This window comes from Campylobacter cuniculorum DSM 23162 = LMG 24588 (assembly GCF_002104335.1).
Classification (GTDB): Bacteria; Campylobacterota; Campylobacteria; order Campylobacterales; family Campylobacteraceae; genus Campylobacter_D; species Campylobacter_D cuniculorum.
The window spans coordinates 1,783,408-1,898,750 of the sequence record NZ_CP020867.1; the positions used below are offsets into that span (position 1 = coordinate 1,783,408).

Consider the following 115,343-nt stretch of genomic DNA (forward strand, 5'->3'; position numbering starts at 1 on the left):
CTAAGTCTTAATTATCAAGATGTTTTAACCTATCTTAATAAAGAGGATTTACAAGCTCTTCCAAAATACAGAAACAGCTGGGATAAAACAAAATTTAAAGTGGATCTTCTCATCACTGCTTATCAATTTATGAAACTTAGTAAAAATCAAAGGGATTATATCGATATCAGTGAGCAAATTTTAGGACAAAAGAATTGGTTGTATGAAGGAAGTGATATAAGAATTTATGCAAACAAAAATGAATATAAATGTTATTTTGATGAGCTTTTATGCGAAGCAGCAAAAAAATATTTCAAATATTTTCAAAAAGAATTGATGAAAAGAAATGAAATAGAAAAGGCAAAAAGATTTAGCATAGAGGATATTTTAGAATATTTAAATCAAAATTCTATTTTAAAATTTAAGTTAAAAACCATCTTAGACCAAGAATTAGAAAGCATTAAAAAAATGCGTCCGGATATAGTGGATACTTGGATTTATTATAAAAAATTTGAGAAAAGCTTTAATAGGGAGTGATGATGAAAAGATGTTTAGCTGTGGGAGTTTTTGACCTTTTTCATTACGGGCATTTGAGATTGTTTAAGCAAATCAAACAGAAAGAAAAAAATTCTAAGCTTATTGTAGCCATACAAAAGGACGCATTTGTTTTTAAATACAAACCTCAAATCAAGCTTTTTTATAATGAAAATCAACGCAAAGAAATTTTAAATTCTATAAAAGAGATTGATGAGTTAATCTTTTATACAGAAGTCAATCAAATCGTTAAAGAAGTGGAATTTGATATTTTTTGCGTGGGAGAAGACCAAATTCATAAGGGATTTGAGGAGGCTATTTTGTATTGTAAAAGTAAAAATAAAAAAATTTTAAGAATCAAAAGAACACCGCATATTAGCTCTAGTGATATTAGAGAATATTTAAATCATCAAAAATACAATTCTAATGAAATTTGGGGCTAAATCACAAGAAAGGAAAAATATGGATAATCAAAAAGCGTTAGAGTATTGGAAAAATCTCTCCAAAACTCCGGATTTAACTCAAGAGAGTGTTAAGGTTAATAAAATCAACAACCACTACAAAGAAGATGCAAATTTCATCCTGCGTTTTACGGATAAAAATACAGATATTTTGGACCTTGGAGCAGGGAGCGGAGGGGCTTTAAATTTGTATTATAATAAAATCAATTTTGTTTTAGCAGTAGAAAAATTCAAAGAATTTTCAAATCTCATTGTCCGTGCGGATAATGTTGCAATCATCAATGCAGATATAAAAGATTTTGATACGAATAAAAAATTTGATCTTGTATTGCTTTTTGGTGTGATGCAATTTTTCAATGAGCAAGAAAGCAAACAAATTTATACAAAATGTAAGAAATTCTTACAAAAAGAGGGGGGGGGGAATCCAAATTACTGATTAAACAGCAATTTGGACTTAAAGAAGATGTTTTTGTTGAGTATTCAAATGAACTCAAGCAAAAATATTTTTCTACTTATAGACATATAGATAAAGAGATAGAACTTCTTAAAAATGCCGGATTTAAAACAATTTCAACATTTGACATTTACGATAAAAAAGCAAATCGTTGGGAAAATACGCATTTTTATGCTCTAGTTTGTGAATAAAAAGCGAGTCAATTTTTCTTATTTTTTATCTCAAATGCAAACTTGAACGAGCTTAAATTCTTAAGTGCAATTTTAACAATGAAATAAAATTGCACTTTTTAAAATATTAAGACTCCAAACTCAATATTAAAGCTCTGCACTTTTTTCAATCTCTTTGTAACTTTCTATATAATCTCCCACACGCATATCCTCACAACCCTCAATACCAACTCCGCATTCATAACCCTTAGCAACCTCTCTGACATCATCTTTAAAACGTTTGAGTGAGCTTACATTGCCTTCAAAAATAACAACTCCCTCACGAATGAGTCGAATTTTAGCTCCGCGATTAATCACGCCCTCGCTGACTATACATCCAGCAATTTGCCCTATTTTCGGCACTGATATAATTTGCCTAATTTCAGCTTGTCCTAATTGCTCTTCAGAAACAATAGGACTCATCATACCACTAAGCAAGGCTTTCACATCATCAATGAGATTATAAATCACATTATAAGTCTTAATCTCCACGCCTTTATCTCTTGCTTTTTCTTTAATCTCTCCAGTTGGACGTATATTAAAACCCAGAACTATGGAATTTTCACTTGCACTTGCAAGCTCAATATCGCTTTGAGTGATTCCACCCACTCCGCTGTGAATGATATTGACTTTAATCTCATCATTCCTAAGTTTTTCTAAACTTGCTTTTAAGGCCTCTAAAGAACCTTGCACATCGGCTTTAAGTATTATAGGAAGGGCTTTGAGATTGCCTTCTTTGATTTTAGCTCCAAGCTCATCAATGCTTACTTTGGTCGATTTGCTCAATTCTTTTTGTCGGTTGTATTCATAACGTTTAGCAGCATATTCTCTTGCCTCTTTATCGGTTTTTACAGCAATGAGAATTTCACCTGCTTCAGCAACTTCGCTAAGTCCTACTATAACTCCGCATTCTCCGGGTTTAATCTCTTTTAAAGCTTTTCCTTGATCATCACTCATTGCACGAATTTTACCATAAGCCACACCTGCAACAACAATGCTTCCTATCTTTAATGTCCCATTTTGCACGATAATCGTTGCCACCGCACCGCGTCCTTTTTGCACAGAACTCTCAATCACGCTCGCTTTTGCAAAATTTTTTGGATTGGCTTTAAGCTCCAAAATATCGGCTTGTAAAAGCAGAGTTTCAAGCAAATCTTCAATGCCCTCTCCTGTTTTTGCAGAAACGGGTAAAAATTCATAAGAACCTCCCCATTCTACCGGAATAATATCCATTTCAGAAAGTTGGGTTTTCACCATATCCGGATTAGCTCCTTCTTTATCGATTTTATTAATCGCAATGATGATAGGAACATTAGCCGCCTTTGCGTGATTGATGGCTTCTTTGGTTTGAGGTTTTACTCCATCATCGGCTGCAACGACGATAATCGCTATATCAGTAATGCTTGCTCCCCTTGCACGCATTGCTGTAAAAGCTTCGTGTCCGGGTGTATCTATAAAAGTAATTTTGCGGTGATTTTTTTCCACCATATAAGCACCGACATGCTGTGTGATTCCTCCTGCTTCTGCACTTGCAATGCGACTTTTTCGTATATAATCAAGCAAAGAAGTTTTACCATGATCAACATGTCCCATAATCGTAATCACCGGTGCTCTAGCAAGTAAATCTTTTTCATTTTCAGCACTCTGATAATCTTTGACATAATCAAATGCATCTGCTTCATCGATGGTTTGAATTTCTATGCCAAATTCATCTGCTAAAATTTCAATGGCTTCTTCATCTAAAAAATCATTTTTTGTTGTCATTAAACCCAGCATAAAAAGCTTTGAAATCACTTCACTTGTGTTTTTTCCAATCTTATCCGCAAATTCATAGACACGAATTTCTTTAGGAATGGACACGCTTGTTATGGCTTCATTTTCCTTTTTTTCTACTCTTTTAGGCGGTTTTTTACGGCTTCTTCTTTGTATGCTACCCTCATTGAAATTGAAAGAATTTCCTAAAGATTGACGCAGAATTTGAGGCGGTTTTTTAAGAGTATTGACCGGTTTAATCTGTTCTTTAACACTAAAATCAGGTAAAACGACTTCATTTTCATTATCCAAAGAAATATCGGCAAAATCGTGATTGCTTAAAAAATCCATTTTTTGAGTGCTTTCTTTTTTCACAGCAGGAGCGGATTTTTTTTCTTTTTTCTTTTTCTTTAAATTTTCATCAACATTTGAAAAAATCATCGATAAGCTTAATTGTTCTTTGTTTTGAGACGTTTTGACCTCTTCTTTTTGATTGAGCTCCTCTCTTTCAATGTCTTTTTTTTTCTTAACAATCACAAGTCCGCGTCTTTTTGCTAAAGTTGCACTTGCTATGCTCGGAGTTTTGATTTCTTTGACAGGCTCTTCCTTAACGGATTCTTGTTTTAAGGACTCTTGTTTATTTTCTTCTTTTTTTGTTTCGCTGATTATTTTTGAGGGGATTTGATTTTCTTGTTTTGATTCAGACGCATTTATTTTTTTACTTTCTTTTTCAGTTTTACTTTGAGTGTTTTTAGAATTTTGGTTCTTTTTGGTTTTTGTCTTTTCTTCTTTTTTGTCTTCTTTATCTTTTTTTGGTGTTTTTGTGGATTTTTTAGCAGAATTTGACTTTGAATTTTTTTGAAAAACTTCGGGAATTTTTCCACTTTGTATGTACTCATAAATTGCACCTGCGATTTCTTCTTCGACAGCACTAGAGGCGGATTTTATATCCAGACCTAATTCTTTAACTTTTTCCAAAATTTCTTTGCTTGAGTATCCTGCCTCGTTTGCAATCTCATAAATTCTAATCTTTGCCATTTAAAATAACTCCTTTAAATTCTGCGGAATGATTTTTAGTTTTTTACACATTTTAGAAAATGCTTTATATAAAATTTTTTCTTCTTTTAAAGCACAAGTTTGACACAAATAAATTCCACGTCCTAATTTCACATTAACACAAAGTTTATTTGCATCCATGCTAAAGCGATTTAAAAGCCTTTTTTCAAAACGATTTTTACACACAATACACATTCTAACGGGTTGATGTTTTTTCAAAATTATATCTTTTTTTTTGGATTTTTCAACAAATTTCAAAACCTTTATTATCAAATTCTAAACATTCTATGCGAAAATTGCTGAATTTTTGTGTCATTTTTTGTATAAAAAAATTAACATTTTCTTTATAAACCAAAGAAAAAAAGCTTGAACCTGACCCTGAAAGCGTACTCATTAAAGCTTTATTTTCCAAAGCAAATTTTTGCACTTCAAAAAGCTCGGGTAAATTTTTCATTCTTTGCATTTGATGCAATTTATCCTTACTTGCAAGAGCTAAAAGCTCGTATTTTTTTTCTAAAAAACAGGCTGTTAAAAAAGAAGAATGAGAGAGATTAAACACGCAATCACTCAAGCTTAAATTTGCAGGTAAAGCCTCTCTGCTCTGCTCTGTATTCATTATAGCATCTGGTATGACGATAATGGCTCTTAAATTCTCATCAATGTCTTTTTTAATACTATAAACCTTATTTTCTTCAACAATTGAACATACAAAACCTCCAAGAATGGCAGGAGCGATATTATCCGGATGAGTTTCATAGTTTAAAGCCTCATTTAAAATTTTTTCCTTTTCTATCTTAAAACCGCTCATCGCATAAGCACCTACAATCGCACCTACAATTGTTGCAGAAGAACTGCCAAGCCCACGCGATAAGGGAATATTGTTTTTAAAAATAAAGCGAAAATGATTTTTTTGTCCGCTTAATTTTTGATAAATTTCATTAAAAATTTGGATAAAAATATTGTTCTTTTTCAAATGGATATTATCACTTCCTTCTCCGCTCACACTAAGGCTTGAAACATTTGATTTGTAAATTTCTATTTCATTAAAAAGTCCAAGACTCAATCCCAAACAATCAAAACCCGGTCCTAAATTCGCACTCGTAGCGGGAACTAAAATTTTCAAATTTTATCCTATAACTGCATCTAAAAAATAAAAGGGTAGATTATCATTTTTTAGATTAAGTTCTTGTAAATTTTGGGGCAAAAAAAACTTAGCGGGAGTGTTTTTTTCTAAAACAATCTCTCCATTTTTATAAATAAAGCATAAATTTTTATTCGCACTGATAGGCTTAAAGCCATTAAGCTCAAATGCACTTACCGCAAATAAAGGGATATTTTTAACCAAACTTAAGGTTTTTAAACTCACATAAGAAATTTTAATCCCCATAAAAGAACCCGGTCCATTAGCATAAATCAAACGCGAAAATTCAAATTCTTTGAGTAAAATTTGTAGAATTTTTGGCACAAATTCATCAGCTTTTTCTTCACTCTCATAACTTTTTATGAGTTTCTCACCTTCATAAATTCCAAGCATTAAGGGCTTAGAAAGCCCATTGAGTAAAAGAGTGAATTTTTTTATGCAAAGACCTTTTCATAAGCTTTTTCATAATTTTTGCTAAGAGTTACAACTTCATAAGCATCTTTATCTTCAAGCAAAGCCTTAGTCAGCAAATGATTAAGATGATGACTTCCTGCATAAGAAATATAATCCCCAAAAACACGGCTTCCAAGTAGGGTTAAATCTCCTATTGCATCTAAAATTTTATGACGCACAAATTCATCTTTAAATCTTAAGCCTTCAGGGTTTAAAATGCGATTATCATCTATGACTATGGTATTTTCTAAACTTCCTCCAAGCCCTAAATTCATAGCTCTTAAGGCTTTAACATCTTTTAAAAATCCAAAAGTTCTTGCACGGGCAATCTCTTCTATATAGTTTTTTTTGCTGAATTCAAAACAATAATTTTGCTCACCAATGACCGCATTATCAAATTTAATGGTATAATTAATTTTAGGGATTTTACTTGGAATAAGCTTTACAAATTTATGCCCCTCTTTTACCTCAATAGCCTTTTTAATCACTATGATTTTTTTAGGAGCATCAAGCTCTTTAATCCCTGCTTCATCAAGCATCATACAAAAACTAATGCTACTTCCGTCCATTACAGGAGCTTCGTTTGCATTAAGCACGATGCGGATATTGTCAATCCCATACGCATTGATGGCACTCATTAAATGCTCGATTGTAGAAACATAGCCCCTATTATCTCCTATCACGGTCGCCATTTGTGTATTAATCACATTGTTAGGTTCTGCCTTGTAGCTTATATTTAAATCTTTTCTAAAAAAAACTATGCCACTATTTGCTTCTAAGGGCTCAAGCATAATCTCTATAGGTTCTCCTTTATGAAGTCCTATACCTACGCCTTTTACAGCTTTTGCTAAAGTTATTTGTTTCATTTGTTTTCACCTATCTTTTTCTTTGCTTCATTTAAAACTTTATAAATATTATTTTCTATCCATTTTCTATCCTGCCATTGTTCAGGTCTTGTTTCTACACCTTGAACTAAAACTCCAAAATGCAAATGATCCCCTAAGGCTAAACCGCTTGTTCCGGTATTTGCAATCACACTTAAAGCATGACTTGTCTCACCCTCATTAACATTTTTCGAAGAACAATGCCCATAAAGACTATAAATTCCAAATCCATGATAAAGGATTAAATTTAAACCATAAATTCCGTTTTCATTTGCAAAAACAACTTCTCCTTCATTGTTATTAATAATCGGTGCTCGTGCCACACTCGCTAAATCTAAGCCCATATGATAAGAATCGCTGACAAATTCTCCTTTATAAGAATAAAATCTATGGTCTGCAAAATCTGCTACCTTAGCTCCATTCTTAAGTGGCAAGAAAAGTTTAAGATTAAAATTATCCAACTTGTCTTCTTTGATTTCGGAGGTGATTTTATGGATTAAATCTTCATTGATAGAGCGTAAAGTTTCATTAACGAATTTAAATTTGCCAAGAAGACTTAAATTATTATCTTTTGGGGCGTATTGCTCTGCTAAATCGTGAATTTTTCCCTCTAAAAATTGATCGCTTAGATTAATGTTTGAAGTGCGGTATTTGCGGTTTAAAAGGGCATATTTTATTGCTTGTTTTGAAATGTTTCCAGCTTTATCTTTGGCAACAACAAAGGCTTTAAATTCCTCATCTCTTGCATCCCAAGCAATCAAAGCAGCATAATACCCTTCTTTAACATAAGGGAGGGCTTTAAAAATTTTATTGCGATTTGTTTGTATATAAACTTCGTCTAAATTTTCATCACTACTGCTAAAAACCACACTAGCCGCCCCACCCTTTTCAATCTGATAAGAATGGCTTAAAATATCGATTTTAGGACTTGTTTTATCAACCACAACAAGGATTTGTTTTTGAATTTTATTGCCAAAAAAATTCCAAAAACTTCTATCACCGACTTCAACTTCTAAAATATAAGATTTAATCTTTTCTTTATAGGCAGATTTTGGAAGCTTAACCTGCAGAGTGAGGTCTTTTTTATCTTTAATTTTTTCATCAAGTAAAATTAAGCCCGAATCGTTGCTGTCTTTTTTTAGAATGATTTTTACATTTTTAATCCCACTATTTTCATCTTTAATATCAAGCGAAATAGGATTTTCAAGATTATTATAAATCAAGTCTTGAGATAAAATTTGAGGGTGTTTTTTTTCAAAAAAATTGCTTTTAAACACGAAAAACCCGATGATAACAAATAAAACTAAAATCAATCCATAAAATTTTGTTCTTTTTCTCACTTAAATACCCTAAAAACTTTCAATGCTTAACAAATTTTATAATTTTTAAGAAAATGTTAGGTTAATATTCGCTTAATTGTATCAAAAATTATAAAATTTCTCTGAGTTTGTTTGCTTTACCCATCCATTTTTTAAGTTCATCAAAACGATTTTCTTGTATCATTTTTTTGCACGTATCAAGCTCCTTTTCAAAGCACTCTATTGATTTTAGGACATTGTCTTTATTTTGTTCAAAAATACTGCCCCACATTATAGGAGAGGATTTTGCAATGCGACTCATTCCTTTAAAAGAACTGCCGCCTAAATGCACGATATTGCGTTTATTTTCTTCTTTCATCACAAAATTCGCCAAAGAAAAACTGATAACATGGGGCAAATGTGAGATGATGGCTGTGTGATGATCATGTGCAAAACTATCCATAAAAACAATCTTCATTCCCAAATGAGAAAAAATTTCCACCGCTCTTTTTTGATGCAAATCATCGGCAACCTCACTATCGCAAAGTATGCAAACAGCGTCTTTGTAAAGCTCTTTAAAAGCTGCTTTTGGACCGCTATTTTCTGTACCTGCCATAGGATGAGCAAAAAGAGTTTGTTTAAGGAGTTCTTTTGGTAAGCTTTCTATAATCTTTCTTTTTGTGCTTCCAAGCTCTATAATGGTTGTATTTTTAGGAAGTTTTCTTAAATCCTGTAAAATTTTTATAATGGCATCAACAGGAGTGGCAATAAAAATAATATCACAAATTTTAAGATTTTTAAATGAAATTAATTCGTGTATAAGTCCTAGATTCAGTGCATCTTGCTCATTTTGTTTGTCAATATCAAGTCCATAAACAGCACTGATGAGTTTATTTTCCTTTAAACAAAGCCCTAAAGAACCGCCAATAAGCCCAAGTCCTATAATTGCTATTTTCATAAATTTTTCCTTAATAATCATATTGTTAAATGTTTTTTGTTATTATACTAAACTTTAATATTTTTTTAGGTAAATAAGGTATGAAAAAAATCATTAGCATTTGTGTTTTTTGCACCTTTTCAAGTGCAGCAATTCTTAAAGAAATTCGATTTAATGGACTTCATAGTCTTTCTTATAGCACAGCATTGAATATTATGGACTTAAAAACCGGTGAAGAAATCAGCGAGGCAAAAATCAATACAGGCATTCTTAATCTTTACAAACAAAATTATTTTAAAAATATTGTCGCTGAAGAAGAAAATGGAATTTTAAATATAACGCTTGTTGAAAAACCAAGTATAGCTAAAATCACCATCACAGGTATAGCCTCAAATGATAGAAAGCAAGTAGAAAGCATTTTGGGTATAAAAAGAGGAAGTTTGTTTGATGAAGTGAGTGCAAAAGAAGCGAGTGAGAGGATTAAAGCCTTTTATGACAATAAAAGCTTTTTTGATACAGTTGTGGAATTTAAACTTAAATCCTTAGAAAATACAGAGGGTTTAGAGCTTGAATTTATAGTCAATCGTGGTGAAAACATAGTCATTGACAAGGTTCATCTTAGTGGAAGTAAAGAATTGTCTTATTCAGACATTGAGCCTGCAATTATAAACAAAGAAAAAGAATTTATGGGCTGGATGTGGGGAAGAAATGATGGAAAACTTAAAATTTTCGAACTTGCAAATGATAGTTCAAGAATCACAGATGAATATATGAAAAAAGGGTATTTAGATGTGCAAGTTTCGCCCCCTTATCTTAAAACTTATACTGATATTTATAGAGCGGATTTGACCTATTTCATTAAAGAAAATGAACCCTATAAAATTGTCAGCATTTCGATAGAAAATCCTTTATTTGATGAAGAAACGAATGCACAAACTGCTAAAGATTTACAATCTCAAGTCGGTAAAATCATCAATATAGAAAAGGTTAGAGAGGATATAAAAACCATAGAAACGCAAAGTGCTGATCTTGGTTATGCCTTTGTTGAAGTTTTGCCTGACATTCAAAAAGACAGAGAAAAATTAGAGGTTTCACTGATTTTTAGAGTCATTCCTCATGAAAAAGTGCATATAAGAAATGTTATCATTTCTGGAAATTCTCGCACAGTGGATAGAGTTGTCCGCCGTGAGCTTTTCATCACTGAAGGAGAGCTTTATAACCGAACAGATTTAACCGATTCTAAGAATGCTTTAAGGAGAACTTCGTATTTTGACAATGTTGAGATTAAAGAAGAAAAAGTTAATGATACCGAAGTTGATTTAGTTGTTGAAGTTAAAGAGGCTTCAACAGGGTCAATTGGCGGAGGTATAGGTTATAGCTCAAGCGATGGCATACTTTTAAATGCTTCATTGTCTGATACTAATATCTTTGGGTCAGGTTTTAAAAGCTCGGTTTTTATAGATAAAAGCGATGAAACCTTGTCGGGAAGAATTTCTTTGATTGAACCAAGATTGTTTGATTCGCTCTATAGTTTAGGCGGTTCAATCTATGCTAATGACTATGATTGGGACAATTATTCTGAAAGAAGTTATGGTTTTGATTTAACCTTAGGAAGACAATTTGCACGATATTTTAATGCGAGTTTAACCTACAATCTTGAACAAAGTGATATTTATCGCTTAAGCCCTACCCTTCGCAGAACAGGTTACGAACTTGGCAAAACTTATAAAAGCTCTGTTACTCCAGCAATTTCTTTTAATAATACCGATGATTATTATTTGCCGCGTTCAGGTTTTATTGCTTCAACAGCTCTTGAATATGCAGGTGTTGGCGGGGACCAAAAATTCTTATATTCAAGCTCTAAATTTAATTTTTATCAAGGTTTAGAAGAATTTATAGGTTATGACTTAATATATCGCTATAAAGCAAGTTTTTATAAGGTTTGGGATAATGGTTATTTACCTATCAATCAAAGAATTTATCTTGGTGGCATACGCTCTATTCGTGGATACGACACTCGCTCCGTCAGCCCAAAAAATCAATGGGGAGATGAAGTAGGTGGCACGATAGCCTTTGCAAACTCTGTAGAATTAAGTTTTCCTTTAATCAATAGAGTCAAGCTTAGAGGAAGTATGTTTTTTGATTATGGAGCTATAGGACGCAAAAATATTGATGAAATTCAAAGAATGAGTACAGGTGTAGGTATAGAGTGGATTACTCCTATAGGACCTTTACAACTCATTTTTGCTAAACCTATCAATGACAAACCCGGAGATGACACAAATGTCTTTGAATTTTCTATTGGAACAAGATTTTAATGAAATTTAATATTTAAATCAAAGAATTTTGCTATAATTTTAAGAAAATTAAATCAGGTGATTTTATGAATTTTATAGATATTTTTTCCAAAATTAGAAAAAAACAATCTAATCCTAATGAAGCTCCAAACCATTGGGTTAAATGCCCAAATTGTCATTCTTTAATCTATGATAAAGAAATACAAACTTGTTTTAATGTTTGTCCAAAATGCAATTATCATATGAGAATTTCAGCTAAAGAAAGAATTGAACTTTTAAGTGATGAAGGCAGTTTTGTTGAATTTGATATGAATTTAGAAGCAACTGATCCGCTTAAATTTGTTGATAGCAAATCCTATAAAAAAAGACTTGCAGAAAGTGAAAACAAAACAGGCAGAAAAAGTGCTGTTATTAGCGGAGAATGTAGTATTAATGGACTTAAAACTCAACTTGTAGTTTTTGATTTTTCTTTTATGGGCGGAAGTTTAGGTTCGGTTGAAGGTGAAAAAATTGTTAGAGCCATCCAAAGAGCTATCACCAGCAAAAGCTCTCTTATCATAGTCAGTGCAAGCGGGGGTGCAAGAATGCAAGAAAGCACTTATTCTTTAATGCAAATGAGTAAAACAAGTGCTGCTTTAAAGCTTTTAAGTAAAGAAAAACTTCCTTATATCAGCGTTTTAACTGATCCTACTATGGGCGGAGTATCGGCTTCTTTTGCTTGGCTTGGGGATTTAATCATAGCAGAACCCGAAGCTCTTGTCGGTTTTGCAGGTGCAAGAGTGATTAAGCAAACCATAGGAGCTGATTTACCAGAAGGTTTTCAAAAAGCTGAATTTTTACTTGAGCATGGACTTATTGACGCAATCATTCCAAGAAACGAGCTAAAAAAATATCTAAGCGATATGCTTGAATTTCTAGGAGGGAAATAATTTGCAAATCAATATCTTTTATATACAAAAAGATGATGAATTTAGCATTTTAAAAGAAAAATACATTAAACTCATTTCTAAATATGCCATTTTAAAAGAAAATAATCTTTTAAACAAGACAATTTCTAAGGCACAAAACTTAGGGAGTTTAGAAGCTAAAAAAAGCTATGAACAAGCCTTTTTGCCCTATAAAAAGGGTTTTTGCATTGTTTTAGATGAGAGGGGCAAAGAACTTACAAGCTTTGAATTTGCAAAACTTTTAAGGGATAAAAACGAGCTGAATTTTTTTATCGGCGGGGCTTTTGGATTAAGAGAGGAATTCATTAAAGATTTTAGCTTTAGTCTTTCTTTAAGTCGCTTAACCCTAGCTCATCAATTTGCAAAAATTCTTTTGCTTGAACAAATTTATCGTGCCTTTTGTATTCATCATAATCACCCATATCACAAATAGGAAAATAATAATGAAAAAAAATGATATACAATTTTTAAAAAAAATTTTAGAAAAAAGAAAACAAGTTATTTTAGAGAATTTAAAAGGAAATTCGAAAGAAATTAAAGCCTTACACAATAGCGTTCCAAGTGATAATATAGACTTTTCAACTATAGAATCGAATTCACAAATCAATTTTACAATCAACGCAAATTTAAAGCAAGAATTAAAAGAAGTGGAAGAATCTTTAAATAAAATCAAAAATAACAATTTTGGAATCTGTGAATCTTGTGAAGAATTCATTGACATTGAGCGTTTAAAAATCAAGCCTCACGCAAAATACTGCATCAATTGTAGGGAAAATTTAGAAAAAGGAGAATTATTATGAAAATTAAATCATTTATTTTCGCAAGCATTATTTATATAGCATTTATCGGTGGCTTTGCGTTTTTTCTTGATTTAGGAGATTATACTTTAAGTATAGAAAGCTTTAGTTTGACTCTTCCTATTGCCATTTGGTTTGTTGCACCGCTTTTGATTTTTTTCATTTTAACCTTACTTCATCTAAGTTTTTATAGTCTTTTCAATGCCTTTAGATTCAGACATTTTTTTAAAGATGCAGATAAATTTGAAGATTTTGCTAACGATTTGCTTTTAGAAAAAAAATCCAAAATATCCTTTCACACTAAAGAATTTAAGCGGGTTTGTGAAATCGCAAAAAGTCTTAAAACTCAAGAAAAAATCCCAAATCTCAATCAATTCAATGAAATTTTAGATACAATAAAAAAAATACACGATGGAGAGTATGTCAATCTTGGTAAATTTAAGCTTGAAAACAATAATATTTTATCCATACAAAATGAAAAAAATCATCTCAATAAAGATATAAGTTATGCTTACAATAAAATCAAAAATATCAATCACATTAAAGATGAACTCGAACAAACCGCCTTTGAACTTCTTTTGGAAAAGGGCACATACGAGCAAATTAAAAATGTAAAAATTCCAAAAAATTCTCAACAAGTTTTAAATTTGATTCAACGTTTTAAAAATAAGAATTTAGAATTGAGTCCGGTTGAATTTGAAGTTTTGCTTCAAAATTCAAATCTTGATGAAAAAGAATATTTAAAGATTGCAAAAATGAGCGTTAATCTCTTAAATCCCGATGCAATCTTAAATATATTTTTAAAAATTAAGAATCAAAAAAGCGAAGCTTTGAGGGCTTATTTGTATCTTTTAGCTGAATTTTCAATGTTTGATGAGCTTTTAGAGCAGATTAAAAACGATGATAAAAAATTTGCAGATTTCAAAGCCGTATTAGCCCTTAGAGACAAAAATATTAAAATCAATTTAAATCAACTCATCAATGATTGATTTTACTAAAAAACCTTTATTTTTAGCTCCAATGGCTGGTTTTTCGGATTTGCCATTTAGAAATCTTGTGAAAAAATTTGGTGCTGATGTGACCATAAGTGAGATGATTAGCTCCAATGCTTTAGTTTATGAGAGTAAAAAAAGTTTGCAAATGCTTCAAAAAGGTGAGCTTGAAACGCCTTATCTTGTCCAAATTGCTGGAAGTGATGCGGAGGTGATTAAAAAAGCTGTTGCAATTCTTAATGATTTTGATTTTGTTGATGGTATAGATTTTAATTGTGGTTGTCCGGTTAATAAAGTTGTAAAACAATGTGCCGGCAGTGCCTTGCTTGAAAATTTAGAGCTATTTAAAAGCTTGGTTTATACAATCAAACAAAACAATAAAAAACCCTTAACAAGTGTGAAATTTAGATTAGGATTCAATGAAAAATACCCTGAAAAAATGGCTCGAATTTGCGAAGAAGCAGAGGTTGATTTTATCAGCATACACGGACGTACAAGAAAACAGCTTTATAGCGGAAAAGCTGATTATCAATCCATTGCTTATGCAAAGCAAAGCGTGAAAATTCCGGTCATTGCAAATGGTGATATTGATGCTAATAATGCCAAAGAAGTTTATCATATCACAAATTGCGATGCTTTAATGATAGGCAGAGCAAGCATTGGTAATCCTTGGATTTTTTATGAGATTAAAGAAAATAAAAAAATCAGTCAAGATTTTAAAAAAGAAATGATTTTATTTCATTTTGAACAAATGCTTAAACACTACAAAAAACAAGGTTTGAGTATATTTAGAAAGCACTTGCATCAATATTCTAAAGATTGCAAAAATGCTAGTGCTTTTAGGGATGAGGTTAATAGAATCAGCGATGAGAGCGAAATGAGAAGAAAGATTGAAAACTTTTTTTCATCTCTATAAATTTTTATATGAGCTAAAATATCTTTAAAATAATAAAAATAAATCAAAAAATAGTATAGATTTTTAGAAATAAAAACTAAAAAAATATCGCCAAACTCATTAAGATGAAGCAAAAGCCAAAATAGAATGTTAATATTTCTCTATCTTTTTAAAATAATTCAGATTTATCGCCAAATGAAGCAATAAGTTTATTTTAATTAAAATAAGATTTATAATTTTTATATTGTAGAGTAAATATTTAATTTGATGAGCAATAATATAAAATCAAATTTAAAGAAATCTCTAAAAATTAATTCCTAAAGAATAACCACAAAAAGCTTTTTAAACATTAAACCTTTTGAGCAATAAACATTGAGCTGATTCCAAAGCTAAAATCTTTCAATTCTAATACCTTAAAATCAACATCTTCAAGCTCTTTGACAAATTCTTCTTGACTTAAAAATTCGTCTATGGAATTTGGCAAATACTTATAAGCTTCTTTGTTTTTGCTAATCAATCCCCCTATAAAAGGCAGTATATTTTTAAGGTAAAAATCCCTAAAAAATGCTATAAAACCTTTTTTCTCTCTTCGTGTAAATTCCAAAACTAGCAAAATTCCATCTTTTTTAAGTATCCTTGAAAATTCCCTTAATGCTTCTTGTCTTTGCATAACATTGCGAATTCCATAACTTATACTTACAATGTCCGCATTTTCAAGTTCTAAAGGCAAATTTTGAGCCTTAGCTTCGATAAATTCAAGGTCCTTAAACCTTTGTTTTGCAATCTCTAGCATAACTTTGCTAGGGTCTATACCCTTAATAGTGTTGATATTTTTTTTTAATTTCAAAGCACTCTTTTGCCAAATTTCTATCATATCTCCTGTGCCACACGCCACATCAATGATATTTAAATCCTGTTTTAAATAAAGATTTAAAACCCTCTCACAAGCCTTTTTACGCCAATTTATATCCATACCAAAACTTAAAATTCTATTGCTTTTATCGTAAGTGGGTGCGATTTGATTAAACATTTCTATGATTTTTTCTTGTTTTTGCATAAACTAGCCTTTATAAATTCTTAAATTTTTACTCGATATATCAATCCATTTTAAAACTTTTTTTCTTTTTTTCATTATTTTTGAGAAGGATTTTTTTTGAGAATTTAAAAAATATTTATCACTCAACTTGTTTAAACTTTTGAGATTAAAAAGACTCTTAAAATACTCTAAAAATACAGATATTTGCATAAATTTAAAAGCAAATTCCTCATATTCAAAATCTTTAATCAAAAATTTTTTAAATAAAATAAGTTTTTTTCTAAACTCAAATGCTACAAGCTGTTTAAAAAACACATCCTTTTGTAAGCCCTGATAAAAGGAGCTTTCTTTGATAAAAATATCAAAATCATTAAACAAATCATTGAGCTCTTTTGAACTCAATGCCAAAAGCAAAGAATCTTCTTGGTCTTTAGACTCTAAAATCAAAGAACTTTTCTCTGCTAAATTTTTAAATTTTAAAGCCAAAAGTTCACTTAAATTTTTATCAAAAACCTCATCAAAACTCGATAAAATAATAAAAATTTTTTGAGTATAAAGATAAAATTCATACAAATCATCTTTTTGTTTGTTTTCTAAGCATAGATTCCAATAAAATTTTAATTTTCTAAACAAATAAAACAAAAAAATTCTAAAACCATCAAAAGCACCGATTGCATCGGGAAATTCAAGTGTAAAATTTTGATTTTTTTCTATGATTTTAAAGCATTTTTCTATATCAAAAGTATGCAGATTATAACCATAAAGACTTAAAATTTTGCTATCAAGATTGATTTCTTTTAAAACTTTAAAATCTCTTGGAATGGAGAAATTTTCAGCATCTTTTAAGGTTTCAAAAAAAATCTTTAAAACGCATAATTTAGGATTTTCATAAAGTTCGATATAACTTTTCAACGAACAAAATTTAAATTCCAAACTCTTTTTCTTAAGCACAGGAGTGAGAGCATTTTTTTGCTCTTTTAAAAAAACTTTTTGAGATATTTCTTTTTTATCTTGTTCTAAAAACTCATTTTCTGCTAAGATAATTTTAAAATACTTTTCTCCTATACTTTGAAATTTAACCCTTTTTTGAGATGAAATTTGCGTATAAAAAACGCTTATATCCACACTTTGAAATTGTATCCCATCTCTTTGTAAATTAGAAACAATGCAATCATTAGCAAGTAAAAAACTTTTTTGAATTTCATAAACCATTTTGGAAAACCTTATGGTTTATTTTAGCTAATTTTGCTTAAGACTTATTGACATTTTGAACAAGAATCAACATAAACACAAAGAGCTAAGTGTTTGACTTTGTTGCCAAGTTTTTTTTCTAAACCCTGTTGATATTCATCGAGTTTGGCTTCTTTAAAGCTCATATCCTCGATACTTCCGCATTGCTTACAAATAATATGAATGTGTTCTTGTTCGTAAATATCATAGCAAGTTTTTTGGTTGGTTGCATTGACCTCAACGACCAAGCCTTGTTCTTGTAGGGTGTTGATATTTTTATATACGGTTGCTAGGGAGATTGAAGGGTATTCCTTTTTTATCTCTGCATAAAGCTCATCAATATTTGGATGCTCGTGCCTTTTTAATATCTTTAAAACACAAAGTCTTTGTGGAGTAGCCTTTAATTCGTGTTCTTTTAATAATTGTAATAATTCCATCTCAAAAAACCTTATTATTTATTTAAGCTAAAATCATATAAAAATTATCTTTAAAAAAAGTTTATATTAAATAATATTTTTTATCCATAAAAAATTTAAGTTTAATTTGCCAAAAATTTAAGGGTGTTTTATATCATTTGATGATTTCATCAACAAATATAAATCATCATTTATCTTAAATACAAGATTTTTAAAAAATCAAATGAATAAAGCAATTAGATTTATTAAAATTATAGATTGAAAAGAGTAAAGTTTTGAATTTTTATGTATTGTCTTGGTGAATTTGTTAAAAAGTGTAAAATCTGCCGCCATGAACAAAGATTTGTTTTAATCAATGACATGAGTTTTAACTCTTCTTGCTAAACTTTGTGTATCAAGCCCCAAGGATTTTTCTACTTCATTTGTATTGCCGTGTGTTATAAACTGATCTTCGTATTCAAAACTTATGATTTTAATGTTTAAATCATTTTCTTGCAAAAAAGCATTCAATAAATTTGCTACACCACCTATTTTAGCATTTTGACTGAATACAAACCAAATTTTAGTCCTTTGAGCAAGTTTTTTCAATAATTTCTCATCCAAAGGTTTGATGAAGATTAAATCAATCAAATTTGCAAAATCAGGCTCTTCCTCACAGAGTAAATCCAAAACCTGCTTTGCCTTTCCAACACCTTGTCCATAACCTAAAAAAGCTATTTGACTTTGATTTTCAATCAAACATTGAGCCTTAGCTAACTCAATCTTACAGGGCATAAATTCATCATCTAAAATAAAAGCCCCTCTTGGATAGCGAAAAGCAAGGACTCCTTGATGATGATAAGCATAAATCATTATATTTTCCATCATTTTTTCATCGCGAGGAGCAAGCAGGGTCAAATTTGGAATACAAGCTAAAAAACTCACATCAAAAGCTCCTTGATGTGTCTCTCCATCTTCTCCTACAATGCCGGCTCTATCAATTGCAAATACAACATTTAAATTCATAATTGCACAATCATGGATAATTTGATCATACGCACGTTGTAAAAAAGTACTATAAATGGCTATAAAAGGTTTAAAGCCCTCTTTTGCCATTGCAGCCATTGAAGTAACGGCATGTTGTTCTGCAATAGCCACATCCCAAAATCTATCAGGGTATTCCTCAATCAGCCTTTCAAGTCCTGTTCCGCTTGGCATTGCTGCAGTGACTCCAACAATATTTTCATATTTTTGTGCCAAAGCAAGAAGATTTTGTGTAAAAAGCTCGGTGGCACTTTTTCTAACCACTCCCTTTTTCACACTCTTGCCACTATCAATGTCAAAGGCTGTAACCCCATGCCATTTTGCATGTTTGCCTTCTGCTGGAGCATAACCTTTGCCTTTGGTGGTTTGAGCGTGTATCACACAAGGTTTTTGCATAATTTTAGCTTGTTTTAAAGCATTGATGAGTTCTTTAAAATTATGCCCATCAATAGGACCTATATATTCAAGTCCTAATTCCTCAAATAAAAACCCCGGAGCCAAAAGTTTAAAACCCTCTTCAAAACGTTTTGCCATATAAGCAGCACTATCGGGTAAGAATTCGAGAATTTTTTCTATTCTTTTTTTAAATTTTTGATAGGTTTGAGTTGCCATTACACTTGAAAGATGCTTAGAAATCGCACCAATAGGCTTTGAAATACTCATTTCATTATCATTTAAAATAATCACACAAGGGTATTTTCTATCGCCAAGCTCATTTAAAGCTTCATAAGCCATACCTGCACTCAAGGCTCCATCGCCGATTAACACCACAGGAATTTTATCCTCTTGCTTTAACTTTATCGCTTTGCAAACCCCCAAAGCTAAAGAAATTGAAGTGCTAGAATGTCCAGCGATAAAGAAATCTCCTTCATCAGGCTTAGTATAACCACTCATTCCACCAAATTGTCTTAGAGTGTCAAAATTTTTTCTGCCACTTAAAAGTTTATGCGGATAAGATTGATGAGAAACATCAAAAATAAAAGGATTCTTTGTTGCATCAAAAACCAAATGCATGGCTATACTTAGCTCTACAACTCCTAAATTTGAGCTTAAATGCCCCCCATTTTTACTTACGACTTGAATGATTTTTTCTCTCAATCTTAAAGCCAAATTTTCAAGCTCATTCAAACTCAAATTTTCAAGCTCATTTTTTGTGTGAGCGAGTTTTTTATTCATTATTAACCATTTTTTTAATTTTTGTTAAACGATTATTAAGATTAGATTCAATATTTCCTGCGTCACTTAAAACCACAACACTGCCTTTACTAATCGCATCATCTAAATTGATTTTAATATGGGCATTGTCTGAAAATTTCTCTTTTAAATAATCAAAATCATTAGAATTGACCTTAAGTTCAATCGCACTTGCACCTTTTAATTCTGAAATCAAATCCTTTGCCAAAGCATAAGCAATCTTTTTAGAATCCTCATTAAGTTCTTTTAAAATCACTTCTTTAGCAATGTCTATGGCTGTATCTGCAAGGTCTTTTTCATTTTTTTCGACAAAAGAATCCAAATTTTGACACGCTTCATCAAGTTTCATCACACTTTTAAGATATTTATCCTTTAAATCAATGAGTTCTTTATCAAATTCTGCTTTAGCCTTTTCATAACCCTCTTTTGTAAATTTTTCTTTAGCATTTTCAAGTTCGGAATTTAAACGATTGTTAAATTCACTTTCTTGACTCTCAATTTGCATTTGAAGTTTGATAATATTATTTGACATTTCATCAGTTTTTTTCAACAAATCCTCAACGAAACTTGGCTGGAAAAGCGGTTCAGGGCTTGTCTTTTCTTCAAGTTGAATTTCATTGTTTGCTGGATTTGGAGTCTTAGGTGTTGGATGATTTTCTTTATTTTCTTTTTCAGTATCATTTTGAGAATTGTGTTTTTCAGGTTCAGCAAATTCTGTAATGACTTTAAAATGATAATCCTCAACCACATGCTGATTTGAAGTTTTGCTTGAAATTACATTGCTACGACTAATCATAAATAACCTATTCTATCATTTCATCTGCATCGCCGGTTTGGACTAAACCTTGCTCTGCAAGTTTTTGCACAACCTCAACGACTTTTCTTTGAGCATCTTCAACGTCTTTAACTCTAACCGCACCTAAAAAGCCCATTTCCTCCAAAAAGGCTTCACTTGCACGTGTGGACATATTTGAAAGGAATTTTTGCTTGAGCTCCTCACTCGCACCTTTTAAGCCTATCATTAAATCTCGTTTATCTACAGATTTAAGAATTTCGCGAATCGCTGGTGTGCTAAGTTTTGAAATATCATCGAAAGTGAACATAAGTTCTTTAATGGTTGCTGCCAAACGTTCATCACTTTGCTCGATATAAGCAATTGTAGATTTAGATGCCTTTTGTCCTAAGCGGTTAAGCACTTCAGCCACAGCTCTAGGACCCCCGACCTCAACTTTATAAGAAGCAAGACTTTCAAGTTTGCTTTCAAGCACAGCAGACACTCTTTTGATAATGCTTGGAGAAATATCGCCTAAATTTGCCATTCTTATGACAACTTCAGCCCTTAATTCATCACTAAAATATTCTAAGGTTTCTGCTGCATGAATGGAATCCATATGAGCTAAAATAAGGGCAATGGTTTGTGGGTGTTCTTTAGTGATAAAATCTGCGAGTTGTTGCGGTTTGATTTGCCCTAAATAAGCAAAATTTTCATTATTTTCCATACTTTTGGTGAGTTTTTCTAAAATTTTATTCGCAATCTCTGGTCCAAAAGTTCTGAATAAAATTTCTTTAGCGTATTCCAAACCACCGCTTTTAATGTATTGATTGGATTGTAATAGGGTATAAAATTCCTCTAATACCGCAGTAGCAATGGCTCTATCAACATTTTTTGCCATAGCTATATAACGTGAAATTTCAGTAATAACATCAATCTCCATATGAGAAAACACAGAAGTTGTCGCATCTTCTCCTAATTGTATCAAGAATATTGCGACTTTTTCAGGCATTGATAAATCATCATAGACCATCTTTTGTTCTTCATTAAGCTTAATCATCTACATATCCTTATTTTCATTAAAATCAGAATCACTTTGGATAAGATTTTGAAGTAAAGCCGCAATTTCTTCACTTTTATCTGTCACCAAACCACGCAATTTTTCAAGCAAAAGGTCGTATTGAATAGAATCTTCATTGAAATTATCACCAAAACCTAGTTGCTCCTCAACCTTTTTCCTTGCTGCATTAAATTTCTCTAAAGCATCTTCTGCATCATCTAAAGCAACATTTGGACCTTGCTGTTCTTCTTCGGCAGCCGCAATGTCTTCAAGCATTTTGCGAGTGAAAGGTTCGATAACTTTTTTGTAAAAAATGAAAAGCAAAATCGCAGCAATAAAATATTTAACAGGTGGAATAAAAGGTTCGATAAAGCGACCATAAAAGGTTTTAACCTTACTTTCAACCTTAACAGATTCACGATAAAAAGGTAAATTTTGCACCACGACACTATCACCTCTTTGGGCATTGAAATTAATCGTGCTTTTAACAACTTCTTCAATTTTTTTAAGTTCCTCTTCTTTTACAGGCACATATTCACTTTGCACATTTCCATCTGCATCGACATTTTCTTGATACTTACCATCAATAGCCACAGCAGCAGAAGTCCTTAAAACAACTCCAAATTGTTTTTTGGTATTGGTTATAGTTTTTGAAAGCTCGTTATTTGTAGTGACTTGATTCTTCTTATAAGATTCAATTTGTCCGCTATTATCGAGTCCTTCAACCGGACCTATATTTGAAACCGCTCCGGGCACACCTTGAATTTCTGGGTCTTTTCTGCCTTGTCTCTCCTCATCTAAAGTTTGCTCACTTCTTATGATAGGATTTGGGTCAAAAATTTCGCTTTGAGATTCTTGTTTAGAAAAATCAAAATCCGTATTCACATTGACTTGAATTTTATCTCTACCTCCTGCAAAAGGAGCGATAGCACTGATAATTTTTTCTTCTAAATCCCTTTCATAATCTCTTTTATATTTCACTTGTGCAGCAATAATATCGCTCTCATAAGCTTCTTGTTCATCTAAAGGCACACCATTTTGGTCTGTGATACTCACATTATCTTTACTCAATCTTGCCACAGCAGCTGAAACAATATTTTTAATCCCATCAATTTGTTTTCTTGTGAGCTTTAAACCTTCTTTAATGTTTAAAACCACAGAAGCTGTCGGTGGCACTTGTCTTTCAGTAAAAACGCTTTCTTTTGGGAAGGCTATATGCACTTTAGCACTACGAATAGGTTCTAAAGTTTCAATCGTTCTTGCAAGCTCACCCTCAATAGCTCTTTGTTTTTTAATCCTTTGTTCTTCACTTGTCGCACCAAAAGCCTGTTGGTCAAAAATTTCAAAGCCTACGCGATTGTCTTTAATCAGCCCTTCAGAAGCGATAAACATTCTTTGTCTTAAGACTTGATCTTGAGGGACTAAAATAGTCGTTTCATCTCTTAATCTATAGGGTATATTATTTTGTTCCAAACTTGTAACAATAGCTGCCGATGAAGCCGGGCTTACATTTTCAACCAAAATTGCATAGCCATCTCCACCCACACCGCCACTATTGCGATATAAGCTCAAAAAAACCAAAAAACCAACGATAACAACAATCGAAGCGGCAATCACTATACGTTGCTTACGCGTTAAATTTTGATACAGCTGTCCAATTTGAAGAAACATACTTTTAAAATCCATTTAAATTCTAAACCCTATCCCTTTAAAATTTGTGAAAATTCCTCAAAAAACCTTGAATTTTCATAGGCTGTTCCTATGGTAATACGCAATGCATTTAAACCATAACTTTTTAAATTTCTTATTATTATACCTTTTTTAAGCAATTTTTCAGACAAATCTGTGCTATTTTTTTCATTAAAAAAATAAGTGATGAAATTTGTATAGCTTAAAATGAATTCCAAATTGTGCGTTTGAGCGAATTCTTCGTATTTTGTCATTTGTGTAAAATTGTTCTTTAAGCTTTGTGTGAGAAATTCTATATCCTCCAAAGCCGCACAAGCTGCTTTTAGTGCAAGGATATTGACATTAAAAGGAGCACGAAGTTTATAAAGAGCTTTGATAAGATGTTCATCGGCTATACCATAACCCACACGCAAACCTCCCAGTCCATAAAGCTTAGAAAAAGTTCCTAAATAAAGCACATTATTGAATTGACTAATCAATTCTTTTGCTTCCAAATGCTTTTCTTTATCTTTATAACTTGCAAATTCATTATAAGCTGCGTCAATGACAACCATACAATCCTCATCAACGATTTTTATAAATTCCTTAACATCGTGTGCATTTAAACACTCGCCCAAAGGATTGTTTGGCACACATAAAAAAATCATTTTAATCTCATCTTTATGAGCCTCGTAAAGTTCTTTAAATTCTTTTAAATCATGCCCCAAACTCTTACTCTTGTAACATTTTGCTCCGCATTGTTTAGCGTAAATTTCATACATTGCAAAAGTGGCTTTGCATTGAAGAAAGGCATTTTTAGGATTAAGCTTAGCATGCACAGCAAATTCTATGACTTGATCGCTTCCCGCACCTATGATAAGCTCCTTATCTTTGATACCAAATTTCGCACAGAGTTTGCTTTTTAACTCACTCATACTATCATCCGGATAAAGATGGGCTTTATCTGCGTAAGTTTTGAGTGTTTGTATAACTTTTGGGGCTGTGCCAAGAGGATTTTCATTGCTTGCAAGTTTAATCACTTCTTTAAGTTTGTATTCTTTAGCAATGACTTCTATATCCTTTCCCGGCTCGTAATTTGAAAGATTATTTAAAAATTCATTAAATTGCATCCTTTTTCTCCGTAAATTCAAGTAAAATTTAAGTTCAATCGCCGATTAATCCACAATCATTCTTCTGCTAAAGAATTCTCCTCTGCAGACAAATAAGACCCCAGCCAAATTATCTCGCCCGCGTCTTTTAAAGCTCTTTTGACATTATCATCATCAATATGTCCTTCAAAATCAATATAAAAACTATGCATAAATTCTCTCGTCTTTAAAGGACGCGATTCAAGTTTAGTGAGATTGATATTTTCTTTTTTAAACTGCTCGAGCAAATCACTTAGACTTCCGGGTTTATGAGCGGTGTGTGCAAGGATTGAAGTCTTGCAATTTGGCATTTTTGGGGTTTTAATATCGCTTAGGATTAAAAATCTTGTGCGATTGGCTAAATTGTCTTCGATTTTATTAAATAAAATAGGCACATTATAAAGTTTGGCTGCAATTTTAGAGCAAATGGCTGCAGAATCATAGTCTTGTGAAGCAAGATAAGCCGCATTAGCTGTTGATTTAGAAGGCACAAATTCAATCTGATTTAATTCATGGCTTTCTAAAAATCTACGGCATTGATTGTAGCCTTGCGGATGAGAATAAATGCGTTTGATTTCCTTTAAATTCTCATTCATTCCTACAAAAGAATGATGAATATCCATATAAATTTCGCCAAAAATTTTAAGCTCTGCATATTTACCCAGACAATCTAGAGTAATGCCTACAGCCCCTTCGGTATTGTTTTCTATCGGCACAACTCCGTATTTAGCCTCTTTATTGCTTAATTCCTTAAACACATCTTCAATCGTTGCTAAGGCTATATAGCGACTCATTGCTCCAAAACGACTCCTTGCAGCTTGATGAGTATAAGTGCCTTCAGGTCCAAAATACGCTACACTTTGAGGCATTTCTAAATTCCTAGAAACCGCAAAAATCTCTTGATAAATTGCTTCAATCGCATCTTGATTTAAAATTCCTTGATTTGAATTCTTAAGACGATTGAGTATAGCTCTTTCACGTTCGGGTCTATAAATCGTTGTGCCTGAATTTTTTTTAAGCTCACCGACATTTTTAACATAATTCATTCTTTCATTTAAAAGAATTAAAATTTTATCATCAACTGCATCAATCTTCGCTCTTAATTCATCTAAATTTTGCACTCAAACTCCTTTGCAAATTCTAAAATACTTTTAAACACTCCGTCTAAAATGCTCGTATCTAAACCTTTGGTATGAGAAATTTTACCACTTAACACTAAAACGCATTTCATTCCAAGTTCTTTTGCTCTAAGCAAATCACCCTTAAAATCATCGCTAATGATAGTTATATCTTTAAATTCTAAATCAGATTTTTGTTCCCTAATCAAAGCAAGAGCCTGTTTATAAAAAGCAAAACTTGGTTTTCCAACCACTTCATACTCACAATGACTTGCATTTTGAATCATCGCCATAATGCTGCCAACACCCGGATAAAGTCTGTGGTCTTTTTTATAAATGCTTGTTTCGTGCATAGCAATCATTTTAACATCATTTTGTGCAAATTCTATCATCGCAGCAAAATCTTTGAATTTAAAATCATCATAACTTGCGACAAGCACAGCATCGGGGCTTGTATAATCAAGCGTATATCCTAATTCTTCGATACATTCTAAGAATTCTTTTGAGCCATAAGCTGCGACTTTACAAGGTTTTAATGTGCGATTAAAAACACAAAAAGGGTCTAAATATGCGTTTTGTTTAATTTCAAGTCCTTTGTTTCTTAATTCTTCTAAAAAATTTAATTTTTTAGTGTTATTTGTGATGATAAGATAGGCTAAATTTTTAGAATTTAAAAATGAAATCAATTCTTTTGCACCTAAAATAGGGCTTTTATCAACATCTGAAAGCAAAGTTCCTTGCACATCTAAAAAAAGCATTTATTTTTTCCTTGACTTTAAATTCTGTATTTTAGCAAATTTTATTAAGGATTGATACTTTAGAATGCAAATTTCTTTGAAAATGGGTTTAATTTAAAAAATTTTCCTCCAAAGCAATCAAATCTTTAAAACTCTCTCTTTGACGAATGAGCCTTATTTTACCATTTTCTAAAGCAAGTTCGCAAGGACGCATTCTGGTATTATAATTACTACTCATGCTAAAACCATAAGCTCCGGCGTTTTTAACCACCAAAATATCCCCGCTTTTTGTTTGCTCAAGCTCTCTTTGTTTGGCTAAAAAATCCCCGCTTTCACAAATTCCTCCCACAACATCACAAAGGCTTTTTTCACCTTGATTATAAGGCAAGATAATCTCGTGATAAGCATTATAAAGGCTTGGTCTCATTAAGTCATTCATCGCTGCATCAACAATGACAAATCTCTTTTTAGCTGTAATTTTTTCATACAAAACGCTGCAAACAAGTTCCCCACTTTTTGCGACCAAAAATCTGCCCGGCTCTAAGCCTATGGTTACATCAAGTCCATTAAGAGCTGCTAAAATTCCTTGTGCATAATCATATAAATGAGGTTCTTTTTCATTTTCATAACTCACACCCAAACCTCCGCCTACATCAAAGAATTTAAGCTCAATTTTTAAAGCTTTTAACTCTTTAACAAGTTGTGCAACAAGCTGTGCTGCTTCGTGAATGGGAGAAAAATCCATAAGTTGTGAGCCTATATGAAAATGCACCCCAACAGGTTCTAAAAAATGCGAATTTTTCGCATAAAGATACATTTTTCTTGCCAAATCAAGCTCCACTCCAAATTTATTTTCATGCAGCCCGGTTGAAATATAAGGATGTGTTTTTGCATCGACATTGGGATTGACTCTAATGCTAATTCTTGCCTTTAAATTAAGAAACTTCGCAACATCTTCTAAAAGCAACATTTCTGCTTCACTTTCTAAATTCACATATAAAATATCACTTTTAAGAGCAAATTCAAGCTCCTCTCTTGTCTTAGCCACACCGCTTAATATGATTTTATAAGGTTTTACACCCACTTTTAAAGCCCTTTGAATCTCTCCCATACTCACACAATCAAAACCACTATCAAGTTTTGCTAACATTTGTAAAAGGCTTAGATTTGAATTAGCCTTCATTGCATAAAAAATTTGTGATTTTCTTGCTTTAAAAACTTGTTTGAGTTTTAAAAAATTTTCTTTAATTTCATCAAAATGATACAGATAAAAAGGTGTTTTAAATTCTTGTTTTAATTTTCGATAATCCATATTTTGCCTTTAATTTTACTTGTTTTTATAAAACATAAAAAGCCCCAAAAAAGCTAAAATCACTACGGGCATTATAATGCCAACTTCACTCAAAATGACTGCATTTTCACTCAATCTTGTCAGTAAAAGCAAAATTCCCCAGATTAAAATCGTTGCAACAATAGAGATAAAAATCACTAAGGCAAGATTGAAAAAGCGTGAAATTGCAGGAAAGAAATAACACACAATCAGCATTAAAAAAGGAGCAAAAAAAGGTGTGAAAATGGATTTGTAAAGGCTGATTTTGACTGCTTGAGTGCTAATATTTTGAGCCTTAAAAAGACTTAAACTTATAAGAGCATCTTTGATAGAATAATTGCTATTACTAGCAATCCCTTCAATGACCTTAGGTTCAAAACCCTTCAATCCTTCTAAAATTTCAAATTCTTGAATTTCAAGTCCCCTCTCTCCCAAAAGGTATTCTTTAGGAAGTGTGGTTAAATTCCCTTCTTTTAAATTCCAAGCATTATGAGAAAAAAAAGCTTCTTTGGCAACAATATAAGAGTTGAGATTAAAATCTTTGATATTGAAAATTTTAATTTCACTCACTGAATCAGAACCGCTTTGAAGTTTTCCAACATAGGCAAAGCTGTCATTAAATTTTAAAAAGACCTCGCCACTTTGTTTATTTGCAGAGCCGTTTTTAAGGATATTTTTTCTGTAATCATTTGCATAGGCAAAAGAAGTAAAATTAAATGCTATATAAACAAAACAGAAAAATAAAGCCCATAAAAAAGGATACAATACAACGATTTTCTTGCTCAATCCTAAGGCATAAAGACTGATAAGCTCGTTATTTCTTATCATAGTAGTTAGGGATAATACAAGTGCAAAGATTAAAGAAAGAGGCAAGATATATGTTATAGCTGAAAAGGCTAAAAATAAAACATACAGCAGGTCAAGATTTGCAGAATCGGGCAATTTTTTGAAATTTAAAAGCAAATCAATACCACAATAAAATCCTAAAAGTGCGATAAAAATAATAAAAAAATTTTTAAGATAAATGCTTGAAATAAAATAAAAAAAAATTCTCATCGCTAAGCTTTTAAAGTATAATTTGAAGCAATTTGCGTAATATCACTCTGTAAGAGTTTCAGCAAGGATTTTTTAGCATGATTTAAAACCTTGATTAAAAGCTCTTTTTCTTCATTTTTAAACGCACCTAAGACATGAGAAACCACATTTTGACCTTTTCCCACACCAATGCGAATGCGTTCGTATTCATTTCCACAAAGTTCATCTATGCTTTTAAGCCCATTGTGTCCGCCACTTGAGCCACCTTTTTTAAATTTTAAAGCTCCCAAATTTAAATCAATGTCATCGTGAATGACTATCATCCTTTCACATTTGTAAAAATCTCTCACCGCCCTAACACTTAATCCAGAAGCATTCATAAAGGTATTTGGTTTTAAAAGAAGTAAAGAAGAGTTTATTTTATAAAGCTCTCCTTTAAATTGAGGATTTGAAATCAAAGTCGCAGAATTCTCTTGCAAAAATAGGTCAATCAACATAAATCCAACATTATGACGCGTATTTTCATACGACTTGCCGATATTTCCAAGTCCTACGACTAAGGTCATCGTGCTTTTTCTACGCCAACCACAGCCACCCTAGAGGCATCAATGATACTCACACCACTTGGTGTAACAATATCCTTAACAAGCAAGGCATCGCCTACATCAAGTTTGCTGACATCAAGCTCGAAAAAATTTGGTAAATTTTCAGGGAGGCATTTGACTTTAACTCTTCTTTTGGATTGAATCAAAACACCTTTATTTTTAAGTCCTATTGCAGTGCCTTTGACTTTGATTGGAACCATAAATTTAGAAAGCACTCCTTTGGTTGCGATTTTTAAATCAACATGTTTTAAATCACTTGTTACCGGGTCCTTTTGGTAATCCACAACCACAACGCTTAAAACCTGCGAACCCACCTTAACATCAAAAATCAAAGAGCTTTTTTTACGCACTTCTTTGATGAATTCATTGACTTTAAAAGCAGCGTTGATATTTTCTAATCCTTTTCCATAGATGTTTGCGATTAGATAACCATCTCTTTTTAAAGCTTTGGCTGCTTTTCTACCGATACTCTCTCTAATAATACCTTCTAACATCTTTTATCCTTTCTAAAAATAAGCTTTAATTATAAGAAATTTTAACTTAGTAAAAAGTAAATTTTAGTGATTTTAAAGGATTTCTTAATTTAATCCTTAAGTTTTTATCATAGAATTTGAATTTTATTAATAAAAATTTTTATAAATTCATTATTTGTGGTCATTTTATATTTAAGAATTTGATTAGAAATTAAAATTTGGTTTGATTTTTAACTTCTTTTAAGGAATTTTAAATCCTTGTAAATAATACATCAAAATTTTTTAACAAATAAAACTCAAAAATTTATAAAGCAAAAAATAACAAAACCCTTGCAAACAAAATTCATAAAACAAAGTTTAGAATGATAAGTTTTATACTTTTACCTTCTTTGCTCATACAATTAATTCATCTTAAACTTAAAATACAATAATGGATTTTTAAAAATCTTAAAATTACAAAATATTATATTTGATTAAGAAAAAAGCCTATCGCTAAGCTATATGCTAGAAAATGATTTTATGTTTTTTGCAGATTTAAAAAAGTTTAATTTAAATTAGATGTTGTGAAATTTGCATTTTGAAAAGATTAAAACATTTGATTTAAAGCTTTGAGCTGATTGTTTTATTTTGAATAAATAATGCCCTCAAACCAAATTTACAATAAAATCAATCATAAAACCCTTAAAATTTCCTCAAAAGCTCTGCAAAATTGCTCCAAACCATCATCAAGTAAAATCTGACAAGCCTTTTCTCTTTCATCTTGGGAAATAATTTTGTTAAGTTCTGTATAAAGTTCAAAATTCATTAAAGGTTTTTTAAACTCAAAATCTTTTTGAAAAGCATGGATAGCATCGAGTGGAGCTGTATTGATAGAATTTTCAAAAAGCAATTCTTTAATATAATAATCCTTAGCTAAATCATCACCCTTAACCCCCGTACTTGCAAACAAAGCACGGATATTGGGCTCGTTATTTCTAATAATATTATTATAAGCTAAATTTGCATTTAAGATTCCTATGCGATTTTTTTCCAAAGCCTTAGAATTTAAAAGCCTATCAAAACGGCTCACAAATATACTTATAACCCCTTTAGGACTTCGAATTTTCTTTGCACAATCGGGGTTGAGTGAGATATTATTTTTACGAAAAGCTTTAAGTCCTTCATTGAGAGCCTCAAAACATTTTTGGCTTTGCTCAAGAGAAAAGACTAAAGTCGCATTCACATTGACTCCGATTTTCATCAACTCATACATAACCTCATAAGAAGCAGGAGTGGCAGGAATTTTTATCATCACATTTTCTCTTGCAATGGCTGTATAAAGCCTTTTAGCTTCTCCTAAACTCAAAGCTGTATTGTCATAAAATCTTGGGTCAATTTCAATGCTGATAAAACCATCATCATTGTTAAAAAATTTCAAAGCAAGTTTATCGGCTGCTTTTTGAATGTCTAAGACGGCTAGTTCTTCGTAAATTTCTTTGGCTTTTTTGCCTTTTAATCGACTGATTTTTTCTTTATACGAGGCTGAATTTAAAATCGCATTTTTAAAGATGCTCGGATTTGAAGTTGCACCATTGATTTTATTTTCAAGCAAAGTTAAAAATTCATTGTCTAAAAAGCTGTTTTCAATAAAATCACACCATAGAGAGAATTTTTTCATTTCAATACCTTTATAACTTCTTTTAGGTCCTTTGTATCAATGCAGACATTTGCTTTGCTTTTAAGAAGCTCTTTGGCACAAAAAGCGATTTTTAATCCGCTCTCTTCAAACATTGCTACATCATTTGCCCCGTCTCCAACACACATCACCTCATCGTTCTTTAAATTGAGGAGCTTTTTAAGTTTTTGCAACATTAAACCCTTAGAATTTAAAAACATCATTTCACCGCCTACAAGCCCTGTGAGTTTAGAATCTTTATAATGTAAAAAATTTGCAAAACCTAAAGAGATACCTAGTTTTTCCATAGCTGGATTAATCCCTTCATAAAAACCTCCGCTAAAAACAACACTTAAAATATTCTTAGATTTTAAAAATTCTACGAGTTCAAAGCTTCCTTGCATTAAAGGTAAGCTCCTGCCTACTTCTAATGCTTTTTCATAGGGCATTCCTTTGAGTAAAGAAACCCTTTTGTTTAAACTTTCAAAAAAATCAAGCTTTCCATTCATAGCCTCATGGGTGATTTTTTTAACCTCATCACCCATATTATAGGCATCTGCTAGTATATCTATGGTTTCGCCATCCATTAAGGTAGAGTCAAAATCAAAAACACAAAGTTTTATCATCAAAATTCACGCTTAAGTAAAGCTTCCACCTTTAAAATTGTTAAGATACTATCATCTCTTTTACCTATGCCATAAATCATACCTTTATCTTTTATCAAAGTTTCAGGTGGCGGGTCAATTCTGCTCCTATGAATTTTAATGGCTTCTGTAAGAGAATCTATAACAAAACCAGCATTTCCACCGACTCCATTTCCATTGTTTTCACCTCTTAAAACTATATATCTTGTTTGAGGCGTCATTTTAGACTTTCCTAAATGGAATCTTTGAGCCAAATCAATAAGAGGCATAACATTACCTCTCATATTAAACACTCCTAAAACATAATCAGGGACGCTAGGAACTCTAGTATATTCAATCGGCTTAATAATCTCTTGGATATTAAGGATTGGAATCGCATACTCTTCTTCTCCTACGATAAAACCTACTAACTGAATGATATCGTCATCGTCTTGATCTGCTTCAGGACCAGCTAATTGAGTTTGCTGTTTCTTAAAAATATTTTCTAATTTTTCATTACTCATATCTTATCCTAGTTTTAAATTCTTGCGGACTACATTTTCCAAGTATTCTGAAGAATAAGGTTTGGTGACATAATCCGTCATTCCTACTTCAACGCCTCTTAAACGATCGGTTTTACTCGTTCTTGAAGTAACTGCAATAAGCGGAAGATTGCGGTATTTAGAATATTTTCTAATTTCACTCGCTAAGGTATATCCGTCCATTCTTGGCATTTCAATATCAATAAGCATCACATCAATATCATGCTCACCGGATTTAACGATATTGAGTGCTTCAACCCCATTCGTCGCTTCAATCACAGTTACCCCAATAGGTTCTAAAGCTTTTTGCATTATACCTCTATCCATCTTTGAATCATCAACGATTAATACCTTATAATCGCTTGGCTTTTCTTTTGGTTTTTTCGTATTTGATTCAAGTTGTGCTTTAATATCCACTTTGATTTCTTTTGCCATATCCATCATAGAGCCCACATCAATAATAAGCGTAACCCTACCATCACCACGAATCGTAGCTCCTGCTATACCTTGAATATTTTGCAAATAATCGCCCATAGATTTAATAACAATCTCCTCTTGTCCCACCAGAGTATCGACGATGATTCCAAGCTTTGATTCTGCAACCCCTATAACAACCACATAGGTTTGCTCACTGCTTTCAAGCACTTGCTTAACACCAAAAACATCTGAAAGGCAGACAAGAGAAAGCACTTCATCTCTTAAACGCAATACATTTTTACCTTCTATAGTATAAATATCATCAATCGGCACTCTAACGGTTTCAAGAACAGAAGCAAGCGGAATGGCATAAAATTCCTCTTGAGTCCCAACAAGTAAAGATTGAATGATGGCTAAAGTGAGCGGAATTTTAAGTTTAAACGAACTTCCTTGTCCAAGCTCACTATCGATTTCAATCACACCATTGAGTTTTTCAATATTTGTTTTAACAACATCCATTCCAACGCCACGTCCAGAAACATTTGTAACTTTGGCTGCAGTTGAGAATCCCGGTTTAAAAATCAATGCAAAGGCTTCTTTATCTGTCATTTGCTCAGCTTCTTTTTCAGTGATGAGATTCTTTTCAACAGCTTTTGCTTTAAGTCCTACCGGGTCAAGTCCTTTTCCATCATCAGTAATTTCAACAACGATATGATTTCCCTCATTATAGGCTTTAAGCTCGACGACACCTTTTTCAGGCTTACCTGCTGCTACACGAGCTGCGGGATCTTCAACCCCATGGTCGCACGAATTTCTAATCATATGCATAATAGGGTCGCCAATTTCTTCAACGATAGATTTATCAAGTTCGGTTTCTTCACCACTTATTTCTAAATCTATTTGTTTTCCAAGCTCACGACTTAAATCACGCACAACTCTTGGGAATTTATTGAAAACTTTAGCAATAGGTTGCATCCTCGTTTTCATAACTGCTAATTGCACATCGGTTGTGATAATACTTAATTGACTAACGACTTGATTGAGTTCTTCAAGGAATTTTTCTCCCTCATATCTCTCTTCAACATCATCATAAATTTTAATCAAACGATTCTTTCCTAAAACAAGCTCACCGATAAGATTCATCAAATGATCAAGTCTTTTCACTTCAACGCGTATGGTCTGGTCTATAGAGCTTCCACTTCCAGTCGCTGGAACCTTTTTATCTCCGCCCCCTGCAGACGTTGCGGCAGGTTTAGCTGAATTTGGTTTTGGTGTAGCGGCTGGAGCCACTTGAGTAGCATTTTGTTTCTTTTGAGCTCTTCTTGCTTGATCTTCAGCTTTTCTAACCTTTAAAAGTCTTTCAATCTCTGCTTCGACTTCAGAATCACTAAGCTGATTCACATCAACTTCAGGCTCTTCCTCTTTAGGAGTTGGCACCTCTTCTTCTGGTGTTTCAGTTAAAGCTGGTGTAGAAGCTTGTGTTTCTAATGGTGCTTCGCCTTCTGAAATGGCTGTAAGTTTTGCACAAATTGGCTCTATATCCATACCGATAGCTGTGTCATTGCCATTATCGCGAATACAATTGAGTAAAGTTTTCATTTTATCAATGGATTCTAAAACGACATCCATAATATCCGGATTGATTTTCAAATCCCCGTGTCTTGCTTTATTTAAAACATCTTCCATATGATGTGTCAATTTGGTTAAAACATCGAAATTTAAAAAGCTTGATGAACCTTTAACAGTATGTGCGACACGAAAAATTCTGTTTAATAATTCCAAATCTTCAGGATTGCTTTCAAGCTCCACTAAATCATGGTCGATTTGCTCAACTAGCTCAAAAGCTTCAACCAAAAAGTCTTCAAGTATTTCTTGCATATCTTCCATATTTTACCCCTTATTTTGGTGTTTTTTCAAAATACTAGAAACCTCACCAAAGAAATCACTTGCATTAAATTTAACCAAGTAAGCTTCTCCTCCGGCTTCTTGAACTCCTTTTTCGCTCATAAATTCATTTGATAAAGATGAATTAAAGATGATAGGAATTTCTTTAAATCTCGCATCTGCCTTAGCACGAGAAGCAAAATGAAAGCCATCCATTTGTGGCATTTCAACATCACTGATAATTATCCTTAAATTTTTATTAAGATTATCACCATAAAGTTGAGCAAGCTCCTCAAGCTTGTTAAGCCCTTCGACCCCGTCTTTAGCTTCCACAACTTGAAGTCCCATTTGTTGCACCATATCTTTAAGACGTTTTCTAGCAGTAACAGAATCATCTAAAATCAGTGCTGTCCCGCTGAATTTCTCAACTGACCCGATTTCCATTTCTGTTTTAGGTGTATAAATTCCTAAATCTTCGACCACGCTTTCAAGGTCTAAGATTAACAAAACCTCATCATTTTCTATACGCGTTACACCTGTGATTTTACCTTTATCTAAGGCTCCACTCCCTGAAGAAAAAGTTGCTGGCTCTATATCTTTCCAGTTAATACGACGAATTCTTTTTGCTTCGTGTATGATAAAACCTATAAGAATATTGCTAAATTCAGTAATAATAACCCTTGGTTTTAACATAGCATTTTCTGGCTCTGTGATTTGCATCCATTTTGCAAGATTAACCACCGGAATCACAACCCCACGAAGGTCAAATATCCCTTCGATATAATCAGGCACACCCGGAAGTTCAGTTAGGGTAGGAATTTTGATAATCTCTCTAACCTTAGAAACATTCACTCCATAAATTCCTTCATAAACCTTATCGCGTCCTTGCTTAAAGATACGAAAATCAACAAGCTCCATTTCATTTGAACCTGTTTTTATGACATTTTCATCAAACATTTTGACCCCTAAAGTTTGCATTGCAGAAATTTAATTTCTTGCCCAAATTCTACTACAAAAAAACTTTTCTCATATGCAAAACTAGCAAGATTAAAATATTTGATATTTTGCTCATTTAAAAAGAAATTTTGATGATAATGCCCCTCTACGACCCAAGCTCCCTTTGCTTCAAATTTTTCATATCTTTTTCTTGCCAAAAACTCGAAATTTTCCATTTTTACAAATATTTTTTTTTGTTTTTGTTTCTTTAAAATATTTTTAGAAATTGCATTAAAACTTATGAAATTTAAGGCATTTAAAAAGCATAATAAATAATGATTCCTCAATAATCCTAAAGCAAATTCTAAGAAAGGATTTAAAAAAATGTCCCCATGTGCAAGATAAAATTCACATTTTTTATCTTTACTTATATGCAAAACTAAAGGCTGTTTTTTAATATTAAAAACCTTAACTTTATTAAAAAAAACAGAGAGATTAAAATCATGATTGCCCTCAAAATAAAAAATTTCTATCTCCTCTGCAAGTTCCTCTAAAAGCTCTATATAAGGCTTTGCAAAGCTATGTGTTGCAGAAATTTCTGCAACGAGCAAATCAAAAATATCGCCCATTAAAAAAAGTTGCGGGGTTAGAATTTCTCTTTTTTTTAAGGCTTGTAAAAATTCCCAAAATCCTCTTCTCTCCTCATTTTCATGAGCATCAGCGATAAAAATTGCTTGATTTAAAATTTCCATAGCCTAAAATTCTAAAGGCTCATAGCTTATAGAAATGATTTCAAACTCACTTTCACCCTTTGGCAAACGCACTTTAAATTCATCGCCTTCTTTTTTACCCAGCATAGCCCTTGCAAGAGGTGAAGATATAGAAATATAACCTTTTTCTAAATTTCCTTCATTGATACCTACAAGAGTGTATTTGCTTTCTTTTTCGCTTTCAATATCCATAATCACAACGCTTGAACCAAATTTCACACTCTTATGCTCATAGCTTGAAGGGTCAATGACTTCAGCCCGAGCCAAAAGTCCGCTAAGTTCAGCGATACGACTTTCTATCAAGGCTTGTTTTTCCCTTGCAGCGTGGTATTCAGCATTTTCTTTTAAATCCCCATGACTTCTTGCAATATCAATCTCTTTGACAACTTCGGGACGCTCTTTGGTTTTAAGCCTTTCTAATTCGCTAGTGATTTTATCATAGCCAAATTGACTCATCGGTTCTTTTTGCATTGATGTTCCTTTATCAAATTTCATTTTTAAATTTCATGCAGTATTTTAGCTAAATTTTTTGCACTTCCAAACTTTAAATACTCTTTTAAAAAATCAAGTTTCATAAAAAAGCCCTTATAATCGTAGTTTAAATAGGCTCTAAACAGATTTTTTGCATTCACTTCTTCTTGTAAAAATTCAGGATTAAGTGCCTCTTTGTCTGCAAAATCACAAAAAATATTTGCTAAGCCTATGTGTTTGAGTTTGACAAAGAATTTTGCGATGAAAATATCAATTTTTTTTGCCTTATAAGCAAGGATAAAAGGAGTGCCAATAAGAGCTGCTTCCAAAGTCGCCGTGCCGCTACAAATGAAAGCAAAATCCGCGTTTTTAAGCACTTTAGGCGTATCACTTTGAATCACAAAGCCCTCAAGTTCTCCATAAATTTCAAGTTTTTTAAGATTAAAAGGAGGCACACAAAGAATCTTTTGTCCCTTGAAATTTTGACTTAATTCCCTAAAAACCGGCATTAAACGCGTAATTTCACTCTTTCTGGAGCCGGGCAAAAAGGCGATGGTTTTTTGCTCTTCTTTTTTTGCAAGGATTGCATTTTGAGTGTTTTTATCTTTAAATTCTTTAATCTCATCTAAAAGCGGATGTCCCACATAAACGCTTTTTGTGAAAAATTTTTCATCAAAGGGCAAAATAGAAGCAAGAATGTCAAAATGACTCTCAATCACAGGTATGCGTCCCTTTTTCCACGCCCAAACTTGAGGTAAGATATAATAAATCCTTGCTACCTTTGAACCCGCTTTTTTCAAAGCCTTTGCCAAAGGGATATTAAAAGCAGGAGAATCAATGCAAAGCACAGCATTTATAGGGGTTTGCAAGATTGTGCTTGTTTGTGATTCTTTAGATTTTTGTGATTCTTTGATTTCTTGTGTGGTTTTAGGGCTTTGCGATGTTGCAAATGAATTTGTTAATTTTTGCAAATTCTTTGCATTGCTTGATTCTTGCTTTTCTTGCACCAAATGCATTTCACTCTTTAAAAGCATTTGTGTTAGCTCTTTAATGGCTCTTTTTGCCTTAAAAATGAGGGGGATAATCTCTACAAATCCCATAGCAGAAAATTCGTGTGAGCTATAAAGTGGCTTGTTTTTAAGTTTAAATTCCTCGCACAAAGCTTCATCAAAAATGCCACAAAGCTCAAATTTTCCATATTCTTGTCTGTAAATTTTTAAAATTTCTTTTAAATGCAAATTCGCTGAAGGTTCTAAGGCACAAACAAAAAAGGTTTTCATGTTTTCAAACCACGCATTGAAGTCTTTCTTTTGCAAAGCTTTGCAGATTAAGCAGGTCTTCTAAGCTTATATCCTCATACATACTAAAAAAGATGTATGCGTTTGGGGTTTTTCTTAGATGTTCTAGGATTTCTTTTGTGCAGTGAATGAGGTAATAAGAATCCTCGCAGAAATAGAGCTCATTTTCAAAAACGATTTTTAAATCTTTATCCAAAGTTTTGCCACTTTGTAGGGCTAAATTTCTTGCTTTATCAAGCGGAGTTAGGGTGTTTTGATAGACTAAATTTAAACATTCTTGTTCATTAGCAATAAGCTTTGTTTTATCCTCAAGTTTATAGACCTTAAAGCCTAAATCCGCATTTTCATTTACACATTTTTGTGCGATGTTTTGACTCGCCCTTTTGACACGTTCTATCGTTATATCGCTGATAAAAGGCTCTTTAGAATGAAGCTCATTCTTGCAAAAATCATAAGCACTTTTAGACTTTTTTGCGTCGATAGGCTCATCAATTTGGACAAGGATAAACTGCCTGTTGCCCCTATCCTCTGCATTAAGCTCCATAACCGCATGGGCACTCGTGCCACTTCCTGCAAAAAAATCCAAAATAATATCCGGTTGAGATTCTAAGCTATGAGACTGCATAGAATCCCCCCCCCCGCAGAAGTATTGTTGATTGCGTTGTTTGTGGAGATTTTTAGGAGATCTTGAATTAAAAAAACGGGTTTAGGAAAAGAAAATACATCTTTTTTTAAAATATTATTAAGATCATCTGTTCCATTTGAATATTGCGGTTTATACATAAAACTTTTTGGAACTCCGCTTGCATAAACCTGTAACATTTCTTGAGCACTAGGTCTCTTTTTTTGCTTAATGGAATTATCCCAAATTAGCTCTTCTTCTTTAATTAAAAATTCTGCTGTTTTATAAGATGCAGTCCATCTTAGTTTTTCATTATTTGAACTTAATGGTAGTAGAAATTTAAAGCCCATTTTTTCATATTTATTTTTCAAATTTTCCACAAAATCATCATCAAACTCTCTATTTACTTTATTAAAAATCTTTTCAAATTCATCTTTTTTTATAAGCTGTAGCTTATTATCTTTCACCAAAATAGGATAATACATAAAAGGTCTATCCTCTCTATAACGCCCTTGTCCTGTTTTACAAAATGTACTTAAAGTGTAAAAACCGAAAGAATCTTCATTTTTAAATTTATCGTCAATTTTCTCACCAAGAATATTTTCAATTTTGTTAAAACCGACTTCACCGAGAATAGTGCGATTTTTAGAGTAAATTAAAATTGTGTGCCCAACATTAGAAATAAAATTATCATTTGCTTTACCACTTAAATTATCCAAAATAAAAACACTATTAACAAAATTCTCCTCTCCAAAAATTTCATCACAGAGCAATTTTAAATTCGCTTGTTCATTGTCATCAATGCTGATAAAAATCACGCCATCATCTCTCAATAAATCTCTTGCGAGTTTCAATCGGGGCAGCATAAAACAAAGCCAAGCACTATGGGTTCTGCTTGCGGTGATATTGCGAAAGTATTGTAATGCTTCACTTTCTTTTTCCTCTCCACTCTCCTCATCAATTGTAAGATAGCCGAGTTCTTTAAGAATTTGATTGAAATCCTCTCTAAAATTATCCGGATAAATAAAAGTGTCGTTTTTTGTGTTGTAAGGCGGGTCGATATAAATCATTTTAACTTTTCCGCTATAACTTGCTTTAAGAAGTTTTAAAACATCAAGATTGTCGCCTCTAATGATAGCATTTTTAGAATTTTGTGGGTTATGACTTTGTGATTCTTCAAATTTGAGTTCTTTTTGACATGACGTGTTATAAAGAGCGTTTGCTAAGTTTTTGCCTGTGAAAGTGAGTTCGTATCCTTGCATGTTTGAGGGCTTCGTGCCTAAAAGTTCTTTGAGAACTTCAAAATTCACTGCTCCCTCGCTTATGGTTTGAGGGAAATGCGTTTTTAGCATATCAAATAAGGGGTTTTTACTCTCTTGTGTGTCAATGATTTTAATGCCCATTTTTTGGACTTGTTCTTTGTTTATCATCATATCTCCTCTGGTAAAATTTTATTTAAAACATCAATCAATGTTTGTTTGCTAAGCCTTGAGCTATAAACAATTCTAACCTTGTCTTTTAGGTGCTCTTGTAAGGCTTCAAAGAATTTTTTTGCGTATTGTATTTTAAAAGCCTCTTGCGTTCTCATATCACTTTCTTTTTCGTAGCCTTTGGTCTCGCAAATGAAAAACATCTTTTTTCCTTGTTCGTTTTCTAATAAATACGCAAAATCTGGCTCATAATTTTTGTAAGGTGTGGGAATGCTTAGCTTTGGTAATTTAGCAAAAACTTTAATGGTTGTGGTGTTGATTTTTGACGGGTCTTGAGTGATGACTGCTTTTTCTAATGTGCTGTCATAAACAGCCTTTTCGTAGAGATAATTTTCTAGCACGGACGCTTCTTTGTCTATAAAATGCCCTAATTTATAAGATTCTATCCATTCTTTTGGCTCTCCTTTTGAATCAAAAAGCAAATCCTCATTGCTTGCTTCTGTTTTAATGAATTGATAATTTACAGAGGAAATCATACTTTTATGCAATTCTTCTTGAATGAATTCTTGCAAATGTTTTAGGGCGGATTCTGGATTATTTTTGAAATTTTGTTTGTCGCAAACATTGTAAATTTTAAGAATAAAATTTAAAGGAAATTTATGCTTATTGGCAAATTCTATGAGATTTGCAGTGATTGTTTTCGTGAAATGTTCGCTAGAAAAGTCGTATTCTTTTAGTCCTTGTTCTTGGGTTAGGGTGAATTGTGCTGCTTCTGTTTGAGTTTGTGATTGCATAGAGATTTTTGATTTAGGAAGTTCTAAAGAATCAAAACGTGCTTTAATCGCTTCAATAAGCCCTTGAGTGTCAATGTCTTTATAGGTTAAAAGTGCCTTGTGATTGATATTTTGCCATAATTCTTTAAATTCTTTTGCTTTGTTGGGGCGAATTTTGATTCTATCCTTTTTAATGTTAGCATTGCTGACTTGCTCGTGTCTGTTTGTCGTCGGGCTAAAAGAGTTTAAAACTTCGTTGAATTTCTCCTTTAATAAATCCTTAAATTCTTGGTGATTTTTCAAAGCTTCATTAATAGGTGCTATGATTTTATAATTATTATTCTCTTCATCAAATTCTAAAGCTTTAAAATCCTCTAATAAATTTAACATTTTGCTCACTTGTCTTGCGTTTAATCCTAAAGATTCTAAATTCTCGTGGCTTAAGGTTTTGCCATTAAAACTAAAGCTTGATTGCAAAATCTCTTTTTGCAAAGCTTCAACAAATCCCGCTTCAGCTCCATTTAAAATCACATCAAGTTTGTTGATTTGATAAAATTCCTCTTCCTTGTAGCCTAAAAATTTTTGTGTGATTCTTTTACCCTCTTTATTCACACAAAGCCTTAAGCCTCTGCCGATTTGCTGATGTCTTGAAGTTTCACTGCTAGAACTTGCAAGTTTGGTTAGAGTGAAGATGTTAGGATTATCCCAACCCTCTTGCAAAGCCCACACGCTAAAAATAAAACGCAAAGGAGTGTCAAATGAGAGAAGTTTTTCTTTCGCTTCTAAAATCAATTTCACTCCTTGTGCCTCTTTTTCGTCATTGCTTCCTTTATCACCACTAAAATATCCCTCGCAAACCCTTAGTTGTCTCTCACTATCAAAATCTCTTAAGAGATAATTTCTATAATCTTCATTCAAATTTTCTTTAAGAATTTGCTCACGTTTTTGCTTATAAAGTCTTTCAAATTCCTTTTTAATCCAAGCTTCTTCACCGCGAAAATCTGATATATTTGGGATAAAATAAAGGCTTAAAGCCTTAATGCCTTGAGAAAATAAACGCCTTTCTTTTTCAAAATGTAAATCAAGGCTTGTGCTTAAAAGATTAGAAATTTGACTTTGATTTAATGTATAACTTTGCTTGTGAATTTCTAAAAAACTGCCATTGCTTAAAAATGCTTTTTGTCCTTTAAAATTTAGAATTTCTACACCATTATAAGAAGGATAATTTAAGGCTTGTCCTAAATCCTCTTTGCAAGATACTTCTTTAATGTATCCGATATTATCTAAATGATAAGAAAATAGGGCTTTTTTGTTTTTGGCTTCTATTTTTATCAATTTTGGTTCAAGATTATCCTCAAAAAGTGTATGCACTGATACTTTTTTGACAAGGTATTGATTGAAAGCTTGTATGCTATCAAGACAATACACGAGATTGCTAAGGCTGTGCGTTTTATCCGGGAAAGTGGCTCCAAAACGAAAATATAAATTTTGAATTTTAGAAAAGTATTGATGAAACGCTTCACCCTTAAGCAAATGCGGTTCATCAATAATGCTTATGGGCTTTAAAGCAATGATATTTTCAAAAATGCTTTTAGGTTTAAGTTCGCTTGGTTGATTAAGTTTAAAAAGTCCGCTTGGTTGATGTTCGCTTGATTGATTAAGAATATTCTTGTCTTTGTCTATGGCACTATTGGTTAAAATCAAGACGCTTAATTCATCGGTGTTTTTTATGTAGTGATTGATGATAGAAGATTGACTTTTGCTGTCGCTATAAAAATAGCTTTTAAGATGTTTTTTAAATTCATTATAAAAATAATCCTTTGTGAGTTCAATGTTTTGTTTAATGGATTCTAAAATGGCTTTTCTTGGGACGAAAATGATAAATTTGTTTTGTTTGTATTTTCTGTGCAACTCAAAAATGAGATTAAGATAGGTAAAGGTCTTTCCTGTGCCTGTTTCCATAAGAATATCAACATTAAATTTATCACTTAAGGTCTTAATGGGACAAGGATGATTGTTATAAAATTCCATAAAGCATTCTTTTAAGTTTGAAGTGCTAGGTTCTTTAAAATCAAAATTCTCAAGCAAAGCCATAATATGCTCAATGCATTCTTGCTGATATTCTTGTCTTTCAAAAATCATTTTAATCCTCTTTAGTATAAATTTCGCTCTCTTTGTAGAAAGTGATTTGATTTAAACATAACGTTTAAATCAAAAATTGCTTTTTTATAACCGCTAAAAATCAATCCTCATTCTACCATAAATATAAAAATCCTCAAAATTCACTCGGCATAGCTTTTTACCACTCACAACGTCCGCTGATGCATTGATTTAAAAGCTCGGGCAAAGGTATGAGAGCATTTCCTCTTCTATCCTCGCCATCGCCTGTGCAATTGCTTAAAGAAATAAGCTCTTCAAAGGGATTATGATGCACGCTTGAAATTTCAAACACACGCAAACTTGTAAGTCTTAAATAACTTCCTCCATAACGCGTAATTCGTTCTAATATCCCTGCAGTATTTTGCACAGGAATGAGCCTTGAACGATAACTATCTAGGGTTGAAAATCGTGTATTTGTAGGCATAATCACAACCCCTTCATTCAATCTCAAAGCAGGAACAGCATGACCGCTAAGCCTATTATTATGAGGATTACGAGCCCAAACTGCCATAAAGAAAACACTTCCAACAGGGCGATCTAACATAGCTTGCATAACATCTGTCATATCCCTTACCGTGTATCCATCTCCTAATATACTCCAATTATATTGTGGTAACATAGAAATACTGCTTGCTATGGCTCTATCTCCCTCACGGCGAAAGGCAGCAAAAATATCGGCAACAGGAATTTGTTCATAATAAGTAAAAATATCTGCTAAGGTATCGTGTAATAAACGATTTCTTGCACGAAAGGATTCAAAGGGACTGCGTCCCCTGTATGTATCAAAAAAATAGCCTCCTTGAGAACGTGGTTGATAGGGATTTTCTAAAAGCTCTGCAATCATTTGATAAGTATGCAACAAACAAATTCCACATATACCACTAGAATCTAAGCTTCCATCAGCCGTTGTCCCAATATCATACAACCTTCTCACCCATGCTTCACTTAAGACAAAATCACGAGGCAAAGGAGGATTAAGAGAGCTTTGATTTTGTTCATTAGTTGGCTCTGCAAAAGAAAGAAGAGCTTTGTTTTGTTGAGTGCTGTATCCTGGAGCAGGACAATTATGAAGGTTCTTGCCTATATTCGCATAGATGAATCGCATCCATTCTCTCATAGCTGCATCTGTTTCAAAATTTGAAGTCGGGCTGTTTGCTGTGTCTGTTTTGATGTATTCTTTATTTGCACTATAAGGCACACCCCAATGAATACCATATCTTGTGACTCTTAATACATTACCATCTTGATCTAAAAAAGCATAATGCTTATCATCTAAAGGCACAGGTTTAAAAAAGGCTCTGTTGTTTTTTGGTGGTTTTAAATCTGTGCATAAACCCCAAGTAATCCAATCCCATTGTTGCTTTCCTGTATTAGAATACATACAAGAGAGTGTGCCACTTAAAGAATCATAGGTCGCAATATGTCCGCTTGTTACATTATAATAAAGAGGAGTGGTGTTTTTAAGGGATTGATTGTTTGTAAGAAAATATCTCTCTTGTCCATCCTTATGCGTGAGAGTCCAAGAAATCGCAGTAACAAGACTTAAATTACCCGGTGTTGCAATAGTCTTTGCCCATTCTTGCATTGAAGGATGAAGCTTATGCGTGTAAAGTCCTCCTTCAAGGCGATTGACTGCATACAAAAAACTGCCATCATCTTTAATGCTATAGGATTCATCGGATGAATAAAACACACCTTCTTTGATTTTCCATTGTTGGCTCTTAAGATTTATCACGCAGGGTGAGAGGTATAAATAATCCTTTCCGCGTCTTTGCACAGCAACAGAATCAGGAGCTGTGATACACAACCAAGTGTCATTGATATTATAGGCTAAGCGTCCAAAAACATCATAACGAGCACTGCGGGCATTACTATCAGCACAATTGAGAATTCCTATATAAGAACCATATGCTGAACCTGCTGAAAAGGTCGGGATATAGCAAAGGGTGTAATTATCTTGTGTGGTGATTTTAATGGGAGTGTCTTTTGGAGTTTGGGCTAATTTTTGCACTTGAGGAGAAATTTGAGAGGAACTTTGTGCAAAGGCAGTATTTAAAAACAAGGCATAAAAGAGTGAGAGTGTAAAAAATTGAGCGATGAAATTCCTAAAAAATAAAAAATGATTCATAATTTTCCTTTATATTTTAATGTAAAATGAACAGATTCATTGTCTATTTTAGGAATCATTATAGCTTAATAAGTTTGCGAAAGGTTATCATTTTTAAAAAAATTAAATTCTTGTGCTGTTTTTTCTTTTTGAATTTTTATTGAAGTTAAATTTTTATTGTATTCTTTAAAGATATTTTTTTAAAAAACCTTATGAATTCTGTTTTATTTTTATCAAAGACCAGTGGCTTAATTTTCTATCATACATTTAAAAATCTCCTCCACACTTGTTCTCACATAAGGCTTTAACTCTTTGAAGAGATTTTTTCCGTCTCTATTGTAATAAAACAAACGCACTTTTATCTTGTCTTTTTCAAAATTTGCACAAGAGGTTTTAAAGACAGATTCAAAGCCCTCTGCTTTATCTCTTGAATTTGATTCATGCTCTAAGCCCTTAGGGTCAAGGGATTTAAATTATAAATTCTATTTTAATCTCTTTATAAAAATATCTCAACGCCTTAAAAAGAGATTATTAGTTCTCTATCCTCAATGATGGTTTCAATAGCAGATTCAAGTAATGCTTTAAGATGTTTTATACTTTTATCAAGTTCATAAATGCCAGCACTTTTACAAAAATCTTCGTCTCTAATTGTAAAATTTGTTAAATCAAGTTTTTCATATTCAAGCTTTGCATGAGGATTGTGGTATAAAAAAGCGATTTATTCTTGTAAATTTTTTGGAAAATTTGGAAAAGGTATTCGCAAAAAATGTTCTATTTTTAACTCTTTCATTTTAGAGCCAAGCGACAAAAAAGAGCAATATCTACGCATAAAATTTTGCATTAAAAAGCAAAGTATAAAAAGCATCTGTGTTTTTGGATATTTAATAATTCTATACATTCCTTGATTATGTTGTCCCATTCTTAAATCTTTAAATGAATAAAAAATACTCTTACCGCAATCCTTGCCTTGTCCGCGATTGATAAGCAAAATACAATCTTGTGTTATATTTGGATTTCCGAGAAAATTAATACGCTCTCTTTCTTTAATTGTCCCATAATCACTGCAATGACTAGGTGTAATCCATTGATAAGGCAAGAAATATTCTTTACCTATAAATCTTCTTGTAGGGGTGGCTCCGCTTTTTATATTATTTTCATTGATATAAAATATACCTCTATTATAATTTTTTATTAAAAAATCAATTTTTTTAAATTCCTCGCAATAAATTCCTGTATCTAATCTCCCTGATTCTTGAAGCTCTGCAAAAGTAGGGTAAGCATATTTAAAAACATTTGGCTTTTGATTCTCTAAAAGTTCCGACTCTATAAGTTTTAGAATTTTAGTATGCCGCTCTTTGATAAGTTTTTCTTTATAAATTATAGATTTTGCGAGAGTTTCTATAAATTCTATACTCTGCTTGGCATTAAAATTAGGGAAAGGAATTTTACATTCTAAAAAAAGTTGCCTCGCATGGCGGATAGTTGCACCCTTTGGCACGATAAAATCCAATTGTTCTCTAAAAATTCTGTGTTTTATCATTGCTAAGATATAATATTTATGATGTGCTAATGGAAGTTTATACATAGCCCCTGATAACATTGTATTTGGATAATCTTTTTCTAAAATTATCACTTCGCCTATATTGCTATCTTTTGAGATAATCACATCTCCTTCTTTTAAATCCATATTCACAAAGCTTTGTGGCAATATGCAAAGTAGGCTTTCATCTGTAATTTCTGGTAAAAAACTATACCTTTGCAATGCCTTTGCACGCATAAATTTAAAAGCTGAGTTTGGCACATAAGAGAGTGAGCCTACTTCTATGCCTAAATCGCTTCGCTCTAAATTTCTTATCAATAACTCTCCTAAAGTTTTAAAATTTTTATTTTTCATCAATAATTTTTTATAAGCATTGCTTGAAAGATTGCACCCGTTTTCTAAAATTTCTTTAGAACTTATCTCTCTTGGAATATCAACATAAGCCATTTTATTTTTCTTTGATAAATATATTTTGTAAAGTTTCTTCTTGCAAGGCACACCAAGATTTAAATTCATTTAAAGTTTGAGTAAAATCCTCGTTGAGTTTCGCCCTACCTTGTGAGTCAAGCTCTATCTCAAAGCTTTGAGGATTGATTTTATACACATTGACAAAAGTTTTTTGCCGATTGATTGTTTTGACTTCATAGCCTATATTTTCTATGTTTTTTATAAAGATACTATATCCTTGTTTTTTAAGCCTTTCTAACTCATCAATTTTGGGTTTATAAGCGACTATCATAGAAACATTCACGCCTGTTTCGGCAAAGGTATTAGCAGGTAAGTCAAAAATAGCTACAATCCGCATTTTTTTCATAAGCCATTCTCTTGTTTTTCCATGTGTATCAATACTCGCGATAGAATTGCTAAGCACAATACCAAAGCGTCCATTGTCTTTTAAGATTCTATATGCATTCTCCAAAAACACTACACCCAAATCTATTTTACCATTATAAAATTTCCAAGTTTCATAGCATTGTATAATCTTTCTTTCTTGCTCGTTTGTCGGAATAAAGGCTCGTTTTTCACCAAAAGGAGGATTTATCAATACAACATCAAATTTTTTAAGCTCTTTATCATCAGCTCTATTGTCCCAATTGCCATCTTTATTTAAACTAGAATCTAATTCTAAAATATTATTGTCTTTATCAAATTTATTTGCAATAGAGCCTAAATCTGATTTTTGTTCTAAAGTTGCATTGCCATCGCCGTTAAGAAGCATATTTAGTGTAGCTAAGCTTATCATTTGTTCATCAATGTCGATACCAAAAATATTATTGTCATCAAGTTTTGATTTAGAATTCACATAAGAAACAGAAAGAAAATCCGCAATACCAACAGTTGGGTCTATCACACTCTCGCCATTGCGTGGATTTACAACGCTCACTAAAAAATCAATCAATGGTAAAGGTGTAAGAAATTGTGCATTAGAATCTTTAGCAAAAGGTTGGGCAAAACGATGAAAAATGAGCTGATATAAATCACTTTTATAAGATTTTACAAAAGAATAATCCTGAAATTCTTTAACCACACAAATTAATACTTTAAGGTGGTTTTCATTTTTAAAATCCAGCTCTTTTGATTTGAGAATTTTGCGATAGTTTCCACTCGCATTTTCTATAAGAGTTTCTATTCTATTAATAAATTTTTGTATATTTTTATCAGATATTTTTTGATAATTCATCTCTTGTTCTAAAATATAAAACAATAAAGGCGTGTTGTGTTTTTCATCATAGATTTTCAAAGCAAGAATTTGGATAAGGATTAAATAACCCTTTTGATTAACTAAGCCCACTTTATCTAAAGCGTAAAGTATATTATACATTGCAAGATTAAGTGTCATTGAATGCAAACCTGAAATTGTATCTAGTTCCTCAATGGTTCTTTTATCTCGAAAAATAGGCTTAGGATATAAAAAGTTTTTTAAATGCTCAAAATCCGGTAGATTTAAATAAGGATCAGGTAAATGCAAACTCAAATCATCTGTTTTAGAGTCCTCACCTTTTTGATTAAATTCTTGAGAATAACGCAAAAATTTATTATTTTGTTTTTTAAATAAGTAAAGTCGTTCAGTATCATATAAAACACCCAGACAAAAAGAATTTTCGCTTTCTTTCATGTAAGCTTTAAGTTGTTTATCCCATACTTCTTTGATATTTTTTGAATCTTCTTTTTTTAAATTCTATCACAACTAAAATATGCTCTTTAAGCCATTGTAGAGCTTCCATATTATTATGTAAATGATAGTCCTCATATTGACCAAACCAAGCTTTATCATCAAAAATCACTGCATCAATTTTAAGAGGAGCGGAGTTTTTATTGCCCTTAGAAAAATGAAGCTCTGTGCCGATATAATCTTTAGAAAATAATTTAGAATCCACAATACTAAAAAGAAATTGCCATTTATAATATTGTTCATTTTTGCTACCATCGCGATTAATTAATTTCACTTCTTTATTGTGTGTTAAATGTTCTGGTAAAAATATATTAAAAAAATCTCTATGAGCATTTTGTTTGTCAAATTTATTTTTACTTTCTACAAAACTCATTATTCTCTCCTTTATCCAGCTTTAACTCAAACAATTTTCATTTTAAGTATATAAATAATGATACTAAATTTTGCAATGCGTTTATGACAACTTTGATTTTGACGTATCTTGCAATTTCAACTTTACATTCATTAAACTACACTCAAATGCTAAAAAATTTATAAATATCATTGACTAGTGCATTACCTTTTAAATCCATTTTGATAGTTTTAAATTTCAAAACGTTTTGACTTGAAGCAAAAGTTAGAGTTTTTTGTGGATTTGAAGCAGGATAAATACAGAAGTATTTTGCATAATCTAGTGAAATTTCAAAGCTTTCATCAAAATATTGTCTATAATTTTTATACAAATATTCTAAAAATATTTTGGAACTATTGATTTGTTCTAAAGCCTTTTTGCAATTTTTTTCGCTTATGCTTGACTTCATTTCACAAAAAAATATATGTAAATTTTGATTCTTGCATATTAAAACAATAAAATCACAGCTTTCTAGTTTAGCTTTTTTCTCAAATAAATTTTGAATAGCCGGACAATTTGCATCTTGATGAATGATTAAAACATCATCATTATTTCCTTTTTTAAAAGATATATTTTTAATGATACTTGATTCTTCTTTTTCACTGATGCATAAGTGTCCATTTTTCTCTTTTGCTTTTAGGCTATGATGAATAGAAATTTTAAAAGCGGACAATTTTTTATTTGTCATTGCTCTTCCTTTTATTTTCGCATAAGCTCTTCAAAAATCAATCCTTGATTCTCATTTTGTGAATCTATAGGCTCATCAAAGGTTTTTATAAAAATACCTTGCTCCTTCTTGATATCCACCTTTTTTAAAGTATTTTTACCCTTAATATTCTCTGCTAAATATGCCTTAACTTTTGAGTCTTCTAAAGCGTATTCTTGGCTGTATCCTCGTTTTTTTAGCCGTTGAATTTGACTTTGTGAAAGATTTTTTAACATAATGCAATTGCTAAGCTCTCGCACAATATAATCGCTATGCGTGGTAATAAACACCTTAATTCCCGCATTAACAAGCAAAACAAGCAATCTTGCAATGAGAATTTGATTTTTAGGATGGAGATTGAGTTCAGGCTCATCTATCATTAGGATATCATTTTTTTGAGCTTCATGAAAAATATAATAATTTAATATTAACAAAGAGCGCACTGAACTAGAAGCTATTTCAATATTATAAGCTTTTCTAGAACCCTTAGGTTGAAACAAGATTCCAGAATCTGTTGCTTTATATTTTCCTCCAACAATCTTGCCTAAAATTTCAAAGAGTATTTTATATTCATCTTTATTCTCCCTAAAAATACTTTCTTGTTTTGATATTGATTTTATTTCCCTAATAAAATCAATATTATCTCTTACGGGTTTAGGGTAAAGTTGTTTTTTTCTGTCTAATGTTTTCTCTATTTCAAAAAATCCAATATTTTCTTCTTTGAGCATTTTTTGCATTGTTTCTAACTTTGCTATTTTATAGAAATCTAACTCCTCTTGAAATATAGATGCTCCCGTTCTTTCAACGCTTAAAATAAAATTTCTCATAAATATTATCTTGAGTATCGCATCAAAAAAATAATCGAGATACTCATCAAAGTTTTCTTTGTTTAAACTAGAAAAACTTAATCCATCATCATAAATAGTATGTTGTATTGTTCTTTTATATCTTCTATTTAAATTGTCATCCTCTAAATATCGTTGAACGGCATATTTTATATTTTCTAAAGAAATCTCAAATTTTACATTAAATTCTGCATCCAAGAAATCCTCTCTCTTCCCTGCCATAGTTTGGAATAATATACGATTAGAATATATCTTTGTTTTCTCTTGCACATATCCTTCCAGCCTTTTTTTTATCTCTTCATACGAAAGTTTAGTTTCATTTTTGACTTGTTCCATACTATCAAAAACACTCCCTTTCATCTTTAGCAATACATTTCTACGAATAGTCCTCATAAAATCCAAATACCCATATAAACTATAGGTTGCATAAGTTTTACCTGTGTTGTTTTCACCACAAATAAGCGTTAGATCTCCCACTTCAAATTCTGCCTCATCGAGCATCCCAATCTTTTTTATAGAAACTTTCATCAATTACCCTCTTGTAAGCATATATAAAAAATTTTACCATATTTTTTTTAATTTACTCCCACCATATCAAATTAAGTTTTGTCAATTTGTATAAGTCTAGATTGCTCAGAAAAACAAATTCACCATTATAAAGTGTCTTGCCCTATTCTATAAATCTTATCAAGTGCGATTATGCCTTAAAGTTTATTTTAATTATTTTTGAGCAATTTAAAAAATCTATTAAATCTAAATTTATCACTGCCACATTAAAAGATACGAGTAAATTTATCATCAGCAGTCAAATCAAACGTAAAAATATAATCAACATCTTTAATTTTATTCATAATGTTATCGCCATATCACCTAAAAATAACATATCAAAAATATTTTTGTTAAATTTGTGTAGTAAAACACTTATCTTTTTTGGCATTGTTCATTTTAATGTCTCGCATTTTTTATATCCTCCCACTTACCTAAAATTCTTTATTCTCAAACAACAATTTAGATTATATGACCAGATAAACCAAATTTGTATTAAATCCAAATGATTTTTTATTAAGTATTTTTACAGCTAAAAATGGTTGTACCTATACTACAAATATATCGAGCACTAAATCATCTGTATTAGAATAAAGGGAAGTCGTTCTATCGCTTAATTTTTATAATATAAAAAGGGATTAGTTTTTAGCCATCACAAATATTTTCCTCGTAAAATATCCAAAAATAACTGATTTCTATTTTCTGCATCACAAATTAAAGAATTATAATCCATAAAATTAACTATCACATTATTTTCTTTGTTATATTTATAGCAAATAGGGAATTTTGCATTTGTATATATCCTATTATAATCATCATTTTTAAGATCCTCCAGGATTATATCACTAAACTTCAAAAAACCATAAGCCCAAATTCTTAAGTTTTTTTGTGGATATGCTTCATTAATACAAGAAGCATAATCCAAAATTTGACGATTTGCTTTTGGAAAATAATCTCTACTGTCTTCAGGTTTTTTAAATTCTATAAGCAAAATATCAGTGATTTTTTCTTTTTCATAAGTATTTGAAATAATACTTAACAAATCTGGTCTTTCTATCTTACCATGTAATTTTGGAAAAATATCTTTGATTTGCATATCACTAAAAATTTTATCATAACACATAAACCTATCGTCAAACAACCAAACATTATTGGTTTTATAATTCTGTTTATCATCAAATGTTTTCTGTGGCATAAACAAATTATGAATTTCGGCCTCTATACCACCTTTCTTAACAAAGTTTTTTAATTGTTGAATTAATTTATCTCTATCAAATACATATTCAGCTAATTCTGCTTGAGTCACTTTAGTTAATTTTGATCCATAACCTTCTTTTTCTTTATTGCTATCATCTCTTAAAAAATCTTTATCTTCATTAAACTCTTTCTTTGCATTTTCTAACATATCATTTGCATTTAACTCATTTCTATATTCAAAATATCCCCCAAGATAAGGCAACTCTTTAATTGATTTTTTTCTATTTTCTCTAATTGTATTTTCTATATCAAAATTATGTTCTTTATAGATTTCTTTAAGTTGATTTTCCAATTCATTGTATATTTCATTCCAATTCAAATCTTGAAACTCAAGTGAGTTTTTTTGTTTAGGGTAAATTTGAAATTCATTTCTTTCATCATTAACATTTTTATCAAAATAATCAGATTCTAAGATATAAAATATTCTTAAATCTTTTTCTTTGGGTAAATTATACTTACTGTCTTGATCTAAATCTGAATTTTTTACCACAACCCTATGATTTGCAACATAAAATCCTTCATTTTTAAACTCATTATTTCCAAATAAATATGATAGAACAAAAGAATATTTTTTAATTTTAAATTCTTTCTTTTTAAAATAAGGTATATCATTGCTTTTGATTTTACCTAATTCTTCATCATTTTTATAAATAGCTATTTGAATATTTTTATTTCCTGTTTTGAAATAAGCCAAAAAATGTTCTACAATTTGATCTCTGATTTTAGAAAAATTCATTGAAAGTTTATCTTTTGGATTTGACAAAATCACTCTTGTTTCATTATTAAAATCTCGTTCCTTAGGCTCTGTCATGCCATTATCATAGGTAAAATCAAATTCTTTATTTTTACTTATAACCTTGACATTCCCAAAAAGCTTGAGATACATAAACCTCCCAATACCCTTGCAACCTAACGATTTCTTATAATCACTACGGTATTCCCCAAAAGACCTAATATTACATTCATTAAAACCATCACCATTATCAATCACTTCAATTTTATCTATATAGGAAATTTCAATTTCATCTTTGTTATATAAGCTACGAGCTGTAATCTTAAGCTCAATATACGTAGCATTCGCCTGCATTGCATTCATTATTAATTCAAATATTACATTTCCAACTTTAATATTTTTTAATTCATCTACGACTGCTCTTATATTTATGTTCATCTCTACTCCCACCATATTAAATTTTTAAGTTTTGGGAATTTGCGGAAGTCAAGGTTATTGAGAGAGACACATGCACCATTATCAAATTCGCAAGATTCTACGCCCTGCTCTAAAAAGATTCGTTTGATTTTAAGCCCCATAAGATTTGAAAGGGTTACAAAAATATCAAAATCCTCTCTGCATCCGCTCATATCTAGTTTTATACTCCCTGTTTTATCAAGGATTTTAATGAATTTGCGAGATTTTCTATAATAAAGCAAATGGAGTTCTTTCCGTTCTGCAATTTGAGCTTCAAAGCCTTTATCTTTGCTTAAGGATTCAAGCAAGGTTTTATCGCGTGAGTGAAGCAAATCAAGGCTAAAGACATATTGCGTGTTTTTTGCAAATTTAGGTTTGAGCCAAAGGGCTTTGAGTTCATTTTCAAAATGTGCGATTTGCTCTATCACTTTAAAGGCGATTTTGCGTAGGGTTTGTAATCTCTGTATGGTTTGTAAATCCCATGTGGTTTAGCTGTCTTCTTTATAGAGATAGGCAAACATCCACAAATCAAACTGCTCCTCTAAAAAACTCTTGGCGTCTTTGTGGATGAAAAAGTCAATTTCTTGTTGTTTTTTGTAGGTTCTAAAGATTTTTTTGAGTTCCTCTTCTGTGATTTTTATGTGATACGTTTTGAGAGTTTTGTTGAATTCATCGCTAAACTCGTTCGTATTGTCTTTATAGACCTTAGTAAGATGTGAAAACAAATCTTTTTGATTGGTCACTTTAATGAGAATTTGCGTTTTATCGTTTTGTGTATTGATATTTTCAAATTTAAAGAAAATTTTGTTTTTTGTGTTGTCTTTGTTTTGCTGACAATCACTTGCATCAAACACGACTTCATATTCCCCGCTTTCATCATCTAAAATAAGGCTTTGATACAGAGTGTCGGATTTGACATAATAAAGATTTTGCGTTTTATAAAAAAGATTCGTGTCTTTGGAATTGCTGTAAATTTTAGCATAAATGTTTTTATACATCGGCGTGTCTTTGAAAAATGGTGTGCCTGTGTCATTGAGATAAGAATCAAAGAAAGTGTAAAGTTTATTATAAATGTCTCTACAATCCCATGGGTCATTTTGTGCGTCAATCTCTTGTTCTAAAGAATCTTTGATGTGATTGAAATATTTGTATTTGATTTGCATAAGATTAGAAAAGCCATTTTGTGCAGCTTGGAGTTCATTTTGTGCATGGGCTTGTTTTTGTGCTTCTTGCAATTTTTTTTGATAATTTTCATCATTTGAAAGTTCTTTTTGATGAAAAGCCTTGACTTTCACACCTAAATAACAATCCTCTAATCTTGAAAAAAATGCCTGTTTATAATCCATATGTATCCTTTTAACCAATCTTGCATTGCGTTTGATTCTAAACTTTGCAATGCCTTAGTTGAAATTTTTGCAAAGCCTTAATTTAAATCTTGCAAAGCCTTTATGACGCTTTGATTTTGACGCTACCTTGCGATAGCTTTGTGTGTTCTTGCTTTTAAATTATTTTTTGCCCTTTAAAAGGGATTAGCAAAGCACATCATTTTGTATATTAAATTGACATATCAAAAATTGGAGCATTCTACTTTAAATTTACTTAGAATTTAATATATTGTTATCTTAATAAAATGGCTTTTTATAAATTTTTAATTGAAAAGCTGTGAAATTTTACCTTTATACTTTTATGAGTTTTTACAAAATTGTGCTAGAATTTCTTTTTAATTTTCAAGGAAATTTGTTATATGAAAGAAATTTTAATCACCAACGATGATGGTTTTGAGAGTGAGGGGCTTAAAAAGCTTATCAAAATGCTAAAAAAAGAGTTTAAAGCTAAAATCACTATCGTTGCTCCTGCTAATGAAAAATCCGCTTGTTCTCATTCTATCACTTTAACTAAGCCTTTAAGATTTATACGCGTGGGAAAGAGATTTTATAAACTTGATGATGGCACACCGGCAGATTGCATATATTTGGCTTTACATGCTCTTTATAAAAATCGTTTGCCTGACCTTGTGATTAGCGGGATAAACAAGGGGGCTAATGTGGGCGAGGATATAACTTATTCTGGCACTTGTGCGGGTGCAATGGAAGCGGTTTTGCAAGGAATTCCTGCCCTCGCTCTTTCTCAATTTTATAAAAACAGCGAAAAAGAATTTGATTTTAAACAAGCTTTAAAAATCACAAAAGAAATCATTAAAAAGATCTTCGCTCAAGGCTTTCCTTTGGAAAAAAAAGAATTTTTAAACATCAATTTTCCTTCTGTAAAAACGAAATTTAAAGGCATTAAAATCTGCAAAGCCGGAAAAAGGGTTTATAATTACGAGGCTCATTCAAATGTCAATCCTAGAGGAGTTGAGTATTATTGGCTTGCAAGCTCGAATTTGGATTTTGAAGATGAAAAAGATTCAGATATTGCACTTTTAAAACAAGGTTATGCGACAATTACGCCTATAATGCTTGATTTAACCGCTTATAAAAAGATGAAAAATTTAAAAAAATGGCTCAAGGATTAAGACAATGAATGACAGATTTACACGCGTCAAATGGTTAATTAAAGATAAAAATTTTGAAAAAATCACAAAAACAAAGGTTTTAGTTTGCGGACTTGGTGGAGTGGGCGGAATGTGCGTTGATGCCCTTTTTCGCACAGGTTTTACACATTTAACCCTCATTGATGCGGATAGTTTTGAAATCACAAATCAAAACCGCCAAATTCATAGTGAATATATAGGCGAAGAAAAAGCTAAGGTTTTTGAAAGAATTTATAATGCTAAAGGCATAGTTTCAAAAATTGATGAGGAATTTTTGAAAAATTTTGATTTAGGTGCATTTGATTTAATCATTGATGCCATTGATGATATACCTGCAAAAGTTGCTTTGGCAAAAGAAATTGATTTTAAAAAACAAATCTTCATCTCTTCAACGGGCGGGGCAAGGAAGCTTGATTCTACGCGTATTAAAATTGCAAGTATTTTTAAAACTCACGGGGATGCTTTGGCGAAAAAATTCCGCTATGAACTTAGAAAATCAGGTTTTAAGGGGGATTTTGATGTGGTGTTTTCTGATGAAACGCCTCATTGTAAAGACTTAGGCTCTTTTATGGGTGTTACAGCGTGTTTTGGTTTGACTTTAGCCTCCTTAGCACTTAAAAAAACCCTTCATCTTGCTTAAAATATTATGGGAATTTGCTTTTTAAATTCATCAAAAAAATATGGATTGACACTCTTTTAAAATTTTTTAGCAAATTATAAGACATTTATACCTTTATAATTTTGATTAAAAATTATACTAAAAACAAAAATTGATAATTGCTCTAAGAGATAATTTAAAATCAAATTAAAAAATTCTTAGCTTACAAGATTCCTAAAGAGCATTAAATTTTTCACTTAAAATTCAAAAAAGAATGAAAATTTTAATCGCTTTTTGGTTGTTAAAAATTATTTTTGTAAGCAAAAATTGAAAATCTTTTTAAGGCGAATGGGTTTTAAATTCTAATTTTTCTCCCTGCTTTAAAACTTCTATATAGCCATTGTTTCCCGCCAAATCATTGCCATTGATATAAAAAATTCCTTGCTTAAAATTTGGATTGATGATTTTAAAACCCATAAGTTTAGCAAGTGCTACACCTAATTCATAATGCGTTGGTGTAAAAATCTGCCTTAAATCTTTGATGAATTCATCATCCTTTTTCACCCCATACGCACTTGCAAAAATAGGAATATTCGCAACATTTTTGCTCAAAAATCCATGATGGAATTCGCTTTGATTGTTCTCGCCTAATTCTCCTAGTGTTTCACCATGATCGGGCACAAAAAGTATATAAGTAGGCGTTTTCATTGTTTTGAATTTTTCAAAGATATGCGATAAAACATAGTCATCAAAAATGATTGAATTATCATAAGTATTGATGATATTTTGATTTAAATCACGCGATAAAGGAAAAACATCGGCTTGTTTGTAGCCTTTGTATTGGTCTTTATAGGGAACATGGGAACTTCTTTGATGAAAGACGATGAAATTCGAACCCTCTTTAAATAAAGGGGCTAATTCATCAAGTTTTTTAAGCAAGACTAAATCACCTATTTTTGAAGATTTTAAAGCATAATTTTCTTTCGTGTATAAAACATCAATAAAATTTGAACTCATATAAGAAAGCAGAGATTCTTCTTGATTAGAAATATAATAAGTCTTAAATCCCGCTTGTTTAGCAAGTTTAAAAAGATGCGTGTTTTCATTTAAAATATGTTGTATATCATTGTGATTGTAAGAAATATTCATAAACATAGGCAAACTAACATTTGTCAAAACAGAGCTTGATAAAGCCTTTTTAGCGATGAAATTTTCATCGTTTAAAGCTAATTCTTTGAGTTTTGGAGTGGTGTTTCTTTCATATCCTAACAAAGCTATGTGATTGGCATTGACACTTTCTCCTAAAATCAAAACAATATTTCTTGGTGAAACTTTTTCATATGAGAGTTCATAGGGCAAATATTTTGGGATGTCTTTGTTTTTTGTTTTAAGATAGATTAAAAAATACGCAGTGAAGACCTTCAAATCATTCAACAAACTTATATCATCGTTTCTGGGAACAAAATTTCTTATATGCGGACTTTTAAAAAGGGCTTTATAGGGCAAAATGCTTAGCAATAAAATGAGTAAAATCGTAGCAATGAAGCTTGTTTTGCTTTGAATTTTAAGATAGAGAAAAATCAAAGTTCCATAGACACACAAAAGCACAAAGACATGAAATAATCCCCAAGGCAAAACCCCCTGACTCGCCAAAGCAATTTCTTTAAATTCTCCCCACATTAAATGCAAAGAATAGACATTTAAAGGCGTTTTGAAATAAAAAATATGACTAAATTGTATGAGCTCCATCAATAAAAACAAAACAAATAAACAAAGGCTTAAAAAACGTGGCTTAACTAAGGGTAAAATCAAACTTGCAGGGATAAAAGCGGCTAAAAACTGAAAGGAAAGACGTGGAGAGTAAAAATCATTGACAAGAGAAAAAATAAATCCCGTCGCAATAAAAGCTAAAAAAGTGGCAAGGCTTAGAGCAAGATACCCCCCCCATTTTCTTAAATGAAACATTCAAGCTCCTTAATGAAAAGTTGATAAAATGAAAATTATAGTATTTTTTCGTTAATGATTAAGGGATTAAAAGCCTTGATAGAAAGCAAGAGTGTATCGCCGATTTTAACTTCTTTGTGGTATTTTAAAAATTCTTCTTCGCTTAGGGTGATTTTTATGAGATTTTCATTTAAAAGCAGGGTGAAAATGACCATAATATCGCTTCTTTTAATCTCAAGTAAAACAGCACTCAAACGCAATTTCGCACTGATATTTGATTGAGTAAAAAACTCATTTTTAGGGACATTTTTTATGATTTGACCCCCTTTAAGCTCTAAAATTTTATGGCTAAGCTTATAAATTTCAGCCAAATCATGACTGACAAGCAAGGTTGTGGGTTTAAAATGATTTAAAATTTGAGCAAGTTCATCTTGCAAATAAGCTCTCATCTTAAAATCAACCGCACTCAAAGGCTCATCTAAAAGCAAAAATTCGGGCTCTCTTGCTAAGGCTCTTGCCAAAGCCACTCTTTGTGCTTGTCCGCCTGAAAGCTCTTTAGGGTAAATTTTGGATAAGTTCTTTAAATCCATAAGCTCTAAAAGCTCTTCTGTTTTTTTCTTTGAATGTGAAGCGTAAGAAATATTTTCTTTAACTGTCATGTTTGGAAAAAGAGCATAATCTTGAAACATAAAGCCGATTTTTCTCTTTTGAGCGCAAAGATTGATGCCCTTTTGAGTGTCCAACCACACTTTATCTCCGACCTCAATGCGTCCAAATTCAGGTCTAATAAGCCCCGCAATAATCTTAAGCAAGGTCGTCTTACCCGCTCCGCTTTCACCAAAAATAGCATTTATTTTTCCCTCATCAAACATGGTTTGACATTCAAGTTTTATCCGCCCTTGTGCTGAATTCATAGAATGTTTTATGTCAATTTTTATCATTTTTTATCTTAATTGTTGAATTTTTTATTGACAAAATAAAGGCTTAAAAGCAAAATGAAGCTTAAAGCAAATAATGCAAACGCGTATTGATGCGCTAAGGTATAGTTTAAAGCTTCAAGTTCATCATAAATGGCTATACTTGCAACTAAGGTTTCGCCTTTTTTATGTCCGCCTATCATCATCACAACTCCAAATTCACCGATTGTATGGGCAAAAGCCATCACACAAGCTGAAAAAATTCCTGCTTTGCAATTTGGTAAAATGATTCTAAAAAGTGTTTCTATTTTACCTTTTCCAAGCGTGTAAGAAACGTGGATTAAATTTGGATTGAGAGAAGAAAAGGCACTTTGTAAAGGATTAACCATAAAAGGTAAAGAAAAAATCATAGAAGCAAAGACAAGTCCTTCAAAGGTAAAAACTAAAGAGAGATTAAAATATTCTTTTAAAAACGCACCGATGATTGAATTTTGTGAAAAAGCTATAAGCAGGTAAAATCCCAAAACACTCGGCGGTAAAACCAAAGGCATAGCAACAATCACTTGAAAAATAGCTTTTAAAGGAAAATTCACAAAAGCAAACATATAAGCGATAAAAATTCCAACAAAAAAAAGCAAAAAGGTCGTAAGAAAAGCGAGTTTAAAACTCAACCACAAGGTTTGTAAAAAATCATAATCAAACATCTAAGTCCTTAAAATAATGTCATTAGCTTTAACAAAACAAAGCCAAGATTGTTTGTGTAAAAGTCCTAATTCTTCGCCCCTTTGTGCTGTGATGATAGAATGAAGTTTTAAACCCTCAAAATCAAATTCCACGTCCCATAAAAGTTTGCCTTTTTTAAGATGTGTAATGTGTGCTAAGAAAGTATTTTCTACGCTGGTTTTGGAATTTAAAACCATAAATCCTAGTTCATGTTCTTTAAAAAGCAAATCCACTTCATTGCCGATTCTCAAATCAGACAAAGAAGAAATTCCTAGCATTAAAACGCTAAAAATTTGCGTTTTAATGCGAATTTTTACAATCACAATATCGCCTTCATCTAAAAGCGTGATTACCTCTCCTCTTAAGACATTCAAGGCGTGTTAAATCCATATTTTTTGATGATTTTTTTGCCCTCTTCTGAAACAACAAAATCTGCAAATTCTTTAGCAAGTTCCTTGCCTTTTGCGTATTTTGTGATGACAAAGGATTGTTCTAAAGGCTTAAAAAGTTTATCATCGATAATCACAGCCTTGCCTTTAGGCTTATTCACAGCAGAAACTAAAGAATAAGCCACTATGCCCACTTCAGCTGCCGCACTATCAACATGAAGTACAGGTTGAGAGATATTGTCGCCTAAGACGATTTTATCTTTGAAAATATCATAAATTTTAAGATTATGAAGCACTTCTTCAGCAGCCTCACCATAAGGAGCCACTTTAGGATTTGCAATACTTAAATGCTTAATCTGCTCTGATTTTTCAGCCAAGCCTTCTATCCCATTTTCTAAAAATTTATCTTCTAAGGCATAAAGAGCCACAACACCTAAAGCATAAACCTTTGGTTCGCTTATAGCATTTGAATCTTTGCTGATTTGTTCTGCATATTTTGCATCGGCTGAAAAGAAAAGATCAAATTCTCTTCCCTCTTTTAAAAGCTGATAATGCTTACCAGAAGCACCAAAAACAAGCTCTATCTCATCTTTAGGATGTGTTTTTATAAACTCATCTCTAACCTCACTCATCGCTTTGGAGGCACTTGAAGCGACAAAGACACTGATTTTTTCAGCGTGTAAATTGAGTGAAAAAAATAATATGGCAAAAAATACAAAGATGTTTTTCATTTTTTTCCTTTTTCTATAAAATTATTTTATTATAACATAAAAAAATCCCTTTTCATACCTTATTTATATTTTTTTTACATATTATATAAACGGGATGATAAGTTAAACAATTTTTAAATTCTTGTTCAAATTTTTTCAAAAATTCTTTACTCAAAAAAAAGCTTCCTAAAGAATTCACCCCACTTAATTTCATATGTCTAAAAAGCTCTAAAGGACTTGAAAATTCTAAGGTTATGAGCTCTTCGCTAAGCTCTAAAATTTCAAAATCTTTTTCAAAAATTTTTTGATATTGAGTGAGATTGAGGTATTTTAAAGAATGTCCTGTGCTTTGAGTGATTTGTTCAAAATTTCTTTGGGCAAAACTCGAAAACAAACAAAGTCCATTGTCATTAAGCATTTGCGTTAAAGTGGGTAAAATTCTATCCAAATCAAGCCATTGCAAACAAGCATTTGAAGTGATTAAATCAAATTTTTGTGTGCTTAAAAAATGCTTTGAAAGCTCATTCATATCAAAAAGTTCAACCTTAAAATTCATCTTATAATCAATCATATCATTACTCACATAATGCTTAAAACGCAAAATTCTTTGAAGTTTTTGACTCAATTCTCCTTGCCCACAACCAAACTCAAACACCCTTTCAAAATCCAACAATCCTAAATTTTTAAGTTTTTTACAGAGTTTATTGCCCATAAAATTTTGGATTAAAGCATTTTTTGCATAACTTTCTTTTGCTTTTAAAAAATTCAAAACGCATCCCAAGCATTAAAATGAAAGAAAAGGAAATGAGGTGCATCGATAAAATCAAGTGTTTTAAAAGAATTTTCAAGGGCTGAAGTGGGGAAAATTTCATCATTTTTACTCGCATAAATTTTATCCCAAAGTAAAAATGATTCTTGCTCTTTATTTGCAAAATTCCATAAATTCTCAAGTTCTTTTTTCAATTCTTTTTCTTGTTTAAAAACAAAGTCTTTAGCCAAATTAATCTCTTCTTTAAATAAAGTTTTTTTGAAATTTTCAAGAGAAAATTTTTTTATAGTTTTTAAAAAAACACGCGGATGAATTCCTAATTTCTTATCTATACCTAAATTGCTTCCATTGATTGCAATTTTAAGTTTAATCTTTGAATAAAAATTTACATTTCTTAAAAGTTTATTTGCAACGCAAACTCCCATAGAAAAAGCTATGAGAGTGATTTTTTCAAAAGAATTTAAATTCAAAGTTAAATTAAAATCTTCATAATCATAACACATTAAAACATTTTTCTTTGAGCTAAGGTGCTTAAAATGGCTAAAATGAGAGGCAAAACCGCCAAAAAATAAAATCAATTCTTTGGAATTTTCATTTTTATGCAAAAAATAAGTCTTCATAAAAGCTCCAAAATTTTTATCAAATCACTCTCTTTTAAATCACAATGTAAAGAAAAGCGAATTCTGGCTGTATTTTTAGGTACTGTGGGTTCTTTGATTGCTGGAGCAAAAAAGCCATTTTGTTCAAGTTTTTCTGCAAATTCTAAGGCTTTGTGATTTTGAGTTAAGATTAAAGAAATGATATGAGCCTGTCCTAAAATTTCATAAGCACCTTGCTTTAAACTTTGCGAGAAAAAAGTGCTGATTTGAGCTAAATTTTGCCTTTTTTGCTGAAATTCTTTAAGCTTTTTAAAGATGAATAAACTCCAAGCAACATTGATTGGAGGTAAGGCTGTGGAATAAATCAAAGCCCTTGCTCTATTGATAAAAAGGTCTTTAAACACATTTTTGCAAATCATACAAGCTCCGATTGAAGAGAGGGCTTTTCCAAAAGTAAAAATCAAAAAATCCACCTCATCTTGCAAATTTAAAGCCTTAATAAATCCTAGCCCACTATAATCAAAACAACCTACACTATGAGCTTCATCGATATAAAGTAAAATATTTTTATATAATTTTTTAAATTCTATTAAAGTTTTGATATTTATAAAATCTCCATTCATACTAAAAAGTGCTTCACTTAAAATGATGATGTATTCGTATTCTTTATGATATTTTTTTAAAAGTTTTTCAAGCTCTTGCATATCATTGTGTTTAAAGCGAAAAAACTTAGCCCGACTCAATCTAAGCCCATCAATCATACTTGCATGGATTAATTGATCTGCTAAAAATAAAACCTTGCCAATTTCTGCTAAAGTTGCAATGCAAGAAGTGTTTAGGGCATAGCCGCTGTTAAAATGCAACACCTCTTTTTCAACGAATTGAGTCTTAAGATAATTTTCAATTTTTTCATAAATTTCAAAATTTCCGCTCAAACTCCTTGAACTTGAGCTTGAAAAATATAAATTATTTGAGTCTATTGCACTTAAAAATTCTTTTTTTAAAGCATAAGAATTTGCAAGATTTAGATAGTCATTTCCTGCAAGATTAAGGAGTTTGCGTCCCTTTTTAAATACAAAATTTCCCTCGTGTTTAAGAGGATTAAGGGAGCGAAAATTTGAGTTTTGTTTGAGTGTTAATAAGAATTGTTCAAGTTGCATTGATAATCCTAAAATAATCTAAAGTATAATTGTGCCAAAATAAATTAAAATTTTTTCTTATTTGTCTGTATTTTAAATGCGATTTATATTTTAGAATGCTTTGTTTGAAGGTATTTTGACTTGATTTCTTTTTTTTGTATAATGTTTTATTTTTATGCAAAAGAAAGTAAGAAGTCTTTAATAATGAGATTTTTAGCATTCCAAATTATCAAAGAGATTATGCTTGGAGGAGAGAGAATTTAAAGGATTTGTAGGAGAATTTACTTGAGGCTGAACGTGCTACAAGCGATATAATGGGACATTTTCTAGGCACTGGTGAGTAAGAATTTCGTTGGTTTGGATTGTAAATGAAAACAAATATTTTTTTAACAAATAGAAAATAATATTCTAGATTTTACTTTTTAGAATAAAATAAAAACTAAAAAATAACCAAATACAATAAAACTTTTTCAAATAAGAAACTTTATAATAAATATGATGTTTATTTGAAATTAAAACTGAATCAGATATAATCCTAAAAAATAAAAAAAGAGATGTAAATGCAATTTGAATCAGATAAGAAGTGCATAAGAGCAAATTGGCAATAAAATCTTGTTAGATAGAAAATCAAACATTAAGTGCAGTGACCATTTCTTTGCCAAAAAGCAAGATAACTACAAAAATGTCGCTAAATATTTCAAAGAAGTGAAAGATTTAGGGACTAGGAAAAAGAACAAATGGGATAAAGGAGATATAGAGCAGAGAAATCAGCAAATTTATGACAGATTTAAAGAATTTTTAAAATTAAAATCTTAGAAACTTTTCTGAAAGCTAAGATTTAGATTTTTTATAAAAGGTTTAAATCTATAATATTTTTCTTTATTTATGGATTGTAAGCTTTATATTATTTATTTTTTGCTTTAAATTTTTAAGTGAATTATAGAATTTTTATAGATTTTTAATTTGCTCTTTAAGTATTATCACCTTATAATATGAAAAACCCTATAAAACTTTGTCCTTTTTTAATCGCCACTTATATTCCACAAAGTTTTAATTTCGTTGTGGTTTAATATAAAATTATTTTTATCTTTAAACATAAATTTATATATTTTCTACAAAAAAAACCTCATTTAATTTTAAAATTTGACTAAAATCTGTAAAATTCTCATTTTACAGATTTTTCATTCCGCTTACCTTTAAAAAAGCCGCTAATACAGGGTCTTTTTCCTTTTTACAAAGCTCGATGGTTTGAAGCATTTTTTCATAGTCTCTTGGCAATACTTTAAAAAAATCTTTTCTGTCAAATTTTTGCAAAATATCCTTAGCTTTTTTAGAATTTGTGTATTCTATATGTTTTTCTATCATAATTTTAAGCTCTTTTTCATCTTTAGAATTGAGATTTTTTATATCTACAAGTTCAGTATTGACATGAGCTTCATTATAGCGTCCAAAAATATATACAACTCCTCCGCTCATACCTGCAGCAAAATTTGCTCCCACATCACCAAGCACCACAACTAAACCTCCGGTCATATATTCACAACCATGCACTCCGGTTCCTAATACCACAGCTTTAGCCCCCGAATTTCTGACACAAAATCTCTCTCCAGCTATACCATCTAAATACACTTCACCTTCAGTAGCTCCATACAAACAAGCATTTCCGGCAATGATGTTTTCTTCGGGCGAAAAAGTGGCTTCATTTGAAATTTTAGCAATAATCTTTCCTCCGCTTAAACCCTTACCTAAATAATCATTGCTATCGCCGATAATCTCAAGCTTAATGCCTCGACATAAAAATGCTCCAAAACTATTGCCTGCATTGCCTATAGCTGTGATACAAATGCTATCTTCTTTAAGAGAATCTTTACCATAATTTTTAAGAATTTCGCTTGAAAGCATAGTAGCAAAGGTACGACTTTGATTGCTCACCTCCAAAGAAAGCTTGATATTTTGTTTTTTTTCTAAGGCATTTTTGCAAAGCGGAAGTAAAATTCTATAATCAATGGTTTTTTCGAGTTTATTATCCTTAAAACCTTTGAAATGCACAGCACTTTTATTATAAGTAGGAAGGAATTTTAAAATTTTATCCAAATTGATTTTAGAAAGCTTACCTTCTAAATTTTTTTGCTTTAATTTATCCACTCTTCCTATCATATCATCTAAATTTTCAAAACCAAGTCTTGCCATATATTCCCTAAGCTCTTCAGCGATGAAATACATAAAATTCACAACACTTTCAGCCCTGCCCTTAAAACGAGCTCTTAATTCTTTATCTTGAGTTGCGATTCCAAAAGGACAGGTATTAAGATGACAAACCCTCATCATAGTGCAACCTAAAACAATGAGCGGTGCAGTTGCAAAGCCAAATTCTTCAGCACCCAAAAGAGCAGCTACAGCCAAATCTCTACCATTCATAAGCTTTCCATCAACCTCGAGTTTAACCCTATCTCTTAATTTATTTAAAATCAAAGTTTGATGAGTTTCAGCAAGTCCTAACTCCCAAGGAATTCCTGCGTGAGGGATTGAAGTTCTAGGACTTGCTCCCGTTCCTCCATCATAACCTGAAACCAAAATCAAATTTGCTCCCGCCTTAGCCACACCCGCTGCAACCGTGCCTATACCATTTTCACTGACAAGTTTAACCGAAATTCTAGCACTTGTATTAGAGTGTTTTAAGTCAGAAATCAGCTGTGCTAAATCCTCGATAGAATAAATATCATGATGAGGCGGGGGAGAAATGAGTGTAACGCCCGGAGTTGAATGTCTTGCCTTTGCAATCCAAGGATAAACCTTAAAGCCCATAAGCTGTCCGCCCTCACCCGGTTTTGCCCCTTGTGCGACTTTGATTTGAATTTCTTTAGCACTGACTAAATAATTTAAATCCACTCCAAATCTTCCACTTGCAACTTGTTTAATTGCGGAATTTTTATTGATTCCATCTATGATTTTATAACGTTGCTCGTCCTCGCCACCCTCGCCTGAATTTGATTTTCCACCGATTTTATTCATAGCTTCAGCCAAGCATTCATGCACTTCTTTAGAGATAGAACCATAACTCATCGCCCCTGTTTTAAAACGTTTGACTATGCTCTCAACGCTCTCAACCTTATCAATACTAATAGCTTCACTGAAATCAAATTCCATCAAAGACCTTAAATTCACTCTTTTTTCATCAACTAAGGCACTATATTTTTTAAATTGTTTGTAGTCTTTATTGCGACAAGCATTTTGAAGATTAAAAATGACCAAAGGGTCAATTAAATGTTCTTCTTTAGCACTTCTAAAGCTGTGAATTCCTTTAGAATCTAGTGTTTTAGAAAAACTGCTAAAAGAGTTACGATGAAGATTGATTAATTCTTTTTCATAATCCTCTAAAGCTATACCCTCTATTCTTGAAATCGTAGAAGTAAAATATTTTTCAATCACACAAGAATTTAAGCCCAAACACTCAAAAAGTTGAGAGCCATTATAACTTTGCAAGGTAGAAACACCCATTTTTGAAGCAATCTTCACAATGCCATTAGAACTTGCTTGAATGAAATTTTGCACCGCTTTTTCATAATCCAAATTCAGCTCTTTATTTTGTATAAGAGTGTGAATGCTTTCATAGACCAAATACGGATTAATCACCGTTGCACCATAGCCTAATAAACAAGCAAAATGATGAATTTCTCTAGGTTCTGCACTTTCTACAACAATACTCGCATGAGTTCTTAAGGATTTTCTCACCAAATAATTATGCAAACCTGCCACCGCAAGTAAAGCAGGGATATAGGCATTTTTTTCATTGACTCCTCTATCGCTTAAGATGATGATTGAAGCTCCTTTTTTAATCTCATTTTCAACCTTGACAAAAAGATTGTTCAAAGCTTTTTCTAAGCTGTTTTTTGTGTAATCATAGAGTATGGAAAATTCTTTAACTTGAAATTTCTTCAAATTTTTAATCTTAAAAAGCTCCTCATTGCTGATGATAGGAAGAGAAATTTTAACCCTTTTAGCATTGTTTTCATCAGGTTTTAAAAGGTTTCCTTCTGAACCTAAATAAATTCTTGTTGAAGTAACAATCTCCTCTCTAATCGCGTCCAAAGGAGGATTTGTAACTTGAGCAAAAAGTTGTTTAAAATAATTATACAAAGGCTGATATTCTTTAGATAAAACCGCTAAAGGAGTATCCACGCCCATAGCTGCTAAAGCTTCTTTGCCTGTTTCTGCCATAGCTTTAACACTCATTCTAAGTTCATCATAGCTCCAACCAAAAGCCTTTTGCAAATTCAAAACCTCATCAGTTTTTAAAAATTTATGAGTGTATTCACCACTGCCTTGTTTTTCAAGTTCAACTAAATTTTTAAGCCATTCTTCGTAAGGTTTGGCATTCGCATAATGCTCCTTAATCTCACTATCTGCAATCAATCTTCCCCTTGCTGTATCCACAAGCAAAAGTTTTCCCGGCTCTAATCTTTTTTTAGCCTTGATATTTTTTTCATCAATCCTTAAAGCTCCCGTTTCACTCGAAAGAATTAAAAAATCATCTTTAGTGAGATAATAGCGAGAGGGACGAAAACCATTTCTATCAAGACTTGCTCCCATAATCACCCCGTCCGTAAAAATAATCGCCGCAGGTCCGTCCCAAGGCTCCATAAGCAAAGAATTGTATTCATAAAAAGCTCTTTTTTTGCTTTCCATATTTTTATTTCTGTGCCAAGGTTCAGGCACCATCATCATAAAGGCTTCTTCTAAGGTTCTGCCGTTTAGAGCTAAAAATTCTAAGGTATTATCAAACATTGCAGAATCACTGCTTGGCTTTGCTATGATAGGAAAAATAGAGTCTAAATTTTCAAAATAATCACTCCTTAACAAACCCTCTCTCGCCTTGATATTATGCACATTTCCATGTATGGTATTAATCTCTCCATTATGCACCATATAGCGATTTGGATGAGCTCTCTCCCAGCTTGGAAAGGTATTGGTGGAAAATCTTGAATGCACTAAAGCAATGGCTGATTTCATATTAACATCTTTAAAATCAAGATAAAAATCGCTCAATTGCGTTGAAAGAAGCATTCCTTTATAAACAATGGTTCTTGAAGAAAAACTAGAAAAATAAAATTTTGGCACATTTATAGCCCTTTTTTCTATAAGCCTTCTCGCACTATAAAGCACTCTTTCAAATTCCAAACCCGGATTAATTTTTGCAGGACGCTTGATAAAGGCTTGTAAAAAATAAGGCATAGCTCTTAAGGCACTTTGTCCTATATCGCTAGGATTAAACGGCACCTCTCTAAAGCCTAAAAATTCGAGTTTTTTATCTTCTAAACCTTGCAAAAAGATTTTTTTAGCCTCTTCTTTAGCATCACAATTAGGAGATAAAAACATTTGTGCAACCGCATAATCGCCTTTACGAGGCAGCTCAAAACCCAGCTCTTGCGTTTTGAAAAAATCATGGGGCAATTGGATTAAAATTCCCGCTCCATCGCCCGAATTTTCCTCTGCACCGCTACCTCCTCTGTGTTCAAGTTGCATTAAAATTTCTAAAGCATCGCAAATGATTTTATGAGAAGCTATACCGCGTATATTCGCAACTGCAGCAATCCCGCAAGAATCGTGTTCGTTTTGAGGATTATAAAGCCCTGTGTGATTTTCCAAAATATCTTCTAAATTTATGTTTTCTAAATCCATTGTTTTTCCTTAAATGATGCTTGATTTTAGGATTATAGCATATTTTGCTTTATTTTTTAATTTAGTTAAAATTTTATATACAAAACTCAATTAATTTTCAACTTCAAACAAAATAAGGTTTTATCTTTTAAATCAATTGATTACAATCAACGAAATTGATTTCAAATCAGCACTCTTAAAATTTAGCCCCATAAACTCAATAACATAAACCCTAGAAAGCTTCTAGGGTTTGTATTAGAATTTCTTTTTATTCACATCTTCAAGGATATTGTTTGCTATAGTGCTAACAGAATTAGCAATGATAGAAGATTCATTAGCGATTTCAACATTGTCTTTTGTGCTTTGGTCAATCTGTGAAACACTCTCATTGATTTGAGTGATGCCTTGAGTTTGTTCTTTAATGCTTTCAGCCATATCATTGATGGATTGCACAAGTAAATTTGTATTGGCTTCTATCTCACTCAAAGACTTTTGAGTCCTTTCAGCAAGTTTTCTTACCTCATCAGCCACAACAGCAAAGCCGCGTCCATGTTCTCCTGCACGAGCCGCTTCAATGGCAGCATTAAGAGCGAGGAGATTGATTTGGTCAGCTATATCTCCTATAATGCCTGTAACATTTTTAATGTCTTCACTTTGAGTGATAACATCACTAGTCTTTTGAGAGACATTTTGCATAGAAGAAGTGATTTGCTCTAAGGCTGCAGCGGTTTCTTCTAAAGAAGCTGCTTGGGAATTAGAGCTGGAGGTGAGAGATTGGACTGCTGTTTGGAGTTTTAAGGATTGCTCGTTTAATAAATTTGCCATATGACTTGAAGTTGTAAGCATGGAGCGTATATATTTTCCTGTTTCGTTAATATTTTCTAAAATTTTAAGTAAGGCACCCTTGCTTTTACGCGTATCTGCTGTCTGCGTAAAATCATTTTGTTTGAAAAGCTCCAAGGTGTTTTCAATGGTTTCAAAATTATGATTTAAATCATTTAAAGTTTGATTGAGATAATCTCTTAAATGTTCAAGTTGAGCATTTTTGGAGCTAACTTTGATGATATGAGAGAAATTTCCCTCTTTCGCACTTTCCAAACTCTTTGAAATTTCCTCAACATAATGCCTTTCCTCCTCTGAAGTTTTGTAAATTTTAGCGATATTTTCATTAATAACCTTTGCCATTTGTCCAAATTCATCAGAAGTTTTAATGTCTATATTTTTTACCTTTTGTGATTTAAGATTGAGATAATCAAAAAATTCTAAAAGACCAAGTTTTAAAGAAGATACAGGCTTAATGATTGCTCTTATAGCAATATTCATAACGATAATTAAACATAAAACAAATATAAAAATAGAAACCACAAGATACTGCGTATTATTGTGAAGTTGTTGATAAAGTTCGCTCTCATTGCTCACAACGCAGACTTTCCAGCCTATAAGCTGATTTGAAGAACAAATTCCTATTTTATCCTCTTGTGCTTCTTTAAAGAATAAAAATTTGTTTTGTATATTGTTTTCAAACAATAATTTTGAAGTTTCATTTTCTTTAAAAATCAATTCCGGATTGTCAGAAATGACTATTTTTCCATTAGAGTCCATTCCAAAAATTTCAAAGACAGAATTCTTTTCTAATTTTGCAATGTATTCATTCAAAGGCGTTAAAGCAAGGTCCCCGCTCACAACTCCATAAAAAGCATTGTTTTTAAAAACAGGGGCACTAAAGCCAAAAACAGGAATTTTTTTACTTGCTTGAATCCAAGCATCACTTAGAATGATATCCTTTCCCGCATTTTTAGCAGCACTAAACCAGCTTCTAGTTCTAGGGTCATATCCACTTGAGGGATAAACATTGTTTCCATTGCTTCTTAGCATTCTACCATTGCTTTCAATTCCATAATAAATTAAGTTAAATCCTCCCGTTGATTCAACTAAGGCAAGGGTTTTTACAATTTCATCTTCATCATCAGAATAAATAAGCTTGTCTCTTAATTTATTAATCATATCTTGCTTTTCTCCAATATAAGATTGAAGAAGCATTTGTATAGAATCGAGCTTATTTTTATAAGTTAAAAATTCAGAATTTAAAGAATTTTCTTTACTATGCATATATTGCAAAGTGCCAAATACCAAAAATCCTAAAATACAAGAGATTAAAATCACCAAAGTAGCTTTGGTTGTTAGAGTCCATTTCATTTTTTTTCCTTTAAAAACGACTTAAAAATTATATATAATGTTTATCTAAGTTAAGTCATTATATCGTTTTTTTTTTTTTTCTAAGTTTAAAAAATAAGAAAAATTTAGATAAAAAATAAAAAAATTATTACTTAAAGTAACAAAAATTTTATTATGGTTAAAATACTGATAATTCTTATTTTAGATTTAAAAATTATTTTTCAATTTTTTGAAAAATTTAATCCCCAAATCATTGCTTTACCTCAAATCTCACCTCATCACTCTCCCCGCTCTCACTGATGATAAAAAGAGAATAAATTTTTGGTTTTAAATCCAAAATTCGGCTTGTTGCTTCTCCTTCGTAGATTAATTTTTGATTCAGATACCAAAAAACTTTTTCATTTTTTAAATTCGCTATTTTAACCACAAGAGCCTTTTGTTTATCAAAATCCCTAGCTAAAAGAATGTTTAAATTTTGTTTTGGATACAGAATTTTGATATTTTTTTCACTCTTAAAATTTAAATTTTCTTGATGTAAAAAATCAAGTGCATTCAAAGGCAAATCAAGCTTAATCTGTATTTTTGCATCCTTAAAATTTTCATCTTTTGAATCCACTTCTTTGCCTTGAAATTCATAAATTCTTTTCAAAAAAGGTGAAGTGCGTAAAATTTTAGCCTCCTTTGGATAAAGAGTGTATGTATAGGCTCCGCCTAATCTCTCATCATAGCGATATTTACTCATCAAATCAAGTTTTATATTAAACAAATCTTGAGGCATTTGAAATTCCAAATCCAGCCTATCAAGTAAGGATAAAAGCTCAAAAAACAAATCCCCGGCTATACTCACTCCATACAAATTTGCATTCGCTTGTGCGTTAAAATTTCCCACCCAAACTCCTAAGGTGTATCGCGGTGTTGCACCCAAAGCTAAGGCATCTTTTCTGCCATAACTTGTCCCTGTTTTCCAAGAAACAATCTTTGTTTTATCATAATTTTGCAAACCAAATCTTTGCACATTCTTCATACTCTGTAAGGTTAAATACGCACTACCCTTTGAAAACATTGTTTTTAAGCCCTTTAAAGGCTCATCTCTTAAGAAAGATAAATCCGCTATTTGTCCATAATTTGCCAAGCCCAAATAAAGCTGGGTTAAATCTTCAAGACTTAATTCTTTTGTGCCTAAAATCAAAGAAAGCCCGTATTTTTGATAATCTTCATCTTTAAAATCCAAAAAATATTTCAACTTATAAAAAAATTTCTCATAACCATAATTTTGCAAAAGCGAAACAAAAGGCACGTTTAAGGATTTTTGTAAGGCTTCTTCAGCAGAAATTAAACCATAATATTTTTTGTTTGCATTTTGGGGATTAAAATTCGAAAAAAAAGTCGGAACATCGAGCAAGATAGACTTTGGACTTATAAGTCCCTCATCAATGCTTAGAGCAAATAAAAAAGGTTTAAGGGTAGAACCTTCGCTTCTTTTAGCCCTTGCACCGTTGATTTGCCCTAAATTTTCCAAATCATAAAAATCTTGAGAACCCACATAAGCTAGAATTTTATACGTTTGCGTGTCGGCTAAAATGATGGCTAAATTTTGTATGCCCTTTTGTTTTAAACCCTGTGCAAATTCTAAGGCTTTGTTTTCAAATTTGATTTGTAATTTTTTATCAATACTTGAAACAACTTGCTTTTTATCTTCACTCAAAAGCTTCAAAGCAAGATGAGGGGCTATATTTTTATGGGTTTTAAAATGAGGCAAAGGCTCTTTTAAAGAAAGCTCGAAAATATCTTTTTCTATGATTTTTTTATCGTAAAGTTTTTTTAAAAGAAGGTCGCGTTTTTTTAAAAGTAAATTTTTGTTTTTTTCTAAATGAATCAATCCGGGTTGATTGGGTAAAACTGCTAAAAGTGCGGCTTGTGCCCAAGTTAAATTCTTAGGATTTTTATCAAAATAAAACAAAATTGCCGATTCAAAGCCAACAAGATTGCGTCCATAAGGTGCATTGCTAAGATACAATCTTAAAATTTCCTCTTTTGTGAAATGATTTTCTAAGGCAAAACTTTGAATCATTTCGTTTAATTTATTTAAATAGGTCCTGTTTTTTTTATCCCAAAGTTTAATGGTTTGCATACTTATAGTGCTTGCACCTGTTCTTTGATTGAGAAAAATATTATTTTTCAAAGCCCTTAAAAGTGCTAAAAAATCCACACCTTTATGAGAATAAAAATTCCTATCCTCATAATTTATCACAGCGATTTTTAATCTTTGTGGAATTTCCCTTGCCTGAATATGCCACTGATCTTCTTGATTTAAAAAAACGCTTAAAAGCTCTCCATTTCTATCATACAAAACCTTGCTGTATCTGCTTTGAAATGTTTTTAAAAATTCTGTTTTATCAAAACTAAAATACACAAAAGCAGCCCAAAAAAAGAATAAAATTCCAAGAATTCCAAAAATTTTTAGAATATTTTTTAGAATTTTCATCTCTCTACACTGACTTTTTCACTCTCACTCAAAGCTTGATAAGTTCCATCATACATAGCCTCCGCAAAGGCTCCACTTAAGGTATAAGTTCCCGGAGTGATTGCATTGAGTTTTATAAAAAAGCTCTTAGAATCATACAAATCAAAAAACCACATAATTTTATCATCTCTTATATCTATGAAATCATAATGCGAATTTTTGGCAAATTCCGGCATTTTATCGTCTAAAAGTGTATTTGCTGGCTCCCAACCACTTGGTAAAATTTGAGTTAAGGCTATATTTTGGACTCCAGAGCTTGTTGAATCAAGACTTATTTTTAATTTCATATAAAAACTTTGAGAAGATTTGAGTCTTTTTTCATCAATTTTTTCACCCTTTTCATTGTAAAATTCTCTCACAATACTCAAACGATTGCTAAAAGCTTTGGAATTTTTAAGCTTGATTCCCTCTTGCTCAAAACTCACAAAAATATCTTTTTTTGTTTTGATGATAGCTTTTTCTTGTGTGAGCTTAAAATTTTGAGCTTGATTTTGTGTGAGTGCAATCTCCTCTCCATTTAAATTCAAACTTGCATCCATAAAATTATCTTGTGCTTTTTGCAAATTCACACTTTGAGCTAAAGCATAAAGCAAATAAGCCGAGCTTTGTGTCGATAAATAATCATTTGAAAGCAAAGCCTCGCTAAGTTCTTTTAATAAAACTTCATTATTTTCTCCATAAATTTCTTTATAGGCATTGAAGATTATAGCCTTATCGCGAAGAGCCGTGCCGTAAGTGTTTGCATAAAAATTATAAGATGAATCAGGCTCTGTAGAAGCAAGGCTGGCAATTTTTTTTGCTGTTTCTTCCATACCGCTTAGTTTATAAGCCGCTCCAAGTTGCCATTTTGAAGTATTATTAAGACGATTTAAATCCTCATAAAGTAGATTCATCGCACCGATATTAGGTTCTTTTGCAAGGGCAAGTAAATACAAAGAATTAGCCTTTAAATCCAAAATATAATCCTCATTATCGTCATTTGAACGGATGAAATTCTTTTCATATTTTATCCATCTTTGAAGCATTCCATCGGGGACAAAATATCCATTTTCTTTGGCTAAAAGCAAAAACATTCCGGCATAATTACTTCCCCATAAACTCGAATCCTCTCCTCCTCTCCAATACGCAAAACCTCCATTGCTTGTTTGAAATTTAGAGTATTCTTCTATGGTGGTGTTGATATGGTTGATTGCTTCTTGTTTATCAAAATGAGTGCTTAATTTATCAATAAAAATTTGTGGCAAGGCTGCAGAAGTGATTTGTTCTATACAACCATAGGGATAACGTATAAGATATTTTAAACGTTTGTCTAAATTAACAATAGGAGTCGGTGAAAGCTCTAGCACAGCACTGCGCGTTGTTTTTATAAAATCATCGCTTAAAGCAAATTCTTTGCTCTCTCCAGCCTTAATCCATTGCGTTTGGCTCTCGTAAGTATAAGGATTAATCGCCTTTATATCAATAGGTATCTCATCCTTATAAACATAATCCTTAGTTTTTAACTCAAACTCTATCGTATCCATTCCCACAGCTTCTTGGCTCAATTTTGCGTTGATAAAAACATCTTTGCTTTTTTCTTGACCAAATTCTATTTTCACCTCATTTTTATCAAAATGGATTAAATCTTGTTGGCTTTTAAGGGTTAAAATCGCTTCTTTAACAGCATCTTCTGTCTTAAAAATTCGTGCTAAAAACTCAAATTCATCTCCATTTCTTAAGACTCTTGGAAGTGTTTCTTGCATAAGCACAGGAGAGCTTACTTGTATATTTTTTTCTTTGCTGGCAAAGGCATTGTCGCGACCGGCTATGAGCATAGCACGCACAGAACCAACATAATTTGGCATATTAAATTTAACCTTAGCATAACCTCGAGCATCACTTTGCATAGGGGCTTGATAAAGGGCAATATTTTTAAATCTTTGTGCTGTATCATCAAGATTTTTACTTAAAACTTTATTCATTGCATTCACATTAAAACCATCTCCACCCGTTGCTTTAGGAATGATTTGACTATAATTATCATAAGTGAGAAGGGCTAATCCCCTTTTAGCATAAAAATACCCCCAAATATCAGGAGTTTTAAAATTTGTTAAATCCAACACACCCTCATCAACCACCGCTAAAGTATAAGTGAAGGGCTTGTTATCCTTACTCTGTATTTCTATCTCAAAATCATCTCCGGGCAGAATTTTTTCAGGCGTTTTAAGCTCGAGTTCAAGTTTGTTAGAAGGATCCTCAACCCTTAAAGGCACAACACCAAAGAGTCGCAAAGCTCTGTCATTTTCAAGCTTTTGATAATCTTGAAAGAGACTCACACTCACATAAATATTTGGCAGGTATTCTTTTTTAATAGGAATATCAAGCGTCGTGCTTGTTTGCTCTGTATCGATGACAAAGCTGTCAATGATTTTTGTATCATCACTCAAGCTCACTAAGGCTTTTGCTCCCTTAATGCTTTCAAATTCAAGCTTTGCAATATCATTAATATGATAAATTGTTTTATCGCTTTTAATCCTTAAAGAACTCAACACATTAGCCCGGCTTGGCTCACCCCAAGAACTCACATAAAAGCTCTCTCCCGCACTAACACCCGTTTGCTCATCGCTTAATTCTATAAACATTTCTCCATAATATCCCTTTGTATCAAATTCAAAATTTAAAGGAGAATTTGAACTTATAAGCTCTCCTGTGGCGATTAAATTTGAGTTTTTATCCCTTTTAATCGAACGTAAAAAATCATTATAAGAATCATAATCCCACCACCAAGAATAGCGATTTTCATAAATGCGATAAACAAGCTTTTTACCTGCAAGTAAATTTTCATTCAAATCACTCACCAACACACTAAAATCAATCTTAGAGCCTTGTTTAACATAACGATTTTCAAGAGCTTTAATCCCTATAAAATAATCATATTTATAAAGCTGCACATCCTTAAGAGCCTTAACGGAACGACCGCCACTTTCAAAAACATCACTGACTATTCTTGCATTAAAATTATAGCCTTGTGCGTTAAGAATTTTGCTTGGAAATTCTGCAGACACTTCAGCCTTGCCATCCGCATCTAAAACGCCTTGATGGCTTTGAGTACTGCTAAGATTGAGTAAGGTTGGATTTTCAAAGATATAATTTGGATATTTAGAATTGCTATAAATTTTTGGCCAAAAATCAATCTTGGTTTCATATTTTAAATTCCCTGCCTTTGCACCAAAAAGATATTGAGCATCAATAGTATAGAATAATTTTTCATCTTGCTTAAGCGTCAAATTCTCCTCTGTATTAAGCTTGACTTTAATGCGATTTGGCACGATACTTTGCATCAAAATATCTTTGTAAAAACTCTGTTTAGCCGCTTCAATTTTTATTTTATAAATTCCATTTAAATCATTTTTATCTGTATCAATTTTTTCATAAAAAAATCCATCGCTTTGTGGTTTTAATACCTTTTCATCGATAATCTTTTGTCCTTGAGGATTAAAAAGTGTAAAAGTGATGGGGTGAGAAAGGGATGTTTTATCATTTCTTGCAACAACATTTAAATGCACACTCTCGCCCGGACGATAGACATCTTTATCGGTATAGATAAAAGCTTTGATTTGACCTTGAACTTGCAAACCATCGACCTCATAACCCTCTGTAGATAAAGGACTTGTAAGCTTTAGCACACTTGCTTGAGAATCTTTACTTGCTAAAATATACAAAATATTGCCCTCATAATCAAAAAACGCATTGCCCTCTTTATCAGTCAATTGAGTTTTTACAAGCTCATTTGCAGGGCTTATAAGCTCTATTTTGACATTGCTTAAAGCAGAATTTTGAACAAAATCTCTTGTATGGATATAAAGTTTATCATTGATTTTTTGAGCAATGACTGCGATATTTGAAAAGATAAGATTTTTAGTGATATGGGCATTGTTAAGAATTTTATACTCCTCCTCTTCATTTTCAAAATCATAACTCACTGCGTCTTTTTTAAAATCCACCCTTATAACAAAGACTCCTCCAAGATTTTTAAACTCATTTAAATCCAAAATTGTATTGACCCATTGATTTTGCACATTTTTAATCTTAAGTTCTTTTTGAAGCACCTTTTTACCCATATATCTCATATCATTTGTAAAATCATAATCATCTATAGCAGCCTTTTTATCTCCTTCTAAATTTTTATATCTTAAATATTCGCTGATATTTTGAGGAAAAATCTGCCAAAGGCTGAAAGAAATTTCATTGATATTGAGCGTTTTTATACCGACTTCTCCTTTGGCATCAGTGGCTAAAAATATCCCATCTTGTGCAAAAGACAAAGCAGGCGGTAAATTTTTTAATCTCACTTCCACCTCTTCACCTTGATGGATTAAACCTTGAGAGGATTTAAGCCCTTTCATTAAGTGTATTTTGTAGTTTGAATTGAGAATAAAATTTGCAGAAATTTTGAGCTCTTTTCCCACGCTCCAAGCCTTAAAAGGAAGTTCAGGTTTTAAACTTATAAAATCTTTAAAATTTTGTTTTTCATCTAAATTTTGTGAAAATTTTAATGTGATAATATTTTCATCAAAAGAATTGCTTATGACCCTAAAATCCTCATTTGTATCTTGAGTTGGGCTTTGAAATTGAGTTTTAAAAGGTTCTTTTAAACCTAATTTTTTATCATCAAGCTCTAAGATGAGTTCTTGACTCTTTGTTTTAAGATTAAAATTTTCGCTTTCTAAACGATAAAAATCCTTTAAATCTTTGAGTGTGAAAGCAAGATTTTCACCCTCTATGCTTAAATTTAAGGATTCTTTTAAAAGATTTAAATCATAAAAAGCATTCTTAGGAAGGTCTAAAATCAGTCTTGATTTTTGCTTGTCTAAGTTTTCAAAATGAGAATTAAAAAATTCAAAATTCACAAAAGGGGTGTTAAATTCTAAATCAATAGGAATTTGAGCTAAAACAAAACTCAAGGTATAAGCTGTATTTGCTCTTAATTTTGGATACAAATGCACAATATTGTCTTTGATTTTTATGTCAATATTGACTTTTTCATCATTGAGCACAGCATTGATTTGCTTTAAATTTTTATCCTCATCGCTTAAAGAATTTGGCATAAATTCTACAAAAAGAGTGGAATCTTTTATCATACCGCTACTTTTTGCCCTAATCAAAGATGTGTTTTCACTCTGTGAATCGCTACAAGCTGTCAAAAGCAAAGCTATAATAAATCCTAAAATCCACCTCATCGCAAGTTTCCTTAAATTCTCCAAATTTTTTGCAAATAAATCTAAATTATACTATAATTTCACATTCGCTTCACTTAATTTTTATAAAATTGCAAAATATTTTCTAAGGAGAAAACGATGAAAAAAATTCTTGCTACGCTTTTAATAGCTCTTGTCAGCACAGCCTATGCGGATGGAATTTACGGGACTATTGTAGATGTCAATGATGCAACAAAGACAATTTTAGTCGAAACAACTTATGGAGAAAGGCTGAATATGAAAATTCTTCCAAATACCGAAATTGATATGGACGATTGCGGACTTTTTGGTATGGATAAATACGGCACTTTCAAAGACCTTAAAGTGGGAACTTTTTTAGAAGCAGAAATTTTCTATGGGTATCAAAATCCAAACACTCAACCAAATCAACCTGCACAAATTAAAGATGTAAGCGTTAGAAAAATCGACATAGAATGCAGAAGAAGAGCTTATTAAAAACCTTAGAGCAGGCTTTACAATAGCTTTGCTCTAACTTAAAAATTCATCTTTAAATATAAAATTTTGTTCATTTTCTTACAAAATTCTCTTAATCTTTTGTTAATGGCTCTTTATGCGTTAAATTTTTAAGCTTCATTAAAACTATGATAAAACCATATATTCAGGTGCTATGATATTTTTTTAATTCTATTTTGCTTTAAAACATTGCGGATAAAATGAAATTTAAAAGAATGTTTTATGTTATCATTTTTAAGTTAAAAAACAAGATAGTTTTTTAGTGAGTGTTTGGCATAAATTTTAACAATTTCACTAAAATTTTTAGCATTGTGCCAAGCTCTTTATATTCACTAAAAATCAAATTTATAGCTTAATGCCTTGTATGAATAACCTTTTTTAATAAATATTTAAGATTAAAACAAGTTCTTAGAAAATTAAAAAATTCATGTTTTAAAATTTTAAATAATCAATTCAAAAATGATTTAAATCGCCTTTTGACAGGAATTTCTTTATCGCTTACAAAGGTTTTTTAAATAATATAAAATTAAAAAGATATAATAAAAATATATAAATATAAAAAACATATTTATAAAATCCTTTTGAAAACAATAATACAAAGCCGGTTAATTTTGTGAATTTTTTAAATTCTGTATTCATAACAAAGCCAAGAATAGAGTAAAAATTTGGCTTGTTTTTTGAAAAAAGATAAAAGAATTCTAAATTTATTAAGACAATTTCATCATCTGGTATTAATGATTTATGTTAGAAATTTTCAACGATGGGGTGAAGAAAATACTTAGCTATCTTTTGTAAAAAAGGCAAAAATCAGTAAAATTCCGCCTTAAAATAAGCAAAGATTTTTTTTTGCATTTAAAAAATATAAAAGCATTTTGCAGCAATGAATTTCACTTTGAGTTAAAATTTTTAAACGCACTAAGATATTGTAAAAAGCTTATAGAATTTGCTTTTTTACATATCACTTGACATTCATCAAAAATTCTCACAATGCTTTTAAAATTCTTTCAAACTCTTTCTTAATTTTTCATTCATTTCATCGATGTGTTCTTTTTCTATGATTAAAGGGGGTAAAAAACGTAAATCATTTTTTCCGCAACTTAAGAGCAAAAGGGCATTTTCTTGGCATTTTTTTAAGAATTCTGCAACCTTAACGCTTTTTTTCATACTAAGTCCTTGCATAAAACCCAAACCCTTTCTTTTTTTAATAAAAGAAAAATCTTTAACCATATTTTCAAGAGTTTTTTCCAAATAAGGCGTGAGTTTGCTAACCCTTTCTAGGATTTTTTCATTTTCATAAATTTCAAAAACCGCATTCACTCCCGCACAAACCAAAGGATTACCCCCATAAGTGCTGCCGTGGTCTCCGGGTTCTAAAGAAGAATTTGCAAGTTTTTCATTCACCACAAAGGCTCCAACGCTTAATCCACAGCCCAAAGCCTTCGCACAAACGACAATATCGGGCAAGATTTCACTGCATTCATAAGCAAAAAATTTTCCGCTTCTTCCCATTCCGCATTGAATTTCATCAGCAATTAAAAGCAAATCTTTTTCATCACAAAGTTTTCTTAAATCTTGGTAAAATTTTTTATCCGCGACCTTTATTCCGCCCTCACCTTGCACGCTTTCTAAGACAATGGCACAGGTTTTTTTATCGATGAGTTTCTCAACGCTTTTTATATCATTTAATCGGGCAAATTGCACCCCTTTGATTAAGGGTTTAAAAGGTTTTTGATAGTTTTCATTAGCAGTAAGAGACAATGCTCCTAAAGTGCGTCCGTGAAAAGAATGTTTAAAAGCGATGAAAGTCCCGCCTTTTTTGCCTTTTAAAAAAGCATATTTTCTAGCCACTTTCATGGCTCCTTCAATGGCTTCTGTGCCAGAATTTGAAAAAAACACCGCTTCTAAACCACTTGCTTTGGCTAAATTCTGTGCTGCTCTTGCAATGGTTTCGTTAAAATAAAGATTGCTTGTATGGATGAGCTTGTCCATTTGTGCTTTGATTGCGTTGTTAAATTGAGAATGATTATAACCCAAAGCACAAACACCGATACCACTTGAAAAATCCAAATATTTTTTATCCGATTCATCAAAAAGATAAACACCTTCGCCCCGTTTTAAAACAATATCAAATTTTTTATAAGTTTTAAGAATATGACTTTGCTCTTTGAAATTCATTGATACTCCTCTTTTGTGATAAGGGTTCCTATGCCCTCGTCAGTAAAAAATTCAAGCAAAAGCGAGTGCTTAACGCGTCCGTCTAAGATATGCACTTTTTTAACTCCATGTTCACAAGCATCGATGCAGGATTTAAGCTTGACAAGCATTCCGCCTTCTATATTATCAAGCAACATTTTAGCCCTTTTTATAGAAAGCTTTGAAATCAAGGTATTTTTATCCTTATAATCCTCATACAAACCCTCAATATCGCTTAAAAAAACAAGTTTTTCCGTCTTTAAAGCCTTAGCAAGCTCACAAGCAACATCATCAGCATTGATATTATAAGTATTGAGGCTCTCATCCATTCCAATCGGTGCAATAATAGGCAAAAAATCCTTTTCCAAAAGCTCTTCTAAAATCTCCACATTGACCTGTTCAATCTTACCCACAAAGCCCAAATTTGCGTCCCTTTGAGAACATTTTAAAAGCAAACCATCCTTACCGCAAATTCCTATGGCTTTAACACCTAAACTTTGTAAATTCTGCACCAGAGTTTTATTGATACGATTTAACACCATTTCAGCGACCTCTGTCGTCGCTTTATCGCTCACTCTTAAGCCGTTTTTAAATTCGCTCTTTAAAGAAAGTTTTTCACAAAGCTTTGAAATATCCTTGCCACCACCATGAACGATAATAGGCTTTAAACCCACGAGTTTCAAAAGGGCAATGTCTTGCATCACGCAATGCTTTAACTCCTCGTTTTCCATAGCTGAACCGCCATATTTAATGAGTATGATTTTAGAGCTGAATTTGCGTATATAGGGCAAAGCTTCTATAAGAACATGAGCTTTTTCTAGGTATTGTTTCATCAACCTCTTTTCCTTTAAAAATTTATTAACCTCAAGTCATTTTATAACAAATTCTAAGATTATATAAGATTTTAGCTTAAGAATTTAAAAATAAATATTAAGAAAGCATAAAACTTGTTTTATCTTTTTGAAATTTGCATAATTTTTTGTTTTGAATTTTTAAACGCATCTTTTAAATGTGTTGAGAATATTTGAGTAAAAAATTCTTAAAACTTTGAGCTTGTTAAAAAACACTCTTGTTAAGAGACTTAAAACTCACACACAAAAAGTTATAGGCTTTAACGCGACTTTTTTCTTGTTTTTTACAAAGTTTAATCTCTTTGTTTAATCCCTTTAAAGCTTCACAAAGAGCCTCTAAAAGCTGATAAAGAGCGTTGCAAAGTCAAGTTTTGCGGGTTTGCTAAAACAGATAGAAACACTAAAAAGCACTCAAATAGAAATCATTTAAACGCCTTGTAAAAAGCGATAAGCTAGAATTTGCACTTTTTTAAGCAAAGTATTTTTAAAAGAATTTAAATGAAAATCTTTAATCTTAAAAGCGATTAAAACACATTAAAAGCTAAGAAATTACAATGAAATATTAATGCTCAAAAGTTAAAAATTCTATTTATAAATCTACAATTTTTTTAAAAATTTTCACTAAAGGGCTTATAAAGTATTTAAACATTTTTATTTTAGATTTTATGGATTAAAGATTTTTTTGAGTCAATTTTTAACTCTTAAATTTTAAGCCTTTATGACTTCTTTGTGGGCTTTGATTTTTGCTTGATTATAAGAATCAACTTGCTTTAAACTCTCTTTTTGTAAGGCTTTGATAAAGGTTTCTATAAAATCAAAGGCGATTTGGTGGTCTTGGTCTGCATTCTGCTCTTTTTTGCACGAGGAAGCGGGATAAATGGGAAGACAAATGGAAACATTTTTTACTTTGTTCCAAGTCGGTTTATTTTCGTAATTAAACAATTCAAAAATGGATTTTTGTATTATCATAGCCAAAAATAAGCCGTTTTCCCTATTCTCGTTTTTATTTTTTAATGCAATAGTATAAGCGTTATGAAGTATGGTGAATTCTTTTTCATGATAATAAACCAAACCCGAAGCAACAGCACCATCTGCAATTACCACTATCTTATTACTTGTCGTTTCAAAATCATTTTTATTTACATAATACATTACACCATTATTCCCAACTTTTGCCACAATTGCTGGTATTGTATGTTCTTTATCGGGTTTGGTAACTCTAAAATTTCTCGTATCGAGCGAATTTAATTTTTTTAATTCTATTTTTTCAAACAGCTCTGCGATTTTAAACTCTTTCCATTGTAGATTTGCAAAGGGGGCGGTTGAAATGTTTGATTGTATTTGAGGGGTTTGCGTGAAAGATTCTTTGGTGAAATCATCAAGCGGATAATTTAATTCCCCCCCCCCTATAAAATCAGAATCTTTATTTAAGGCTTTTTGATTCTTTGGTGGATTTGAGAGCTTTTCAAAGCTTTGCAAAGCAAACATTTCATTTTGATTCAAAATGAAATTCTCAAAGCCTGTGGCTTTGAGATACGCCTCCAGCTCCTCCACACGCTCCGCCTCCAGCTCCGCTATATAAGATTCCATATAATCAAAGGCAATATTTTCTTGTTTGTCAATAGGCAATAAAATCTTTTCTTTTTTCACTCTCTCCCAACCTGATTTATTGCTCCAGTTAAATTGAGTTAATACCTTTTGCAAAAGTGTGGTTAAAAATAAATATTGCGAAGAATTGAGTTCTTTGTCCTTAAATCTTATAGCATAAGCATCCTGCAAAATAGTAAATTCTTGCGATTGATAAAAGGCGGGGGCGTCTCCATTTGCAGCAACCGAAATGACATTTTTTAAAATTGTTGCTTCATTGCGTGGGACATAGCATGATAATCCTTGATTTTCTCTTGCACAAGTTAAAGCAGGCAAATCATACTCCTGCGTAGCATTCTCTGGTAAATCAGATTTTTTGTAAGCTAATTTTTTAAAAGCGACACGTTCAAATTTGTCTTCAAGCTTAAACTCTTTCCAAGTGCCCCCGTTTTGCTTGAATTTTTCATCAAGCTCTTTCAAACGAGGGCTTTGAGACTTTCCCAAAGAAGCCTTGTTTTCTTGTTTGAGTATATTGCTCACTTCCCAAGCGAGATAATCACTCACGCATTTTTTGAAATCCTCCAAAGTCGGCTTGGTGTCTATTGTCTTATGCTGGTCAAAATTCCAATCATTGCCATTTTGCGTGATAGTATCCTCCACATAAAGCTCTTTAAGATTCCATAGCGTAGAATCCACTTTGGCGTTTAATCCCCCTTTGTAGATTCTAATGATGTCTTCGTATCTTTGAGAGGGATTATCCACTTCTTGCAAGTTTCTTTTGACTCTTTTAAAGCCATCATTTCTAAAGTCTATGAATTTCACACTCTTTTCAAAATCATGCGGAATCTTTGCCCGAAAAACATAAATGCTTGTTTGCACTCCCGCCATAGGTTGGAATAAATCGGGAGGCATTTTAATACTTGCTATGAGGGTGTGGTGCTTTAGGATTTCTTTATTTGTGTTAATAGCCTTACCACTCCCTGCACTATCTTGTATGATGATAGCTCCTAAGCCATTTTTAGACATATTATCAAGCCCTATTTTGATAAAAGGCATTCCATTTTCTTCAAAGGTAAAAGGAGGATTCAAAAGAAGCTTATCCGCACCAAATTCTCTTATAATTTGAGCAATACTTGCATCAAAGCTATTCCCCTTATAAATTTGAGAACTGCCATCACCGCGTAAAATCATATTTGTTACAGCTAGAGCAAACATTTCAGCATTAAGTTCCACGCCTAAAAGTTGATTTTTCTTAAGTTCATTAATCAGCTCTTCGCTTGATTTATCTCCATAATCCTTTTTTAAATCTCCTCTTTGCTCTTTTTCCTTAACCTTTTCACACATTAAAGACATAGCAGAGACTAAAAAACCCGCACTTCCTGTAGCTAAATCCATGACCTTATCTGTATCTGTAATCTCTAAAATCTCTGCCATCATTTTAGTGATATAGGGCGGTGTGAGCACAATTCCTAGTTCTTTACCATCTCCTAAGGCATATTTCAAAAACTCACTATAAAGTTCGCCCATAACATCTAAATGCCCTCTGTGTGCATTGAAGCCATCAATCTCTTTATAAATGTATTCATAAATATAAGCAAAAATTTGCTTATTAATACTTGCACTCTCACTCAATAAATGTGCGACTATTTGGTTGTTTGGATTTTTCTTTTGTCCCTGTTTGCTTGTAAAGTTTTTTGGAATCTCATCTCTATAGGGATCTTTTTTTATCTCATTAAATGAAGCTAACATTAAATCCCTTTTCTTTTTATCAGACACTTTCATTTCTAAGTATTTTTCTATCTGCTTATAAATGCGTTCTCCGTCATTTTTCCCATCAAGATCATTTGGCTTTAAACCCGAACAGATTCTCTTGTATTTTTCATCATAATAAGACTGCATAGAGAGTATCAATCCCGCAACATACAAAACCCTCTGTGGTGCTGTGATATTGTGAGAATGCATAAGTTTATTTAAATCCCTATTGTATCGCCCTAAAATAAGTTTTTGCTTTTTTAAAATTTCATTTTTTTGAATCTCTGTGAGTCGTGCGTTATCTAAGAAGTCTTTAAAACTCTCTTGTGATTTTAGGAAGTCTAAATTTTGTGTTTTGGTTTCTATGAAAGCATTTGATGAAGTTCCAAAAACCAAATAAACTTTTATGGCAATATCCTCAGGACTTTTCCCTGCAATGGCCACTGCAATGCAATTTTCGTATTCTCTTTTCTCTTTTTCTTGCTCTCTCTCTAAAATCCCTCTTGCATAATGCAATGCTCCATTAAGAGCGTAGCCAGAAATGGCATTTTGATCAAATCTTACATTATTATCCTTATCAAAACTTGCCATTCTATCAACAAAAGTGCCTTTTGAGTTGGCACTAAATTTGCATTCAAAAAGGACAGGAACAACGCGATTATCATATTTCAAAGTTTCACAAGTAAAATCAGGGATTCCACCGCCCTTTGCATTTTTTGTTTTACTAAAGCCTTTTAATGATTCCTTAAGATAAGCACTTGCATCTTGTTGCCTAAAATGCTCACCCTTGACTAATCCTAACTTTTTTAACGTGTCTTTAACATAATCATCAACATCGCTTTCTCTAGACCACATATTTCTCCTTTCATCACTCATTAAAATTCGTCAAATTTGCATTGTTTAAAGACAAATCATAATAATTTGCGTCCTCTCTTAAAGTAAAGCCATAATGTCTCCAAAATTCGTTTCCTAAATCATTGCGTTTAAAAGCAATGAGTGCGATTTTATTGATTTTTTCACGTTTTAAAGCCTCCAAACAAAAACGAGTCATTTCGTGAGCTATGCCTTTTTTTCGATGATTAGAATGCACACAAACATGATAAAATCCGCCCGTGCGTCCATCATGTCCGCAAAGTATGCTTCCTACAATCTCGCCTTCAATCTCTGCAACCGCACTTAAATTTGGATTCCTTTCCAAAAAATTGAGTATATTTTCTTCGCTATCATCAATGCTTCTAAGTCCAAAACCTTTAATCTCACACCAAAGTTTATAAACCGCTTTATAATCGCTTTTTTTCATTGCTCTTATGATCATAATTTTCCTTATATATTTGCTAAAAATTTAAGTCCCTCATCCTCATCAAAACCAAACATTAAATTCATATTTTGAATCGCTTGTCCTGCCGCACCTTTGATGAGATTGTCTAAAGCACTGATGATGACAATAAAACCTGTGCGTTTATCAATGCTAAAATTTATATCCACGAAATTAGTATTTTTAACCCACCGCGTTTGAGGAAATAATTGCGGTGCTAAAAGTCTTATAAATTTCTTGTTTTTATAGTATTTTTCATAAATTTTTCTAAGCTCTTCATCGCTTAAATTTATCTTAGGTTTTACATAAGAACTCGTTAAAATACCTCTTTGCATAGGCACAAGATGGGGGGTGAATTGTAGAGTGATTTTTCGCCCTGCTGCAAGGCTTAATTGCTCTTCAATCTCGGGCGTATGTCTGTGTGTGCAAATTCCATAAGCCTTGAAATTTTCATTAACCTCACAAAAAAGATTCTCAATTTTTACCCCGCGTCCAGCTCCGCTCACACCGCTTTTTGCATCAATAATGATAAAATCCAAATCTATAATATCTTCCTTTATTAAAGGATAAAGACTCAATATAGAACAAGTTGTATAACAACCCGGATTGGCTATAAAATTTGCCTTCTTAATTTTTTCCTCATAAAGCTCACAAAGCCCATAAACAGCAGAATCTAAAAGCTGTAAATTGCTATGAGAAAAATGATACCATTTTTCATAATCCTGTGGATTTTTAAGCCGAAAATCTGCACTTAAATCAATGATTTTCATTTTTGAAAGTAAATTTTCATTTAAAATCTTTGCTGTGAATTCGTGCGGAGTTGCAGTGAATAAAACATCAATTTTTTTATCCAAATTGTCTAAATTTTCATCTTCAAAAAGCAAATCAAAATTAAAATTTGGATAAAGTTTGTTGTATTTTTCTCCCCTATGATTCTTAGAACCCAAATAAACAATCTCAACCTTAGAATGCAAAAGCAACAAACGCACGAGCTCACTTCCTACATATCCGCTCGCTCCTAAAATTCCTATTTTTAATTTCATTCTTTTTCCTTTAAAAGCTTTCATTTTAATATTTTTTTAAAAAAAAGAAGCTTAAAACTTGAGAAATTTTTAAAGATTTTAAGCAAAGTTTTAAATTTATAACTAAGATTAAGATAAAATGCTTCAATTTAATGATAATTTTTAAAAATTATCTAAACAAAAAATATTATTTTTAGTATATTTAACACCAAAAAATGCTAAGTTATAAGAAACAATTTTAAAAACTAAAATTTTCTGTAAATCTTAAATTTATATTTTAGATTTTTTTAAAACATAAAGCTGTTCATGTATGTGCATAGGACGATTTTTGAGATTTCTTGAGCCACGAAAGGTGTTGTATTTTTGCTCCAAAATTTCGCATTTTCCAAGAGTTTTAAGTTTTTTTATAAATTGTTCTTTTTTTACAAAACCTTCGCAATTATAACTTAGCAAAATCACCTTTGCCTTTAAGGTTAAAATCAATTCAAAAAGAGAATCTTCCGCGTCTTTTTGACGATTATAAACACTGCGATTCCAAAGTTTTGGAATACCGCTTATATGAGAAATATTTTTTGGTTTTTGATAAGCTGCAATCAAATTGAGCATAAAATAATTTGAACCATAAGGATGTTGATTATAAGGGGGATCAAGATAAGCCACATCGACAAAATCAAGCTCTTTAGCCAAGATATTTGCATCTTTTTGCAAGACCTTAAATTCGCAATTAAAATTTGAAAAAATAGGCATTTTTAAAGAAATATCGCCTAAAATTCGCCCCAATGCATTTCCTGCCTCACCCCCAAATTTACCTCTGCCGTCTTTTCCCTTGTAAAAACCTTTAAAGACTCCGCTGGTATTAGAATGCACACTCGCCTCATAGAGCAGGGGAGCGATGAAAAAATGACTTAATTCTTTGGGGATTTGTGCGTCAATTTTTGCCCTCATACTATCGATATACATTGCATTTCTTAATGTGTAAAACACTCTTTCATTTTTTTGTATATTCTGTGCGTCTTTTGGTGCATAAAGCTCTGTAATAAAGCCTTTTTGAAGCTCTAAATCATGCGTAAGCAAATGATGATAGTTTTTAAGCTCTTTTTGCAAAGTTCTGCTTTTATTTTGCAAATAACATTCATTGATGATTTTTGAATAAAGCTCTAAATCATTTGCAATGATAAAATTGGCATAAGATTTTGCAAAACGAGAGACAATGCCTGAACCGCTAAACATATCCAAAAAGCTGATTTTTTCTGTTTTAAGCTCTTTTTTAGCAAACTCAAAACCCTGACTTAAAAAACCAAGCAAAGCTCTTTTATTGCCTAAATAAGTGATGATTTGCTCTTTTAAAAAACGAGGAGATTCTTGCATTATTAAATTTGTGTGCAAATATCATTAGAATTCATAAAATGTGTAAAATCTTGATTTAAAGAATCAAATCTTTCCTTAATTTGAGTAAAATTTTGCAACATTCATTGTCCTTTAAATTAACCCCTCTTCGGTGTTACAAGCATATTAACATACCTTCCTTCAAAATTTGGTTCTTTGTCTCTGTTTGCTTTGTCCTCAACCATAGCCCAAATTTTTTCTAATAAAGCCACTCCTACTTCAGGATTTGCTACCTCTCTGCCCTTTAAAAACACACGAAACCTTACATGTTTTCCCTGCTCTAAAAATTCAAGAGCGTGTTTAACCTTGTAACTTATATCATTTTGTGCGATTTTAACGGAAAGTTTGATTTCTTTAATGTCTATAACTTTTTGCTTTTTTTTAGCTTCTTTTTGCTTTTTTTCTTGTTGATAACGAAATTTTCCAAAGTCCATTATCTTACAAACCGGAGGTTTTGCATCGGGGGCTATCATCACCAAGTCAAGCCCTAAGCGATTTGCAAGTTTTAAACCCTCATCTGAACTAATGATGCCATAAACCTTGCCATCATCGCCTATACAACGAATTTCATTTGCTCTTATTTCTTCATTGAGCAATACTTCTTTTTCTTTACTCAAAAATGCACCTCATTCATTTTCTCCTTGATTAAATTGATAAATTCTTCTAAACCCAAATTGCTTTGCTGTTTAGCTCTTCTGTCTCTTAAAGCAACACTTTCTTTTGCCGTCTCTTCATCTCCTAAAACGATAATCATCGGCAATCTTTGCTTCTCCGCAGTCCTAATCCTTTTATTTAAGCTTTCATTTTTTTCATAAATTTCGCTATCCACTCCTAATTGCATTAAAGCTTTTTGAATTTTTTTTGCATATGCAAAATGATTTTGTGAAATGGGAATGATTCCAACTTGAATCGGAGCAATAAAAAAAGGAAATTCACCCCCACAATGTTCTGTTAAAATTCCTATAAATCTCTCAAAACTTCCTAAAATAGCACGATGCAACATAACAGGTTGTTGTTTTTCATTGTGATTGTCTGAATATTGCAGTTTAAATCTTTGAGGAAGATTAAAATCCACTTGTATAGTCCCACATTGCCATTTTCTGTTTAAAGCATCTGTGATTTTAATATCAATCTTTGGTCCATAAAATGCACCCCCACCTTCATCAATGCCATATTTTAAACCTTGTTCATCAAGAGCTTGTTTTAAAGCTTTTGTAGCGTTTTCCCAGATTATATCCTCTCCAATTGCTTTTTGAGGTTTGGTTGAAATTTCCATTTCATAATCAAAATCAAAGAGTTTCATCAATTTATCCACAAAACTTAAAATTTCAAGCACTTGCTCTTTGATTTGACTTGGCATACAAAAAATATGTGCATCATCTTGTGTGAATTCTCTCACTCTAAAAAGCCCGTGTAAAACCCCACTTTTTTCATGCCTATGCACCACACCATACTCAAAAAATTTAAGAGGTAAATCACGATAGCTTCTTATTTCACTTTGATAAATTTTAATATGCCCGACACAATTCATAGGTTTTATGCCATATTCTTGCTCGTCAATCTGTGTAAAATACATATTTTCTTTATAATTGCTATAATGTCCGCTCACTTTCCACGCGTCAGCCTTTAAAAGTTCAGGTCCTCGCACAGGTTCATAATCTCTTAGACGATGAATTTTAAATAAAAACTGCTCGAGCTTACTCCTTAATCTTGCACCATTGCTAAGCCATATCGGTAAGCCTCCGCCTATTTGCTCATCAAAGGTAAAAAGCTTAAGCTCTGTTCCAAGTTTGCGATGGTCTCTTTTTTTCGCTTCTTCTATAATGTGCAAATGTTTTCTCAAACTCTCTTTATCCGCAAAAGCTATGCCATAAATTCGTGTCAGCATTTCTCTTTTTTCATCTCCACCCAAATAGGCTCCCGCTATACGAGTTAGTTTAAAAAATTTCAAAAATTTAGTGTTAGGGATATGAGGACCTCGACATAAATCCTCAAATTCTCCTTGCTTATAAATGCTTATTTTTTCATCCGGAATTCTTAGCATAACTTCTTGTTTTAAATCATCATCTTTAAATTTTTCTAAAGCTTCTTTTTTGCTGATTTCATATTTTTGAACTTCAAAACCACAATCAACAAGTTCTTTCATCTTTTTTTCTATCTTTATTAAATCCTCTTCACCGATTTTTGTTTCCACTCTAAAATCATAATAAAATCCCTCTTCTACAACAGGACCGACAAAAAATTTAGCCTCCGGATATAAAATTTTAATCGCTTGAGCCATTAAATGGGCACAAGAATGACGCAAAACTTCTAAACTCGGCTTAGAATTATCAAAATAAAGGGCTTTTAAATCCTTAGAATTTTTAGTGTTAATGCTTTGAGTATCTATGATTTTTTCATTATCTAAATAAGCAATAATTTCTTTTTCCATATTGTAACCAACCTCTATAAACTCTTAAGCTGTAATTGTAACTATGCAAGGCTTAATTTTTTTTTAAATTAAGCCTAATTTTAGTCCAATATCATTTTCTCATATTTATAGTTTTTATCTTTAGCATAAACGATAGAGCAGGATTTTAAATTTTTCCCTTATGTTTTAATGGATTAAGATAGAGTTTGTGATTGCTTGAGAATTCTGTTTTGTCATTTTCTTTGTGTCTGGGCTTTAAATTGAAGCACTATTGAATTCACAAACAAACGCTAAGCCTTCAAACTCTCAAACAATTCCTCCCATTTTTCCATAATCACCTCTTTAGAAAATTTTTCTTGCATACGCTTTTTGGCTGCATGTCCCATTTGTTCCCTTAAGTTTTGATTCTCCATTAAAACACAGAGTTTTTCTGCAAAGCTCTCAAGGGCATTATCCTCAATCAAAAAGCCTGTTTTTGAATCTTCTATTATATCGCTAGGACCAGTATTTACATCAAAAGCAACACTTGGCAGAGCAAAAGAACTTGCCTCTAAGAGCACCATAGGCATACCCTCATACAAACTCGTCATCACATAAATGCTTGCACTTAAATATTCCTTTTCAATCTCTTTTGTAAAGGGTTTTAGTATAATAGAATCATTAAGATTTTTTGCACTAATTTGCTCTCTAAGCTCTTGTTCTAATCCTCCCTCGCCGACAATGTGTAATTTCCACTCTCTAAAGGCTTGATTTTTTTGCACCAAGTCCCAAATTTCAATCAAACGCGAAAATCCTTTTTCTTGTGTCAATCTCCCCACACTCAAAACAATCTTTTGTGCATGATTTGTGCTTTTTTTAGGGATTGTGGGAATGAAATTTGGAATGATAGATAAGTGACTCTTTGGATATTTTGCTTGGAATGATTTGAGTTCTTTGGAGCTAAGCAAAACAATGTGAGGGAATATTGAGAAATCTTGATGAAAATTATTGTGAAACTCATAGGCTCCATGCACGATTTTAACGGCTCTCTCTTTGTACTTTGCAATAACTTTATTGAGCGTATTAAAGGGGGCGTTGCAAATGATAAAATCGGGGTTTTCTTTGCAAATGAGATTCTCAAAATCCCTTCTGCATTGATAGAGCAAATAGGCATTCAGTGGTGTTATAAAAAGGCGCAAAAACTCTCTTAGAATCTTACCCTATCTATTCTTGGGCTTCTTAAATCCTAAGCGATGGGTGGAGAGTTTGACTTGAATGTCCTTAGAATGCAATCGCGACAAATCCGCTCCCTCTTTATGCAATGCAAAGATGCTTATCTCATGCCCTCTCTCTGCAAAAGCATTAGCGAGATTGCATACAACGCGTTCAATCCCCCCCCCCTATACTCATAGTGTTTGCTGTGAGTAATATTTTCATTCTATTCTCCAATCTTTGATTCTCTTTTGAATTGTATGAAGATAGAGTTTGTGATTGCTTGAGAGTTCTGTTTTGTCATTTTCTTTGTGCCAAAGATGATAGGCTATGCCTTTGAATTTAAGACGTCTTAATTCTCCGCCATTGAATAAAAATCTCGCGACAAACTCACTATCATCGCGTCCCCAGCTCATAAAATTTTCATTAAATCCCCCGATGGATTCAAAGTCTGCTCTATAAAAGCTCATATTGCAACCCCTCACGCCTTTAATCAATTCTTTATGGGCAAAAACCTCGCTTGTAATGCGAGAGTTCTTATAAATAAGGCTTGATAAAAGCGGAATCCTAAGGGCTTTAAAAGCAAAGGGAAGTTTGGGAATATTGTTTTTGTCATATTGCCCCCCATTTAAAATTTCATCTGTTTGAGCTTGATTTAAGATAATGCGCCCCCCTTGTAAATAGACTTTATGCTTGGCAAAATCCAGATGATCCTTGATAAAATGGGAATCCAAAATCATATCCCCATCAACGATAATGATGTATTCGCATTGTGTGGAATTGATTGCGTTATTGCGACTTGCATTGAGCCGATAGCCTCTGTCTTCTTGCCAAATGTGCTTTAAGGGGCAGGGGAAAGTCTTTTGATACTCTTTAATCAAGCTTGCCGTCTCCTCCGTGCTTCCATCATCGGCGATTAAAACTTCTTGTGGTAAAACTTCAAGCCTTTTTACAGAATCAAGCACCAAACCCAGACGTTTTTTTTGGTTATAAGTGGTGATGATTAAGGCACAAGTAGGGGCTTTGTGCGTGAGTTCGTAGAGCTTAGCGTATTTGAAAAAGACTCCCAAAGAATTACAAAAGCTTATAATAAATCCCTTATAACCATACAAAAAACCTTTTTTAAAACAATAATCCCTTATGAATTTGAAACTCCCACGCACGAGAGCCTTAAGCATAGAAGCTTTTTTGTGGAGGTTTTGCTGTGCCCAAAGGTCAGAATAAAACTGCATTTTATCAAGCAGTCCGTAGATGTTGTCATAGGCGTAATGCTTCAGCCCCGCTTTGAGCTTTATAATGTTTGCATTTTGTGGAATGATGAGGCTTTCATGCACGACATTATCATTAAAATGTGTGAAATCCTTATGAAACACTCTTAAAACATAATCAGGATACCAGCCACAAGCCTTAATCCACTCACCCTTATAGAGATTTTGACGCGGGAGAGAAACAATACATTCTTTATCAAAATCAAGCAAAGCAAGTTCTTCACAACAAGAATTTTCTAAAACTTCGTCCGCATCGATGTTAAAAATTACTTCATTTTTTGCATAACTTAAAGCAAGATTTTTCAATGCACCAAAGCCGATAAATTCACTTTTTTCTATGCGTAAATTTGGAAATTCTTGTTTGAATTTATAAGCAATTTCTAAGGTATCATCACTGCTGCCATTATCAAGCAGAACAATCTCACCAAAATTTTTAAGCGAATTAAGACATTCTAACAAAGTTGCTCCGCCGTTTTTGACGATTATAATCACGCTTATTTTTGAAAAATCCATACAAATCCTCTTATAAAACTCAAATGTAATCTCAATTTCATTCTTCTAAAAATTTTTAAAATGAAAATATAAAACTTTTATATCAAAGCATTTTAACATAATTTCATTGAAATTAAAAAAGACTTCCAGCATCTAAAATACCAAAAATATATAAACAAAAAAACAAAACTCCCAAAACAATGCGATAAATTCCAAAGACGATAAAATCAAATTTAGAAATGAATTTTAAAAAAATTTTAATCGCAAAAACTGCCACCACAAAGGCTGTGATAAAGCCTATTAATAAAGGGATTAAGGAATTTGTATTGCTCAATATACTCGGCTCTTTATACACACTATAAGCGGTTGCACTCATCATAGTTGGTAGAGCGAGTAAAAAGCTAAATTCTGTCGCAACCTTGCGATTGAGTCCTAATAAAAGTCCGCCAATGATACTTGCTCCGCTCCTTGAAGTTCCCGGAATCATGGCTAAGGACTGGATTAAACCTATGAAAAAAGCTTGTTTGAAACTGATTGAGTCTAAAGAATTGACCGCATAATTCTTGCCTCTATGCCTCAATTCTAAGACAATGAAAACAGCTCCGCCAAAAATCAGCATAAACACGACCACATAGCCATTAAACAAGTTTTTAATAAAACCATAGATAAACAATCCTATCAATCCGGTGGGAATGAATGCAATTGCGAGTTTAAACCAAAGTTTAAATCCTTGCAAGAGCTTGTGCCAAAATACAAAAAGCACGGCTAAAATGGAACCAAGCTGAATGATGATTAAAAAATGACTCCAAAATTCGCCATTTTTTATATTGATACCTAAAATTGTTGTGGCTAAAATCATATGTCCGGTTGAAGAAACGGGCAGAAATTCGGTTAAACCCTCTACGATTCCAAGAATCAAAGCGTATAAATTTTGCATAAAAAATTATTGACACCCTTCACATTCTATGCTTCTATCAGCAACATTGACTTTTTCGCTATCAGGGCTTTCGCTTCTTAGATAATACGTTGATTTTATACCAAGCTCCCAAGCAAGTTGATAAATTTCATTAAGATAACCTCCACTTGCCTTATCTAAAGATAAAAAGATGTTTAAACTTTGTCCTTGGTCAATCCATTTTCCACGCACCGCAGCAGCTTTGATAAGAATTTTTTGATCAAGTTCATAAGCGGGAGTGTAGTATTGCCAAGTTTCAAGACTTAAATTTGGCACCACCACAGGAATCATTCCGCTTAAATTTTGCTCAAACCATTTGCGTTTATAAACAGGTTCTATGGTTTGAGTCGTGCCTACAAGTATGGATATAGAAGAGGTTGGAGCGATTGCCATTAAATAACCATTTCTCATTCCATCTCTTTTAACCTTTTGTCTGAGTTTCTCCCAATCACACTCGCTTTGATCGAACAATCCTTCTCTTAAAGTAAGAGCCTTTGCTTTCGTACTTGCTACATCAATAGGAAAAATTCCTTTACTCCAATTCGAGCCTTGAAAATCCGGATAAGACCCTTTTTCTATCGCTAAATTTGAGCTTGAATTAATGGCTTCATAGCTTATAACTTCCATTATCTCATCAATCTTGTTTAAATGCTCATCGCTTCCCCAAAAAATCTTTGCTTCAGCAAGCATTTGAGCCTCACCCATAACACCAAGTCCTATAGAGCGGGATTGTAAATTTGTATTTTTAACCTTAATATGAGGATAAAAATTAAGATCAATCACATTATCAAGCATTCTAATGGCTGTTGGCACAACTCTTTGTATATCTTCTTTGGTATGAACCTTGCTAAGATTGATACTTGCAAGATTACACACCGCGGTTTTTCCATCATTTTTTAATTTCTCAACTATATAGACTTTATTGCCTTCAATGCTGTCAAGAGTGCTGATTTTTTTTGCTGGTTTTTCATAGCCTCCATCGATTGTAATTTTTTCATCTTCATCATAATAACTTTCTTTGCCATTTTCAAAAACAACTTTGATTTGATAATAATTTGGCTCTGTGTTTTGAAAAATCTCTGTGCATAAATTTGAACTGCGAATGATTCCTACATGGGAATTTGGATTTGCTTTGTTTGCATTGTCTTTAAAACATAAAAATGGCAAACCCGTTTCAAAATAACTGAGTAAAATTTTCTTCCAAAGCTCCTTAGCTTCGATAATCTCTTTGGTGATTTTTTCATTTTTTTCATATTCTTCATAACGTTTTTCAAAATCCTCTCCATAAAGCTCACACAAATCCGCAGTATCCGCAGGATCAAAAAGGGTCCATTTGTCGTTTGCTTTAACCCTTTTCATAAATAAATCATTCACCCATAAAGCAGGGAAAAGCTCGTGTGCCCTACGTCTTTCTTCGCCTGAATTCTTACGCAAATCAATAAAATCATTAATGTCCATATGCCAAGTTTCTATATAAACAGCAATTGCACCCTTTCTTGTGCCAAGCTGATCCACAGCTACAGCTATGTCATTTGTAATTTTAAGAAAAGGGATAATCCCCCCGGCTGCATTTTTATGCCCATCAATGCTTCCGCCCATTGCACGTACTTTAGACCAATCCCAACCTATGCCCCCGCCAAATTTAGAAAGCAAAGCCATTTCTTTATAAGAATCAAAAATTCCTTCGATATTATCCGGAGTGCTTCCTATATAACAAGAGCTAAGTTGATGGCGCGTGGTTCTTGCATTTGAGAGAGTAGGAGTGGCTAACATCACTTCAAATTTAGAAATTAAATCATAAAATTTTTTAGCCCATTCTTGAGGATTGAATTCATTTTGTGCTAAAAACATCGCAATAGCCATAAACATTTGCTGGGGTAATTCTATAGGCATACCCTTACTATCTTTAATAAGATAGCGATCATAGAGAGTTTTTACTCCTAAATAGGTAAATTGCAAATCTCTTTCAGGTTTTATATAATCATTTAAATCATCTAAATCGTATTTTTCTTTGAGTCCAAGTAAAATACGTCCCTCTTTTTCACCTCGTTCAAAATAATCTCTTAAATGATTGTAGCGATTCATTCCATTAACTTTTTTATACAAATCATACAGAAAAAGTCTTGCGGCTACAAAGGTCCAATTAGGACAATCAACATCGATTTTATCGACTGCAGTTTTGATTAAGGTTTTTTGAATTTCTTCTGTTGAAATTCCATCGCGAAATTGAATCTTTGCATCAAGTTCTAATTCACTTAAATTCACTCCATCTAAATCCCTCACCGCATCTTGAGTGCATTTTTTAATCTTTGAAACATTAAGCTCTTCTGTACGTCCATTTCTTTTGATGACTTTCATATTTTTACCTTAAAAATTATTTAAAAACTCGTGCAAAAATTGCATCAATATTTTTCGTATAATACTCATAATCAAAGCATTTTCTAATGTCTTCTTCACTCAAACTCTGTCTTAATTCTTTATCGTTTAAAAGTTCAAGCAAAAACAAGCTTTCATTCTTAGAATTAAGAGCTGCTTTTCCGTTTTGTAAATCATTCCAAACTTTCATTGCGTTCCTTTGGACAATTTTATACGCATTTTCACGCGTTATGCCTTTAAATGGGAGTTCTAAAAGCAATCTTCCTGAAAAAACAAGTCCGCCTGTAAGATTTAAATTTTTCATCATATTTTTAGGATAAACAAGAAGCTTGTCAATTAAATTTGCAAGACGTACAAGCATAAAATCGGCTGTTATAAAGGAATCGGGCAAAATAAATCTCTCAACACTTGAATGTGAAATATCCCTTTCATGCCACAAAGCAACATTTTCTAAAGCTGGTGTTACAAAGGAGCGAAGTACTCTACAAAGCCCTGTGATATTTTCACTCAAGACCGGATTTCTTTTATGTGGCATTGCAGAGCTTCCTTTTTGCCCCTGTGAAAAATATTCTTCAGCTTCATAAACTTCTGTTCTTTGAAAATGCCTTATCGATACAGCGATTTTTTCACAACTTGCGGCTAAAATGGCTATAGCAGAGATAACTTGTGCGTAACGATCTCTTTGTATGATTTGATTTGATATTGGAGCAGCTTTTAAGCCTAATTCCTTACAAATTTCTTCTTCAAATTCCAAAGGTGCGTGGGCAAAATTTCCCATTGCTCCGCTGATTTTTCCATAACTTATAAGTTCTTTAGTATGCAAAAGTAAATCTTTAGAATGAGTGAGCTCATCATACCAAAGAGCCAAAACCAAACCAAAACTAATAGGTTCGCCATGAATTCCATGACTCCTACCGACCATTAAAGTTTTTTTATGTTCCACCGCTCGTTTTTTAATAATATTTAAGAGTGTTTCTAAATCTTCTAAAATCAATTCTAAGCTTTCTTTGATTTGCAAAGCCACAGCTGTATCAATGCAATCAGAGCTTGTCATAGCATAATGCACAAAGCGACTCTCTTCTCCTAAACTCTCGCTGACACTCGTTAAAAAAGCTATGACATCGTGTTTTGTTGTCTTTTCTATCTCGTCGATTCTTTTGATATCAAATTGAGCATTTTTTATGATTTTTTCGCAGTCTGTATCGCTTATAAGCCCTAATTTATTCCAAGCTTTAACAGCCGCGAGTTCTACTTTGAGCCAAGCATCATATTTAGCTTGTAAATTCCACTTTTTAGCCATAATTTCTCTACTATATCTTTCAACCATAACTTAAAAACCTTTTTTGGCTATAATTTTAGTTTAAAAATCATAATTTTATCTAAGAAAAATTTAGAAAAGGATTAAGTTTGCCTTATATAAAAATTAAATTATCAAATAATGGAAAAAAGGCATTTCAAACGCTTAAGGATGCATTAAAAATTTCTATGAATGAGGCACAAAAACTTATTGATAAAAAAAGACTTTTTTGCGATGGAAAATTGGTTGAAAAAAAGAATGAAATTTTAAAAGGTTGTGTTGAACTCATTGTTTATAAAAATGAACCAAAAGGGGTTGAAATTGTCTTTGAAAACCAAGATTTTGCCATACTTGAAAAAGAAAGTGGGGTCTTAAGCCATCCTAATGGCAGACATTGTCAATATAGTCTTTGTGATGAAATTTGGCATCTGTGGGGCAAAAATGCTTGTGTGGCTCATAGGTTAGATAAAGAGACAAGCGGACTTATTCTTATCGCTAAAAATAAAAATTCTCAAAGCTCTTTAAAGAAAATGTTTGAAAACAAGGAAATTCAAAAAGAATATCTTGCCTTAGTTTTCGGGCAAACTCAAGATGAATTTAGGGTCAATGAGGCTATAAATTTAAATAATGATTATGAAAATTTTAAGATGAGAATGCAAATTTGTAAAGAGGGTAAAGAAGCGATCACTGAATTTAAAAAGCTTGATTTTTGGAAAGAATTTAACGCTTCTTTATTACTCTGCAAACCTTTAACAGGAAGACAACACCAAATTCGTTTGCATTTGTTTCATATGAAACATAAAATTTTAGGCGAGTATTTATATGGTTTAGAAAAACAAGAAATTGAAAGTATTTTAGACCATATGCTAAGTAAAGAAGAAAGAGTAAAACTTACAGGTGCTTCGAGATTGCTTTTGCATTCTCAAAGACTTAAATTTAGATTTAAAAATGAAAATTTTGATATTAGTTCTAAAAAAGACATCAAACAAGAATTTTTGCAAAGCTTAAAAATTGCACATAAAAACTTTAAAAATTAAAAAATTTTAGCTATAAACCCGAGTTTTTGTATTATAATACGAAAAATCTGATTAAAGCTTTTGATTTAATTTTACTATAAGGAAGAAACAAATGAATACATTCTCAAATGGGGGGGCATTTAAGTGTAGGGATTTTTGCCTCTCATGGAATAGGCGATGCCCTCATTCTTCTTAAAACCTGTCTTGCCATCAAAGCGATTTATAAAGCCAATGTTATATTTTTTGGCTCTAAAGTTCAAAAACAATTGATTGAAAATTTTGATTTCATTGATAAGTTTGAATCCAATGAAAATTACAGAGATGATCCTCAAGTTTTAGAGACGATTAACTCTTATCGCTTGGATTTTATCATCACTCTTATTGCAGAAAATTCCACAATCAGATTCTTAAAGGACACAAATGTAAAATGCATTATCGTAAGAAATAAACTTCCATCTGTATTTTCCTCTAAATGCAAGGTTGTTTGGCATAGTTTTATAAGGAAATTTTCCCCGTGCAATCTTGAAACAGAAATGCTCTATCATTTCGCAAGGAAAATCAATCCAAAGCTTTTTGACGCTCGCATTAAAAATCTCTCTTTAGATGTTATGATAGAGCCTAAAGAGTGGCATAAAAAGAGAGTTGAGGATTTTTTAAACAAACATGCTCTTAGCGATTTCATAGTGATTAATCCCTTTTGCGTCTCCACAAAATATAAGCTTGAGATTAAAGACTTTCTTGTTTTAATCCAAAAGATTCATCAAAAACATCCAAAACTCTCCGTTGTTATCCCAACTTTTAGTGCTGTGCATACGGATTTTATCAAGGAGTTTGAAGCCTTTGATAAGAAACTCTTAAGCGAAATTGTTATTTTTGAAAACAACGCAGAGCTGTTGAATCTGTGCGCATTGCTGAAAAGGACAAAACTTCTGATAAGCCTTAGCACAGGGGCGATACATCTGGCTTCAAATTTAAAAATTCCTAGCATAGGATTGTTTTCTGTGTTTGATACGATATTTTGGGAAACTTTCAATAAAGACTATGTTTTATTAACCAAACAAAGAGAGCAAATGAGCGATGAAGAAACTCACAAAATCATAGATGAAGTCTTAGAAAAGCTTGAAAAATACATCTAAGAGCATGTTCGCTACTTTTTGCTTTTTTTTATATGATTAAGAGATGAAAAGGGGTGATTAATTTCTTTGCAATTTAAACCATCGAGCATTAAAATCTTATTTCTTTATATTTCAAAGAGTCTTGCAAAGCTTTTTATAAGAATTAAAATCATTTTATAGGTAAAGATAAATTTTATAAATTCTATATGAATATTGATATTTTATTCAGTATTTTTCAAATTTTGCCTTTGAGGTGGTTTTAATCTTGCTTTTAAGCAAGATTAAATTCTATGCTTTTTTGTAAAATTTTTGCCATTTTTAAGGTTCTAGCTTGAAAATTGTATCGCTTTGAATGGCGATAGGAATCTGTTTTCTTGGTTTGCTCCAGTCATGACAATAATCACAAGCCTTAAAAAAATCTTGTGCATAAAAATCAAAAAATCTTTGCTTTTCATCTTCTAAATTGATAAAATCTCCCTCAAATTCCTCCAGCCCTTTAAGTCGTGAAAGTGAGCTTGCCACAGGGCAAACGAAGATGGCTCCTTTTGGGGCTAGGGCGTGAGCATTTTCTTTTAATTTTCCCTCTTCATTGCGAATTCCCTCCGCACTCATTAAACTCACACAAGGCATTTTGCAAAAATGGAAATTTTCGATGATTTTTTCTTTAGAACGATTCCTTTTATAAATTTTTCCAGGATCGGTCCATTTTGCATTTTCTCCGCTACTATCTAAAGAAAATGGGATTTTATAAAGTTTTAAATTTCTTAAAATACTTTCTTGTTCGCGTTTAATCTTTAAATTAGGCGATAAAGAATAATCACTAATGGTCACCTTTCTAAATTTTGAAGAATGCTTTAGTGCTTTTAGTAAATCGTCGCTAAAATCAACTGTTCCATTGCTAACCAAAGAAAAAGTATAAATTTTATCTTGTTGTTCTAAATACTCTACAAGTTCGGGCAATTCTTTGAAAAGCAAAGGCTCACCACCTATGATTCTAAGCCTTTGTATGCTATCGACCCTTTTAAACAAAGCTTCTAAGGATTCTTTTAGTCCTTGCAAAGTGGAGGCGTATTGTTTTTGTGGCTCAAAATATTGCATAAGATTGTTGCAAGATTCGCAACGCATTGTGCATTTTGTCGTTAAGACAAGTTCCAAATAGGGCAAATCCACCTTACCCTGCAAAACCCTTTTTTCAAAATAAGATTTTAAGAAAAATTTTTTCATAAGACTCGCAAAAGGAATTCTAAATACACGCGAAATTCCTCTTTTTCCGTTTAAATATGAAGCACGCCAAGAAATGTTTGGTTTAATGTATCGCTCTTTAAATACAGCATTTTGTAAATATTTATGGGGGGGGGTATAAGCAGTTTTTATCATTAAAATCCTCCAAGAATAAATTTGCAAATTATATAAAAAATTAATTAAAATTATTCTTTGATTTGAGAAAGAAAAAAGGCACAATCACAGCATAAATCACCACAGCCCAAACTAAAAACATAGGAATGAGTCCGATTTGTCGCACGATGGGTTGAGAGATAATGGGCGAGAGAAATTGCCCTAAAAAGATACAACTTGCAAGGATTCCATAGGCTCTTGCCCTTGCATTTTCTGGGCAGATTGAAAACAAATAGGCAGAATTATTCACAAGCATAATTCCCCCGCCCATTCCAAGCAAGGCTAAAGAGATAAGGACATTGACATAGCTGTGAATGAAATATAAAAGCAAGAAAGAAGTCCCTACAATAAAGAGCGTGAGAATGTAGATTTGCTTGATATTAAGAACCTTAACAATGACCTTATAACTCAAAGAGAAAAAGCCATAACAAAAAGCTGAAACAGACATTGAAACGCCTATGTATTTAGGGTCAAGCCCCAAATGCTCCTCGATATAATAGGGAAGTTGCGTTGGAGAAATATAATAAATCACCATAATAAAAAATCCTATAAAATAAATAGGAAAAAACTGCCAATAATTCGCCTTTGCTTCCACTTCAGTGTGATTGTAAAATTTAAATTTTCTAGGCTCAAAAAGATACATAAATGCTAAAAGTGTGATTAAAATTCCAAGTCCATAGACCAAAAAAGGATAGCACCAAGAATAGCTTGAAAGATAACCTGCAATAGAAATGAAAATTGCCCCACCTATTGCACAAAAAAATCCCTGCCAACTCAACGCATTTTCTCTGCGGTTAAATCCCCCATAACTATAATAATCTCCAAGCAAGGCTGAAGCTCCCGTCATAATGAAGGCTGTTGCCATTCCAAAAATCGCCCTTGAAGTGAGAATCGCATAAATATCATTTAAGAAAAATCCGCTCACGCCCGATAGCGTCCATATAATCATCGCAGGGAAAACAAAACAAAGTTTGCCAAATTTATCCATAAGCATTCCTGCAATGGGAGAGAGTATCACAACAAAAATTGCAGGAATGGTCAGCACAAGACGCGTTAAAATATCCAAATGCTCAAAAGCAAAAATTTCTAAAAATGAAGTTTGATTTTGCAAAATTTCTTCAAAATGCCTCGTGATTGTCGGTAAAGCTGAAGTTATCACAACGCTACCTAGAACGGTCATCGCCGCCATAGAAAAGAGGGCGATTTTAAAAGCGGGATTTTCTGTAATTTCAACGAGTTTTTTGTCAAGCTTTGTGTCATTAGGGTGAAATTTGTGTTGTTTTTTGGGCATAATATGTTCCTTTTTGTTATATAAATGAATTGATTTTATAATAAATCCTTTTAGCTTAAAACTTCTTTATAACTGAAAAATAATCAATGAAGGACATTTGAGAAAAGAGGGATCATTGAGCATTTTCAAAGTCTTTTAAATCGATTTTGCAAAATTTAAATTTTGTCTCATAGAAAAAAATTAAATAAAAAAATAATTGATAATAAATTTTATCTCAATATTGATATAAACTGATATAAAATTTAAAATACAAAATGTTTTAATGATTGATTTCAATGCATATAATTTTATACTACTTTTTTATACTACTTTGCAAAATTATAAAGATTCTAGGATTTTTATATTGATTAAAAATTTTTAACGCAAGAATTTTTAATCAAAGGGAAAAATTATAATGCTTTTATAGCTTTAAATCTTAATGGTCTAAAGTGCTATTTTTTACATAATCTAAATTTCAACCCCTATTTTTAGAAAATCAAGTTATTTTTTTTTCTTGTCTAAAATCACATAAACCATACCGCCAAAGCCTATAAAAACCACCAAAGCAATAAAAATCAATTCTATAATATCTAAGGTATTCATAACTCTTCACTCCTTTGCTTAAGTTGCCCACAAGCCGCTAATATATCAAGCCCTTTGCTTTCTCTAATCGTGCATGTGATACCTTTTTCTCTCATAAATTTTTGAAATTCAAGGGCTTTTTGCATACAAGGACGTTTATAAATGCTTCCTTCATAGGGGTTAAAAAGAATCAAATTGACTTTAGCTTTGATACCATTTAAAAGCTTTACAAGTTCTTTAGCGTGTTCGCGTTTATCATTGATATTGTCAATTAAAAGGTATTCAAACATAATTCTTTTTCTTTGATTGATAGGAAATTCACGAATAGCACTCATAATTGAAGCGATATTATAAGCTTTGTTTATAGGCATGAGCTCTGTTCTTAATGCATCATTGACTGCGTGCAGGGATATTGCAAGTAAAACTCCTAAATTCATTTGTCCTAATTCCTTAATCTGCTTTGCTAAACCACTTGTGCTAATGGTTTGACGACGCGGACTGATTGCAAAAGTATCATTATGAGCTAAAATTCGCACGGCTTTGCTAACATTTTTAAGATTATCTAAGGGTTCTCCCATACCCATATAAACTATATTGACTCGGTGTTCGTAGGGAATTTTATTGTGTTTTTTTATCCATAAAACCTGCCCGACTATCTCTCCAGCACTTAAATTTCTTTTCAAACCACCTTTTGCTGTAAGACAAAAACTGCAACCACTTCTACATCCCACTTGCGAAGAGATGCATAAAGTGTATTTAGTATGAGAAATTCTCTTTCCTTTTTCATCAAATTTTTCCTTTTTCATCGGTAAAAGCACAGCTTCTATGCGTAAGCCATCATTAAGCTCAAAAAGATATTTAATGCTTCCATCTTGACTTTGTAAAAAATTCACACATTGAAGAGGGGAAAAATGATATTTCTGTCCTAATTTTAGTCTTAAATCCTTTGATAATGAGCTCATAGAATCAAAATCATCGACATATTTTTGATAAATCCATTGACAAAGTTGTTTCACGTGAAACATTGGTTTGATTTCATTTTCAAGCTCTTCAGGTAAAAAATCTAAAATATTTATAAGTTTTTTCAAAAATATTCCTTATTGTTTTTTCAAAATCATTCTTTAAAATTTTATTTTATCACAAAATATATTTTGTATAATGGTTTAAGATTATAAAAAATTTTCATCCATAAAATCAACCAGAAAATTCTCAAGTTTTTCTTTAGCTTTTTGATGGTTTTTAATAAAATCTTTATGGGCATTTTCATCACAAAAATTTGTTGCACATAAAATGCATTCGGCTTTTATATGCATTTTTTTTGCAACACTTAAAACTGAAAAAGCCTCCATATTTTCAAAATCTAAACCCAAATTTGAAAATTCCTCTGCGGCTTTTTTATTTTGACAAATATAATTTGAAGAATTAATCTTATAAGTTTCACGTGAAACATTAAGATTGATTTCATTTAAAGCAGGGGTATAAAAATTTGCACTAAGTTTAGAAAATTCTATATTAAAAGCGTGAGAACTTCTATAAATTTTTAAAATTTCTCCTTGATTATAAATTCCGCAAGTGCCTATAAATATAAGTGTTTTCGGTTTTGATTCCAAACAAAGCCTTGTTAAATTGATAGCAGATTCTATCAATCCTATTCCTATATTTTTTGCAAATTTAAAACTTTCATTTCCACCTGCACAAACAATCATTAAATCCGCCTCAATTGAAAAATTCAAATAAATTCTACCAAAAAAAGACTTAATTAAGAATTTTTAGATAGAATAAAAAGTTTAAAAATATATGATTAAAGCTAAAAAGTATTATGGACAAAATTTTTTAACCGATAAAAATGTTTTAAAACAAATCATCCAAGCCATACCCAAAGGGACTCAAAATATCGTTGAAATTGGGTCTGGCTTAGGTGATTTAACGCAAGAACTTTTGAAAATTTCAAGGGTAAAAGCTTATGAAATTGATGATAAGTTGATACCCTATTTAAAAAAGAAATTTCAAAAAGAATTAGAGTGTGAGAAATTAAAATTGTTTCATCAAGATGCCAATAAAATTGACTCTTTTGATGAAAATAAATATCTTTTGGTTGCAAATTTGCCCTATTATATAGCAAGTCGTTTGATTCTAAAGGCTTTAGAAGATGAGCATTGTTTAGGGTTGATTGTGATGATTCAAAAAGAAATGGCACTTAAATTTTGTGCAAATGAAGGCGAAAGTGAATTTTCATCTTTAGCTGTTTTAAGTGCAATGATTTGCGAGAGAAAGATGCTCTTTGAAGTTGAACCTTCTTGTTTTAATCCTCCGCCAAAGGTTACTTCAGCGGTGATAAGTTTGATTAAAAAAGGAGAATTTAAAGATTTTTGTGAGCTTTGGTCTTTTAAAGCTTTCTTAAAAGATTGTTTTAAATCTCCAAGAAAGCAGCTTTTAAAGAATTTAAAGCTTCACAGAGAAAAAATTACAGAGCTTTTAAATCAATTTGAGCTTAAAGAAAATATAAGACCACACGAAATTTGCGTTGATTTATACCTTGAAATTTATAAAAAATTAAAGGATAAATATGAACGAAAATAATGAAAATAACACCACTATAAACAATGCTCAAAATCCTAATTCAAGCTCTAAAAACAATAAACGATACAAATACAAAAATCGCAGAAAAAAGCTCGCCGATTCCCTTAATGTCGAAGGTGCTGCTAAACAAGAAACACATTCTCAAACCAACGCGAATCAGTCCCCAACAAATAAAAAGAAAAAAAACCGCAATCTTCCAACAAAGCTCATAGGAGATGAGGATTGGCAAATTGAGATTGCTAAGAGCATAGAAGCAAATAGAATTTCACATGAAAATCGTTTGTATCCACTTAAATATAATAACTCAAGCGAACATAAAATTCGCATCACTCCTTTGGGCGGTTTGGGTGAGATAGGTGGAAATATCACAATTTTTGAAACAAATAATGATGCAATTATCGTCGATATTGGAATGAGTTTTCCCGATGGAACAATGCATGGAGTGGATATTATAATCCCTGATTTTGACTATGTGCGAAAAATTAAGGATAAGATAAGAGCCATTATCATCACTCATGCTCACGAGGATCATATAGGTGCTGTGCCATATTTTTTTAAAGAATTTCAATTTCCTATTTATGCCACACCTTTAGCTTTAGGTATGATTTCAAATAAATTTGAAGAACATGGATTGAAAAATGAACGCAAGTGGTTTAGACCTGTGGAAAAACGCAAGGTTTATGAAATAGGTGATTTTGATATAGAATGGATTCATATCACGCATTCTATCATCGATGCTTCAGCCTTAGCAATAAAAACAAAGGCTGGAACGATAATTCACACGGGAGATTTTAAAATCGACCAAACTCCCATTGATAATTATCCCAGTGATTTAGGGCGCTTAGCACATTATGGAGAAGAGGGTGTGCTTTGTCTTTTAAGTGATAGCACAAATTCTTACAAAGAGGGCTATACAAAGAGCGAAAGTTCTGTTGGACCTACTTTTGATCAAATTTTTGCTAAAACAAAAGGTCGGGTGATTATGAGTACTTTTAGCTCAAATATACATCGCGTCTATCAAGCCATAACTTATGGGTTAAAATATGGCAGAAAAGTCTGTGTTATAGGGCGTTCAATGGAAAGAAATTTATACACAACTATGGAGCTTGGTTATATAAAATTGGACAGAAAAATTTTCATCGATGCCGATGAGGTGAGCAAATACAAAGACAATGAAGTTTTAATCGTAACCACAGGTTCTCAAGGTGAAACAATGAGTGCTCTTTATAGAATGGCAACCGATGAGCATAAATTCATCAAAATCAAACCAAGCGATCAAATCATCATTTCAGCTAAGGCTATACCGGGAAATGAAACGAGTGTTTCTGCTGTGCTTGATTATTTGCTTAAGGCTGGAGCTAAGGTAGCGTATCAAGAATTTAGCGAAATTCATGTCAGCGGACATGCAAGCATAGAAGAGCAAAAACTTATGCTTACATTGACAAAGCCTAAATTTTTTCTTCCAATTCACGGCGAATACAATCACATCAACAAACACAAAGAAACAGCCATAAAATGCGGGATTGCTGAAAGAAATATTTATCTTATGAGCGATGGGGATCAAATTGAGCTTTGTCAAAAATATATCAAGCGTCTTAAAACCGTCAAAACCGGAAAAGTCTTTGTGGATAATCAAATCAATAAGCAAATCGCTCACGATGTTGTCATCGACAGACAAAAACTTGCCGATAATGGGATTGTAGTGATTATCGCTCAACTTGATAAGGCTTCAAAAACTCTTATCAATAAACCAAGAGTTTTTAGCTATGGTTTGGTTGCGGACAAACAGGATGGGGTTTTTTCAAAAGAAATGGTTGAGATTTTAGGACAATTTTTCATCAATATCAAAGACGAAGTGCTTAATGACCCAAAATTCCTAGAAAATCAAATACGTCAAGTATTAAGAAAACATATTTTTAGAAAAATTAAAAAATACCCCACCATAGTGCCTACAATTTTCATCATGTAGAATTTATTTGAGTGTTTCAATGAGAATCAATCAATTCATATCGCATAATACAAGCCATTCAAGACGCGAAGCAGACGAACTCATCAAACAAGGTTTGGTAAAAATCAATGCCAAAATTGCTCAATTTAGCGATAGGGTTAAGCAGGAGGATAGGGTTTTTATTAAAGATAAAAGAATTCACAAAAAAACGCAATTTAGTGTTATCGTTTATCATAAGCAAAAAGGGGAGCTTGTTTCACATAAAGACGATAGAGGAAGGAAAACAATTTATGAAAATTTACCTAAAAAATTCAGCTCTTGGTTGAGTATAGGTCGTCTTGATTTTGCAAGTGAAGGTTTGATTTTGCTTACAGATTCTGCTTTGATTGCCTCTGCTTTGATGAAAAGTGATTTGGAGAGGGAGTATTATCTTAAAATCAAAGGACATATTAACAAAGAAGTTGTTGAAGCTATGGAAAATGGCTTGGAAATTAAAAATGAAAAAAAAGGAGCTCATAGCAAAAGTAAAATCAGCTCTATGATGATTGCACCCTTTTTGGAGTATGAAATTTTCGGTAGTAGCGGAGGATATACCAAACTACGTGTTGTGATAAATGAGGGGCAAAATAGAGAGCTTAGACGCTTTTTTGGACATTTTGACTTAAAAATTATGGATCTTAAAAGAGTTGCTTTTGGTATAGTTGAACTTGATATGTTAAGAGCTGGAAAATATCGGTATTTAGAAAAAACAGAATATGAAAAACTTAGGGATTTTCTAAGAATCAATGCGATTAAATTTTAAATAAACTCAATTTACATCAAGATTATATTGCAGATAAATCAAGGGATAAAAATTGAAACAAAACAATTTAAATCATACTAAATAAACAATATATCTTCAAAATCTATATTAAATTCTAATCCATTACACATAAACATTAAATTCTTTAAAATGTTTCACAGATATAAAAAACAATCGATTTAATTTATATGAGATGAATTTAAAATCATTTAAATGAATGAAATTATTTATCTCAATACTCTTTATATAACTCAATAGCATAAACCCTAGAAAGCTTCTAGGGTTTGTATTAGAATTTCTTTTTATTCACATCTTCAAGGATGTTGTTTGCTATAGTGCTAACAGAATTAGCAATGATAGAAGATTCATTAGCGATTTCAACATTGTCTTTTGTGCTTTGGTCAATCTGTGAAACACTCTCATTGATTTGAGTGATGCCTTGAGTTTGTTCTTTAATGCTTTCAGCCATATCATTGATGGATTGCACAAGTAAATTTGTATTGGCTTCTATCTCACTCAAAGACTTTTGAGTCCTTTCAGCAAGTTTTCTTACTTCATCAGCCACAACAGCAAAGCCGCGTCCATGTTCTCCTGCACGAGCTGCTTCAATGGCAGCATTAAGAGCGAGGAGATTGATTTGGTCAGCTATATCTCCTATAATGCCTGTAACATTTTTAATGTCTTCACTTTGAGTGATAACATCACTAGTCTTTTGAGAGACATTTTGCATAGAAGAAGTGATTTGCTCTAAGGCTGCAGCGGTTTCTTCTAAAGAAGCTGCTTGGGAATTAGAGCTGGAGGTGAGAGATTGGACTGCGGTTTGGAGTTTAGTGCTTTCTCCTGCTAAGGCATTAGCAAATTCTGAACTTTGTCTGAGCATTTTAATGATTTCTTCTCCTAAGGCATTGGTTGTCACCTCAACATTTCCTGTGGCATTTTCTATTTTATTTCTAAAGTCTAAGTGTTTGTATTCTTCAAAAATATCGTGGATGATATTCATATCACTTCCCACTCGACTTTGTAGAGCATCTAAGAGACGATTGAGCACATTTTTAAGTTCTACGAGTTGAGGATTTCTTGGATTGGCTGTGATTCTTGCTGTGAGATTTCCTGATTCGACAATGCTCACTGTCTCTACAGATTCTTTTACAGCAGAATTGTCTTGTTCGAGTCCTTGTTTAGTCTTTTTAACACTTTGAGCAATCAAAGTAGTGATTTGCCCAAAATCATCTTTGGACTCATAAGGCAATAAATTAACATCATCACTCTCATGGTCAATATATTTAAAGAAAGAAATAATATTATGGTCTAAAATTTTTATTCCACGTATTAAAGAACCATAGAATAGCCATAAAGAAGGGAAGAATAAAATAGCAAAAACCGCTATAGAAGCTATAATGGTGAAATAAATCACCTCTTTGACTTCATCTGTAATGCTTAATACATCATCTTTTATATATTCTTCAAGGGTATCGATATACACGCCTGTAGAAATCCAAATATTTTGTGTATTAGGAATTTTTTGTGCATAAGCTGCTTTAGGAGCATCAACTAAAGTGCCATTTGGAAGTGGTTTAGAAAAAACAAAATATACAAATTCTCCTTTATCGCTTTGATTTTTAGAAGTTTTGTATAAATCACGCACATAATAAACTCCGGCTTTATCTGTAGCATCGTATAAAGATTTTCCTATCAAATCTTTTCTTGTCGGGTGAGCTACAGGAGTGTATTCTTTATAAGCAAAATAATAACCCGATTTATCGTCCTCAAAACGAAATTCCTCAATAGCTTTTGCTATAATTTCAATTTGAGCTTTTTCATCTAAACCTTTGACGATAGCACCTAAAGAATCTGCTAAAGAATCGGTTGCAAGTTTTATTTTTTGTTCGATTTCTGATTGAAAAACCCGTTTTAATTGAGCACGAGTATTCATTTCGATTTCTGATTCTCCTCTTACAAACAAAACTACAAAACAAGCAGCACAAATAAATGTTGTTAAAACGATACAAGCTAATTTGGCTTTAAAAGAAAGATGTTGATAAAAATTCATAACCCCCCCCCCTCTCTCTCAAATTCCTAAAAATATTTAAGAAATATTAACTTTTCCCGCAATGATAAATCTAAATAGCTTAAAAAACAATAAATATTCATACAAAAAATTAATAAAATATTAATGAGAATTTTACTCAAAATCAACCCAGAATTAAGCTAAAATATTTTATGATTACGATTTAAGAATTTGAAAAGGGATGAGCTGAATGCCGATAGATTTTGAGCAATTTTCTGTCGCTATGATTTTAACTTTATTTGCAGGATTTTCAACTTCTATTGGAGCTGTGATTGCATTTTTTTCAAAAAAAGACAATTTAAGAATGCTTTCAATCGGACTTGGGTTTTCAGCAGGAGTTATGATTTATATTTCTTTTATGGAGATACTACCGACTGCATTTAAAGACTTTAGAAAATACCATGAATTTGGAGAATTTTTAGCTTTGATTTGTTTTTTTGGTGGAATTTTGCTCTCTCTTATGATTGATAGATTCATTCCAGAAGATGTCAATCCTCACGAACCTAAACAAGATTACACTGAACTTAAAATTTGTCCCTTGCCAAAAAATCCCAAAAAAACGCCAAAATTTCACCCCGGAGAGCCCCTTAAAAAAATCAATATCCATTCCCTTAAACGCACAGGGCTTTTTACAGCTCTAGCCATAGCGATCCATAATTTTCCCGAAGGTTTTGCAACGTTTATGGCAAGCATTGATAATATAAGCTTAGGAATTGTCATAGCCATTGCTGTTGCCATTCATAATATCCCCGAAGGTTTAGCTGTTTCTTTACCTATTTATCACGCTACGGGAGATAAGAAAAAAGCCTTTATATATTCTGCTCTTTCAGGCTTTGCTGAACCTTTAGGAGCCTTGGTTGGAGTACTTGTAATTTTACCTTTTATGAGTGAATTAACATTGGCTATAAGTTTTGCTGTGGTTGCGGGAATTATGGTTTTTATTTCACTTGATGAGCTTTTACCTGCAGCCAAAGCCTACGGAAACGCTCACGATAGCTTGTATGGGCTGATAGGAGGAATGTTTGTCATGGCTTTGAGCTTGATTCTTCTTAATGAATTTTGAAATTTAAAAAACTTAATTTTATGAATTTGATTTAAAAAGCAAAACATTTCATTAGAGAAAAATTATGTTTTAAAAATATCTTTATCGGCTTTAAGATGATTTTTAGAACAAGCCTTTTATAATGATTTCATTGTTAAGCATTCCATATAAAGATTTAGTGTGACAGATATTTTGGTAAATTAAGATAAAATTTTGTTATTTTTTATCGTTTTGTGCTAATTTTATAAAATTTATCTTTAAAGGCAGTCAAATGATAAATTTTTATTCAAATTATAATTATATAAACAATACAGATATTTTAAATTCAAACAAGAATACTCAAATAAATAATAATATTTCTTCAAGCAACGCTTTAAACAAAACAAAGAAATAAATTCAAATTTAGTTAATGATAAATCACAAGCGGTAGATAAAGTCTTAGGTTATAGTGTAGATGAGGATGGCTTTTTTACAAGTGATTTTAACGAAGCTGCGGGGTTACCAAAGGATTATAATACTTTTTCTTCTCTTATGCATCTGTCATTGTTTTTATAATCAAAGATGAATTCTAATTCTGTAACCTTTCTGCCTGTCTTATGGGTTTTAATTTCAAGTAAGATGATATGAGATTTGCCATTAATATCTTTTGCGGTTTGTTTTAAAACCTTTTGATTAAAATGCTTATATTCTCTTGGCACTTCTAGTATATTTTGTAAGACTGAAAGATTGATTCTTAGACTTTGTCTGTTTTGTTTAAGCTCACATACAAGCATATT

General features: G+C 32.0%; 88 protein-coding genes and 5 pseudogenes (2 of these 93 only partly in view). 19 read left to right on the plus strand and 74 right to left on the minus strand.

Features of this window, described 5'->3' with window-relative positions:
* The 3 genes in view from CCUN_RS08870 to CCUN_RS08880 are tightly spaced (at most 19 nt apart) and all read left to right on the plus strand, a layout consistent with a single transcriptional unit that may run on beyond the window.
* Nucleotides 1-516 carry the final stretch of a DUF2972 domain-containing protein gene (locus tag CCUN_RS08870; RefSeq protein ID WP_027305302.1) on the plus strand. It extends 1,023 nt beyond the left edge of the window, so 516 of the gene's 1,539 nt are visible here — the last part of the coding sequence; its start codon lies off the left edge, out of view; it ends in the stop codon at nt 514-516.
* Between the two features lie 2 nt (nt 517-518).
* Entirely contained in the window at nt 519-956 is a 438-nt protein-coding gene (locus CCUN_RS08875; RefSeq protein ID WP_027305303.1) for an FAD synthase family protein, read from the plus strand.
* A gap of 19 nt (nt 957-975) precedes the next feature.
* Entirely contained in the window at nt 976-1,410 is a 435-nt protein-coding gene (locus tag CCUN_RS08880; RefSeq protein ID WP_051521681.1) for a class I SAM-dependent methyltransferase, read from the plus strand.
* A gap of 335 nt (nt 1,411-1,745) precedes the next feature.
* Here CCUN_RS08880 and infB read toward each other — a convergent pair whose 3' ends face one another.
* From infB to CCUN_RS08915, 7 genes are all read right to left on the minus strand, one after another.
* Nucleotides 1,746-4,427 (minus strand): translation initiation factor IF-2, encoded by a 2,682-nt coding sequence (infB, locus tag CCUN_RS08885; protein WP_027305304.1) that lies wholly within the window; start codon nt 4,425-4,427, stop codon nt 1,746-1,748.
* The gene (locus CCUN_RS08890; protein ID WP_027305305.1) at nt 4,428-4,664 is read right to left on the minus strand and encodes a DUF448 domain-containing protein; all 237 of its coding nucleotides are present in this window, start codon (nt 4,662-4,664) and stop codon (nt 4,428-4,430) included. It abuts the gene before it with no gap.
* A 25-nt stretch (nt 4,665-4,689) separates the two neighbouring features.
* The gene (gene thrB, locus CCUN_RS08895; RefSeq protein WP_027305306.1) at nt 4,690-5,568 is read right to left on the minus strand and encodes a homoserine kinase; all 879 of its coding nucleotides are present in this window, start codon (nt 5,566-5,568) and stop codon (nt 4,690-4,692) included.
* Between the two features lie 3 nt (nt 5,569-5,571).
* Nucleotides 5,572-5,979 carry a glycoprotease gene (locus tag CCUN_RS08900; protein WP_027305307.1) on the minus strand — a complete coding sequence of 136 codons (408 nt, stop codon included), beginning with the start codon at nt 5,977-5,979 and terminating at the stop codon, nt 5,572-5,574.
* Between the two features lie 41 nt (nt 5,980-6,020).
* Nucleotides 6,021-6,905 (minus strand): UDP-3-O-acyl-N-acetylglucosamine deacetylase, encoded by an 885-nt coding sequence (lpxC, locus tag CCUN_RS08905; RefSeq protein WP_027305308.1) that lies wholly within the window; start codon nt 6,903-6,905, stop codon nt 6,021-6,023.
* The gene (pgp6, locus tag CCUN_RS08910; protein WP_027305309.1) at nt 6,902-8,263 is read right to left on the minus strand and encodes a peptidoglycan metallopeptidase Pgp6; all 1,362 of its coding nucleotides are present in this window, start codon (nt 8,261-8,263) and stop codon (nt 6,902-6,904) included. The genes lpxC and pgp6 overlap by 4 nt, the downstream gene beginning before the upstream one ends.
* Nucleotides 8,264-8,351: 88 nt before the next feature.
* The gene (locus tag CCUN_RS08915; protein WP_027305310.1) at nt 8,352-9,179 is read right to left on the minus strand and encodes a prephenate dehydrogenase; all 828 of its coding nucleotides are present in this window, start codon (nt 9,177-9,179) and stop codon (nt 8,352-8,354) included.
* A gap of 80 nt (nt 9,180-9,259) precedes the next feature.
* Here CCUN_RS08915 and bamA point away from each other — a divergent pair, with 80 nt between their 5' ends.
* The 6 genes from bamA to CCUN_RS08945 all read left to right on the plus strand — a co-directional run bounded on the left by bamA (nt 9,260) and on the right by CCUN_RS08945 (nt 15,107).
* Nucleotides 9,260-11,476 carry an outer membrane protein assembly factor BamA gene (gene bamA / locus CCUN_RS08920; protein ID WP_027305311.1) on the plus strand — a complete coding sequence of 739 codons (2,217 nt, stop codon included), beginning with the start codon at nt 9,260-9,262 and terminating at the stop codon, nt 11,474-11,476.
* Between the two features lie 65 nt (nt 11,477-11,541).
* A complete protein-coding gene (accD, locus tag CCUN_RS08925) occupies nt 11,542-12,384 on the plus strand; it encodes an acetyl-CoA carboxylase, carboxyltransferase subunit beta (RefSeq protein WP_027305312.1) in 843 nt (280 codons plus the stop codon).
* 1 nt (nt 12,385) lies between these two features.
* Complete coding sequence (locus CCUN_RS08930) at nt 12,386-12,835, plus strand: 23S rRNA (pseudouridine(1915)-N(3))-methyltransferase RlmH (RefSeq protein WP_027305313.1); 450 nt, start codon at nt 12,386-12,388, stop codon at nt 12,833-12,835.
* A gap of 10 nt (nt 12,836-12,845) precedes the next feature.
* Nucleotides 12,846-13,202, plus strand: coding sequence for an RNA polymerase-binding protein DksA (gene dksA / locus CCUN_RS08935; RefSeq protein WP_027305314.1), 357 nt, complete (start codon nt 12,846-12,848; stop codon nt 13,200-13,202).
* The gene (locus tag CCUN_RS08940; protein ID WP_027305315.1) at nt 13,199-14,188 is read left to right on the plus strand and encodes a hypothetical protein; all 990 of its coding nucleotides are present in this window, start codon (nt 13,199-13,201) and stop codon (nt 14,186-14,188) included. The genes dksA and CCUN_RS08940 overlap by 4 nt, the downstream gene beginning before the upstream one ends.
* Nucleotides 14,181-15,107 (plus strand): tRNA dihydrouridine synthase, encoded by a 927-nt coding sequence (locus CCUN_RS08945; RefSeq protein WP_027305316.1) that lies wholly within the window; start codon nt 14,181-14,183, stop codon nt 15,105-15,107. The genes CCUN_RS08940 and CCUN_RS08945 overlap by 8 nt, the downstream gene beginning before the upstream one ends.
* 328 nt (nt 15,108-15,435) lie before the next feature.
* Here CCUN_RS08945 and ubiE read toward each other — a convergent pair whose 3' ends face one another.
* From ubiE to CCUN_RS09110, 33 genes and pseudogenes are all read right to left on the minus strand, one after another.
* On the minus strand, nt 15,436-16,143 hold the full coding sequence (ubiE, locus tag CCUN_RS08950; RefSeq protein ID WP_027305317.1) for a bifunctional demethylmenaquinone methyltransferase/2-methoxy-6-polyprenyl-1,4-benzoquinol methylase UbiE: 708 nt from the start codon (nt 16,141-16,143) through the stop codon (nt 15,436-15,438).
* A 3-nt stretch (nt 16,144-16,146) separates the two neighbouring features.
* Nucleotides 16,147-17,334: a hypothetical protein gene (locus CCUN_RS08955; RefSeq protein ID WP_027305318.1), complete on the minus strand. Its 1,188-nt coding sequence runs from the start codon at nt 17,332-17,334 to the stop codon at nt 16,147-16,149.
* A 44-nt stretch (nt 17,335-17,378) separates the two neighbouring features.
* The gene (gene perR / locus CCUN_RS08960; protein WP_027305319.1) at nt 17,379-17,789 is read right to left on the minus strand and encodes a peroxide-responsive transcriptional repressor PerR; all 411 of its coding nucleotides are present in this window, start codon (nt 17,787-17,789) and stop codon (nt 17,379-17,381) included.
* A 327-nt stretch (nt 17,790-18,116) separates the two neighbouring features.
* Nucleotides 18,117-19,967: a 1-deoxy-D-xylulose-5-phosphate synthase gene (dxs, locus tag CCUN_RS08965; RefSeq protein ID WP_027305320.1), complete on the minus strand. Its 1,851-nt coding sequence runs from the start codon at nt 19,965-19,967 to the stop codon at nt 18,117-18,119.
* A complete protein-coding gene (fliH, locus tag CCUN_RS08970; RefSeq protein ID WP_027305321.1) occupies nt 19,960-20,781 on the minus strand; it encodes a flagellar assembly protein FliH in 822 nt (273 codons plus the stop codon). Before fliH ends, dxs begins: the two co-directional genes overlap by 8 nt.
* 7 nt (nt 20,782-20,788) lie before the next feature.
* Nucleotides 20,789-21,817 carry a flagellar motor switch protein FliG gene (fliG, locus tag CCUN_RS08975; protein WP_027305322.1) on the minus strand — a complete coding sequence of 343 codons (1,029 nt, stop codon included), beginning with the start codon at nt 21,815-21,817 and terminating at the stop codon, nt 20,789-20,791.
* Entirely contained in the window at nt 21,818-23,503 is a 1,686-nt protein-coding gene (gene fliF / locus CCUN_RS08980) for a flagellar basal-body MS-ring/collar protein FliF (protein WP_027305323.1), read from the minus strand.
* Between the two features lie 14 nt (nt 23,504-23,517).
* Nucleotides 23,518-24,615 carry a histidinol-phosphate transaminase gene (hisC, locus tag CCUN_RS08985; protein WP_027305324.1) on the minus strand — a complete coding sequence of 366 codons (1,098 nt, stop codon included), beginning with the start codon at nt 24,613-24,615 and terminating at the stop codon, nt 23,518-23,520.
* Nucleotides 24,616-24,671: 56 nt separating this feature from the next.
* The gene (gene pheA / locus CCUN_RS08990) at nt 24,672-25,754 is read right to left on the minus strand and encodes a prephenate dehydratase (RefSeq protein WP_027305325.1); all 1,083 of its coding nucleotides are present in this window, start codon (nt 25,752-25,754) and stop codon (nt 24,672-24,674) included.
* Nucleotides 25,742-26,509: an HAD-IIA family hydrolase gene (locus tag CCUN_RS08995; RefSeq protein WP_027305326.1), complete on the minus strand. Its 768-nt coding sequence runs from the start codon at nt 26,507-26,509 to the stop codon at nt 25,742-25,744. The genes pheA and CCUN_RS08995 overlap by 13 nt, the downstream gene beginning before the upstream one ends.
* 88 nt (nt 26,510-26,597) lie before the next feature.
* Nucleotides 26,598-27,800: a diaminopimelate decarboxylase gene (gene lysA, locus CCUN_RS09000; protein ID WP_027305327.1), complete on the minus strand. Its 1,203-nt coding sequence runs from the start codon at nt 27,798-27,800 to the stop codon at nt 26,598-26,600.
* Nucleotides 27,801-27,815: 15 nt separating this feature from the next.
* Nucleotides 27,816-28,874, minus strand: a complete 1,059-nt coding sequence (locus tag CCUN_RS09005; protein WP_027305328.1) for an LptF/LptG family permease — start codon at nt 28,872-28,874, stop codon at nt 27,816-27,818.
* Between the two features lie 2 nt (nt 28,875-28,876).
* Entirely contained in the window at nt 28,877-29,419 is a 543-nt protein-coding gene (pth, locus tag CCUN_RS09010; protein WP_027305329.1) for an aminoacyl-tRNA hydrolase, read from the minus strand.
* Nucleotides 29,416-29,952: a 50S ribosomal protein L25/general stress protein Ctc gene (locus tag CCUN_RS09015; RefSeq protein WP_027305330.1), complete on the minus strand. Its 537-nt coding sequence runs from the start codon at nt 29,950-29,952 to the stop codon at nt 29,416-29,418. Before CCUN_RS09015 ends, pth begins: the two co-directional genes overlap by 4 nt.
* Before the next feature lie 649 nt (nt 29,953-30,601).
* Nucleotides 30,602-31,588, minus strand: a complete 987-nt coding sequence (locus tag CCUN_RS09020) for a transaldolase (protein WP_027305331.1) — start codon at nt 31,586-31,588, stop codon at nt 30,602-30,604.
* A complete protein-coding gene (serB, locus tag CCUN_RS09025; RefSeq protein ID WP_027305332.1) occupies nt 31,585-32,211 on the minus strand; it encodes a phosphoserine phosphatase SerB in 627 nt (208 codons plus the stop codon). Before serB ends, CCUN_RS09020 begins: the two co-directional genes overlap by 4 nt.
* Nucleotides 32,211-32,732 carry a chemotaxis protein CheW gene (locus CCUN_RS09030; protein WP_027305333.1) on the minus strand — a complete coding sequence of 174 codons (522 nt, stop codon included), beginning with the start codon at nt 32,730-32,732 and terminating at the stop codon, nt 32,211-32,213. The genes serB and CCUN_RS09030 overlap by 1 nt, the downstream gene beginning before the upstream one ends.
* A 3-nt stretch (nt 32,733-32,735) precedes the next feature.
* On the minus strand, nt 32,736-35,054 hold the full coding sequence (locus CCUN_RS09035) for a hybrid sensor histidine kinase/response regulator (protein ID WP_027305334.1): 2,319 nt from the start codon (nt 35,052-35,054) through the stop codon (nt 32,736-32,738).
* 3 nt (nt 35,055-35,057) lie between these two features.
* On the minus strand, nt 35,058-36,008 hold the full coding sequence (locus tag CCUN_RS09040; RefSeq protein WP_027305335.1) for a chemotaxis protein: 951 nt from the start codon (nt 36,006-36,008) through the stop codon (nt 35,058-35,060).
* A pseudogene (locus CCUN_RS09045) lies at nt 36,001-36,739 on the minus strand (metallophosphoesterase). The gene CCUN_RS09040 and the pseudogene CCUN_RS09045 overlap by 8 nt, the downstream one beginning before the upstream one ends.
* A gap of 3 nt (nt 36,740-36,742) precedes the next feature.
* Entirely contained in the window at nt 36,743-37,228 is a 486-nt protein-coding gene (greA, locus tag CCUN_RS09050) for a transcription elongation factor GreA (protein WP_027305337.1), read from the minus strand.
* 26 nt (nt 37,229-37,254) lie between these two features.
* Nucleotides 37,255-38,508, minus strand: a complete 1,254-nt coding sequence (gene lpxB, locus CCUN_RS09055; RefSeq protein ID WP_027305338.1) for a lipid-A-disaccharide synthase — start codon at nt 38,506-38,508, stop codon at nt 37,255-37,257.
* A gap of 4 nt (nt 38,509-38,512) precedes the next feature.
* A pseudogene (locus CCUN_RS09065) lies at nt 38,513-40,578 on the minus strand (site-specific DNA-methyltransferase).
* Nucleotides 40,578-43,493, minus strand: coding sequence for a restriction endonuclease (locus CCUN_RS09070; protein ID WP_027305339.1), 2,916 nt, complete (start codon nt 43,491-43,493; stop codon nt 40,578-40,580). Before CCUN_RS09070 ends, CCUN_RS09065 begins: the two are co-directional and overlap by 1 nt.
* Before the next feature lie 157 nt (nt 43,494-43,650).
* A complete protein-coding gene (locus tag CCUN_RS09075; protein WP_027305340.1) occupies nt 43,651-45,639 on the minus strand; it encodes a DUF1561 family protein in 1,989 nt (662 codons plus the stop codon).
* A gap of 697 nt (nt 45,640-46,336) precedes the next feature.
* A complete protein-coding gene (locus CCUN_RS09080; protein ID WP_125921783.1) occupies nt 46,337-47,605 on the minus strand; it encodes a hypothetical protein in 1,269 nt (422 codons plus the stop codon).
* A 1-nt stretch (nt 47,606) separates the two neighbouring features.
* Entirely contained in the window at nt 47,607-49,274 is a 1,668-nt protein-coding gene (locus tag CCUN_RS09085) for an HsdM family class I SAM-dependent methyltransferase (RefSeq protein ID WP_197548236.1), read from the minus strand.
* 16 nt (nt 49,275-49,290) lie between these two features.
* Nucleotides 49,291-49,704 (minus strand): hypothetical protein, encoded by a 414-nt coding sequence (locus CCUN_RS09935; protein ID WP_197548238.1) that lies wholly within the window; start codon nt 49,702-49,704, stop codon nt 49,291-49,293.
* Nucleotides 49,705-49,846: 142 nt separating this feature from the next.
* Nucleotides 49,847-50,410: a hypothetical protein gene (locus CCUN_RS09090; protein ID WP_027305342.1), complete on the minus strand. Its 564-nt coding sequence runs from the start codon at nt 50,408-50,410 to the stop codon at nt 49,847-49,849.
* 11 nt (nt 50,411-50,421) lie between these two features.
* Nucleotides 50,422-51,801: an AAA family ATPase gene (locus tag CCUN_RS09095; RefSeq protein WP_027305343.1), complete on the minus strand. Its 1,380-nt coding sequence runs from the start codon at nt 51,799-51,801 to the stop codon at nt 50,422-50,424.
* A 670-nt stretch (nt 51,802-52,471) separates the two neighbouring features.
* On the minus strand, nt 52,472-54,247 hold the full coding sequence (locus CCUN_RS09100; RefSeq protein WP_027305344.1) for an ATP-binding protein: 1,776 nt from the start codon (nt 54,245-54,247) through the stop codon (nt 52,472-52,474).
* Between the two features lie 2 nt (nt 54,248-54,249).
* Nucleotides 54,250-54,693 carry a hypothetical protein gene (locus CCUN_RS09105; RefSeq protein WP_027305345.1) on the minus strand — a complete coding sequence of 148 codons (444 nt, stop codon included), beginning with the start codon at nt 54,691-54,693 and terminating at the stop codon, nt 54,250-54,252.
* A 60-nt stretch (nt 54,694-54,753) separates the two neighbouring features.
* Nucleotides 54,754-55,611 carry a hypothetical protein gene (locus CCUN_RS09110; protein ID WP_027305346.1) on the minus strand — a complete coding sequence of 286 codons (858 nt, stop codon included), beginning with the start codon at nt 55,609-55,611 and terminating at the stop codon, nt 54,754-54,756.
* Nucleotides 55,612-56,009: 398 nt separating this feature from the next.
* Here CCUN_RS09110 and surE point away from each other — a divergent pair, with 398 nt between their 5' ends.
* Nucleotides 56,010-56,780 (plus strand): 5'/3'-nucleotidase SurE, encoded by a 771-nt coding sequence (gene surE / locus CCUN_RS09115; protein ID WP_027305347.1) that lies wholly within the window; start codon nt 56,010-56,012, stop codon nt 56,778-56,780.
* 4 nt (nt 56,781-56,784) lie between these two features.
* The gene (locus tag CCUN_RS09120; RefSeq protein WP_027305348.1) at nt 56,785-57,438 is read left to right on the plus strand and encodes a ThiF family adenylyltransferase; all 654 of its coding nucleotides are present in this window, start codon (nt 56,785-56,787) and stop codon (nt 57,436-57,438) included.
* A gap of 297 nt (nt 57,439-57,735) precedes the next feature.
* Here CCUN_RS09120 and CCUN_RS09125 read toward each other — a convergent pair whose 3' ends face one another.
* The 8 genes from CCUN_RS09125 to CCUN_RS09160 are packed head-to-tail and all read right to left on the minus strand — an operon-like array spanning nt 57,736 to nt 64,607.
* Nucleotides 57,736-59,361, minus strand: coding sequence for a phosphoethanolamine transferase (locus tag CCUN_RS09125; protein ID WP_169712501.1), 1,626 nt, complete (start codon nt 59,359-59,361; stop codon nt 57,736-57,738).
* 35 nt (nt 59,362-59,396) lie between these two features.
* Nucleotides 59,397-60,281, minus strand: coding sequence for a sulfate/molybdate ABC transporter ATP-binding protein (locus tag CCUN_RS09130; protein ID WP_027305350.1), 885 nt, complete (start codon nt 60,279-60,281; stop codon nt 59,397-59,399).
* An 8-nt stretch (nt 60,282-60,289) separates the two neighbouring features.
* Nucleotides 60,290-60,961, minus strand: coding sequence for a molybdate ABC transporter permease subunit (gene modB, locus CCUN_RS09135; protein ID WP_027305351.1), 672 nt, complete (start codon nt 60,959-60,961; stop codon nt 60,290-60,292).
* Nucleotides 60,962-61,354, minus strand: a complete 393-nt coding sequence (locus CCUN_RS09140) for a TOBE domain-containing protein (protein ID WP_027305352.1) — start codon at nt 61,352-61,354, stop codon at nt 60,962-60,964.
* Entirely contained in the window at nt 61,351-62,100 is a 750-nt protein-coding gene (modA, locus tag CCUN_RS09145) for a molybdate ABC transporter substrate-binding protein (RefSeq protein WP_027305353.1), read from the minus strand. The genes CCUN_RS09140 and modA overlap by 4 nt, the downstream gene beginning before the upstream one ends.
* Nucleotides 62,101-62,152: 52 nt before the next feature.
* Entirely contained in the window at nt 62,153-62,848 is a 696-nt protein-coding gene (locus CCUN_RS09150; protein ID WP_027305354.1) for a methyltransferase domain-containing protein, read from the minus strand.
* The gene (locus tag CCUN_RS09155) at nt 62,845-63,468 is read right to left on the minus strand and encodes a pimeloyl-ACP methyl esterase BioG family protein (RefSeq protein ID WP_027305355.1); all 624 of its coding nucleotides are present in this window, start codon (nt 63,466-63,468) and stop codon (nt 62,845-62,847) included. Before CCUN_RS09155 ends, CCUN_RS09150 begins: the two co-directional genes overlap by 4 nt.
* On the minus strand, nt 63,465-64,607 hold the full coding sequence (locus CCUN_RS09160) for an aminotransferase class I/II-fold pyridoxal phosphate-dependent enzyme (RefSeq protein ID WP_027305356.1): 1,143 nt from the start codon (nt 64,605-64,607) through the stop codon (nt 63,465-63,467). The genes CCUN_RS09155 and CCUN_RS09160 overlap by 4 nt, the downstream gene beginning before the upstream one ends.
* Before the next feature lie 576 nt (nt 64,608-65,183).
* Here CCUN_RS09160 and CCUN_RS10280 point away from each other — a divergent pair.
* The gene (locus CCUN_RS10280; RefSeq protein WP_084483664.1) at nt 65,184-65,402 is read left to right on the plus strand and encodes a GmrSD restriction endonuclease domain-containing protein; all 219 of its coding nucleotides are present in this window, start codon (nt 65,184-65,186) and stop codon (nt 65,400-65,402) included.
* A gap of 354 nt (nt 65,403-65,756) precedes the next feature.
* Here the strand turns inward: CCUN_RS10280 and gltB are convergent, their stop codons facing one another.
* From gltB to CCUN_RS09185, 5 genes and pseudogenes are all read right to left on the minus strand, one after another.
* Nucleotides 65,757-70,250: a glutamate synthase large subunit gene (gltB, locus tag CCUN_RS09170; RefSeq protein WP_027305357.1), complete on the minus strand. Its 4,494-nt coding sequence runs from the start codon at nt 70,248-70,250 to the stop codon at nt 65,757-65,759.
* Between the two features lie 249 nt (nt 70,251-70,499).
* A pseudogene (locus CCUN_RS10285) lies at nt 70,500-71,099 on the minus strand (methyl-accepting chemotaxis protein); the annotation flags it as partial.
* Nucleotides 71,100-71,675: 576 nt separating this feature from the next.
* A pseudogene (locus CCUN_RS10290) lies at nt 71,676-72,440 on the minus strand (cache domain-containing protein); the annotation flags it as partial.
* A 229-nt stretch (nt 72,441-72,669) separates the two neighbouring features.
* A complete protein-coding gene (pbpC, locus tag CCUN_RS09180; protein WP_035175823.1) occupies nt 72,670-74,904 on the minus strand; it encodes a penicillin-binding protein 1C in 2,235 nt (744 codons plus the stop codon).
* A complete protein-coding gene (locus tag CCUN_RS09185; protein ID WP_035175825.1) occupies nt 74,901-80,162 on the minus strand; it encodes an alpha-2-macroglobulin family protein in 5,262 nt (1,753 codons plus the stop codon). Before CCUN_RS09185 ends, pbpC begins: the two co-directional genes overlap by 4 nt.
* A gap of 117 nt (nt 80,163-80,279) precedes the next feature.
* Here CCUN_RS09185 and CCUN_RS09190 point away from each other — a divergent pair, with 117 nt between their 5' ends.
* On the plus strand, nt 80,280-80,636 hold the full coding sequence (locus tag CCUN_RS09190) for a hypothetical protein (RefSeq protein ID WP_027305820.1): 357 nt from the start codon (nt 80,280-80,282) through the stop codon (nt 80,634-80,636).
* Nucleotides 80,637-81,647: 1,011 nt separating this feature from the next.
* Here CCUN_RS09190 and CCUN_RS09195 read toward each other — a convergent pair.
* The 15 genes and pseudogenes from CCUN_RS09195 to purB form a co-directional block, all read right to left on the minus strand.
* The gene (locus tag CCUN_RS09195) at nt 81,648-82,829 is read right to left on the minus strand and encodes an aspartate aminotransferase family protein (protein WP_027305821.1); all 1,182 of its coding nucleotides are present in this window, start codon (nt 82,827-82,829) and stop codon (nt 81,648-81,650) included.
* Entirely contained in the window at nt 82,826-83,680 is an 855-nt protein-coding gene (gene argB, locus CCUN_RS09200; protein WP_027305822.1) for an acetylglutamate kinase, read from the minus strand. The genes CCUN_RS09195 and argB overlap by 4 nt, the downstream gene beginning before the upstream one ends.
* Nucleotides 83,681-84,406: 726 nt before the next feature.
* On the minus strand, nt 84,407-85,825 hold the full coding sequence (locus tag CCUN_RS10095) for a restriction endonuclease subunit S (protein WP_232087700.1): 1,419 nt from the start codon (nt 85,823-85,825) through the stop codon (nt 84,407-84,409).
* Nucleotides 85,802-87,892 (minus strand): annotated as a pseudogene (locus CCUN_RS10100) (HsdM family class I SAM-dependent methyltransferase); the annotation flags it as partial. The gene CCUN_RS10095 and the pseudogene CCUN_RS10100, both read right to left, overlap by 24 nt.
* Nucleotides 87,893-87,905: 13 nt before the next feature.
* Nucleotides 87,906-88,352 (minus strand): GNAT family N-acetyltransferase, encoded by a 447-nt coding sequence (locus CCUN_RS09210; protein WP_027305824.1) that lies wholly within the window; start codon nt 88,350-88,352, stop codon nt 87,906-87,908.
* An 8-nt stretch (nt 88,353-88,360) separates the two neighbouring features.
* Nucleotides 88,361-89,395: an N-acetyl-gamma-glutamyl-phosphate reductase gene (gene argC / locus CCUN_RS09215; protein ID WP_027305825.1), complete on the minus strand. Its 1,035-nt coding sequence runs from the start codon at nt 89,393-89,395 to the stop codon at nt 88,361-88,363.
* Nucleotides 89,396-89,644: 249 nt separating this feature from the next.
* Nucleotides 89,645-90,742 (minus strand): DNA adenine methylase, encoded by a 1,098-nt coding sequence (locus tag CCUN_RS09220; protein WP_027305826.1) that lies wholly within the window; start codon nt 90,740-90,742, stop codon nt 89,645-89,647.
* Nucleotides 90,743-90,858: 116 nt separating this feature from the next.
* The gene (gene infC, locus CCUN_RS09225) at nt 90,859-91,377 is read right to left on the minus strand and encodes a translation initiation factor IF-3 (RefSeq protein ID WP_027305827.1); all 519 of its coding nucleotides are present in this window, start codon (nt 91,375-91,377) and stop codon (nt 90,859-90,861) included.
* Nucleotides 91,374-93,191, minus strand: coding sequence for a threonine--tRNA ligase (thrS, locus tag CCUN_RS09230; protein WP_027305828.1), 1,818 nt, complete (start codon nt 93,189-93,191; stop codon nt 91,374-91,376). Before thrS ends, infC begins: the two co-directional genes overlap by 4 nt.
* A gap of 269 nt (nt 93,192-93,460) precedes the next feature.
* Nucleotides 93,461-94,348 carry a glycosyltransferase gene (locus CCUN_RS09235; protein WP_164502913.1) on the minus strand — a complete coding sequence of 296 codons (888 nt, stop codon included), beginning with the start codon at nt 94,346-94,348 and terminating at the stop codon, nt 93,461-93,463.
* A 21-nt stretch (nt 94,349-94,369) separates the two neighbouring features.
* Nucleotides 94,370-94,540 (minus strand): hypothetical protein, encoded by a 171-nt coding sequence (locus CCUN_RS10295; RefSeq protein WP_125921799.1) that lies wholly within the window; start codon nt 94,538-94,540, stop codon nt 94,370-94,372.
* A 42-nt stretch (nt 94,541-94,582) separates the two neighbouring features.
* Nucleotides 94,583-96,142 carry a glycosyltransferase family 2 protein gene (locus CCUN_RS09240; protein WP_027305830.1) on the minus strand — a complete coding sequence of 520 codons (1,560 nt, stop codon included), beginning with the start codon at nt 96,140-96,142 and terminating at the stop codon, nt 94,583-94,585.
* Nucleotides 96,143-96,254: 112 nt separating this feature from the next.
* Complete coding sequence (locus CCUN_RS09245) at nt 96,255-97,058, minus strand: undecaprenyl-diphosphate phosphatase (protein ID WP_027305831.1); 804 nt, start codon at nt 97,056-97,058, stop codon at nt 96,255-96,257.
* 6 nt (nt 97,059-97,064) lie between these two features.
* Complete coding sequence (locus CCUN_RS09250; protein WP_027305832.1) at nt 97,065-99,434, minus strand: ribonucleoside-diphosphate reductase subunit alpha; 2,370 nt, start codon at nt 99,432-99,434, stop codon at nt 97,065-97,067.
* A gap of 16 nt (nt 99,435-99,450) precedes the next feature.
* Nucleotides 99,451-100,779: an adenylosuccinate lyase gene (gene purB / locus CCUN_RS09255; protein ID WP_027305833.1), complete on the minus strand. Its 1,329-nt coding sequence runs from the start codon at nt 100,777-100,779 to the stop codon at nt 99,451-99,453.
* Between the two features lie 80 nt (nt 100,780-100,859).
* Here purB and CCUN_RS09260 point away from each other — a divergent pair, with 80 nt between their 5' ends.
* Nucleotides 100,860-101,786, plus strand: a complete 927-nt coding sequence (locus tag CCUN_RS09260; protein WP_027305834.1) for an RluA family pseudouridine synthase — start codon at nt 100,860-100,862, stop codon at nt 101,784-101,786.
* Nucleotides 101,787-101,893: 107 nt separating this feature from the next.
* Nucleotides 101,894-102,901 (plus strand): glycosyltransferase family 9 protein, encoded by a 1,008-nt coding sequence (locus tag CCUN_RS09265; RefSeq protein WP_027305835.1) that lies wholly within the window; start codon nt 101,894-101,896, stop codon nt 102,899-102,901.
* Between the two features lie 297 nt (nt 102,902-103,198).
* Here CCUN_RS09265 and CCUN_RS09270 read toward each other — a convergent pair whose 3' ends face one another.
* From CCUN_RS09270 to CCUN_RS09285, 4 genes are all read right to left on the minus strand, one after another.
* Nucleotides 103,199-104,257 carry a radical SAM family protein gene (locus tag CCUN_RS09270; RefSeq protein ID WP_085296691.1) on the minus strand — a complete coding sequence of 353 codons (1,059 nt, stop codon included), beginning with the start codon at nt 104,255-104,257 and terminating at the stop codon, nt 103,199-103,201.
* Between the two features lie 40 nt (nt 104,258-104,297).
* Entirely contained in the window at nt 104,298-105,566 is a 1,269-nt protein-coding gene (locus tag CCUN_RS09275) for an MFS transporter (RefSeq protein WP_027305837.1), read from the minus strand.
* Nucleotides 105,567-106,144: 578 nt separating this feature from the next.
* A complete protein-coding gene (gene rlmN / locus CCUN_RS09280; RefSeq protein ID WP_027305838.1) occupies nt 106,145-107,215 on the minus strand; it encodes a dual-specificity RNA methyltransferase RlmN in 1,071 nt (356 codons plus the stop codon).
* Between the two features lie 81 nt (nt 107,216-107,296).
* A complete protein-coding gene (locus CCUN_RS09285) occupies nt 107,297-107,833 on the minus strand; it encodes a phosphorylase family protein (RefSeq protein WP_027305839.1) in 537 nt (178 codons plus the stop codon).
* Between the two features lie 91 nt (nt 107,834-107,924).
* On the opposite strand from CCUN_RS09285, the gene rsmA reads away from it, so the two are divergent.
* The 3 genes from rsmA to CCUN_RS09300 are packed head-to-tail and all read left to right on the plus strand — an operon-like array spanning nt 107,925 to nt 111,457.
* A complete protein-coding gene (rsmA, locus tag CCUN_RS09290; RefSeq protein WP_027305840.1) occupies nt 107,925-108,707 on the plus strand; it encodes a 16S rRNA (adenine(1518)-N(6)/adenine(1519)-N(6))-dimethyltransferase RsmA in 783 nt (260 codons plus the stop codon).
* Entirely contained in the window at nt 108,694-110,676 is a 1,983-nt protein-coding gene (locus CCUN_RS09295) for a ribonuclease J (RefSeq protein ID WP_027305841.1), read from the plus strand. The genes rsmA and CCUN_RS09295 overlap by 14 nt, the downstream gene beginning before the upstream one ends.
* Nucleotides 110,677-110,695: 19 nt before the next feature.
* Nucleotides 110,696-111,457, plus strand: a complete 762-nt coding sequence (locus tag CCUN_RS09300) for a pseudouridine synthase (protein ID WP_027305842.1) — start codon at nt 110,696-110,698, stop codon at nt 111,455-111,457.
* Nucleotides 111,458-111,746: 289 nt separating this feature from the next.
* Here CCUN_RS09300 and CCUN_RS09305 read toward each other — a convergent pair whose 3' ends face one another.
* Complete coding sequence (locus tag CCUN_RS09305) at nt 111,747-113,507, minus strand: methyl-accepting chemotaxis protein (RefSeq protein ID WP_085296692.1); 1,761 nt, start codon at nt 113,505-113,507, stop codon at nt 111,747-111,749.
* 208 nt (nt 113,508-113,715) lie between these two features.
* Between CCUN_RS09305 and zupT the strand changes: the two genes are divergently transcribed.
* Entirely contained in the window at nt 113,716-114,588 is an 873-nt protein-coding gene (zupT, locus tag CCUN_RS09310) for a zinc transporter ZupT (protein WP_027304871.1), read from the plus strand.
* Between the two features lie 488 nt (nt 114,589-115,076).
* On the opposite strand, the gene CCUN_RS09315 is transcribed toward zupT, so the two are convergent.
* On the minus strand, nt 115,077-115,343 hold the 3' portion of the coding sequence (locus tag CCUN_RS09315; RefSeq protein ID WP_084483648.1) for a RepB family plasmid replication initiator protein. 123 nt of this gene lie beyond the right edge of the window; the window shows 267 of its 390 coding nt (coding positions 124-390); the start codon falls outside the window, past its right edge; the stop codon is at nt 115,077-115,079.

Excerpts from the sequence above, each read along its gene's own strand:
- CCUN_RS09090 (WP_027305342.1), bottom strand. The coding sequence starts at position 50,410 with ATGACAAATAAAAAATTGTCCGCTTTTAAAATTTCTATTCATCATAGC.
- CCUN_RS09935 (WP_197548238.1), bottom strand. The coding sequence starts at position 49,704 with ATGAGTTTTGTAGAAAGTAAAAATAAATTTGACAAACAAAATGCTCAT.
- lysA (WP_027305327.1), bottom strand. The coding sequence starts at position 27,800 with ATGGATTATCGAAAATTAAAACAAGAATTTAAAACACCTTTTTATCTG.
- CCUN_RS08880 (WP_051521681.1), top strand. The coding sequence starts at position 976 with ATGGATAATCAAAAAGCGTTAGAGTATTGGAAAAATCTCTCCAAAACT.
- serB (WP_027305332.1), bottom strand. The coding sequence starts at position 32,211 with ATGATAAAACTTTGTGTTTTTGATTTTGACTCTACCTTAATGGATGGC.
- perR (WP_027305319.1), bottom strand. The coding sequence starts at position 17,789 with ATGGAATTATTACAATTATTAAAAGAACACGAATTAAAGGCTACTCCA.
- CCUN_RS09080 (WP_125921783.1), bottom strand. The coding sequence starts at position 47,605 with ATGGCTTATGTTGATATTCCAAGAGAGATAAGTTCTAAAGAAATTTTA.
- CCUN_RS09155 (WP_027305355.1), bottom strand. The coding sequence starts at position 63,468 with ATGAAGACTTATTTTTTGCATAAAAATGAAAATTCCAAAGAATTGATT.
- CCUN_RS08995 (WP_027305326.1), bottom strand. The coding sequence starts at position 26,509 with ATGCTTTTTTTAGATGTGCAAGGAACTTTGCTTTCAGATGTTGATAAA.
- CCUN_RS09220 (WP_027305826.1), bottom strand. The coding sequence starts at position 90,742 with ATGCAAGAATCTCCTCGTTTTTTAAAAGAGCAAATCATCACTTATTTA.
- CCUN_RS09195 (WP_027305821.1), bottom strand. The coding sequence starts at position 82,829 with ATGAATTTCAAAGAGCAAAGTCATATTCTTAAAACTTATAAAAAATTT.
- pth (WP_027305329.1), bottom strand. The coding sequence starts at position 29,419 with ATGACCTTAGTCGTAGGACTTGGAAATATCGGCAAGTCGTATGAAAAT.
- infB (WP_027305304.1), bottom strand. The coding sequence starts at position 4,427 with ATGGCAAAGATTAGAATTTATGAGATTGCAAACGAGGCAGGATACTCA.
- CCUN_RS09285 (WP_027305839.1), bottom strand. The coding sequence starts at position 107,833 with ATGATTGTTTGTGCAGGTGGAAATGAAAGTTTTAAATTTGCAAAAAAT.
- CCUN_RS09100 (WP_027305344.1), bottom strand. The coding sequence starts at position 54,247 with ATGAACATAAATATAAGAGCAGTCGTAGATGAATTAAAAAATATTAAA.
- surE (WP_027305347.1), top strand. The coding sequence starts at position 56,010 with ATGAAAGAAATTTTAATCACCAACGATGATGGTTTTGAGAGTGAGGGG.
- CCUN_RS09015 (WP_027305330.1), bottom strand. The coding sequence starts at position 29,952 with ATGTTAGAAGGTATTATTAGAGAGAGTATCGGTAGAAAAGCAGCCAAA.
- CCUN_RS09130 (WP_027305350.1), bottom strand. The coding sequence starts at position 60,281 with ATGATAAAAATTGACATAAAACATTCTATGAATTCAGCACAAGGGCGG.
- CCUN_RS09275 (WP_027305837.1), bottom strand. The coding sequence starts at position 105,566 with ATGCCCAAAAAACAACACAAATTTCACCCTAATGACACAAAGCTTGAC.
- dxs (WP_027305320.1), bottom strand. The coding sequence starts at position 19,967 with ATGAATAAAAAACTCGCTCACACAAAAAATGAGCTTGAAAATTTGAGT.
- CCUN_RS09035 (WP_027305334.1), bottom strand. The coding sequence starts at position 35,054 with ATGGAAGATATGCAAGAAATACTTGAAGACTTTTTGGTTGAAGCTTTT.
- pbpC (WP_035175823.1), bottom strand. The coding sequence starts at position 74,904 with ATGAAAATTCTAAAAAATATTCTAAAAATTTTTGGAATTCTTGGAATT.
- CCUN_RS09040 (WP_027305335.1), bottom strand. The coding sequence starts at position 36,008 with ATGTTTGATGAAAATGTCATAAAAACAGGTTCAAATGAAATGGAGCTT.
- ubiE (WP_027305317.1), bottom strand. The coding sequence starts at position 16,143 with ATGCAAAAACAAGAAAAAATCATAGAAATGTTTAATCAAATCGCACCC.
- CCUN_RS09085 (WP_197548236.1), bottom strand. The coding sequence starts at position 49,274 with ATGAAAGAAAGCGAAAATTCTTTTTGTCTGGGTGTTTTATATGATACT.
- CCUN_RS09005 (WP_027305328.1), bottom strand. The coding sequence starts at position 28,874 with ATGAGAATTTTTTTTTATTTTATTTCAAGCATTTATCTTAAAAATTTT.
- bamA (WP_027305311.1), top strand. The coding sequence starts at position 9,260 with ATGAAAAAAATCATTAGCATTTGTGTTTTTTGCACCTTTTCAAGTGCA.
- CCUN_RS09020 (WP_027305331.1), bottom strand. The coding sequence starts at position 31,588 with ATGAAAAAATTCTCTCTATGGTGTGATTTTATTGAAAACAGCTTTTTA.
- CCUN_RS09070 (WP_027305339.1), bottom strand. The coding sequence starts at position 43,493 with ATGATTTTTGAAAGACAAGAATATCAGCAAGAATGCATTGAGCATATT.
- CCUN_RS09250 (WP_027305832.1), bottom strand. The coding sequence starts at position 99,434 with ATGAAAGTCATCAAAAGAAATGGACGTACAGAAGAGCTTAATGTTTCA.
- modA (WP_027305353.1), bottom strand. The coding sequence starts at position 62,100 with ATGAAAAACATCTTTGTATTTTTTGCCATATTATTTTTTTCACTCAAT.
- argC (WP_027305825.1), bottom strand. The coding sequence starts at position 89,395 with ATGAAATTAAAAATAGGAATTTTAGGAGCGAGCGGATATGTAGGAAGT.
- thrS (WP_027305828.1), bottom strand. The coding sequence starts at position 93,191 with ATGGAAAAAGAAATTATTGCTTATTTAGATAATGAAAAAATCATAGAT.
- CCUN_RS08945 (WP_027305316.1), top strand. The coding sequence starts at position 14,181 with ATGATTGATTTTACTAAAAAACCTTTATTTTTAGCTCCAATGGCTGGT.
- CCUN_RS09270 (WP_085296691.1), bottom strand. The coding sequence starts at position 104,257 with ATGATAAAAACTGCTTATACCCCCCCCCATAAATATTTACAAAATGCT.
- rsmA (WP_027305840.1), top strand. The coding sequence starts at position 107,925 with ATGATTAAAGCTAAAAAGTATTATGGACAAAATTTTTTAACCGATAAA.
- modB (WP_027305351.1), bottom strand. The coding sequence starts at position 60,961 with ATGTTTGATTATGATTTTTTACAAACCTTGTGGTTGAGTTTTAAACTC.
- CCUN_RS09185 (WP_035175825.1), bottom strand. The coding sequence starts at position 80,162 with ATGAGGTGGATTTTAGGATTTATTATAGCTTTGCTTTTGACAGCTTGT.
- greA (WP_027305337.1), bottom strand. The coding sequence starts at position 37,228 with ATGCAAAAAGAACCGATGAGTCAATTTGGCTATGATAAAATCACTAGC.
- argB (WP_027305822.1), bottom strand. The coding sequence starts at position 83,680 with ATGAAACAATACCTAGAAAAAGCTCATGTTCTTATAGAAGCTTTGCCC.
- CCUN_RS08915 (WP_027305310.1), bottom strand. The coding sequence starts at position 9,179 with ATGAAAATAGCAATTATAGGACTTGGGCTTATTGGCGGTTCTTTAGGG.
- CCUN_RS09210 (WP_027305824.1), bottom strand. The coding sequence starts at position 88,352 with ATGATCATAAGAGCAATGAAAAAAAGCGATTATAAAGCGGTTTATAAA.
- CCUN_RS09125 (WP_169712501.1), bottom strand. The coding sequence starts at position 59,361 with ATGTTTCATTTAAGAAAATGGGGGGGGTATCTTGCTCTAAGCCTTGCC.
- CCUN_RS08900 (WP_027305307.1), bottom strand. The coding sequence starts at position 5,979 with ATGCTTGGAATTTATGAAGGTGAGAAACTCATAAAAAGTTATGAGAGT.
- fliF (WP_027305323.1), bottom strand. The coding sequence starts at position 23,503 with ATGGATTTTAAAAGTATGTTTCTTCAAATTGGACAGCTGTATCAAAAT.
- lpxB (WP_027305338.1), bottom strand. The coding sequence starts at position 38,508 with ATGAAAACCTTTTTTGTTTGTGCCTTAGAACCTTCAGCGAATTTGCAT.
- CCUN_RS09075 (WP_027305340.1), bottom strand. The coding sequence starts at position 45,639 with ATGAATCATTTTTTATTTTTTAGGAATTTCATCGCTCAATTTTTTACA.
- fliG (WP_027305322.1), bottom strand. The coding sequence starts at position 21,817 with ATGATTAAGCTTAATGAAGAACAAAAGATGGTCTATGATGATTTATCA.
- CCUN_RS09300 (WP_027305842.1), top strand. The coding sequence starts at position 110,696 with ATGAGAATCAATCAATTCATATCGCATAATACAAGCCATTCAAGACGC.
- fliH (WP_027305321.1), bottom strand. The coding sequence starts at position 20,781 with ATGATTAGTCGTAGCAATGTAATTTCAAGCAAAACTTCAAATCAGCAT.
- CCUN_RS09095 (WP_027305343.1), bottom strand. The coding sequence starts at position 51,801 with ATGAAAGTTTCTATAAAAAAGATTGGGATGCTCGATGAGGCAGAATTT.
- lpxC (WP_027305308.1), bottom strand. The coding sequence starts at position 6,905 with ATGAAACAAATAACTTTAGCAAAAGCTGTAAAAGGCGTAGGTATAGGA.
- accD (WP_027305312.1), top strand. The coding sequence starts at position 11,542 with ATGAATTTTATAGATATTTTTTCCAAAATTAGAAAAAAACAATCTAAT.
- CCUN_RS09265 (WP_027305835.1), top strand. The coding sequence starts at position 101,894 with ATGGGGGGGCATTTAAGTGTAGGGATTTTTGCCTCTCATGGAATAGGC.
- CCUN_RS08875 (WP_027305303.1), top strand. The coding sequence starts at position 519 with ATGAAAAGATGTTTAGCTGTGGGAGTTTTTGACCTTTTTCATTACGGG.
- CCUN_RS09305 (WP_085296692.1), bottom strand. The coding sequence starts at position 113,507 with ATGAATTTTTATCAACATCTTTCTTTTAAAGCCAAATTAGCTTGTATC.
- CCUN_RS09030 (WP_027305333.1), bottom strand. The coding sequence starts at position 32,732 with ATGAGTAATGAAAAATTAGAAAATATTTTTAAGAAACAGCAAACTCAA.
- zupT (WP_027304871.1), top strand. The coding sequence starts at position 113,716 with ATGCCGATAGATTTTGAGCAATTTTCTGTCGCTATGATTTTAACTTTA.
- CCUN_RS08955 (WP_027305318.1), bottom strand. The coding sequence starts at position 17,334 with ATGGTTTATGAAATTCAAAAAAGTTTTTTACTTGCTAATGATTGCATT.
- dksA (WP_027305314.1), top strand. The coding sequence starts at position 12,846 with ATGAAAAAAAATGATATACAATTTTTAAAAAAAATTTTAGAAAAAAGA.
- hisC (WP_027305324.1), bottom strand. The coding sequence starts at position 24,615 with ATGCAATTTAATGAATTTTTAAATAATCTTTCAAATTACGAGCCGGGA.
- CCUN_RS09295 (WP_027305841.1), top strand. The coding sequence starts at position 108,694 with ATGAACGAAAATAATGAAAATAACACCACTATAAACAATGCTCAAAAT.
- CCUN_RS09160 (WP_027305356.1), bottom strand. The coding sequence starts at position 64,607 with ATGCAACTTGAACAATTCTTATTAACACTCAAACAAAACTCAAATTTT.
- CCUN_RS09245 (WP_027305831.1), bottom strand. The coding sequence starts at position 97,058 with ATGCAAAATTTATACGCTTTGATTCTTGGAATCGTAGAGGGTTTAACC.
- purB (WP_027305833.1), bottom strand. The coding sequence starts at position 100,779 with ATGGTTGAAAGATATAGTAGAGAAATTATGGCTAAAAAGTGGAATTTA.
- CCUN_RS09190 (WP_027305820.1), top strand. The coding sequence starts at position 80,280 with ATGAAAAAAATTCTTGCTACGCTTTTAATAGCTCTTGTCAGCACAGCC.
- CCUN_RS08940 (WP_027305315.1), top strand. The coding sequence starts at position 13,199 with ATGAAAATTAAATCATTTATTTTCGCAAGCATTATTTATATAGCATTT.
- CCUN_RS09120 (WP_027305348.1), top strand. The coding sequence starts at position 56,785 with ATGAATGACAGATTTACACGCGTCAAATGGTTAATTAAAGATAAAAAT.
- CCUN_RS09240 (WP_027305830.1), bottom strand. The coding sequence starts at position 96,142 with ATGGATTTTTCAAAAATAAGCGTGATTATAATCGTCAAAAACGGCGGA.
- CCUN_RS09110 (WP_027305346.1), bottom strand. The coding sequence starts at position 55,611 with ATGGATTATAAACAGGCATTTTTTTCAAGATTAGAGGATTGTTATTTA.